The following is a 111,107-nucleotide window of genomic DNA, read 5'->3' as shown; positions in this document are numbered from 1 at the left end:
GGGCATGCCGGGCGCCCACATGGGCCGCCACTTTCTGCTCAAAACGGGGCACCATGGGCCCCTGGGTCAGAAAGTCGGAGTTGAGCACCGCCAACACCGCGTCTACATCGGCCTGGGTTATGTCCTGTCTGCCATAGGGGATCATGGTTCAGATGCTCCCAATTTTCTCGCGGTTGGCATCAACCCAGGCCCGCAGCTCGGCATCGCTCATCCATTCGCTGTTGTTGTCGCTGGCGTAAACAAAGCCTTCCGGCACCTTCTTGCCATCCTTTATTCGCTTTTTACAATTGGCCCAACCATTGATGGTGGGCAGTATCTTGAAATGCTCGGGATATTCGTAGGTGTAGTAGGCATCTTCGGCGCTTATCATCTGCTCATGCAGTTTCTCGCCGGGGCGGATGCCGATCACTTCCTGCTCTGCTTCTGGCGCGACCACCCGCGCCAGATCCGTTACCTTCATGGAGGGGATCTTTTTCACATAGATCTCTCCGCCCACCATGTCCTCAAAGGCATGCCACACCAGTTCCACCCCCTGCTCCAGGGAGATCATAAAACGGGTCATGCGCGGATCGGTGATGGGCAGTACGCCTCGGTCCTTGATGGACATAAAGAAGGGAATGACAGAGCCGCGGGAGCCCATGACATTGCCATAACGCACCACCGAAAAGCGGGTGCCGTGCTCGCCGGAGTAGGAGTTGCCTGCCACAAACAGCTTGTCGGAAGCCAGCTTGGTGGCGCCGTACAGGTTGATGGGGCTGCTGGCCTTGTCGGTAGACAGTGCGACCACCCCTTTTACGCCCTTGTCGATACAGGCATCGATCAGGTTCATGGCGCCGTTGATGTTGGTTTTTACGCATTCGAAGGGGTTGTACTCGGCGGTGGGCACTATCTTGGTGGCGGCGGCATGCACCACATAATCCACGCCGTCCAAGGCGCGGTAGAGGCGATCCTTGTCTCGCACATCGCCAATGAAGAAGCGTAGTCTTTCATCATTGGCGAATTTTTGGGCCATCTCCCACTGCTTCATTTCGTCACGGGAGAAAACGATCAGTTTTTTCACCCTGTACCTTGCTAAGGTCATGGGGACAAAGGTATGCCCAAACGAGCCTGTACCACCGGTGATAAGCAAGGTCTGGTTGTCAAACATGAGTTATAGCCTGGCGAGTAAAAATTAATGCTGACTACTGCAAAAAAAAGGCCAATTTTTCTTTTTACACTTAGGAGCCGTATGTGGGTCAGGTGTTAGGCGGTGTGGCGGTATTTGTATGCGTGGGGCTTACTGAAGCAGACTCTCCGGCGTGCAGGTATACAGGGCGCTAATCCGCGAGTGTATCATCTGGGTTATTGTTCCATTAGGGTCTATCTCTTGCGGGCACTCTGGTGGCATGAGCCAAATTTCCGACAACTCCAAGACCTTTTTAGATGAATAAGTAACCAATCAATCTTATTTCAAGCTGTTGTCATTTGATCCTGGTCAAGGTTTCCTCTAAAACTACCCCCTGAGGGTCGAGTTCTGACGCGGACTATGTCAGAATTCCGGCAGTAACGGCTCCAAGCGACAATTTTTTGCGCATCGGTGTGAGCGAACAGGCACCGAACAATAACCAATAAGCACGGTGGCAGGCCATCAGGGTAACGGATACCGGGCCGCCCATTCTCGACGTATTACTCTCTCGAAGTTAAAGGATGTCTTCACCCTATGGGTTCCTTCGGCAAAATATTGATTATTGACGGCGACCAGGATCGCCGCGGCAAGCTAGAAGCCATTCTTTCGTTTATGCAGGTTGACTGGATCAGTCATGACGAACCGGCGGCGGTGGCCCGGTTGGACAGGGAAGAGGGACTGACCGTGTTGTTGGGGCAATGCCAAAGCGCGCCCCAGGAGCTGGTGAGCCGTTATTCCCGGCATGTGTTTATCAGCCTGTTGCCGCTGAACGCGCCCGGCCCCAATTTTATCGGCTGCCTCGGGCAACTCACCTATCACGAGCTGACCCGGCTGTTGTCGCAGGCCCTGCGCTGGCGGCCCAGGCCGGTGCTGGAGCAGCGCGAGCAGGATTTGCACCGCATCCTGGTAGGGCAGGGCCCGGCCATGCAGGAGATCAAGGTGCAGATCCGCCAGGTGGCGGACAAGCAGGCCAATGTGCTGTTGCTGGGAGAGTCCGGCACCGGCAAGGAGGTGATAGCGCGCGCCATCCACATGCTGTCGTTGCAGGCCGAGGGGCCCTTCGTGCCCATCAACTGCGGCGCCATCCCGGCCGAGCTGCTGGAGAGCGAACTGTTCGGCCACGAGAAAGGCGCCTTCACCGGGGCGGTGTCGGCCCGCAAGGGGCGGTTCGAGCTGGCCGAGGGCGGCACCCTGTTTCTGGACGAAATCGGCGACATGCCCTTGCCGATGCAGGTGAAACTGCTGCGGGTATTGCAGGAGCGCACCTTCGAGCGGGTGGGCGGCACCCGGCCCATCAGCGCCAATGTGCGGGTTATTGCCGCGACCCACCGGGATCTGGAAGCCATGATCCTGGAGCAGCGCTTTCGGGAAGATTTGTATTACCGGCTGAACGTGTTTCCCATAGTGGCGCCGCCGTTGCGGGAGCGGCGGCGGGATATTCCCCTGTTGCTGGAGGAACTGATCGACCGCCACCGCATGGGGCACGATGCCGATCTGGTTTTTTCCGCCGCCGCCGTGGCGGCGCTGCAGGGGTATCACTGGCCGGGCAATGTGCGTGAACTGTCCAACCTGGTGGAGCGGATGTTTATCCTGTGCCCGGGGCGGGAAGTGGCGGTAGCCGACTTGCCCGCCAAGTACCGTAGCGGCCATGAGGCCGAGGACGAGCCGCCGTTCGAGGCGATGGATGAACAGGCGGCCCTGGCCTCCATTTTTCGCCAGCCCGATGCATATGAAGAGGACAATGAGGTTTTCTTCGACTTCAACGCCGGCTCCGAGGGGGAGGGCGATCTCTATGTGCCGCCGTTCACCACCGAAGGCATCAACCTCAAGGAAGTATTGGCCAATATCGAGGTCGATATGATCAGCCGGGCGCTGGAAGCGAGCGAGGGTATCGTCGCCAGGGCGGCGGAGCAGCTGGGCATGCGCCGCACCACCCTGGTGGAAAAAATGAAGAAGTACGGCATCAGCCGGGATTAGGGCTTTCCGCGCTGTGCTACAATGCCCCTTTCTTCCGGCTGACAGGGCAGGACGACGCAAGCTTCCCACCGGGGTGCAATCTTTCGAAAAAATCCGCACCGGCGGCTACTACTATGTGGATAAAACCCCTTTTATCCACCAACTGATCGAGCAGGGCAGCTACTACTTCCTGTCCCGCCCCCGTCGCTTCGGCAAAAGCCTGCTGCTCGACACCCTGCACCAGCTGTTCGAGGCGAAAGAGTCGCTGTTCCATGGCCTGTTTATCCATAACCAGTGGGACTGGGCCCGCCCCCGCCCGGTGGTCCGCCTGGGCTTTGGCAGCGGGGTGATGCGCAGCCGGCAGGAGCTGGATAAGCATATCCATGAGCAACTGGACGAGCAGGCCGGGCGATTGGGCATTTCGCTTGGCAACCAGACCATAGCCGGCCGTTTCGGCGAATTGATCCGCCTTGCCCACCAGCAGCACGGCGAGCGGGTGGCGGTGCTGATCGACGAGTACGACAAGCCGATCCTGGACAATATCACCGACCCGGCCACCGCCGCCGAGCTGCGCGAAGGGCTGAAAAACCTGTACTCGGTGCTGAAAGACGCCGACCCCCACCTGTGCTTTTGCCTGCTGACCGGGGTGTCCAAATTCAGCAAGGTCAGCCGGTTCTCGGGCCTGAACAACCTCAACGACATCAGCCTGGATGCTCCTTACAGCGCCATCTGTGGCTACACCGAGCAGGATCTGGATACCGTGTTCGCCCCCGAGCTGCCGGGGCTGGACCGGGAGCAGATCAAGGCCTGGTACAACGGTTACAACTGGGACGGTGAGCCGGTGTACAACCCTTTCGATGTGCTGTTGCTGTTCCAGAAGCGGGAATTTCGCCCCTACTGGTTTGAAACCGCCACCCCTACCTTTCTGGTCAAACTGCTGGCGGAGCGGGGCCTGTACAGCCCCAGCCTGACCAAAATGAATACCCGGGAGGCGCTGCTGTCCCGCTTCGACGTGGACGATATCAGTACCGAGGCGCTGATGTTCCAGGCCGGTTACCTCACCATTAAAAAGGTGCAGGCCCTGCTCCCCGGCAAGCACGTCTACCAGCTCGGCTTTCCCAACTTCGAGGTGGAAACCAGCCTGAACGAAGCCTTGCTGCCGGTGCTGGGGGTGGAGGAAGCCATCAGCGACGAGCAGTTGATTGCCTTGCCCGGCCTGCTGCGGGACAACGACTTCGCCGGCCTGGAGCAACATTTCAAATCCCTGTTCGCCGCCTTGCCCCACGACTGGTACCGCAACAACCCCATCGCCAAATACGAAGGCCACTACGCCAGCGTGTTCTACAGCCACATCGCCGCCCTGGGTCTTAGGGTCACGGTGGAAGACGCCTCCAACACCGGCAAGGTGGACATGGCGGTGGACTTTAACGGCCAAATTTACCTGTTCGAATTCAAGGTGGTGGAGCAGGTGCCGGAAGGCAGCGCCCTGGCCCAGTTGAAGCAGAAGGACTACGCCGACAAATACCGCGCCAGCGGCAAGCCCATCCATTTGATTGGCGTGGAATTCTCCCGCCGGCAGCGGCAAATCGTCGCCTTCGAGCGGGAACTGGTCGAATAAATTCGACCCTACGAACGGGGTTACACCGGCGCCGGGGTCCGGTCGAATAAATTCGACCCTACGAACGGGGTTACACCGGCGCCGGGGTTCGGTCGAATAAATTCGACCCGACGAGAGCATCGGGTTGTGCCGGTTCTGCCGTACAAAAACGGCATGGTTTTTGAATAAATCGGGCCATGACGACTTCCTCTCGCGCAACCATAGCCGATACCCGCTGGCAAACCCTGCTGGATGCGGGTCACCTCGAACAGATCATCCAGGCCATGCCCGGCGGTTTGCTGTGGGTGGACGGCCATGGCGTTGTCAGCCGCGCCAATCCCGCGGCGCTGGCCTTGCTGGGCGAGCCCTTGCTGGCCACGCCCTGGGTCGAGGTGATCGCCCGGGCTTTCTCGCCCCGCCCCGACGATGGTTTTCAGGTGTCGCTCAAGGATGGCCGCCGGGTGCAGCTGGCCATTTCCCATCTGGAAGGCCGGCCCGGGCAACTTATCCAGCTCACCGACATGACGCCCACCCGCACCTGGGCCGAGCAGCAGGGCCATGCCCAGCGGCTGGCGGCGCTCGGGCATATGGCGGCCACCCTGGCGCACCAGATCCGTACCCCCCTGTCCGCCGCCATGCTGTATGGGGCCAACCTGTCCAGCCCGGCCCTGAGCGAGGGGCAACGGCAGCAATTCCAGCAGCGGCTGGTGGCGCGGCTGCAGGATATCGAGCGTCAAATAAGCGACATTCTGATGTTCGCCCGCCAGGAGCAGTCGCCGCTGGCGGACGAGCTGGAGGTGGCGACCCTGCTGGAACAAAGCCGCGAGGCGGCGACGCCCTTGCTGGCTGCGCGGGGAGTGGCGCTGGAGATCACCGGGCCGGGCTCCGGCCGTATCCTCGGTAATGGCAACAGTCTTAAGAGCATTTTGTTGAATTTAATGGAAAATGCAGCGGAAGCCGGGGCTTCCCGCATCAGCCTGGAAAGCGAGGTCGAGCAGCAACAGGTGGTGATCCGGGTGCGGGATAACGGCAAGGGCATGGATGAGACCCTGAGTGCCAAAATCTTTGCGCCGTTTTTTACCACCCGCAGCCAGGGCACCGGCCTGGGACTGGCGGCCGTGGCGGCCGTGGCGCGGGCTCATCAGGGGCGGGTCACGGTGGCGTCGGCACCGGGGCGGGGCAGCTGTTTCAGCCTGTGGCTGCCGCTGCTGGCAAATAATGTAGACGGCTGAATAGGGAAAGATGATGAGTACCGACATTCTGATTGTGGAAGACGACACCGGTCTGCAGCAGGCGTTGCAGGATACGCTGTTGCTGGCCGGTTATCGGTGTGACTGCGTCGACAGCGCCGAGTCGGCCATGACCTGGTTGCGAGAGCAGGCGGTGCAAATGGTGATCACCGATGTGCAGATGGCGGGCATGGACGGCCTCGGCCTGCTCGGCTGGATCAACGGCCGCTTCCCCGGTCTGCCGGTGCTGGTGATCACCGCTCACGCCCAGGTGGCGGGGGCGGTGGCGGCGATGCGTGCCGGGGCGGTGGACTACCTGGCCAAGCCCTTTACCCCCGCGGCCTTGCTGGCGGTGGTGTCCCGCCATGTGCGGCAGCAGCCGGAAGACAACGGCGATCCCGTGGTGGGCGATGCCAAAAGCATCCGCTTGCTGCAACTGGCGGCCCGGGTGGCCGAGTCCGGCGCCAGCGTGATGATCTGCGGCCCCAGCGGCACCGGCAAGGAGGTGCTGGCCCGTTTTATCCATCGCCGTTCCGAACGCTCGGCCGGCCCTTTCGTGGCCATCAACTGCGCCGCCATTCCCGACAACATGCTGGAAGCCACCCTGTTCGGCTATGAAAAGGGTGCCTTTACCGGCGCGGTGCAGGCCTGCCCGGGCAAGTTCGAACAGGCCCATGGTGGCACCCTGCTGCTGGACGAAATCACCGAAATGGATCTCAACCTGCAGGCCAAGCTGCTGCGGGTGCTGCAGGAACGGGAGGTGGAGCGCCTGGGCGGGCGCAAAACCCTCAGCCTGGATGTGCGGGTGCTGGCCACCAGTAACCGGGATCTACGGCGAGCGGTCGCCGAGGGGTGCTTCCGGGAGGATCTTTATTACCGGCTCAATGTCTTTCCCTTAACCTGGCCGGCCCTGGCCGAACGGCCCGGCGACATACTGCCGCTGGCCGGTTACCTGCTGCAGCGGCATGCCCGGCAGATGGGGCGCACTGGCGTGGTGCTGGCCGAGGCGGCGAAGGCCCGTTTGCGGGCCTGGCACTGGCCCGGCAATGTGCGCGAGCTGGATAACGTGATGCAGCGGGCCCTGATCCTGTCCCTGGACGGCGCCATCGGCGCCACCGATATTCTGCTGGATGAGTCGCTTTCGCCGGCGGCGGAGCCGGCACCACCGATGGCCCCGCCGGCCGAGGACGGCTTGGGCAAGGAGCTGGCCAGCCAGGAGCACCAGATCATCCTGCAGGCGCTGCGGGCCTGTGCCGGCAGCCGGGCCGAGGTGGCGGAAAAACTCGGCATCAGCCCGCGTACCCTGCGCTACAAGCTGGCACGGATGCGCGAAGCGGGGATCCCTGTACCTGGGTAACCTCGTCCGCAACGGAGCAGCTACAGCAACTACAGAGATAAAGATGAACTGGCTCGTAGTTTGCATTATGATCCCCAGCTTAAATTATTTACGCGGGAGCCACAGCGATGGACATTAAAGCCACGGCATTGCTATCGGAAATGCAGGCGTTGAAAGGCGAAGCGCAACAGCTGGCGCCGGTAACTACCCCTGGCCCTCAGCAGGACTTTTCCACCTTGTTGAATCAGGCCGTCAACAAGGTGAACGGTTTGCAGCAAAGCACCGACGGCCTGCGTACCCGCTTCGAGCTGGGGGACGACACGGTCAGCCTGGAACAGGTGATGATCGCCGCGCAAAAATCCAGCCTCGCCTTCGATGCCACCGTGCAGGTGCGCAACAAGGTGGTCGATGCCTACAAAACCATTATGAACATGCCGGTATGAGGGCCTGATTGGTGGCTGATAATCCGTTGGTCAATACCGACAAAAATGTGCTGGCCGCCAACGAGGCGACAACACTGGAAGCGGAAGAGCAGAAAAGCACACCCTTCGCCTTGTTGGGCAATACCGACATCCTGCGTCAGGTCATCATAGTGCTGGCGCTGGCCATCTGCCTGGCGTTGGCGGTGTTTGTGCTGCTGTGGGGCAAAGAGCCCGAAATGCGCCCGCTGGGGGTGTACAGCAATCAGGAACTGATAGAAACCCTGGACTTTCTGGACAGCCAGAAGGTGCCATACAAAATCGACGGCAATACCGTGCTGGTGCGGGCCGATCGGTTTTCCGACATTCAGCTCAACCTGCGCCGCTCCGGCCTCAGCCAGAGCCCGCCCGAAGGCGATGCCATATTGTTGTCCGACCCCGGTTTCGGCATCAGCCAGCGGCTCGAGCGGGAGCGGCTCAACCTCAGCCGGGAACGGCAGCTGGCCCGGGTGATAGAGCAATACAACAGCGTGGCCCAGGCCCAGGTGTTGCTGGCCATTCCCCGGGAAAACGTCTTTGTGCGCGATAAACGCCAGCCCAGCGCCACCGTGGTGCTGAACCTGCGCCGGGGCGGCACCCTGCGCCAGGAAGAGGTGGACGCCATCGTGGATACGGTGGCCTCGGCGGTGTCGGATCTCACGCCGGGCCGGGTCACGGTGACCGATCAAAACGGCCGCCTGCTCAACTCCGGCTCCCAGGATCCCCTGTCGGCGCGCACCCGCCGTGAATTTGAACTGCAGCAGAAGCAGGAGTCCGACTATCGCCAGAAGATTGACGCCATCCTGAGCCCGGTGCTGGGGCTGGGCAATTATACCGCCGAGGTGGATGTCCGGCTGGACTTCACCCGCCGGGAGCAAACGGTCAAGTCGTTCAATCCCGACCTGCCGGCGGTACGCTCGGAAATGGTGATGGAAGACAACACCTCCGGGAAGGGCGCGCTGGGTATTCCCGGGGCGCTGACCAACCAGCCGCCGATGGAGTCGGACATCCCGGAACAGGCCGAAGGCCTGGCCCAGGAAAATAACCGCAACGAGCGCTCCCGCCGCGAGGCGACCCGTAACTTCGAGCTGGACACCACCATCAGCCATACCGAAAGCGCCACCGGCGATATCCGCCGGCTCACGGTGTCGGTGGCGGTGGATTACAAAACGGTGAACCATGCCGACGGCTCGGTGGAGCGGGTTCCCCTGAGCCAGGAAGAGCTGGTGCGTATCGACCGGCTGCTGCGCGGCGGCCTGGGCTTCGATGTGAGCCGGGGCGATGCCATCGAAGTGGTCTCGGTGCCCTTCAATCGTCCGGATCTGGACGATATCGCCGCCATTCCCTTTTACGAGCAGCCCTGGTTCTGGCATCTGGCCCGTATCCTCGGCGCCGTGGTGGTGCTGATCGTGCTGTTGCTGACGCTGGTCCGGCCCATGGTCCGGCGGCTGCTGGGCTCCGATGAAAAACTGCCGGAAGAGATCGATCTCGACGGGCAGAATGCCCTGTCGGGCAATGATCATCTTACCCTGCTGGCCCAGCAGGCGGAGCAGGAAGACAGCATGTTCGGTATCCGTGAAGGGCGCCTGCAACTGCCCAATCTCAATAAAGACGAAGACGTGCTGGCGGCGGTGCGGGCACTGGTGGCGAACGAACCGGATTTGGCGGCGCAGGTAGTGAAGGATTGGGTGAAGAGCGATGACTGACAACCAGGAGCTGATGATTTCCGATGAGCAGCGCAAGCTGCTCGCCAAGATGACCGGCACCGAAAAGGCCGCCCTGCTGATGCTCAGCCTGCGGGAGGAGGACGCGGCCCAGATCTTTCGCCACCTGGATCCCAAGCAGGTGCAGCGCCTGGGCATGAAAATGGCGGCGGTGGGCGATTTCGGGCCCGAGCGGGTGGGGGCGGTGCACCGTCTGTTTATCGAGGATATCCAGCGCTTTACCAAGATCGGGGTGGGCAGCCAGGACTTCGTGCGCAATGCCCTGGTGGCGGCGCTGGGCGAAGACAAGGCCGGCCGGCTGGTCAACCAGATCGTCGCCGGTGCCGGCTCCCGCGGCCTGGATTCGCTCAAGTGGATGGACGCCCGCCAGGTGGCCAGTATCATCCATAACGAGCACCCGCAAATCCAGACCATAGTGCTGTCGTACCTCGATCCCGAGCAGGCGGCCGAGATCCTGCAGCAGTTTTCCGAGCCGGTACGGCTGGATCTGGTGATGCGCATTGCCGAGCTGGAAGAAGTGCAGCCGGCGGCGCTGCAGGAGCTGAACGACATCATGGAAAAACAGTTTGCCGGCCAGAGCGGCGCCAAGGCGGCCAAGATGGGCGGCCTGAAGGCCGCCGCCAATATCATGAACTACCTGGATACCGCTATCGAGGGGGTGCTGATGGATGCCATCCGTGATCAGGATGAAGAGATGAGCATGAAGATCCAGGATCTGATGTTCGTGTTCGAAAACCTGATCGATGTGGACGACAGAGGCATTCAGATGCTGTTGCGCGAAGTGAACGGCGAGCTGTTGCAGCGGGCGCTGAAAGGCGCCGACGATCAGCTCAAGGAGAAGTTCCTGAATAACATGTCCAAGCGGGCCGCCGAGATGCTGCAGGACGATCTGGAGGCCATGGGGCCGGTGCGGGTCAGCGATGTCGAAGTGGCCCAGAAGGAAATTCTGGCGATAGCCCGGCGCCTGGCGGACAGCGGTGAGCTGATGCTGTCCAAGGGCGCGGGTGATGATTTCGTATGAACCGTCGTTCCTACCCCGCCGACAGGGGCTATCCGCGCCCTGATCATCCGCGCGATGTCGAACATTGGTCCTGGCCGGATATGGCCCTGCCCGAGGTGGGGCATAAAGAGCATGCCCTGAACATGAAAAGCCGGGGGGAGCCACATGCCCCCGAGCCGGAGCCCGAGCTGGAGCTGGAGCCCGAGCCGCTCACCGCCGAGGCGCTGGAGGCCATCCGCCAGGCCGCCTTCGAAGAGGGCTATGAGGAAGGCAAGCAGCAAGGGTTTGAAGCGGGGCGGGAAGAGGGGCGGCTCCAGGGCCTGCAGCAAGGATACGAGGCCGGCCTGCAGCAAGGCCAGGAGCAGGGGCTGGCGGAAGGCCGGGCGCGGGTTGAAGAGCAACTGGCGCAGTGGCAGCACTGGCTGGAACGGCTGAGCACGCCGCTGGCGCAGGTCGACAAGGTGGTGGAACAAAGCCTGGTCACCCTGGCGCAGGAGCTGGCGCGCAACCTGCTGAAAACCGAGGCGACCACCTCTCCCCAGTTATTGCTGGCCACGCTGCGCGAGGCGATAGCCGCCCTGCCGGGCCACGAGGCGGGCGTGACCCTGTTTCTGCACCCCGATGACATCGCCGTGATTGAGCAGCACTTCGATGCCCCCAGCCGGCAACAGCGGCGCTGGGAGCTGGTGGCCGAGCCCGGCCAGGAGCGGGGGGATCTGCGCCTGAAAACCGCCATGTCCGAGCTGGACATCAGCCTGGCGCAGCGCATCGATGCGCTGATGGCCAACTTTATCAAGGCCAACTGGAGCCGTTTCCATGACGCTCAGTGAGCGGCTGGCGGCCTATCAGACCCGGGGGCTGGCGCCGGCCATGGCCGCCAGCGGCAAGCTGACCCGGGTGGTGGGGCTGACGCTGGAGGCGGTGGGATGCACGGCGGCGGTGGGCAGCCAGTGCAAGATCCAGACCCTGTTCGGCGACATGGATGCGGAAGTGGTCGGCTTTGCCGACGACAAGCTCTACCTGATGCCCGGCGAGTCGCTGAAGGGGGTGATCCCCGGCGCCCGGGTAACGCCGGTGGGCCAGGGCGCGGGCGTGCCGGTGGGCATGGCCCTGCTGGGCCGGGTCATCGACGGCATCGGCCAGCCGCTGGATGGCCTGGGCCCCATCGCCACCCGCGATACCGCCGACTTCACCGCCCCGCGGCTCAACCCGATGGCGCGCAAACCGATAGAAGCGCCCATGGATGTCGGCGTCCGGGCCATCAATGCCGTGCTCACCGTGGGCCAGGGCCAGCGCATGGGGCTCTTTGCCGGCTCCGGCGTGGGCAAGAGCGTGCTGCTCGGCATGATGACCCGGGGCGCCAAGGCCGACGTGGTGGTGGTGGGGCTGATCGGCGAGCGGGGCCGGGAAGTCAAGGAGTTTATCGATGTGATCCTGGGCGAGGAAGGGCGGGCCCGTGCCGTGGTGGTGGCCGCGCCGGCCGATGCCTCTCCGCTGATGCGGCTCAAGGGCTGTGAAACGGCCCTGACCCTGGCCGAGTACTTTCGTGAGCAGGGCCTGAATGTGCTGCTGCTGATGGACTCCCTCACCCGCTATGCCCAGGCCCAGCGGGAAATCGCGCTGGCGGTGGGCGAGCCTCCGGCCAGCAAGGGCTACCCGCCCTCGGTGTTCGCCAAGCTGCCGGCGCTGGTGGAGCGGGCCGGCAACGGCGCCGAAGGCCAGGGCAGCATCACCGCTTTCTTTACCGTGCTCACCGAAGGGGATGACCTGCAGGATCCGATCGCCGACGCGGCCCGGGCCATCCTCGACGGCCATGTGGTGCTGTCGCGGCAACTGGCCGACAGCGGCCACTATCCGGCCATCGATATCGAGAAATCCATCAGCCGGGTGATGACGGCGGTGACCACCGAGGCCCACCAGCGCCAGGCCCGGGCCCTCAAGCAGGCCTATGCGCTGTATCAGCAGAACCACGACCTGATCAACCTGGGGGCCTATCAGTCCGGGGCCGATCCCCGGCTGGATCTGGCCATTCATATCCGCCCCCGGCTGGAGCGTTTCCTGACCCAGGGCATGACGGAGGTGATTGGCCTGCAAGCCTGCCTCAATGAGCTGGAAGTGGTCAGCAAGCCGTTGTTGCGGGCCGGCTGATGAGCAAGGCGCTGCACCTGTTGCGGGAACAGCTGGACGGCCAGGAACGCCAGGCCGCCGCCGAGCTGGGGGCGGCCCAGCTCCAGCTGCAGCAGCTGGAGCAGCAGCAGCAGACCCTGAGCCAGTATCAGCGGCACTACAGCCAGGAGTTTCAACATCGTGGCCAGCAGGGGCTAAGTGCCCACCAGTTTGGCCATTTCCAGGGCTTTATCGATAAGCTGGAGCTGGCCCAGCAACAGCAGCGACAGGGATTGCAGCAGGCCCGGCAACGGCTCGAGCGCAGCCGTAGCGCCTGGATGGCGGTGCGGGCCCGCAAGCAGGCCATCGACAAGCTGTTGGAGCGGGATGCCGGGCGCAAGCGTCTGGAAACGGCCCGGCAAGAGCAAAAGATGCTCGATAATCTGGCGATATACCGTTTTCACAAGAAGAGCATGTAGTTTCTGGTATGTATTTTGCCTGTGTTTGCTGTTGATTCGAGACATAACGGCGTGGCGACGCGATAGATAGGAAGCCTCATCATGACTATGAGCATCATGCCCATGCTGCAGCGGGCGGGTCCGGATACCAATAGCGGCATGGCCGGCGGCGCTGAAAGCGGGGGGACGCCCGCTTTTGCCGAGCTGCTGGTGCAGCAGGGCGAAGCGGTGACGGCAACCGCCGGATCCGTTAGCGATGAGCCGGTGGCGGCTCCGGCACGGGAGCAAGGGCCGGGCGATAAGGAAGCGGAAGATGCCTTGCCGGTAGTCGGATTGGCGCCGGTTCCGGCCCGCGAGCAGGCCGATTTACATAACGTCCCGGTAGCCGGCGACAATGCCCGGCCGGTGCCGCTTGCCGAGCCCTTGCTCCAACCCCAGTCGCTGTTGAGGCCATCCGGTGATGCGCCACCCGGTGATGCGTCACCCGGTGAGGCGCCCGGCGACCTTGCGGAGCCGATTGGTGGCGAGCCGGAGCATGGCCGCAACCGGATGGCGGCCTTATCCGCAGCGGAGGTTTCCCGGCCTGCCGGCCCCTCGGCATCCGCGAACGGGGATGAGGGGAGGGCCAGGCCAGACCGGGCTGCCGGACGGGAGGAGATGCTTATCGCCCCGCGCACGCGGCCCGATAATGAGCGGGTGGCCAGGGGCCTCGAGCCGGAAGATACCCCCGGTGGCGAACACCGGGGGCGCGGTTCGGCGGTCTCCCGGCTTGGGTCGGCGCCAGCGCCGGTGGACGAAAACAGCGGGGAGGAGGCCGGCACCGAGCTCCGGCGGGAAACCGAGGAGCCAATCCGGCGGGCCGGGAGCTGGCGTCACGCCGGTGGCGAGGCAGCGCTGTCGCCATGGCATGAAACGGTGAACCGCCCGGCCGCCACAGTGGCGACCGGGCCGGGCCCCGCGGTTGAGGCGGCGGTGGCGGCCGAGCCGCGCCCCGCAGTTGAGGTGGCGGTGACGGCCGGGCCGGGCCCCGCGGTTGAGGCGGCGGTGCCGGCCGAGCCGCGCCCTGCGGTGGAGGTGGCGGTGACGGCCGGGCCGCGCCCCGCGGTTGAGGCGGCGGCGGTGGCCGGGCCGCGCCCTGCGGTTGAGGCGGTGGCGGCCGGGCCGGGCCCCGCGGTTGAGGTGCCGGCCGGGCCCGAGCCGCGCCAGCCTTGGTTGCAGGAGGTCTCATGGCAGCGGCAACCGGCCGAGGCGTTAGCGCCGGCGGTGCCGGATGACGCTGCACCCGAGTGGTTGGCCCAGATTGAACATGGCCGGCGGTGGCTGCAAGCGGGCCGGGACGAAGGCGGCAATAAGTTGCCGCCGCAGGCGGAGACGGCAACCCCGGCCCTGTCCCGGCTGTTGTCCGGCGAGAAAACCGCCCCGTTACCGGCCGTCGCTGCCGGCCGGCCGGAGACCCTCGAGAACCCGGCCGGGGCGGTGGATAAAGCGCCGGTGCCGCTGGCCGAGCAGCCCCCGGGCGTTCAGGCGGCGGGCGGCGTCATGCCGACCCGGGACGGCATAACGCCGGCGCTAGTGGAACGCGCGCTATCGCCGGAGCGCTCCCTGACCCTGCAAGGCACGCCCGAGCAGGGAGCCAGGCAGCTGGCGCAGCAGGTGCAGGTGATGGTCAGCCAGAATCTGCAGGAGGCGGACATTCGTCTTAATCCGTCCGAGCTGGGTGGGTTAAGGATCCAGCTGAAAATGGAGCAGGGCGAGGTCCAGGTTCAGTTTCTGGCCAGCCAACCCCAGGCCCGGGAATTGCTCGACCAGGCGTTGCCCCGGTTGAGGGAGATGCTGCAGCAGCAGGGGATCACCCTGGGCCAGAGCCAGGTGGGCAGTTTTGCCGGTCAGCAGGGACAAGGGGCGCCGCAACAGGAGGCCCGCCAGCAGGCCGCCGGAGATAACGGCGGACAGCGAGGCCACCAGGCCGGTGCCGAAGGGCTCGATGGCCAGGCGTTGGCGGAGCCGGAAGTGTCCGCACCCCGGTTGCGGACCAATGGCAGTATTGATTTTTTTGCATGATTCACATGGGTAAACTGCCCGTTCTGTTGGTAAGGGGATTTGATGGCCGATGATCTGATCATGCCCAAGGTGGCATGGTACAAGCGGAAGCTTGTCTGGGTAGTGTTGCTGGTGGTGCTGGCCGGTGCCGGCGGGGGGGCGGCATGGTGGTTGAAGCCGGCGGCCGATAGCTCGCAGGCGAACGGTGTCGAGGACAGCCAGGCCCTCTATGTCAGCATGTCCCGGCCTTTCATTTTCAGTGTGCCGGCCGGCATGCGCGAGCGCCTGGTTCAGGTCGAGGTGCAGCTGATGGTGCGGGGCGCGGCCCATGAGGCGACGGCCAAACGCCATCTGCCGCTGCTGGAAAGTACCCTGCTGGCGGTATTCAGCCGGCAGGGGGCCGATAATTACCTGTCGGCCGAGGGGAAGCTGGTGGTTCGCCAGGATGCCCAGAGCGAGCTGAATCAGGTGCTGGCAGAAGAGCTGGGTGAGCGGCTGATCGAACAGGTGCTCTTTACCGGCATCGTAATGCAATAGGTGAATCGTGAGCGATCTGTTATCCCAGGATGAAATCGATGCCCTGCTGCACGGGGTGGATGAGGTAAAGGAAGACACGGTCAAGAATGGTGACGGCGTTACCAGCTTCGACTTCTCTTCCCAGGATCGTATTGTCCGCGGGCGGATGCCGACCCTGGAAATGGTGAACGAGCGCTTCGCCCGCCATATGCGGATCAGCCTGTTCAATATGATGCGTCGTACCGCCGAGGTCTCCATCAACGGCGTGCAGATGCTCAAATTCGGCGAATATGTACATTCCCTGTTCCTGCCGACCAGCCTGAACATGGTGCGTTTTCGTCCGCTCAAGGGCATAGGGCTCATCACCATGGAAGCCCGCCTGGTGTTTATCCTGGTGGACAACTTCTTCGGTGGCGATGGCCGCCATGCCAAGATTGAAGGCCGTGAGTTCACCCCGACCGAACGGCGGGTCATCCAGCTGCTGCTGAAGCTGGTGTTCGAGGATTACAAGGAAGCCTGGGCCCCGGTGATGGACGTGGAGTTCGAATACCTGGACTCGGAAGTCAACCCGACCATGGCCAATATCGTCAGCCCGACCGAGGTGGTGGTGGTCAGCTCTTTTCATATCGAGCTGGATGGCGGTGGTGGTGATTTCCATGTGACCCTGCCTTACGGCATGCTGGAGCCGATCCGCGAGCTGCTGGATGCGGGGGTGCAAAGCGACAAGGGCGAGAACGACCTGCGCTGGGGCAAGGCGCTGCGCGACGAGATCCTGGATGTGGGGGTGGAGATGTCGGTGAAGCTGCTGGAGAAAGAGCTCAGCCTGCGCGACATCATGGAGCTGAAGGCCGGTGATATTATCCCTGTGGTCATGCCCGAGCACCTGTTGATCTCGGTCGAGGATCTGCCCACCTTCCGCGGCCAGCTGGGGCGGGCCGGCGAAAAAATGGCGGTCAGGATCAGCGAAAAAATCAAACGGCCGGAAACCGTCAAGACCGAACTGCACGAGGTGACCCGGCGCGGGGTGCGTATCGACGGGGAAGCCGAGCTGGAAGAACTGGAAAGAACCATTGAGGATGCGTCATGAGTGATGAGCAGAACGAGCTGGATGATGTGTGGGGCGAGGCCATGGCCGAGCAGGAGGCCACCGAGCCCCAGGTGAAGCGGGCCGAGCTGGACGACTTCAGCGATGCGGGGGCGCCACCGCTGACCGGCGAAGAGCGACGGAAACTTGACGCCATTCTGGATATTCCGGTCACCATCTCGATGGAGGTGGGGCGCAGCCAGATCAGCATTCGTAACCTGCTGCAACTGAACCAGGGCTCCGTGGTCGAGCTGGATCGGCTGGCCGGCGAGCCGCTGGATGTGATGGTGAACGGCACCCTGATCGCCCATGGCGAAGTGGTGGTGGTCAACGACAAGTTCGGGATCCGGCTGACCGATGTGATCAGCCAGACCGAACGGATCAGAAAGCTGAAATAATGGCCCGGCTACTGGTTTTATTCATGCTGCCGTTGCCCTCGCTGGCGCAGGGGCCCGAGATCCGATGGGATTCCTGGGCCCTGTCGTCGCTGCTGGTCATCGGCCTTATCGTGCTGCTGGGGGCGCTGGTGCGCAAGTTGCGGCTGCCCTCGGTATTGGGCGGCAGCCGGCAGCTCAAGGTGGTGGCGACCCTGGCGATCGGGCACCGGGAACGGCTGCTGGTGGTGCAGGTGGGGGAAGAGCAGTGGCTGCTCGGGGTGACGGCCCAGCAGATCTCCGGCCTGGGCAAGCTCGATCAGCCACTGGTGCCGGAGCAGGCCGGCACGCTGTTGGCGAGGCGGACCGATGCCAAGAATTAGCTGGTTGTTGCCGCTGTTGCTGCTGGCGATGCCGGCCATGGCCCAGCAGGGCATGTCGGCGGTGACCGTGACCAGCAATCCGGATGGCAGCCAGGAGTACAGCCTGACGCTGCAGGTGCTGGCGCTTATGACGGCGCTGTCGTTTCTGCCGGCCATGGTCATCATGATGACCTCCTTCACCCGTATCATCATAGTACTGTCGATCCTGCGCCAGGCCCTGGGCCTGCAGCAGAGCCCGTCCAACCAGGTGATGATAGGGATCAGCCTGTTCCTGTCTTTTTTTATCATGTCGCCGGTGCTGGATAGGGTGAATGCCCAGGCCCTGCAGCCTTACCTGGCGGAGGAAATCGACTCGCGCGAGGCCCTGCACCGGGCCGAGCAACCGATCCGGGACTTTATGCTGGCGCAGACCCGGGTCAAGGATCTCGACACCTTCCTGACCATCGCCAATATCCAGGTCAACGATGAAGAGGAAGTGCCGCTGCGGGTGCTGATCCCGGCGTTTGTGACCAGCGAGCTCAAGACCGCCTTCCAGATAGGCTTTATGCTGTTCTTACCCTTCCTGGTGATCGATCTGGTGGTGGCCAGCATACTGATGGCGATGGGCATGATGATGTTGTCGCCCATGCTGATTTCGCTGCCGTTCAAGCTGATGCTGTTTGTGCTGGTGGACGGCTGGAACCTGATCATGGGTACGCTGGCCAACAGCTTTGGCCTGGGAGCGGGGTAGTGAGTCCGGAAACCTTCGTCGACATCTTCCGCAGTGCGCTCTGGCTGGTCACCCTGCTGGTGTCGGCGGTGATACTGCCGAGCCTGGCCATCGGCCTGGTGGTGTCGATATTCCAGGCCGCCACTTCCATCAACGAACAGACCCTGAGCTTTCTGCCCCGGCTGTTGGTGACCCTGGGGGCCTTGGCGGTGGGGGCGCACTGGGGATTCGAGATGCTGATGGACTTCTTTTATGAGCTGATTTACCAGATCCCGCAAGTGATCGGGTAAAACAAGCTTGAAGCTTGAAGCTTGAAGCTGGAAGGGTGAGGAGTGAGGAGTGAGGAGTGAGGAGTGAGGAGTGAGGAGTGAGGAGTGGGGGGGAAGGGTGATAGGAGAGAAGGCGGTCATCTCCGCGAAGGCGGAGATCCATGACAGATTGCACTGGACTCCCGCCTTCGCGGGAGTGACAACAGAGTATTTACCACTTTGGAGTGTATTTTCAGTTACCGCTACTTCCAGCTTCCAGCTTCTAGCTTCTAGCTTCTAGCTTCCAGCCTCCCGCTTTATCCGGAGTTGAGATGTGAACTACACCACCGAGCAGATATTGTTGTGGCTGGCTTCCTACCTGTGGCCGCTGTGCCGCATCGCCGGCCTGATGATGACCATGGCGATGTTCGGTGCCCAGCTGACCCCTGCCTATAGCCGCTTGCTGCTGGCGCTGGCCACCACCATGGCGGTGGCGCCGGTATTGCCGCCCATGCCCGATATCGCCCTGTTTTCCGGCGGCGGTTTCCTGATCACGATACAGCAGGTATTGATCGGGGCCGTCATCGGCCTGCTGTCCCAGTTTTTATTGCAGACCTTCGTCACCGCCGGCCAGATCATCGCCATGCAGACCAGCCTGGGCTTCGCTTCCATGATGGATCCGCTCAACGGCCAGTCTACCCCGGTGGTGGGCCAGTTCTACCTGATGCTGGGCACTGTGCTGTTTCTGGCGCTGAACGGCCACCTGGTGATGATTGAGGCCATAGTGATGAGTTTCGACACCCTGCCCGTTGCGCTCAACGGCTTGTCGGTGTCCAGCTGGCAAAACCTGGCGGGGTTGCTGACCCTGCTGTTTCAGGGCGCCGTCGCCATGGCGCTGTCGGCCATCGTCGCCATGCTGCTGATCAATTTCAGTTTCGGGGTCATGACCCGGGCGGCGCCCCAGCTCAATATTTTCAGCGTGGGCTTTGCGGTCAGCATGGTTTGCGGCCTTTTTATCATGTGGCTGACCCTGGGGGGCTTTCTGAGCCATTTTGAAAATCAGTGGCTCAGGCTGCAGCTGGTGATGTGCGATAGCCTGCAGTTGAGCTGCGAAGGAGGCTGAATGGCGGAGTCGGACGGTCAGGAAAGAACGGAACAGCCCACGGAGCAGCGACTCCGGCAGGCACGGGAAAAAGGGCAGATCCCCCGCTCCAAGGAACTGGGGACGGCGGCGGTGTTGTTGAGCGCGGCCGCCGGCCTGTTGATGCTCAGTGGTCCGCTCGGCCGGGCCATGTCGCGCGTGTTCGAACAGAACTTCCGGGTCGAACGTGCCGTCCTGTTCGATCCCCAGACCATGATGCCGGCGTTGACGGACTCTCTGGTCAGCCTGATGTGGCCGCTGCTGGGGCTGTTCGCCATAGTGCTGGTGGCGGCACTGGTGGGCAACAGCCTGCTGGGGGGCTTCAACTTCAGCACCCAGGCGATGATGCCCAAGCTCAGCAAGATGAGTCCGCTCAAGGGCATCAAGCGGATGTTCGGGGTGCAGGCGCTGGTGGAACTGCTGAAGTCGGTGGCCAAGGTGGTGTTTATCGCCACCCTGGCGGTGTGGCTGCTGTGGAGCCAGTTCGAGAATATTCTGCGGCTGAGCAACGAAACCCTGCCGGCCGCCATGGTCGGTGCCCTGGAATTGCTGCTGTGGATGGGGTTGCTGTTGTGCCTGGCCCTGCTGCCCATAGTGGCCATAGATGTGCCTTTTCAACGCTGGAATCACACCCGCCAACTGAAGATGACGCTGCAGGAAATCAAGGACGAATATAAAAACACCGAGGGGAAACCCGAGGTCAAGGGCCGTATTCGCCGGCTGCAGCAGGAAATGGCCAACCGCCGCATGATGGCGGAAGTGCCCACCGCCGATGTGGTGGTGGTCAACCCCAGCCACTATTCGGTGGCCTTGCGCTACGACAAGGACAAGCCCGGCTCGGCGCCGGTGGTGGTGGCCAAGGGGCTGGATGAGATCGCGCTCAAGATCCGGGAAATCGCGCGGGAATACGAGGTGCCGGTGATCTCCTCGCCCGCCCTGGCCCGGGCCGTTTATCATTCCACCAAGCTCGACAGGGAAATTCCCGAGGGGCTGTTCGTGGCGGTGGCCCAGATCCTGGCCTACGTCTTCCAGCTGAACAGCTGGCGCAAGGGGCAGGGCCGCAAACCGGTGCCGCTGAAAGAGGATCTGCCGATACCGGATGAATATAAAGTCTGAAGCCGGAAGCTTGAAGAAGGCAATGTCAAGCTCCTTCCAGCTTCCAGCTAAAGTGGCTTGTTTTTTGCATTAAAAACCGCATCGGTTTTCAGCAGCACTTAACGTATTCATGGAATTCAGGGCAAAGCTTTTACAGGCAGGACAGTGGTCAAAATGGTTTCATAAAGGGCTGGGGACCCCGCTGCTGGTGCTGGCGGCACTGGGCATGGTGGTGCTGCCCATTCCCACCTTGCTGCTGGATGTGCTGTTTTCCTTCAATATCTCCCTGGCGCTGGTGATCCTGCTGGTGGCGGTCTACACCCAGCGGCCGCTGGATTTCGCCGCCTTCCCGACGATACTGCTGGTGGCGACCCTGCTGCGGCTGGCCCTGAACGTGGCCTCGACCCGGGTGGTGCTGCTGGAAGGGCACGAAGGGGGCAACGCCGCCGGTAACGTGATCGAGGCCTTCGGCTCCGTGGTGATCGGCGGCAACTATGCGGTGGGCCTTATCGTCTTCCTGATCCTGATGATCATCAACTTCGTGGTGGTGACCAAGGGCGCGGGACGGATCTCGGAAGTGAGCGCCCGCTTTACCCTGGACGCCATGCCCGGCAAGCAGATGGCGATTGACGCGGATCTGAACGCCGGCCTGATCAACCAGGACGAGGCGAGGCTGCGCCGGGATGAAGTGACCCGCGAGGCCGACTTCTACGGCTCCATGGACGGTGCCTCCAAGTTCGTCAAGGGCGATGCCATCGCCGGCATCATGATCCTCTTTATCAATATCATCGGCGGTTTCATCATCGGCATGGCCCAGCACGGCCTGCCGTTCGGGGAAGCTGCCCGGGTCTATACCCTGCTGACCATAGGCGACGGCCTGGTGGCGCAGATCCCCTCGCTGCTGTTGTCCATTGCCGCCGCCATCATAGTGACCCGCCAGAACACCCGCGAGGACATGGGCCAGGCGATGCTGGGGCAGCTGTTCGACAACCCCAAATCGTTGTCCATCGCCGCCGGTATCCTGATCACCATGGGCCTGGTGCCGGGCATGCCTCACTTCGCCTTCCTGTTGCTGGGCGGCCTGTCGGCGCTGGCCGCCTGGTGGCTGTACCGGCGCAATGCCAGGGTGCAGGAGCAGGCGGTGGAGCAGGAGAAGGCCCCGCCGGCGCTGGGCTCGGAGCCGAAAGAGCTGAGCTGGGATGACGTGGTCCAGGTCGACACCATCGGCCTGGAGGTCGGCTATCGCCTGATCAGCCTGGTCGACCAGTCCCAGGGTGGCGAGCTGTTGAGCCGCATCAAGGGGGTACGCAAGAAACTGTCCCAGGAGCTGGGTTTTCTCATTCCCGCGGTGCATATCCGCGACAACCTGGAGCTGGGGCCCAACCAATACCAGATCACCCTGATGGGGGTCAGCTCCGGGGCTGCCGATATTTACCCGGAACGGGAGCTGGCCATCAATCCGGGGCAGGTCTTCGGCACTGTAGCCGGCATCGATACCCGGGATCCGGCCTTCGGCCTGGAAGCCACCTGGATTGCCAAGGAGCAAATCGAGCAGGCCCAGAGCCTGGGCTATACGGTGGTGGATGCCGCCACCGTGGTGGCCACCCACCTGAGTCAGTTGCTGACCAATCATGCCTCCGTGTTGCTGGGCCATGAAGAGGTGCAGAACCTGATCGACCAGGTCGGCCGCAGCCAACCCAAGCTGGTGGAAGGGCTGGTCCCCAATACCCTCAACCTGGCCCTGGTGACCAAGGTACTGCAAAGCCTGCTCAACGAAGGGGTCAGCATCCGGGATATGCGCACCATATTGCAGACCCTGACCGAGTATGCGCCCAAGAGCCAGGATCCGGAGGTGCTGACCGCCGCCTGCCGTATCGCCCTGCGTCGTTTCATGGTGCAGGAAATCGCCGGCACCGAACGGGAGTTGCCGGTGATTACCCTGGCACCAGAGTTGGAACAGATTTTGCAGAATTCTTTGCAGGCAGGGGGAGCCCAGGGCAGCGGCATAGAGCCGGGCCTGGCCGAACGCATGCAGCAGTCGCTGGCCCAGGCCGCGGCCAACCAGGAAATGGAAGGGCAGCCTGCCATCTTGTTGACCTCCGGCATGTTGCGTACCACGTTGGCGCGCTTTGTCAAACACACTATTCCCAGTCTGCGGGTGTTGTCCTATCAGGAAGTGCCTGATGACCGTCAAATCCGCATTGTGGCGTCCGTTGGCCAGCAGTAGCAGGGTGGAAGCTGTAAATGAAGATTAAACGATTTTTTGCCAAGGACATGAGGGCCGCCCTGGCCGAAGTGAAGGAGGTGCTGGGGGCGGAAGCGGTGATCATGTCCAACAAGAAGGTCTCGGGGGGCATCGAAATCGTCGCCGCCGTCGATGACGACGAGCCGCCCTCGCCCGCGGCCCAGCGCCCCCTGGTGGAAGACAATGTCAGAATTTCGTCGCAGGCGCGTCAATTTGTTCCCCCCCTGGACGGGAAAAAACAGGCGGAGACCCTGCAGTCGCTGCTGATGCGCAGCCGTGCCGAGCCATCTCCCCAGACCCTGGCGGAGCAGGCCAGCTGGGCCGAGCCCGGAGGACGCAAGGAGCCGACCCTGGGACAGCCGAGGCCCTTGTCTGCGCAGGTCCCACGGCATGAGTCGCGTGAGGGCAGGCGTAAAGACAGCGCCAAAGACCAGGAGCTGAACGCCATGCGTCAGGAAATCGCCAGTATCCGGCGCCTGCTCGAGCATCAGGTCTCCGGCCTGATGTGGCAGGAGGTAGAGCGGCGGGAACCGGTGCGGGCCATGGTGATCAAGCAGCTGAACGACTTGGGCTTCAGCGATGGCTTCGCCGATCAACTGGCGACGCGGGTACCTGACCGGGTTCCGCCCCACGAGGCCTGGAGCCAGATCGAAGCGGCCCTGGTCCAGCAACTGACCACCGGCGAGGATGATATCCTGCGCCAGGGCGGCGCCGTGGCCCTGCTGGGGCCGACCGGGGTCGGCAAAACCACCACCATCGCCAAGCTGGCGGCACGCTTCGCCACCCGTTACGGCGCCGAACAGGTCGCCCTGATCACCACAGATCACTATCGTATCGGCGCCCATGAGCAGTTGCAGACCTACGGCCGCATCATGGGGGTGGTGGTCAAGCAGGCCAGGACGTATCAGGAACTGGCTCAGGCGCTGTACCACCTGCGCCATCGACGTTTGGTGCTGATTGACACCGCCGGCATGGGCCAGCGGGATCTGCGCCTGAACGAGCAGCTGGATACCCTGGTGGGCGACAAGCAAATCAAGATCCGCAATTATCTGGTTCTGCCGGCCACGGCCCAACGCCGGGTGCTGCAGGAGGCGGTGGATCATTTCCGCCGGATCCCCCTGGCCGGCTGCATCCTGACCAAGCTGGACGAAAGCCTGTCGCTGGGGGATGTGCTTGATATCAGCATTCAGAACGGCTTGCCCATCAGCTATATCACCGATGGCCAAAGGGTACCGGAGGATTTACGGCTGGCGGATCCCCGCGAGCTGGTCCGGCAAGCGCTGGGTACCGTAGAGCAGCGTCGGGAGGAGCCCTACTACTGGGATACCTCTGAGTCCGATGAAGAGGATGCGCGTTTTTATGAATAATTGGTTTCAGGACCAGGCGAGTGGGCTGCGGCTTATGCAGAAGACAAGCAGAGTACAGGTGATTGCGGTCACCGGCGGTAAGGGGGGGGTCGGCAAGACCAATATTAGCCTGAACATGGCCTCGGCGATGGCGGCCCAGGGCAAGCGGGTGATGGTGCTCGATGCCGATCTGGGGCTGGCGAATGTCGACGTGCTGTTGGGTATCCGGGTCACCCGCAACCTGTCCCATGTGCTCCGGGGCGAGTGCACCCTGGACGAGGTGCTGGTCGAGGGGCCCCAGGGCATCAAGATCATTCCTGCCACCTCCGGTAACCAGGCGATGACCGAGCTGTCGCCGCTGGAGCATGTCAGCCTGATCCGGGCCTTCAGCGAGCTGCAGACCCCGGTGGATGTGCTGCTGGTGGACACCGCCGCCGGCATTTCCGACATGGTGCTCAGTTTCTCCCGGGCGGCGCAGGAGGTGCTGGTGGTGGTGTGCGACGAGCCCACCTCCATCACCGATGCCTACGCCCTGATCAAGATCCTGTCCCGGGATTACGGGGTGTTCCGGTTCAAAATCGTGGCCAACATGGTACGCAGCCAGCGCGAAGGGCAGGAGTTGTTCGCGAAGCTGACCCGGGTGACCGACCGTTTTCTCGATGCGGCGCTGGAGCTGGTGGCCTGTGTGCCCTTCGACGGCAACCTGCGGCTGGCGGTGCGCCGTCAGGCGCTGGTGGTCAATCAGTATCCCCAGTCGCCTTCGGCCTTGGCCATCAAGCAGCTGGCGGGCAAGGCCCTGAGCTGGCCGGCCCCGCAGCGGGCCGGCGGGCATTTACAGTTTTTTATTGAAAAGCTGCTCAATCACCCGGTGGCGGAACAGGATGTCTGGAGTGAATAAAGCCCTGGCTTACGCCAGGCAGCAGGGCTCCCATCAGCTGGTTGAACGCCATGCCGGCCTGGTGCGGCGCATTGCCCAGCATCTGCTGGCGCGTCTGCCGGACAGCGTGCTGCTGGACGATCTGATCCAGTCGGGCATGGTGGGGCTGCTGGAGGCCGCGCGCAACTTCGATGCGGCCAAGGGCGCCAGTTTCGAAACCTTTGCCGGCATCCGCATTCGCGGCGCCATGCTCGACGAGATCCGCCGGGGCGACTGGGTACCGCGCTCGGTGCACAGGAACAGCCGCCAGATCGCCGAGGCGATCGCGGCGGTGCAGCGGCGGGAAGGGCGTAACGCCCAGGACCGGGAAGTGGCCCAGGAGCTGGGGGTGGAGCTGGATGCCTACTATGCCATGCTGCTGGATGCCAACAATGGCAAAATCCTCGAAATGGAAGAATTTGAATCCGGCGTCGACAGCCATGCCGAGCAGGGGGTTCACTCGGCGAGTCCGTTCGAGGAGATGTCCAGGGCCCGCTTTCTGCGCGCCTTGTCGAATCACATCAAGACGCTGCCCGAGCGAGAAGCGCTGGTGCTGTCCCTGTATTATGACGAAGAGCTCAACCTCAAGGAGATAGGGCAGGTGCTCGACGTCAGTGAGTCCCGGGTCAGCCAGATCCACAGTCAGGCCATGCACCGCTTGCGGGCCCGGTTAAGAGATTGGCAAAATTGAGGCGGGGCAATAGGTTATTGCCCGATTAATGGGTTATCCTGCTCAAGTTTCGGCGTTCGGAGCCGACACAGTAAGAAGACTTGTCATGTTCAGCGGCTGTTGGTTCGGCTGATAGGAGGAAAAGCTTGGACAAGAACATGAAAATCCTCATCGTGGATGATTTTTCCACCATGCGCAGGATTATTAAAAACCTACTCAGAGATCTCGGTTTCAATAATACCCACGAAGCCGACGACGGCACCACGGCGCTGCCGATGCTGAAGAGTGGTGATTTTGATTTTGTGGTGACCGACTGGAATATGCCCGGCATGCAGGGTATCGATCTGCTGCGAGCCATCCGGGCCGACGACAAGCTCAAGCACCTGCCGGTGTTGATGGTGACCGCCGAAGCCAAGCGCGAGCAGATTATCGCCGCGGCCCAGGCCGGTGTGAACGGCTACGTGGTAAAACCCTTTACCGCCGCCACCCTCAAAGAAAAACTCGAAAAGGTTTTCGAGCGCATCGGATAGAAGGCAGCGAGATGGCACAACAGAAAGGAATGATAAGCCTGGAGCAGGCCCGGGAGCTGGTCGCCATGCTTGAGCGCGGCGATCAAGATGGCGCCGACCGCTATCTTGCCGACGTGTGCATGCCGCAGGCCAAGGAGTTACTGGAACAGGTCGGACAATTGACCCGCCAGCTGCATGACGCGCTGCAGGAGTTCCGCAACGACCCCCGCTTGCCCGAACTGGCGGCAAGTGAAATCCCCGATGCGAAGGAACGGCTGAATTACGTCATCGACATGACCGACAAGGCCGCCAACCGGACCATGGATGCCGTCGAAGCCAGCCTGCCCATCGCCGATCGACTCAATGACCGTATCCAGCAGGTCATGCCGGGCTGGCGGGAGCTGATGAACCGCCAGTTGGAACTGAACCGGTTCAAGGAGCTGTGTTTCCAGCTCGATGATTTTCTCAAGGATTCCGAGCAGGATGCCGACAAGTTAAGGCAATTGCTCACCGAGATCCTGATGGCGCAGGATTATCAGGATTTGACCGGCCAGATGATCCGCAAGGTCATCAACCTGGTGCATGAGGTGGAGGCCAAGCTGGTCGAGATCCTGTCTGTGTTCGGCCGTTTGCCGGGCATGGAAGACGTCAAAGCGGCGCCGAAACCTGCCCCGGCCTCGGCCATTGCCGCCGAGGGCCCGATCATGAATAAAGAACATCGTAACGACGTGGTCTCTGATCAGGACGGGGTTGATGATCTTCTGTCCAGTTTGGGATTCTAAGGAGAGAGCATGGGCTTTGAGGTAGACGAGGATATTCTGCAGGACTTTCTGGTGGAGGCATCGGAAATCCTGGAGCAGCTGTCGGAGCAGTTGGTGACCCTGGAACGGCGGCCCGACGACAAGGACTTGCTCAATGCGATTTTCCGTGGCTTTCACACCGTCAAGGGGGGCGCCGGTTTTTTGTCGCTGACCGCGCTGGTGGATACTTGTCACAAAGCCGAAAACGTGTTCGATATTCTGCGTACCGGCCAGCGGCGGGTGACGTCCGAACTGATGGATGTGATCCTGCGCGCACTGGATACCGTCAACAGCATGTTTGCCGAGATCCAGAACCGTCTCGAGCCGACGCCGGCCGAGCCGGCGCTGCTCGAAGAGCTGGGGCGCTATTGCCTGCCGGCCGGGGCCGATGAGCCGGCGCCGTCGATCATCGACCACCAGCCCGTTACGCCGGTGGCCGCCGCAACGCCCGTGGCATCGTCCATTGCCGAGCTGAGCGAGAGCGAATACCGGCAGATGCTGGACGAGCTGGCACCGGAAAGCGTCGCCGAGACCCCGGGTGACGACATTACCGACGATGAATTCGAAGCCTTGCTGGATCAACTGCACGGTGCCGGCAAGCACGGCGGCACACCGCAGCCGGCAGCGGCGCCGGCAACGAGTCCGGCGGAGGCGCCGGCAACGGACGCTCCGGCGGCGTCCGCCGAGCTTATCGACGACAGCGAATTTGAAGCACTGCTGGATCAGTTGCACGGGGCGGGCAAGGGGCCTTCCGCCGGCGCGGCGCCGGCAGTGGCGCCGGTGCTGCCGTCCCGTGCGCCAGCCCCCCAGCCGGCGATGCCCGCGGCCGAGCAGATCCCGGCCGACAAGACCCCGGCCCGGCCGGCGGCCCAGCAGAGTGCGCAGCCGGATACCACGGTACGGGTGGATACCAAGACCCTCGACAATATCATGAACATGGTGGGGGAGCTGGTGCTGGTCCGCAACCGCCTGCTCAGCCTGGACGCCAGCCACGAGAATGAGGAAATCACCAAGGCGGTGACCAATCTGGATGCGGTGACCGGTGATCTGCAGGGCGCGGTGATGAAAACCCGGATGCAGCCGATCAAGAAGGTGTTCGGCCGTTTTCCGCGGGTGGTGCGCGATCTGGCGCGCAGCCTGAACAAAGAGATCAACCTGGAAATGGTCGGTGAAGAGACCGACCTCGACAAGAACCTGGTCGAGGCCCTGGCCGATCCCCTGGTGCACCTGGTACGCAACTCCTGCGATCACGGCGTGGAACTGCCGGCGGTGCGGGAAGCGGCCGGCAAGCCGAGAACCGGCCTGATCCGGCTGACCGCCTCCCAGGAAGGGGACCATATCCTGCTGGGTATCGAGGACGACGGTGCCGGCATGGATCCGGAGAAGCTCAAGAGCATCGCCATCGAACGCGGCATTCTCGATGCCGACGGCGCGGCGCGGATGAGCGACCGCGAGGCCTACAACCTGATCTTCGCGCCCGGTTTCTCCACCAAGAAGGAAATCACCGATGTGTCGGGCCGGGGCGTGGGCATGGACGTGGTCAAGACCGGCATCAGTGCGGTCAACGGCTCCATCCTGATCGACTCGGAAAAGGGCAAGGGCACCCGGCTGCAGATCAAGGTGCCGCTGACCCTGGCGATATTGCCGACCCTGATGGTGCTGGTGGGCAAGCAGACCTTCGCCTTGCCGCTGACCAACGTCAACGAAATATTCCACCTGGATTTGACCCGCACCAGCATGGTGGACGGCCAGCTCACCATAGTAGTGCGCAACAGGGCCATCCCCCTGTTTTATCTGCAGGACTGGCTGCTGCGGGGGAAAGGCCGCCAGCGCAAGGAACAGGGCCATGTGGTCATAGTGATGATCGGCAACCAGCAGGTGGGCTTTGTGGTCGACGGCCTGATCGGTCAGGAAGAGGTGGTGATCAAGCCCCTCGATCAGTTGCTGCACGGCACTCCCGGCATGGCCGGGGCGACCATCACCAGCGATGGGGGCATTGCCCTGATCCTGGACATCGCCGGCCTGATCAAGGCGTACGCCCGCCGTTACGCCTAATAACAACAAGGGAGCACGACGACAAAAATGGCTATCCGGGTATTAGTAGTTGATGATTCGAGTTTCTTCCGACGCCGGGTCAGCGAGATCCTGAATCAGGATCCGCTGCTGACCGTGGTGGATACGGCGGCCAATGGCCAGGAAGCGGTGGAAAAGGCGAAGTCGGTGCGCCCCGATGTGATCACCATGGACATCGAGATGCCGGTGATGGATGGCATCTCCGCGGTACGCGCCATCATGAAGGCGAGCCCCACCCCCGTGCTGATGTTTTCTTCCCTGACCCATGAAGGGGCCAAGGCGACCCTGGATGCCCTGGATGCCGGGGCCATGGATTTTCTGCCCAAGCGGTTCGAGGATATCGCCCGCAGCAAGGAAGAGGCGATTCAGCTGTTGCAACAGCGGGTCAAGGCCATTGCCCGCCGCCGTGCCATTATCTCGCCGCGTCCGGCGACGACGGTACGCCCGTCTGCCGTCTTTTCCGGCGAACGGGAACGGGTGCCGAGCGCCGCGCTCGCCGCGCCGCCCGTCGCCGAGCGTCGCGGCCTGCCCCGGCGCAGCGGCAAGAGTTATCAGTTGCTGGCGATCGGCACCTCCACCGGTGGCCCGGTGGCGCTGCAGAACGTGCTGACCAAGCTGCCGGCCAGTTTTCCGCACCCCATAGTGCTGATCCAGCATATGCCCGGCACCTTCACCACGGCCTTTGCCGCCCGGCTCGACGGCCTGTGCCAGATCCGGGTCAAGGAGGCGGAGGATGGGGATCAGTTGCGCCCCGGTCACGCCTACCTGGCCCCCGGCGGCAAGCAGATGCTGTTCGAAGGACGTCCGGGCGCGGCCCGGCTGCGCATCATGGACGGCAACGACAAGGTCAACTACAAGCCCTGTGTCGACATTACCTTCGCCTCTGCCGCCAAGACCTACGGTGGCAATGTGCTGGCGGTGGTGCTGACCGGCATGGGCGCGGACGGGCGCGAAGGTGCCCGGCTGCTGAAAGAGCAGGGCGCCAATATCTGGGCCCAGGACGAAGAGACCTGCGTGGTCTACGGCATGCCCCAGGCGGTGGCCAAGGCCGGCATCGCCAGCGAATCGCTGCCCTTGCCGCTGATCGGCGATGCCATCGTCGGCGAGATGGGGGCCTGAGATGGCATTGGCCGGGCTGTTGCTGGCCCTGGTGTGCATCACCCTGGCGCAGTGGTGGCACGGCGGCAGCCTGTGGGGCCTGGTGGATGGCCCGGCCTTGTTGATCGTGTTCGGCGGTACCCTGGGGGCGGTGCTGCTGCAGACGCCCTGGCACCAATGCAAGGGGGCGCTGAAGGCATCGGCGGCTCTGTTTCGCAAACCGGCATGGCCCTTTCATGAGCAGGCCTCGCGGCTGCTGCGCTGGTCGAACGAGGCGCGCCAGGCCGGCTTTCTGGCGCTGGAGCCCCGGCTGGCCAGCGGCGAGCTGGATGCCTTTACCCGCCAGGGACTGCAGTGGTTGGTGGACGGCACCGAGCCGCAGGTACTGGAGCAGTTGCTGGACAACGAGCTGGATCGGCTGGAAGAGCAAAAAGAGCTGGAGGCCAGGGTGTTCGAGGCCATGGGCGGATACAGCCCCACCATCGGCATTATCGGCGCCGTGCTGGGCCTGATCCAGGCCATGTCCCATCTGGATGAACCCAACCTGCTGGGCGCCGGCATTGCCGTGGCCTTTGTCGCCACCCTCTATGGGGTGGGGCTCGCCAACCTGCTGCTGCTGCCATTGGCGAACCGGCTGCGGGCCCTCTACCGGCTGGAATTGCGTTATTTCGAGCTGACCGCCATCGGGCTGCTGGCGATTGCCCGGGGGGACGGCAGCCTGGCGGTCAGCCGGCAATTGGCCCAGTACCAGGGGCAGCGGCAGTGAAGCGCCGCTCGCTGACGCGGCGACCGCACAGCGCCGGCCTGGATCGCTGGCTGGTATCCTATGCGGACTACATGACCCTGGTGTTTGCGCTCTTCGTGGTGCTGTATGCCCTCCATGCCAGCAAGAGCGAAGGGCAGCAGCAGCTGGCCGAGGGGATGCAGCAGGCACTGGTGCGCTTGAGTGGCCAGCAGCCGCCCGACGCGGTGGCGGTACCAACGGCGGTGGCCGCCGCGGATGAAGCGCTGGCGCTGGCGGATGCGGAGCCGTTGGACTCGAGCCTGGCCGAACTGGAGCAACAGCTGTACCGGCAACTGGCCCCGCTGATCGAGCAGCAACTGGTCGAATTTGAGCGGGACGGAGACTGGCTGACCCTGAACCTCGATGGCGATTTGCTGTTCGCCAGTGGCAGCGCCCTGCTCGGCCCCAACAGCCGGCCGGTGCTGGGCACCCTGGTGCCGGTGCTGGCGCAGGGCAATCATTATATCCGGGTGCGGGGCTATGCGGACCGGATGCCGATCAGCAACGAGCTTTATTCCTCCAACTGGCAACTTTCCGCGGAACGGGCGAGGGCGGTACTGGAATGGCTGTTGCGTGCGGGCATCGCGGCACCCCGCCTGGCGCTGGAAGCCTTCGGCGAGTATCAGCCCCGGGATCTGTCCCGCGGCGAGCGGGGGCGGGCACTCAACCGGCGGGTGGAGATTGCGCTGTCGTCCCGGCAATGGCAGCCGCGGCCGTCCTTGCCATCCCGCCCCCTGGTAGCGGAGCAGGGGCCAGGACTCAGGGTTTATGAGCTGCCCGGTGGCGGCATACGTATCAGCACGGAACAGGACTAGCCAGTGATTGTTTGGACAGTAGCAAATCAAAAAGGCGGTGTCGGTAAAACCACGACAGTGGTGGCGCTCGCCGGCTTGCTGGCGCAGCTCAACAAAAGGGTGCTGTTGATCGATACCGATCCCCACGGCTCGTTGACCGCTTATCTCGATTATGAAACCGATGCCCTGCCGCATACCCTGTTCGATCTGTTTCAGGCGGAGCGCCCCGGGCGCCGGCTGTTCGAGCAGGTGGCCCTGGGCACCCGGTTCGATGGCCTGACCCTGCTGCCGGCGTCGATCTCGCTGGCCACGCTGGAGCGTACCTCCAGCAGCCGCGAAGGCATGGGCCTGGTGCTGAAGCGCCTGCTGGCGGAGGTGAAAGATGACTTCGATGTGGCCATCATCGACTGCCCGCCGGTGCTGGGAGTGATGATGGTCAATGCGCTGGCGGCCTGCGATCGTATCCTGGTGCCGGTGCAGACCGAGTTTCTCGCCCTCAAGGGGCTGGAGCGGATGGTCAGCACCTTCAACCTGATGCACAAGGCCAAGAAAGACGGCTTCAACTATACGGTGGTGCCGACCATGTATGATCAGCGTACCCGGGCCTCGGTGCAGAGCCTGGACAGTCTCAAGCAGCGTTATGGCAGTCATGTCTGGCCCTCGGTGATTCCGGTGGACACCAAGTTTCGCGATGCCAGCCTGCGCCATGAACCTCCTTCTTATTATGCCAAGGGCTGCCGGGGCGTGTACGCCTACCAGACTCTGCTGCGCTATCTGTGGCGGCTCGACGGCGTGGATCAGCCCCTATGAATAAACGACAATTTGACGCCCTCGACGATTATTTCGGCGCGCTGCTGGAAGAAACCGCGCCGGCGTTGCATTCCCAGCCGGAGCCACCGGCCGAGCCGGTAGCGGCTTTTGCCGATCCCGCCGAGGAACAACGGCGCCAGGCGCTGGAAGCCTTGCTGGCCCGGGTGGCCGAGCTGAAGGAGGAAGAAAGCGCCTCGCCGGTGGCCGAGACCGTGATCGTCGAGCCCGAGCCGGCGGTCGTGGCCGATGTCGCCGAAATCAGTGAGCCGACGCAGATATTGCAGATGCAAGCGGAGCCTGCAGAGTCCGCCTGGCGTAATATGGACACCGAGAGCAGTTTCCAGGTGCTGTTTTTCGAGGTGGCCGGCATGACTTTCGCGGTGCCCCTGACTCACCTGGGGGGGATATATCAGATGTCCCGGATGACCAGCCTGTTCGGCAAGCCGGACTGGTTCGCCGGCGTGCTGACCGAGCGCCAGCGCCAGCTGTATGTGGTGGATACCGCGCGCTGGGCCATGCCCGGTCATCAGGCCCGGGAAGAGTATCAGTATCTGGTGACCCTGGGCGAGAGCAACTGGGGGCTGGGTTGTCATCAGCTCAAGGGCACCGCGCTGTTGCACCGGGAGCAGGTCAAGTGGCGCGCCAGCCCGGGCTCTCGGCCCTGGCTGGCGGGCATGGTAAAAGAAAAAATGTGCGCCCTGCTGCACGTGGATGCCTTGATCGGGCTCTTGGAGCAGGGTAAGAATATCGACGGACAACAAGCCTGAGCAGGCATAAGGGTAGCCTATGAATAGTCATCGCAATGTAGCTGAGAATCTTGCCGAGGGTGAAGTGTTGCAGTGGGTCACCTTCCGTCTGGACAATGAAACCTATGGCATCAATGTCATGCAGGTACAGGAAGTGCTGCGTTACAGCGACATTGCACCGGTGCCCGGGGCGCCGGAGTATGTGCTGGGCATCGTTAATCTGCGCGGCAACGTGGTCACAGTGCTGGATACCCGGCTGCGTTTCGGGCTGGAGCCGGCGGAGGTGACCGACAATACCCGCATCGTCATCATCGAGGCCGAAAAGCAGGTCATCGGCATCCTGGTCGACAGCGTGGCCGAGGTGGTTTATCTCAAGTCTTCCGAGATCGAGAGCGCGCCCAACGTGGGCACCAGTGAAAGCGCCAAGTTTATCCAGGGGGTATGTAACCGGGAGCAGGAGCTGCTGATCCTGGTGGATCTGGACAAGCTGTTGTCCGATGACGAGTGGGATGAGCTGGGTCAGCTCTGATGTGGCTGCAACCGGCATTTATCCTGGCCATGGCTGCGCTGATGCTGGCCATGGTCGCCCTGCTGGTGGCCTGGATGATGTGGCGGCTGTGCCAGCGTAAGCTCGAGGCCATGAGCCGGCTGATGCGGGAGCTGACGCGTACCCGGGAGAGTTACCGCAAGCAGCTGGAAGAGCTGCAGGCGGCCAATATCGGGCTGGGCAAGCGAGTCGCCGAGCTGCATCGCCAGCTCGGCCTGCTGCAGGAGCAGCAGCAGGAGCTGGCGCTGAAGGATCCCCAGAGCAAGCTGTACAGCCGGGCTACCCGCATGGTTCAGCTGGGGGCGGACGTGGAAGAGATCATGGCCGAGTGCGAGATGCCGCGGGCCGAAGCCGAACTGCTGTTGTCCCTGCATCGCAAACCGTAGCTTGAAGGGATCGGTCAGAGTTTTAGTCAAGCCCTGCTGTCTGCTTTGACGAAGTGAAGAGGTAACCCTGTTGCCTCTTCACTAACAGCTAACAGGTGTTTACTGGCGATCATCTTTCGGCGATTCCATTACCACCATGGTGGAGATGGAATTGACCTGGTGACATTCACCCAGCACATCGGAGTGAAACCGCTTGTAGTCCGCCAGGCTCGCGGTTTCCACCCGCAGCAGATATTCATTCGTTCCAGTGATATTGTGGCACTCCACCACTTCTTTCACATAGCGGACATGCTCTTCAAAGCCATTCTGGGCTTTCTTGCTGTGATCGGACAAACCTATCGCCACATAGGCAATAAATCCGCACCCCATCTTCTGGTTATCCAGCACGACCCGGTAGCCTCTGATCACCTTCCGGCGCTCGAGTTCTTGAACTCGGCGCAGTGTGGCAGAGGGAGACAGTCCCACTCGTTCGGCCAGTTCCACGTTCGGGAGCCGGCCATTCAGTTTCAGCTCTTGCAATATTCTTTCGTCAAATTTATCCATAGCGTAGATTTGTTGTTTATTTTAAGTTTATGCAATGAATTCAAGCACAAAATTGCCCTTAAGAACAATTATCCTGTGTCTGTCTGGGGCGTATTTCTACGGCGAGTTCTTGCCATGCAGGAACCAACCGGCCTGAATCCGGCCCATGGTGATCCGTTATCATCCGTTTTCAGCAGGAGCCCCCATGCCTATCGAGCAACTCTGGCCGCTGGTCATGTTCGCCTTCGTGACCTCTTTCACTCCCGGCCCGAACAACATCATGTTAATGACCTCGGGCGCCAACATCGGCTTTGTCCGCACTATCCCTCACATGATGGGCGTGACGCTCGGTTTCAGTGTGATGGTGGTCGTGGTCGGTATCGGGCTGACCGGCATTTTTCTCCGCTATCCGGCGCTGCATCACATTCTGAAGGTGGTGTGTCTGATCTATCTGGTCTGGCTGGCGATCAAAATTGCCATGAGTAAACCAGGCAACAAGGAGCAAGAGTATCAGCCGATGAGTTTTAGCGCTGCCGCCATATTTCAGTGGGTCAATCCCAAGGCCTGGTCCATGGCCTTGACGACGGTCAGCGTTTACAATCCGAGCGCCGACGGGGTGGGGTTGGTGCTGATAGCTCTGGTCTTTGGGCTGGTGAATCTGCCCTGTGTGAGTATCTGGGCTGCCGCCGGTAAACAACTGAGCCACATGCTGACCCACCCCATACAGGTACGCCGCTTCAACCTGGTCATGGGTGGGCTGCTGCTTGTCTCCACGCTGCCCATGCTGTGATCGGAACGGGCTCTTCATTTCCGTCGTAGCAGGCAACCGGACTGGTGACGAAGAGACAAGCCTTCAGCCGACTTTGTTCCAGCGCAATAAATCCGGCGATTTTAACCTTCACCGGAGCGAAACTAAGGCCATCATGGGCGCCCTGTGCTAGACTGGCGCCCATTTTTAATGGTCTGAACACTGATCTATGCTTGAAGCCAGAGCTTTAACCTGTGTCCGTGAAGAGCGCACTCTGTTCAGCGAGTTATCGTTAACGGTTTCTCCCGGCGAGCTGGTACAGGTGGCGGGCCCCAACGGGGTCGGCAAAACCAGCCTGCTGCGGCTGCTGGCCGGTTTGTCCCGTCCCTACGGCGGGGAAGTGTACTGGTCCGGCGAAAATATCGAGCAATGTCGCGATATTTACCATCAGGAATTGTTCTACCTCGGCCATCAGGCCGGTATCAAACATGAGCTGACCGCCTTCGAAAACCTGGCTTTTTTCCGCCGCATGCACCATCTCGGCAGCACGGTCAACCTGTGGGAGGTGCTGGCGCTGGTGGGGCTGGCCGGGCTGGAGGATCAGTATGCCGGCCAGCTGTCGGCCGGGCAGAAGCGCCGGGTGGCCCTGGCCCGGTTGTGGCTGGGCGGCCCCAGGCTGTGGATCCTGGACGAGCCCTTTACCGCCATCGACAAACACGGGGTCAAGGTGCTGGAGCGGCTGTTGCTGGAACATACCGATACCGGCGGCATGGTGCTGATCACCACCCACCAGGACCTGTCCCTGAGTGCCGACCGGGTGCGTACCCTGCACCTGAGTCCCTTCCAGGAGAAAGACGCATGAACGCCATGTTTACCGGCGTGGTCCGGCGCGAATTGGTGTCGGCCTTGCGCCGGCGCGCCGATATCCTCAACCCGCTGTGGTTTTTCATTATCGTCATTACCCTCTTTCCCCTGGGGATCGGCCCCGAGCCGGCCCTGCTGGCGCGCATCGCCCCGGGCATCGTCTGGGTGGCGGCGCTGCTGTCGTCGCTGCTGGCGCTGGAGCGGCTGTTCCGGGACGATTTTATTGACGGCACCCTGGAACAATTAATGCTGATGCCCTGTCCTTTAGGCGTACTGGCCCTGGCCAAGGTGCTGGCGCACTGGCTGCTGACCGGCTTGCCGCTGCTGCTGCTGTCGCCTCTGGTGGCGGTGCTGCTGAGTCTGGATCTGGCCGGTTTTCTGGGCGTGTTCTGGACCCTGTTGCTGGGCACGCCCATCCTCAGTCTGCTCGGTGCCATCGGGGTGGCCCTGACGGTGGGTATCGGCAAGGGCGGCGTACTGCTGAGCCTGCTGACCCTGCCGCTCTATATTCCGGTGCTGATCTTCGCCACCTCGGCGATAGAGGCGGCCACCATGGGGGTGCCCTACAATGGTCAGCTGGCGATTCTGGGGGCCATGCTGGCGGGCAGCATCACCCTGGCGCCCTTCGCCATAGCGGCGGCGTTGCGGGTGAGTGTGAACTAGGCCTGCGGGCAAAGGTTTTTTGAGCGGCGGATTTAGGGTATCTTGAATTCGTGTGAACAATGTGTGATACAAAAAAAGGTCTGTGAGCAAGATGTGGAAATGGTTACATCCCTATGCCAAGCCCGAAGAGGCCTACCGGCTGGCCGGGCTCTGGCTGCCCTGGTTCGTTGTATTCAGCGTGATTTCGTTTGCGGTCGGCCTGGCCTGGGGGCTGGCCTTCGCCCCTGCCGATTACCAGCAGGGTGATGCCTTCCGCATCATCTATATCCATGTGCCTTCCGCCATCATGTCGATGGGGGCTTACTCCTCGATGGCGGTGGCCGCCTTTATCGGCCTGGTGTGGCAGATCAAGACCGCCGACATGGCGGTGGCGGCCATCGCCCCGGTGGGCGCCGTTTTCACCTTTATCGCGCTCTTTACCGGCGCCGCCTGGGGCAAGCCCATGTGGGGCACCTGGTGGGTGTGGGACGCCCGCCTGACCTCGGAGCTGATCCTGCTGTTCCTCTACCTGGGCGTCATCGCCCTGTACAACGCCATTTCCGACAAGGTGCTGGCCGGCCGGGCGGCGGGCATACTGGCGCTGGTGGGGGTGATCAACCTGCCCATCATCCACTATTCGGTGGAGTGGTGGAACACCCTGCACCAGGGCGCCACCATCACCAAGTTCGCCAAGCCGTCCATTTCCAACGACATGCTCTGGCCGCTGCTGATCATGATACTGGCGTTTATCTGTTTCCTGGGCGCGCTGACCCTGATGCGGCTGCGCAACGAGCTGATCCGGCGGGAGTCGCACCGGCCCTGGGTACTGAAAATGGCGGAGGAACAGGATGAAATTTGAAAGCTGGTCCGCATTCTGGGCCATGGGCGGCTACGGCTTCTATGTCTGGCTGTCCTTTGCCGTGACCCTGCTGGCCCTGCTCGGGTTGGTGGTGGCCACCATAACAACGAAGAAACGCTTGCTGCGCGAGGTCAAACAGAAACAAGCCCGGGTCGCCCGTCGCAAGGCCGCCCAGAAGTTGGAGAACACCTTATGAACCCAAGACGTAAGAAGCGGATGACCCTGCTGGTAGCCGTGGTGGTTGGTTTGTCGGTCATGACCGCTCTGGTGCTCTATGCATTGCAGCAGAATATCGACCTCTTCTATACCCCGACCGAGCTGGTGCAGGGCAAGGGCAAGGACAACATCAAGCCGGAAGTGGGCCAGCGCCTGCGCATCGGCGGCCTGGTGGTACCGGGATCCGTGTCCCGGGATCAGCAAAGCCTGAAGGTCAGCTTCGATCTGATCGATGCGGGCGGTGAAAAGGTGACGGTGCTGTTCGACGGCATCTTGCCGGACCTGTTCCGGGAAGGGCAGGGCATAGTGGCCCAGGGTAATCTGGAAAATGCCCGCACCGTCAATGCCTTCGAGGTGCTGGCCAAGCACGATGAAGAATACATGCCGGCCGAGGTGGCGGAGGCGCTCAAAGGGATGGAGCACTTCAAGCCGGAATATACCGAGGAACAGCTGCAAGGGAGTCGTTCATGATCCCTGAGATAGGCCAATTTACCCTGATCCTGGCCCTGGCGGCGACCGTCATCCTGAGTATCTATCCGCTGCTGGGTGCCGCCCGCGGCAACGTCAGCATGATGCTGCTGGCCCGGCCGCTGGCCTACGCCCAGTTCGGCTTCCTGCTGGTGTCTTTCCTCTGCCTGACCTGGGCTTTTATCGATCACGACTTTACCGTGCTCTACGTGGCTTCCAATTCCAACAGCCTGTTGCCGCTGGAATATCGTATTTCGGCGGTGTGGGGCGCCCACGAGGGCTCCCTGCTGCTGTGGGTGCTGATCCTGGCGGGCTGGACCGCGGCGGTGGCCCGTTTCAGCCGGGCCCTGCCGCTGGATGCGGTGGCCCGGGTGCTGAGCGTGATGGGCATGGTGGGCATCGGCTTTTTGCTGTTCGTGCTGCTCACCTCCAACCCCTTCGAACGGACCCTGCCCTATTTCCCGGTGGACGGCCGGGATCTCAACCCGCTGCTGCAGGATCCGGGGCTTATCTTCCATCCGCCCATGCTGTACATGGGCTATGTGGGCTTTTCCGTGGCCTTCGCCTTCGCCATCGCCTCGCTGATGACCGGCAAGCTGGACGCGGCCTGGGCCCGCTGGTCCCGGCCCTGGACCATGGCCGCCTGGGTCTTCCTGACCCTAGGCATCGCGCTCGGCTCCTGGTGGGCCTATTACGAGCTGGGCTGGGGCGGCTGGTGGTTCTGGGATCCGGTGGAAAACGCCTCCTTTATGCCCTGGCTGGCGGGCACGGCGCTGATTCATTCCTTGGCGGTGACCGAAAAGCGGGCCACCTTCAAGGCCTGGACGGTGCTGTTGGCGATCATGGCCTTCTCGCTCAGCCTGCTCGGCACCTTCCTGGTTCGCTCTGGGGTGCTGGTGTCGGTACATGCCTTCGCCTCGGATCCGACCCGGGGCCTGTTCATCCTGGTGTTCCTGCTGCTGGTGGTGGGCTCGTCGCTGCTGCTGTACGCCATCAAGGGCGCCGAAGTGCGCAGCCACGGCAAGCATGAGCTGGCCAGTCGGGAAACCATGCTGCTCGGCAACAACATAGTGCTGATGGCGGGGCTGGTGGTGGTGTTGATCGGCACCCTGCTGCCCCTGGTACACAAGGAGCTCGGCCTGGGCAGCATCAGCATAGGCGCGCCCTTCTTCGACAGCCTGTACGCCTGGCTGATCATTCCCTTCGCCCTGTTGCTGGGGGCGGGCCCGCTGTTCCGCTGGCGCCGCCAGCAGATGAAGGACGTCAACGGCAAGCTGCTGTTTGCCCTGGCCGCGAGTACGGTGCTGGGACTGGCCTTGCCCTGGTGGTTTGCCGAGAATTTCGAAATCTGGGCGGCGGTGGGCATCGGCCTCGGCATCTTTATCGTGATCACCAGCCTGCAGGAAACCTGGATCCGCGCCACCCACAAGCACCGTTTCGGCGTGGGGGTGCGCAAGCTCGGCAACAGCCACTGGGCCATGATCCTCGGCCACGTCGGCCTGGCGGTGTCCATCATCGGTATCAGTTGCACCCAGATCTACAGCATCGAGCGGGACGTGCGCATGAGCAAGGGCGACAGCGTCACCTTCGCCGGCTACACCTTCACCTTCGAGGGCACCCGCCGGGCCGACGGCCCCAACTACGAGGGCTTCAAGGGAGTGATCGGGGTGGCCAAGAACGGCCGGCCGCTGACCGAACTGCGCGCCGAGAAGCGGATGTACGTGGTGCAGCGCATGCCCATGACCGAGGCGGCCATCAACGCCGGCTTTACCCGGGATCTGTACGCCGCCCTGGGCGAAGAGCTGAACGACGGCGCCTGGGCGGTGCGGCTCTACTACAAGCCGTTCGTGCGCTGGATCTGGTTCGGCGCCGTGCTGATGTCCATCGGTGGTGTCATTGCCATGGTCGACAAGCGCTATCGTTTCGGCCGTAAACGCGAGCAGGAGGTTGCATGAACCGCCGTATCCTGATCCTGTCCATTCCGCTGCTGCTGTTCCTCGGCGCCAGCGTCTTCCTGTACAAGGGGTTGTTCTCCGATCCCACCAAACTGGAGTCGGTACTGATCGATCAGCCGATCCCGGAGTTCACCCTGCAGGACCTGCACGATCTCGACAAGCAGCACGGCAAGGACATCTTCACCGGCCGGCCCATGCTGCTCAATGTGTGGGCCACCTGGTGCCCGACCTGCTATGCCGAGCATGAGTACCTGAACGAGCTGAAGGCGAAGCAGGGCATTCACATTATCGGCATGAACTACAAGGACGAGCGCGACAAGGCCCTGCGTTGGCTGACCAACCTGGGCAACCCCTATGCCATCGATCTCTACGATCCCCGCGGCATGCTGGGCCTCGACCTGGGGGTGTACGGTGCGCCGGAAACCTTCCTGATCGACAGTTCGGGGGTGATCCGTTACCGCCATGTGGGGGATGTCAACGAGCAGGTCTGGCAGCAGACCCTCAAGCCCATTTTCGAGCGGATGGAGTAACCGATGCGTCTACTGTCGATCCTGATATTGCTGGCCGGGGCCTGGCTGGTGCCGCCGGTGGCCGCCCAGTCGTCCATCGATGTTTACGAATTCGACTCCCCCGCCCAGGAAGCGGTGTTCCGCGAGCTGACCCGGGAGCTGCGCTGCCCCAAATGCCAGAACCAGGATATCTCCGACTCCAATGCGGAACTGGCCAAGGATCTGCGGGACAAGACCTATGAAATGCTGCGCGAGGGGAACTCGAAACAGGAAGTCATCGATTTCATGGTGGCCCGCTACGGCAACTTCATCCTTTACAAGCCGCCGCTGATGGCCTCTACCGTTATCCTGTGGGCGGGCCCGGTACTGGTGATCCTGCTGGGGCTGGTGGTGATCCTGGTGCGTACCCGCCGGACCCGGCGTAACGATGGCGATGAGCTGAGTACCGAAGAGAAAAAACGCCTGGCGGATCTGCTGAACAAAGATAAAGAGAGCTGATATGACCTTATTTTGGATCTTCAGTGCCTTGCTGACGGCAATATTGGCGCTGGTGATAATACTGCCTTTGACGCGAGGCCGGGCCGAATCCAGCCACAGCCGCAACGAACTCAATACCCAGCTGTACCGGCAACGGTTGCTGGAACTGGAGCAGGACAGCGAGCAGGGGCTGCTGGAAGACAGCGAGGCGGCCGAGCGCGAACTGCAGAAAAGCCTGCTCGACGACATGGTGCAGGAGCCGCAACTGAACACCAGGAAGAGCCCTGCTTTGTGGCTGCCGGCGGTGCTGGTGGTGATTGCCGTCAGCTATGCCGGCTACTGGCAGGTTGGCGCCCACCGGGAAGTGGCCCAGTGGCAGGACGCCAGCGGGCGGCTGGCGGAGCTGTCCCGGCGGATACTGGTGGAGCAGGACGAGAGCATGACCGAACAGGATGTGCGCGAGCTGATGCTGGCCCTGCGCACCCGCCTGCACCAGGACGGCGACGATTTCCGTGGCTGGCTGCTGCTGGGACGGCTGGCGCTGGAGATGCGCGACGGGGAAACCGCCAAGGAATCGCTGGAAAAAGCCATGAACCTGACCGCCGACGTGCAGGCGGTGGTGGTGCCTTATGCGGAGGCGCTGGCCATGACAGGTGAAACCCTGCGCGCCGAAGGCCTGATTAAAAATGCGCTGGTGCAGGATCCCGACAACCTCGAGGCCTGGTCGGTGTTCGCCTTTATGGCCCTGCAGCAGGACGATTTTGCTACCGCCGCCGAGCGCTGGCGGGAAATGCTGACCCGGATGTCGCCGGATAATCCCCGATACGCTATGATCGAGCGTTCGGTGGCCTTTGCCGAGCAGCGCCTGGCCGCCGCCGACACCACGCCGGTGACGGGCCCGCGTTACGAAGTGGAGGTCAATACCTCGAGCTCGGTGCCTTACCATCCCGGCTCAGTGCTGTTCGTGTTCGCGGTGGACGCCGCGGGCGGCGAAATGCCGCTGGTGGCCCGTCGCATCGAGCAGCCGGCCTTTCCGCTGACCATCACCCTGTCCAATGCCGACGCCATGGTGGCCGACAACAACCTGAGCAGCCGGGAGGCGGTGGTCATCAAGGCGCGTATCGCCCCCAGCGGCAACGTGGCCGATGTGACCCATGCCTGGGAAGGACGCAGCGGGGTGCTGAGCACCGATGAAGATCGCCGGATCAGCGTGATGATAGATACGCCCCTGTAAAGGGCGGGCGGCCGGTCTTGCCGGCCGCTTCTAAGCTAGACTAGAACGATAACAATAATCATAAGGTTACATTATGTGGCGAGTGCTGATATTGACGGCAGGCGTAACCTTGGCGGGCTGTGCCGCAGCTCAGGGGGACGCGCAACCCCGGGTCAATGATCCTTTTTCTTCCAACAAGCCGGCGGACTATGCCAAGTCCACGGCCAATGATCCGCGGGACCCCTTCGAGCCGGTTAACCGGGCCGCCTGGGTGATCAACTACGACCTGCTGGAGCCCTATGCGGTGCGTCCGGTAGTGCATACCTATGCCAACCTGGTACCCGATCCGCTCAAGGAAGGGATACAAAATGTGGTGTCGAATCTGGAGGAGCCGGCCAGTTTCGTCAATCATCTGGTGACGGGAGAATTTGCCGGGGCCGGCACCAATCTGGCCCGGTTTGGGATCAACAGTACTTTTGGGGTGCTGGGCTTTTTTGATGTGGCGGGAAAAATCGCGTTGCCGCCCCAGTCCAAGGATTTCAGCCAGGTCATGGGGCAGATGGGCATCGGCGATGGTCCCTATCTGATGGTGCCACTGATGGGGCCTTATACCCTGCGGCAGCTGTCGGGAGACGTCGTGGACAGCCTGTATTTCCCCTACGATGTGATGACCTTTGCCATGCGCACCGGGAAATGGATGCTTGGCGGCCTGTATCAGCGTAGCCAGCTGATCGAACGCGAACCCATTATTGACAATGCGCTCGATCCCTACGGCCTGACCAAGGATTTCTATCTGCAATACCAGGCGACCAAGGTGGGCAAGGAGGCGGGTGCCATGTCGGAAGACGACTTGGGCGACTTTATGGACGAGATCGACGGATAAAAGAAAGCGGTAGGCCAGCAGCTTGAAGCCGGAAGAGAGGTAAGCTCAAACTCCTTCCCGCTTCCCGCTTCCCGCTTCCCGCTTCCCGCTTCCCGCTTCCCGCTTCCCGCTTCCCGCTTCCCGCTTCCCGCTTCCCGCTTCCCGCTTCCCGCTTACGGCTTTGCTCCCGTCACTCCGCCGCTGACGATAAAGGTGGTGACGGTGCCGGCGGGAATGTCCAGCGGCCGCACCTTGTCCTTGTCGACGATCAGCAGGTTGCCAGCGAAGTTGTAGGACTGAGGCAGGTAGACGGCAACCTTGCCCTGCAGCCCGAACTCTTCCATCTCCTCCCGGGTGATAAAGCCCAGCACCATTACTTCCCCACCCATCAGGCTGACCCCCACCGGCTTGTCGAAACGCTTGTTGTCGCCGAGCAGGGCATTGAACAGATCCCGCAGGGAGTTGTAGAGCATCTTTACCAGGGGGATGCGGGTGAGAACGGCATCGAACAGGTTGAGAAAGTAGCGCCCCAGATAGAAAGAAGCGAACATGCCGGTCAGGATGATCAGCGCCAGGGTCATGGCGCCACCGGCCAGATCGGAGATCCAGCCCGCCTCCAGGGCCGGGAATACGACCCGCAGCAAAGAGCCCAGGGCCGAAAACAGGGTTTCGTTGAGCATGGTGAAGATCAGGTATACCAGATACACCGTCAGCACGAAGGGCAGCAGGATCAGCAGGCCCTGAAAGAAAAAGCGGATAAGTCGTTGCATCTCTGGGGTCCTTGAAGGGGGAGGCGGCATCATGGCAGATCCCGGCAGGAATACCAGCCCGACCACCGGCGCTTGTGTCAGGGCGGGTCGTGCGCTACCGGCGCCGGGGCGCCAGGTTACGCACAGAGTTCAGCCAGCGGGCATACCAGGGCGGGCTGAAGCGGCGGCTCTGCTCGGCCGCAAACAGAGCTTTCTGCAACAGCAAGGGACTGGGTTCGTGGCCGTAGTGTGCCAGCCAGCTTTTGCTTACCTCATGCACGATCAGCCGGCACTGGTGATCGTAGAGGGTGTCGTTGTTATAGGATGGAGGGCTGCGGCGGTAATCCACCCCGTAATGATCCAGTATGCGGCGGAAGCTGGCCACCAGCAGCCGGTATTCGTGTTCGTTCATAGGTTCCTCTCTTGCCTCAAGTATATGCCGATGAAAGGCGGAATCTGGCTCTTTTCTGCGCGTTTGAGCGTATCGGGACAAAATAACCGGCTTTTAGCCGACATCAGGCTTTGCAAGGCAGTCCTGCCTTGGTATGGTGAGGGCGGTTGCGTAAAAGAGAAATTATCATATGTCAAACATGAGGTGATTTTTCTTTAAGTTTGGTTGTAATGTTTTGTTTACAAGTGAGGATGTCATCATGCAGAAAGACACGCTGAATAATATTCATATCCAATCCGAAAAGGTCATGATCACCCCGGCGGAGCTGAAGGCCAAGTTGCCGATTTCCGATCGGGCGCTGGCGTTCATCGGCCAGGCCCGGCAGACCATTTCCGATATTATTCATCGCAAGGATCACCGCCTGCTGGTGATCTGTGGTCCCTGCTCCATCCACGATATCGACGCAGCCAAAGAGTACGCAACCCGCCTCAAGAAACTGCATGATGACTACCGTGATAGCCTTTATATCGTGATGCGCGTCTATTTCGAGAAGCCGCGTACCACCGTCGGTTGGAAAGGCTTTATCAACGATCCTCACCTGGACGGCAGCTTCGATATCGAACTGGGCCTGCACAAGGCACGGGAACTGCTGTGCTGGCTGGCCGAGCTGGAATTGCCGCTGGCCACCGAAGCGCTGGATCCCATCAGCCCCCAGTATCTGGCGGAGCTGTTCTCCTGGTCGGCCATAGGCGCGCGCACCACCGAATCCCAGACCCACCGGGAGATGGCCTCCGGGCTGTCGATGCCGGTCGGCTTCAAGAACGGCACCGACGGCAACCTGGGCACCGCCATCAACGCCATGAAGGCGGCGGCCGAGCCCCATGCCTTTATGGGCATCAACCAGGAAGGGCAGGTGGCGCTGCTGGTGACCCAGGGCAACCCGGACGGCCATGTCATACTGCGTGGCGGCAAGCAGCCCAACTATGACTCGGTCAATGTCGCGCTGGCGGAAAAAGCCATGACGGCGGCGGGGCTGGCGTCGAGCCTGGTGGTGGACTGCAGCCACGGCAATTCCAACAAGGATTACAGTTTGCAACCGCTGGTGGCGGAGAATGTGGTGCACCAGATCCAGGAAGGCAATAAGTCCATCCTCGGCATCATGCTGGAGTCCCATCTCTTCGAGGGCAACCAGTCCAGCGAACAGCCCAAGGGCGACATGCGCTATGGGGTATCCATCACCGATGCCTGTATCGACTGGGACAGCACCGCCGAGCTGCTGGGCCACTGTCATCAGCAACTGGCCGCACCGCTCAAGGCCCGTATCGGCTGAGCCGGCGGCTCGCACTCGCACCGCGGAACGCTGCCCCTGCCGGCCCTGACTACTGTCGCTGCCGGCCAATAGCGGGCATAATAGAGCACCGAGCCCGGGAAGGGCCGGTGCTTTTGTAATTGGGATGAAGCCGATGGTTGATGAATTAAAAGTCCTGCGGGATCAAATTGACGAGGTCGACCAGCAACTGGTCGAGCTGTTTGCCCGCCGGTTGAAACTGGTGGCGGGTGTGGGAGAAGTGAAAAGCCGCCAGGGCGTGCCTATCTATGCCCCCGACCGGGAAGCCGCCATGCTGGCCCGGCGCCGGGCCGAGGCCGAGGCGAAAGGCGTACCGCCGGACCTGATCGAAGATGTGTTGCGCCGCGCCATGCGCGAGTCCTACGCCAGCGAAAAGGACACCGGCTTCAAATGCATCAAGCCGGAGCTGTCCAAGGCGGTGGTGATCGGCGGTGCCGGCCAGCTCGGCGGTCTGTTCGCCCACCTGCTGCGGCTGTCCGGTTATCCGGTCGAGATCCTGGAAAAGGACGACTGGGACGGGGCCGATACCCTGCTGGGCGATGCGGGCCTGGTGGTGATCGCCGTACCCATCGATCAGACGGTGGCGGTGATCGAGCGTCTGCCGGCGCTGCCCGTCGACTGCCTGCTGGTGGATCTGACCAGCGTCAAGAGCGAGCCGCTGGAAGCCATGTTGGCGGCCCATGGCGGCCCGGTGCTGGGGCTGCACCCCATGTTTGGTCCCGACGTGTCCAGCCTGGCCAAGCAGGTGATCATCTACAGCGACGGCCGCGGCGCCGAACAGTATGAATGGTTGCTGGCCCAGATGCGCATCTGGGGCGCCCGGCTGCAGCCGGTGTCGGCACAAGAGCACGACCAGGCCATGAGCCTGGTGCAGGCCCTGCGCCACTTCACCAGCTTCGCCTACGGCGCCCACCTGTGCGCCGAGCAGGCGGATCTGGCCCAGCTGCTGCGCCTGAGCTCACCCATCTACCGGCTGGAGCTGGCCATGGTGGGCCGGCTGTTCGCCCAGGATCCGGCGCTGTACGCGGACATCATCCTGTCCTCGCCCCGCAACCTGGAGATGATCAGGCGCTACCACCGTCGCTTCGGCGAGCTGCTGGCGCAGCTGGAAAACGGTGGGCGGGAGGCCTTTATCGAGCAGTTCGCTACCGTCAGCGCCTTCTTCGGCGACTATGCCGACATCTTCCTCAAGGAAAGCCGGATGCTGCTGGCCCAGGCCAACGACAGCCGCCACCACCAGGACTGACGCGACCAAAAAAGGCCCGGGTCTCCCGGGCCCTTTGGCCGACTTATTCGGTCATTACAACGCCTTTGTCATCAAACTGAAAAGGCCCGGTTTCCCGGGCCTTTTTACTGTCCGCGTTATCCCCGGTACAGCCGCTGGGCGAGGGGGGCCAGGGTATCGGCTTGCTGGCTCCCATCGAGTTCGATGCAGAAGCCCTGCACGCCCGCTTCCTTCAGCGCATGGGCGAGCTCGGGCAACAAGGATGCCTCGCCCTCGAGCCGGCTGAGCAGGGGCAGGTGGGTCTGTTGCTGCAGGGCCAGCAGCTCGACCAGGGGCAGCCCCTGGCCATCGAGCAGGGCCAGTTGCTGATTGCCTTCTTTCAGGATGAGATCCGCTTCCGCCAGCGAGGCGGCGGTGTCCGGCTGCAGCGGCAGCAACAGGGGGCGGGTGCAGCGGCCGGCGGCGATCAGCAGTTCCCCGCGCTGGGGCTGGTCCGGCTGCAGCAGCAGCAAGTCCAGGTATTCCGCCGCCCGGTTAAGCTCTTCCACTTTACCGACCGCGGTCATGGCCGCCAGGTCGAACTGGGCGGCGACTTCCCGTAACTGCTGCAGGCGCTGCAGCCCCTGCTGGATATCGCCGTTGTCGAAACAGGGCGCGGCCAGCACCTGGCCGCCGCTTTCCTTCAGCCGGCGGGCATCCTCCTGCAATTGCTGGCGACCGGGCCAGGCCCCGAGCATGGCAACCAACAGCGGCTCCCGGGCGCCCAGGTAAAAGCGGCCTATCTGCAGCCGTGAGCCGTCCGCCTTGTAGGCGCGGCTGTGGCGGGGCTGCTCGGCCTCGGCCCGCGGGGTATTCCCGGCCTGGCTAAGGGCGCCGGACGGGATCCGGGTCGGCGCCACTTCGGCGCTGGGATAGCAGCCCAGCACCTTGATAAAGCGGGTGATGCGGCCCAGCTCCTTGAGTGCCGACTGCATCTCCGGGCTGTTGACGTTGGCCGCCACGTCCACATAAAACATCTCTTCCCAGGGGTTGCCGATAATGGGACGGGACTCCAGCTTGGTCATGGTGATGTCGTGGCCGCGCAGCACCAGCAGGGCTTCCACCAGGGCGCCGCTTTGCTGGCCGGTAGACATGATGAAGCTGGTCTTGGCCGGGATCTGCTCCGCCACTTCGATGGGCTTGCGTGCCACCACGATAAAGCGGGTCATGTTCTGTTTCTGGTTGGCCAGGCCGCGCACCAGCGGCCTGAGGCCATGCAGCTCGCCGCCGTCGGCGCTGCCCATGGCGCCTACATCGGGTCGCTTCAGGCCGGCCACCAGCTCCATGGCGTTGGAGGAGGCGGCGCAGAATTCCACCTTGACCCCCGGCAGCGTCTTCAGGTACTGGGAGCACTGCTGGTACACCTGAGGGTGGGTGTAGAGGGTTTTCAACTGGCTGACGTCGGTGTCCACCGCCACCAGCAGGCAGTGCTCTATGGGTTGGGTCAGCTCGCCGACGATGGACAGGCTGGTGTGCTGCATCAGATCGAAGACGTCGTTGATGGAGCCGGAGCTGGTGTTTTCTATGGGCAGTATGCCGTACTGGGCCTGGCCGGATTCAACAGTATCCAGTATTTGCTGGAAGGTTTCGCAATTGTGCTCGATGATGCTGGCCTGGAAGCGGGACAAATACTTGCGGGCCGCCAGGTTGGAATAGGAGCCGGTGAGCCCGAGAAACGCCACGCTGATGGCCGGCGCCTTGTCCTGGGGATTGAGCAGATCCTGCAGCAGGGCCTGTTGGGACAGCACCGAGTCTTCGATGATGGTGTGATAGATGCGGGTCACGTAATGGGCGTCCAGGCCTAGCTGGCGGCCCTGGTTGATGAGCTCCACCAGCAGTGCCTGCTCCCGCTCCTGATCCCGTATCGGCCTCGGGTTTGCCAGTTTGGAGCGGGCCACATCCAGGCTCAGGGCCTTGCGTTTGGCCAGCAGGGTCAGCAGCTCGCTGTCCAGGCGGCTGATGTGGGTTCTGATATCATCCAGATTCATGAATAGGGCTTCCTTCGTCGCCAGTCCGGCTGAATAAAAAAGCCTCCCGGTGGGAGGCTTGGCGGTTCGTCTTTCGCTTATCTCTTGCTTACGCCCGTGCCTCCCGAGTCAGGATGCAAAAAAGCAGCGAAAGAAAAACAGGGATACGGGCATCATCAGGTCACAGTCGTCGTCGTCACTCCCATAGGAATACTGAAAAGCGTCGGCGCTGGCAAGCCTTTTCCGGGGATTTTTTGGTGAGCCGGCCCGCCAACGGCCAAAGAAGGCGGAAAACGGCCTTGGAAGGCCTTTCCGCCGGTGCTGCGGCCGGTGCTGGTGAAAGGGCCGGCCGGCCCCGTTGTTATTCGTCCTCCTCGGCTACCGGCTGGGCCACATTGGCCCGTTGAGCCAGTGGTTTGTCCGCATAGCGGCCGAGCTGACGTTCCAGTTTCTGCCCCAGTTCGTTGATGGCGGCATACAGGTCTTCGTGTTCCGCCTGGGCGAAGAGGGTATCATTAGGCACCCCTGCCTTGGCTTCCACCAGGTAATTCAGGCCTTCTTTCTGAATCACCACATGGGGGTTGATAAGCACGATTTGGCGCCGGTTTAATTTGTCGAAGCGACTTTCAATCCGTTCACGAATAGCGGGAGAGATGTCGACAACATGGCTGGTAATCGCAATGGACATGGGGACCCCCTCAGTGTGCTTTTGTTTGTGTACGGTTTCAGGTTACCCGGATGGGGAATAAGTTTTGTGATTGAAATCAAGTTTTTGTGTCCTTGCCGGCGGTCCGCCCGATATTTGTGAGCACGCCCGGACTCCCTTGAAAAAGCCCTTGCCAGGGCCACCGAAAACAAGCCAGACTCGAACGGATAAATTCCGGGCCCGACGGCCTGCCCTCCCTGTACTCCGCGCCCGGAGAATTTGCATTGTCCCATTGGCAGTGTCCCCCGTATTCCTTAGGATAGCGCTATATTTTCTAAAGAGGGGTGGTACCGTGAAGAGCTGGTTTGGAGTGGGGCTGCTGCTGCTGGGCCTTGGCATGAGTGTCGAGGCTTCGCCGCTGCGCGAGCGGTATCAGCAGGCGGAGCAGGCGCTGAAAAAAAACGACCTGTCCCGCTATCAGCAGTTGCGCCAGGGGCTGGATCCTTACCCCTTTACTATTTATCTTGATTATCAATACCTTGCTGACAGAATCAACCACCTGAGCACGGCCCAGGTGCGCGACTTCATGACCCGTTATCCCGACTCCCAGCAGGCGGACCGGCTCGAGCGCCAGTACCTGTTCCGTCTGGCCCGGGAGCAGCGCTGGCAGGAATTCCTGGCGCTTTACCCACAATTGCCCAACAGCGTCGAGCTGCAGTGCGCCCATTACAGAGCCAAGTGGGCGACAGGCGATAGGGCGACCGCCATCGCCGGCGCCGAACGGTTGTGGCTGCATGGCCAGTCCAGGCCCGGCATCTGCGATCCCCTGTTCGAGGACTGGTACCGTGCGGGCGGGCGCAACGACGAACATATCTGGCAGCGCATGTTGCTGGCCTACGACAGCGGCCAGGAGGGGCTGATGGCCTTCCTGGGGCGGCTGCTGAGTCCTTCGGCCCGCCCGGCCGGCGAGTTGCTGCAGGCATTGCACAAGAATCCCCGGCAAGTGATCCGGCCGGAGCAGGTCAAGGCACAAACCGGGCGGGATAAGGTTGCGGTGGCCATGGCCCTGGCCCGGTTGGCGGATACCGATCCCGAGCTGGTGATGAGCCTCTATCCCAAATACCAGCGTAGCCACAATATCGAACGGGCCCAGATGGCGGTGGTGGAGCGCAGCCTGGCCCGCCGGCTGATGTTCAACCGCACCCGGGACTATCGCGGCTGGCTCGACAGCCGGCTGCCGGAGGTGGGGGATGCCGAACTCTTTGAGCTACGGGCCCGGCTGGCGATATGGGAGCAGGACTGGCAGCATCTTATCGGCTGGATTGATCGACTGCCTTCCGACGCCCGGCAGGACAGTCGCTGGCTGTACTGGCGGGGCCGGGCCCTGGCCGCACAGAACAAGAGCACAGAGGCCGACGCCGCCTGGCAGCAGGCGGCCACATCCCGGGATTACTACGGCTTCCTGGCCGCTCAGCAGAGCCGGCGCGACTTTTCCCTGCAGAAAAAGCCCTTGGTGCCGGCGCCTTCATGGAGCCAGGCCAGCCGGCAATGGCCTGCATTGCTGCGGGTCGAGGAATGGCTGGCGCTGGGCGACCGGGCCGCCGCCCGCGGCGAATGGTATCACCTGCTGGGCAAGGTGGATGAACCGGCGGGCGTGGCCCTGGGCAGCCTGGCGCTGAGTCGCGGCTGGTACGATAAATCCATCGTGGCCAGTATCCGGGTACAGGCCTGGGATCATCTGGATCTGCGCTTCCCGGTGGTGTACCGGGATATTTTCCAGCGCCAGGCCCGCCGCCTGGGAGTGGACGAGGCCGTTCTGTTCGCCATCGCCCGCCAGGAAAGCGCCTTCTATGAACAGGCCCGTTCGCCGGTAGGGGCCGGCGGCCTGATGCAGCTGATGCCGGCCACGGCGCAGGAAACCGCGCGCAGGCACGGCATCACCCAGTTCCGTCATCCCGCCGACGTCTACCGGCCCGAGGTGAACGTGCAGCTCGGCTCCAGCTACTTCAAGGAGCTGCTGGAGCGCTACAACCATAACCGGATCCCGGCCATCGCCGCCTATAACGCCGGCCCGAGCCGGATCAACCGCTGGCTGAGCGAGAGCGGCAGCCGGCCGCTGGATGTCTGGGTGGAGAACATTCCCTACCGGGAAACCCGGGGCTATGTGCAGAACGTGCTGGCCTTTTCGGTGATCTACCAGGATATGCTGGGCCAGCCCAAGAGCTTCCTCAAGCCGGCAGAGCTTGCCTATGTCTACTGACGGCGGGGTGTGCATCCTCGGCCTGGGCTGGCTGGGCGAGCCTCTGGCTGCCGCCCTGCTGGCGCAGGGGTACCGGGTCGCCGGCACCACCACCGATGCGGCCAAGGCCGAGCGGTTGCGCCGGGAGGGGGTGCAGGCCGAGGTGTGGAATATCAATGGGCCGCTGCCATCGGCCTGGCCGGCGCGGCTGGCTGCCGACAGCCTGATACTGTGCGTTCCGCCGGGCAAGGTGGAGGACTACGCCGCCACCCTGGGCCGGATCGCCACCCTGGCCGCCGCAGGCGGGGTGCGCCGCTTGCTGTTTACCAGTGCCACCTCGGTGTACGGCGGCACCGGCGTGAAGACCGAGGCGGATAGCGGACCCGATTCCGAACGCGGCGAGCGCATGCTGGCGGCGGAGCGAATGGTGCGTCAGAGCGGTATTCCCCAGGTGCTGTGCCTGCGGCTGTCGGGCCTGGTGGGGGGCAGCCGCGAACCGGGACGCTTTCTGGCCGGGCGGCGGTTCGAGGGGGGGGAGGAGCCGGTCAACCTGGTGGCGCTGGAGGATCTGCTGCGCTTTATTCCCGCCATACTGGCGCGGGAGGAGTGGCCGCACACCCTGAACGTCAGCTCGCCTCATCACCCCAGCCGGCGGGAATTCTATACCCGGGCGGCACTGCTGCGGGCATTGCCGCCACCGGTATTTGCCGGGGGCGGCGAGGGCAAGCGCATCGACGGCGACGCACTCGCCCGCTGGCTGGGACTCGACTATCGGGTTACGAACTGGTTTGCGTGGCTGGCTGAGCGTAAGACAGGGGGCTGAGTAACGGCGCCAGGGCCAGGATCAGGGTATCCCGGTAGATGCTGCGCCTGTCCAGCAGGTTGCGGGTCAGCACGCCGATGGCGCCGCCCTGCTGCTTGCAGTTGGTTAAGTTGAACAGGCGGTCCATGGCCTGGCCCAGCTCCTCTCCTTGAGACACGGCGCTGGCCACGAACGGCGGCAGGGTCAGGCTGGCGCTGCGGGCGGCGTTGTCCAGCCCCGGCCCCAGTACCTGCAGCCAGGCGAAGGTGAGCAGCCGTTCTCCCACCCGGTCCACGCCGCCCTCCATCCCAATCCACAGATCCGCCCCGGGCCGGTGCCGGCGTGCCGCCAGCGCCCGGTTGCGGGCCCCCCTCAGGGTTTCTTCGTCGCTCAGCGGCTGGTCGGCCACGCCGGATGGCACGGCCAGGCCGTTCAGCTCGATATCCTGGTCCGGGAACAGCAGGGCCAGGGCCTGGCGGGCGGCCTCGATTTTGGCCGGGTTGAGGGAGGCGACGATAACGTTCATGGACAACCTTTTATCATGGGAAAATTGCGGGTCATGGTAGGGCTGATTATTATGCCACTTTACCCCCGTTGCTGGAGATTTTTGCATAAATGACCGAAGAACTTAGCCCCAGAGGGGAAATGCTGCTGCGAACCATGGCGATGCCGGCGGACACCAATGCCAACGGCGATATTTTCGGCGGCTGGATCATGTCCCAGATGGATTTGGGGGGCAGCCTGCTGGCCAATGACATCGCCCTGGGCCGGGTGTGCACAGTGGCGGTGAATGAGATGATGTTTTCCCGGCCGGTGCAGGTGGGCGACGTGGTCTGCTGCTATGGCGAATTGCTCAAGATAGGCCGCAGCTCCATGACCATAGGCGTGGAGGTTTGGGTCAAGCCGGTGCTGGTGCCGGAGAGCGGCCCCCGTTATCGGGTGGCCGGGGCCCAGTTTGTCTACGTGGCCATCGACGAACATGGCTGTCCCCGTGCCGTGCCGCAACCGGCATAAGGCACTTTTTCTGGGGGCGGCCCTGCTGCTGGGCGGCTGTATGGAGGTGCCGGAACCCCTGCTGCTGAACGACCGGCTCGAGTCGGTTTCCGAGCCCTGCCAGTATCCATCGCCTGCCGAATCCCGGCCCTTGCCGGCGCGCTTTACCCTGCTGAGCTGGAATATCTACAAGCAGCAGGGCGATTGGCGTTCCGAGCTTGATGACTGGGCGGAAGATGCCGAGCTGCTGTTGCTGCAAGAGGCCAGCGGTACCGAGGAGCTGCACCACTGGTTGCAGGAGCGGGGCTACCGCTGGTTCCAGGTGCCGGCCTTCAACTGGCGGGGGGCTCCCCAGGGCGTGCTGACCGCCGCGCCGGGGGAGGCACTGCAGGCCTGCGGCCAGCGGGTGGTGGAGCCGGTGACCCGGATCCCCAAGTCGCAGCTGTTCAGCCACCACCCTCTGGCCGCAGAGCCTGAGCCACTGCTGGTGGTGAATCTGCATGCGATCAACTTTTCCCTGCGTGGCCGCAGCTACCAGGAGCAGCTCGACCTCATCAGCGACGTTATCGGGGGCTACCGGGGGCCGGTGATCGTGGCCGGTGATTTCAACCGCTGGAACACGCGCCGGGATCGTCTGCTCCGGCACTGGGCGGAGCGGGAGCAGTTGCAGGAAATGACACTGGCAGAGGACAATCGAACCCGTTTCGCCGGCTATCCGCTCGACTCGGTATTCTATCGGGGTCTGCAGCTGGAACAGGCCCGGAGCATGACCTCCACCGCCTCCGATCACGGGCCGATCAAGGCGGTATTCCGCGTCCTGGAAGAATCGTAAAAGAAAAGGGAGCCGCATGGGCTCCCTTCTGGTTCAGCCGGAATTCACCGACACTATCAATCGTTGCCCGGCGCGCAGGCTGTCCTGGTCGGGTAGCCGGTTCCAGCGCAGCAGATCGGTAATGCTCACGCTGAAGCGGCTAGCGATGGCCGACAGCGAGTCGCCGGCCTTGACCAGATACACACCGTCGGAGGCCGAAGGTGAGGCTACGCGGGCCGCCGAGGGCAGCATCAGGGTCTGCCCCACCCGAATGGTATTGCCGCTCAGGTTATTGGCCTGCCTGATGGCTTCGATGCTGGTGCCGTGGCGACGGGCGATGACGCCCAGGCTGTCGCCGCCCCTGACCTGGTAACGCTGGAATTCCCGGCGCTCCTGCTGGGGACGGTCGGCCATGGCCAGCTCGAAGCCCTGGGCATGGCTCACCGGCACCAGGATTTCGGCATTGCGGGCCGGCGAGGTGGCGGCTTTCTTGAAGCCGGGGTTCAACTGCTTGAGCTGGTTGCGGTTCATCCCGGCCAGGTCGGCGGCCATGTTCAGGTCCACCTGTCCTTCCACTTCCACCACCGTCACCTGGGGACGATTGGGTACTGCCGGTACATCCATGCCGTAGTGGTTCTGGTGCTTCAGGATATCGGCCAGGGCCAGCAGCTTGGGCAAGTAGTTCTGGGTTTCCTTGGGCAGGGACAGGGACCAGTAATCGGTCGGTTTACCCTGCCGGCGGTTGGCCTTGATGGCCTGCTGCACCCGGCCTTCCCCGGAGTTATAGGCCGCCAGTGCATGCAGCCAGTCGCCATCGAAAAACCCATGCAGGTATTCCAGGTAGTCGAGTGCCGCCCGGGTCGAGGCCATGACATCGTAACGGCCGTCATACCAGCTGTCGTAGTGCAGGCCGAAGTTCTTGCCGGTGCCCTGCAGCATCTGCCACAGACCGGCCGCGTGCCCGCGGGAATAGGCCTTGGGATCGAAGGTGCTTTCCACCACCGGCAACAGTACCAGTTCCATCGGCATGTTCCGCTTCTCTATCTCTTCCTTGATGAGATAGAGAAAAGGTCTGGCGCGTTCGGATACGGAACGCATGTATGCCGGGTGTTTCAGGTACCAGTTGCGTTGGGCGACCACCCTGGGGTGATCCAACGGCATGTCGAGTTGCATCTGCCCGGCCAGCTCCAGCCACAGGTTCTGTTGCCGGGCTTCGGCTTGCTGGCGATGCTGCCGGTTGCTCGATGAGTGGGGTACGTTACGGTAAACCCGACCACCGTCGGCAGCTGGTTTACTTTGTACCCTGAGCGACGAATATGCCGCCGATTTCGGGTAAAGCTGGCTGTGCGCCGCTTGCCCTCCACCTGTTTCCTGATGGCCATAGGGATGCCGTGCCGAGTCGGCCGGCATCGCCTGGCAGCCCGCCAGGAGCAAGGCACTGGATAAAATACAGAGTCTTCTCATGGTGTCTGCGTCTCACAAAAACGGCGGCCAGTGTATGCTTTGTGAGCAGTTTAATCAAGTTAGTTAAAAATCGTCCTTCCAGCGGCGAAGTGCGGCGAACACTTCGGCGTCTCCATTTAACTCCGCCATGGCGTGGTGCTGGGCCGCGGCCCGGACCCCCGGAACATGGGCGCGCAGGAAGACATTGACGGCGTTTTCCAGGCCGATGGAACTGGGCAGGGTAGGGAGGCCCTGCTGGCGCAATTTGGCCACGTTTTGCAGGTATTTTTTCAGTTCGGGGTTATTGGGTTCCACTGCATGGCAAAACGCCAGGTTGGCCTGGGTGTACTCGTGGGTGCAATAAACCTTGGTGTCTTCCGGCAGGGCGGCCAGCCGGGAGAGGGACAGGTGCATCTGCTGCGGCGTCCCCTCGAACAACCGGCCGCAGCCCCCCGAGAACAGGGTGTCGCCGCAGAACAGCAGCCCCTGGCCGTGATAGGCGATATGGCCCAGGGTGTGGCCGGGTACGGCCATGACCTCGAGTTCGAGCCCCAGGCTCGGCAAGGTGAGGCGATCGCCCTCCTGCAGGGCGGTGCCGCTCGCCGCCGGCATCGGCTCGGCGGCCGGGGCATAAAGCCTGGCTTCGGGCCAGCGGGCCAGCAGGGCCTTGACCCCGCCGGTATGATCCCGGTGATGGTGGGTGATCAGGATGGCGTCCAGGGTCAGGCTGCGTTCCGCCAGTGCCCGGGCCACCGGGGCCGCATCCCCGGGATCCACCACGGCGGCACTGTTGCCATTGCTTATCAGCCAGATATAGTTATCGTTAAAGGCAGGGATGGGACTGATGTTGGGCATGATGCTGTCCTTGTGGTCGTGTTGTGCATTAGCTTATCAGAGGCGTCATGAAATCAGCCAGTACAGCGCAGATACCGGAACGTTGGCAGCAGTTGCCGCGCGGCTGCCAGGTCGCCGAACAGCTGCAGTTGCGCCTGGATGAGTGGGCGCCGGGCCTGTTCGGTTTCAACCTGCTCAAGATCGATGCCCTGGGTGCCGCCCTGTCGTTGGACAAGAGCCGGATCCGGCAGTCGGTGGTGATGGGACAGTTCCCCTTCGACGGCATGGATCTGCAGGCGGACGCCACCGCCATGCCCTTTGCCCCCGGCAGCCTGGATGCCTGCTTGCTGGCCCATGTGCTGGATTACAGCGAGCATCCCCACGCCATCCTGCGGGAAACCGAAATTGCCCTGCGGGATGACGGCTGGCTGATCGTCACCGGTTTCAACCCCTACAGCAGTGCCGGGCTGGCCTGTGCCCTGCCGGCCCTGCGGCGGCGATTGCCGCGCTGGCGCCATATGCTGGCGCCGGGCCGGCTGGAGGACTGGCTCAAGTTGCTGGGATTCGAGGTGATCGAACGGGATTACCTGGGGTTTACCCGCGTGATGCAGTTTGCGCTCCCCGGCCGCTGGCGTGGCCGGCTCTGTCCGCGCTTCTGTCCTTCGCTGGCGGCGGTGTATATCATACTGGCGCGCAAACGGCGCTTTCCGCTGACGCCGATCCGGGAGCTGAAACCGGTACGCAATGCCCTGGCCCAGCCGGGCATGGCGCGTCAGCGCGAGTAGCCGACGTCTTCGTTGGCCGCATCATGCAAGGCGGCGTCCCGGGCCAGTTCGTCGCAACGTTCATTTTCCGGATGCCCCGAGTGACCCTTGACCCAGTGCCAGTGCACCTTGTGCTGCTGGCACAGGGTATCCAGCTGTTGCCATAGATCGGCATTCTTAACCGGCGTTTTGGCGGCGGTTTTCCAGTTGTTGCGCTTCCAGCCGTTGATCCACTGGGTGATGCCCTGGCGCACATACTGGCTGTCGGTGGTCAGCTCGACCTCGCAGCCATGGCTGAGGGCGCCGAGCCCGGCGATGGCCGCCATCAATTCCATGCGATTGTTGGTCGTGAGGCGATAACCCCGGCTCAGTTCTTTGCGATGCTGTTTGTAGATCAGTATGGCGCCATAGCCGCCCGGGCCCGGGTTGCCGAGGCAGGAGCCATCGGTGTAAAGCTGGATGTGTTTCATGCTCACCCACGATATGCAAATAAAGGCGAAGTCTGCCACAGCCGAGGGGCCCGGGCCAGTCCGGATCCCGCATGATGCCACGACCTCGGTGGCACTCTCCGGCCCGGTTATTTATACTGGCGCCGTCTTGTGCGGAGGAAACAGCGATGACCCAGCAAAGCCATCATCGGCAAATTGTTCTGGATACGGAAACGACCGGTATGAACATGGATGCCGGGCCCCATTACCTGGGGCACCGGGTGATCGAAATCGGTTGCGTGGAGGTCATCAACCGCCGCCTGACCGGCCGGCATTTCCATGTCTATCTCAAGCCGGATCGCAAGGTCGATGAAGAAGCCATTCAGGTGCATGGTATTACCGATGCGTTTCTGGCGGACAAACCGGCGTTTACCGCCAAGGTCGACGAATTCCTTGCCTTCGTCTCCGGGGCCGAGCTGGTGGCCCATAACGCGCCCTTCGACGTCGGCTTCCTCGACTATGAAATGGAGCTGATGGGGCGGCCGGAGCGCATGGCCCGGTTATGCAAGATCACCGATACCCTGGCCCTGGCCCGGCAGCTGTTCCCCGGCAAGCGCAACAACCTGGATGCGCTCTGTGATCGTTACGGCATAGACAACGGCCACCGAACCCTGCACGGGGCCTTGCTCGATGCCGAGATCCTGGCCGACCTGTACCTGTTGATGACCGGTGGCCAGACCAAGTTGAACCTGCAGAGCGACACCGGCCAGCAAGAGGGGGCCAATGCCCAGGGCATCCGCCGCCTGAGCGCGGCGCGGCCGGCGCTCAAGGTGATCCGGGCCGGCACCCAGGAGCTGCAGGCGCATGAGGCCCGGCTGGATCTGGTGATGAAGAAAGGGGGCAGTTGCCTGTGGCGTGGGGAATGAGGGGGCTGCTGTATTTCGTGCTGTTGTCGGCCATGGCCGGGGCGGGGAGCGCCAATGAACAGAATGCGCGCTGGCTGAGCAATACCTTTCGCATCGACCCCTCCATTTCCGCGGTCACCCTGTTCATCGAGCGGGAGCAAGAGAGCGCCCCCGTGGTATTGATCCGCCCCGATGGCAGCAAGTATTACTATCAGCGCCATCCGGATCATATCAACTGGGCCTCCACTTCCCAGCGGGATGTGATCACCCTGTGGCAGCCCGAGCCCGGCCCCTGGCAGGCCACCGGAAAGATCGATGAACAGCGGGGAATTTCGCTGGTCAGCGTGTTTCGTCTGCAGCTGGAGCCGCTGCCACCGCGAATTTATCAGCGCGAGGTGCTCAAGCTGGACGCCGAGCTGAAATATGCCGACACCACCCTGGATGCCGCCTACTATCTCGATGGCTTGTCACTGCATGCTCAACTGGTCAGCCAGCTCGGCAGTGACGGCGATCGCTTTGCCCAAGCGCCGCAGCTGATCGGGCACTTTGCCGATGACGGCACCGGCCTGGACGCCTATCCCGGTGACGGCAAGATGACGGCGGAGCTGGTTTTCGACACCCTGCCCGGCCAGTATCTGTTTCAGGCACAAACCACCAATCAGGTCCTGGCGCGAACTTACCAGCAGGAGCTGCTGGTTTATCCCATGCCGCTCAACCTGAGGTTTTCGACACCCGATGCCGAAGGGCGTTGGCGGCTCAACCTGGAGGCCGACGGCGAGCTGCAGCCCGATACCCTGGTGGTGACCGGCGAGTTGAGCAATCCACTGGGGCAGACGTTGCCGATTTCCGGGCAGGGCCGGGTCATTGAACTGCCCGACGCCCGGCAACCCGGCAACTATCGCTGGCAGGGCCGGGCCTTTGCGACCACCCGGGACGGGCGTGAAATTCAGCTGGACCTGGCCGAACAGGTGGTACGGGTGTTGCCTCCGGTCTCGGCTCCTGCCGCAAGCCCGGTGAAGCAGACGCCGCTCTGGCTGCTCTGGCCTTATCTGCTTGGTGGGGGAGCCCTGCTTCTGCTGCTGAGTGGGGGCGCGCTTTGGCTATGGCGTAAAAAGGCGGCCAGCAAGCGGGCGGAAGGGCTCTGAGCCGTACCTGATTGTGTATTATTTGGTGTTTAGGCTAAAAAGCGCGCAAGCAGCCGAAAAGTATCATTTTACCCTTGACCCCTCCCACCGGGGGAATTACTATCCGTGTCGCCTGAAGCAAGCAGTCTCAGGCAACGGAGCGGTAGTTCAGTTGGTTAGAATACCGGCCTGTCACGCCGGGGGTCGCGGGTTCGAGCCCCGTCCGCTCCGCCAATTCCAGAAAAAGGCCACCTCAGGGTGGCCTTTTTCGTTCCTGTCGTTTACTTCATTCGGCCCCGGTGGCGAGCAGGCTTCGCCGGGAGCCTGCCGTCAGGCTGTCACCGTTAATCCTTGGTGGGCGATGTTGTTCGCGGTGGCGGCTGATATTAATGTCGGTGGTTATTGCGACACTTTGCTCACCCTGTACGAAGCATCCTCTCATTTTTGCTAAGAGTGTAATTTTGTTACATTTTTATGCTATCTTTAGGTGTTCACCCTTTATTACGACTCTAATCATTAAAGGTGCAGAATATGACCGAGAAAGAGAACCATGAGGTGATGGCCCCGGAGGGGAAGGTCAATCCCATCGATACCGATTACCAGATAGGGCAGGATAATATCGCATTGCAGATAGGTCCGTTCGGGCTGGATATCCATAACCGGGTGTTTATGATTTCCGGGCTGGCCATCGTGGTCTTCGTGTTCCTGACATTGGCGTTCCAGAATCAGGTGGGTCCCCTGTTCGCTGAGCTGCGCGGCTGGCTCACCGCCAAGCTGGATTGGTTTTTCCTTATTTCGGGTAATATTTTCGTACTGGTGTGCCTGGGGCTGATCCTGTCGCCGCTGGGGCGGGTACGCATCGGCGGTACCGAGGCCAAACCGGATTTCAGCTACCTGGGCTGGTTTTCGATGCTGTTTGCCGCCGGCATGGGGATCGGCCTGATGTTTTACGGGGTGTCCGAGCCGCTGTCCCATTTCGGTAGCGCCATGGGCGGCATCAGTGTCGAAAACGGCGTGCGTACCGACTGGGCACCGCTGGGGGCGGCCGCCGGCGATGCGGAAGCCGCCCGGCGGCTGGGCATGTCGGCCACCATCTATCACTGGGCGCTGCACCCCTGGGCGATTTATGCGGTGCTGGCCCTGGGGCTGGCGATCTTCTCCTTCAACAAGGGCCTGCCGCTGACGGTGCGCTCGGTGTTCTATCCGCTGCTGGGCGAGCGGGTCTGGGGCTGGCCGGGCCATATCATCGATGTCCTGGCGGTGGTGGCGACCCTGTTCGGCCTGGCCACCTCCCTGGGGCTGGGAGCCGCCCAGGCCAGTGCCGGTCTGAATTATCTGTTCGGCCTGCCGCTCGGTACCACCACCGAAGTGGTGCTGGTGATCGGGATCACCGCGATTGCCACCCTTTCGGTACTGGCCGGGCTGGATGCGGGGGTTAAGCGGTTGTCGGAGATCAACATGGTGCTGGCGGCCCTGCTGCTGCTGTTCGTGGTCATAGTGGGGCCGACCCTCGCCATAGTGACCGGCTTTTTCGCCAACCTGGCCGCTTACGTGGAAAATTTGCCCGCCCTGTCCAACCCGATAGGCCGGGAAGATGCCAACTTCTCCCAGGGCTGGACCGCCTTCTACTGGGCCTGGTGGATCTCCTGGTCCCCCTTCGTCGGCATGTTTATCGCGCGGGTATCCCGGGGCCGTACCGTGCGGGAGTTCCTGGTGTCGGTGCTGCTGGTGCCGTCCGCCGCCTGCGTGCTGTGGATGACCGCCTTCGGCGGTACCGCCATCAGCCAGCTGGTCAACGACGGCTATCAGTCGGTGGCCGAAGCGGCACTGCCGCTGCAGCTGTTCATCATGCTGGATGCGCTGCCGCTGGCACAGCTCACCTCCTTTATCGGCATCATACTGGTGGTGGTGTTCTTCGTGACCTCCTCCGACTCGGGCTCTCTGGTGATCGATACCATTTCAGCCGGCGGCAAGGTCAATTCACCCAAGCCGCAGCGGGTATTCTGGTGCACCTTCGAGGGCCTGGTGGCGATAGCCCTGATCCTGGGCGGCGGCCTGGTCGCCCTGCAGGCGATGGCGGTGTCCACCGGCTTTCCCTTTACCATAGTGCTGCTGGTTGCCTGTGTCTCCCTGCTCAAGGGGCTGGCGTCGGAGCCGAAGGCAAGTTAAGTCGCTGGTACGCGAAGGCGTCGGGGCAGTTGGCTGGTACGGTCTGCCCCGTTTACTTTCCTGCACTCGAAGAGCCAGACCATGGAAGTTGAACAGATCGAAATTCTCGGATTCATACGCCAGTTTGCTCCCTTTGATAGCTTGCCGGATGCCGTCCTCGAGCAGGTCGCGGGCCAGGTGGAAGTGGCCTATTACCGGGCCGGTACCCCGATACTGAACTATGGCGATCAGGTGCATGATCTCTACCTGGTACGCAGCGGGGCGGTGGAGATCTACCGGCGCAGCGGCGAGCTCTACAACCGCCTGAGCGAAGGCAGCCTGTTCGGCCAGATGGGACTGCTGATGAACAACAGGGTCAGGCTGGCGGCGTCGGCATTGGAGGATACCCTGCTGTATTGCCTGCCCGAAACCCTGTTCCACGAGCTCTGTGCCGAGTTCGAGTCTTTCGCCGATTTCGTCGAGGTGGAGGACAGGACCCGGTTGCGGCAGACGCTGTCCCGGCAGGAGAGTGCCAATGAACTGATGACCTCCTCGGTGCGCGAGCTGATCAGCCGCGCGCCGGTGACCATTTCCCTGGCGGCCTCGGTGCAGGAGGCGGCCCAGAGAATGACCGAAGAAGGGGTGTCTTCCATCCTGGTGCTGCACCCCGAGTCGCCAGCGGATGATGGGGGGGTGGCCGGCATTCTTACCGACCGGGATCTGCGCACCCGGGTGCTGGCGGCGGGACTGCCGTTGCAGACCCCGGTGGCGGAGGTGATGTCGGCGGATCTGGTCGCGCTGGAAAGCGGCCAGTTCGTGTTCGAGGCCATGCTCACCATGCTGCGTTACAACCTGCATCACCTGCCGGTGCTGCATCGGGGCCGGCCGGTGGGCGTCATCGCCTTGTCGGACGTCATGCGTTACGAGTCGCGCAACAGCCTGTTTGTGGTACGGCATATCTTCCGGGCGCACAGCCCAGAGGAACTGGCGCTGGTGGCCCAGGATGTGCGGGCCAGCTTTCTACGCATGGTCAACGAGGATGCCAATTCACAGATGATTGGCAGTGCCATGGCGGTGATCGGCCGCAGCTTCAAGCAGCGGCTGCTGGAGCTGGCCGAAAGCGAACTGGGGCCGCCGCCGGTGCCTTACTGCTTCCTGGCGCTGGGCTCGATGGCGCGGGATGAGCAGTTGATCGTCACCGATCAGGACAACGCCATTATTCTCGATAACCGCTACGATCCGTCCCGGGACGGCGACTACTTTGCCGCCCTCGGCCGTTACGTCTGCGACGGCCTGGCCGCCTGCGGCTACGGCTACTGCAAGGGGGGCATCATGGCGACCAATGTGCAGTGGCAGAAGACCCGGCAGCAATGGGAGCACTGCTTCAACGACTGGATCGACAACCCCAGCCCGGAGTCTCTGCTGCACAGTTCGATTTTTTTCGATCTGGCCGGTGTCTTTGGCAAGACCGAGTGGGCCGAACAGCTCAACGCCCTGATTGCGCGGCGGGCGAGGCGCAGCCCCCGCTTTCTGGCCTGCATGGCGCGCAACGCCCTCAATCGCACCCCGCCGCTCGGCTTTTTCAAGGCGTTCGTGATGGAGCAGGACGGCAAGCACAATAATTCCATCAACCTGAAACGGCGGGGGACGGCGCCCCTGGCGGATTTGATCCGGGTACATGCGCTGGCGATAGGCTCCCGGGCGCAGAATTCCTTCGAGCGGCTCAAGGATGTGATCGAGGCGGGGGTACTGCCCAAGGGCAGGGGGCCGGATCTGCGGGACGCGATGGAGTTTATCGCCATGGTGCGGATCCGTCATCAGGCGCTGGACCTGGCAGCCGGGCGGGAGCCCGACAACAATATCGAGCCCGAGACGCTGTCGGACTTCGAGCGCAGGAACCTGAAAGACGCCTTCCAGATCCTCCGCCATGCCCAGAAGTTCCTGAAGTTTCGTTACCAGCCCAACCGGGGCTAAGGGGTCGACATGCTCTACTTGGGGCCCGAGCCCGAAGGCCGTGGCGCACCGCCGCCCGAGTGGCCGGTGCTGTTCGAGCAACTGGCGCGCAGCGCCCGGGATTACCGGCTGGAGCGTTATTACCGGGCCGGGGCCGCCGGCGGCGACATGCCCCTGGCCGAGGTGCCTTTTGTGGCCATGGACTTTGAAACCACCGGCCTGAATCCCGGCAAGGACGCCATCGTCAGCATCGGGCTGGTTCCCTTCAGCCTGCGGCGCATCCGCTGCCGGGAGGCCAGGCACTGGATCCTCAATCCGCACAAACCCCTGGCCGGGGAGTCGGTGGTGATCCATGGCATTACCCATGCGGAAATCAAGACGGCCCCGGATTTGCTGCTGGTGCTGGACGAGCTGCTCTGTGCCCTGGCCGGGCGCGTGGTGGTGGTGCATCACAGGGCCATCGAGCGGGGCTTCCTGGACAGGGCCCTGCGGGCCAGGCTGAACGAGGGCATCCGCTTTCCGGTGGTGGATACCATGGCGCTGGAAGCCAGGCTGCACCGGCGCAGGCAGCTCGGGCTCTGGGACCGGCTGCGGGGGCGCAAGCCGGTGTCCATCCGCCTGGCCGACAGCCGCGGCCGTTATCACCTGCCTTACTACCAGCCCCATCATGCCCAGACCGATGCCCTGGCCACCGCCGAGTTGCTGCAGGCACAAATCGCCTATCATTACCGCCCGGACACGCCGCTGCGGGAGCTGTGGTGCTGATCAGGGGAGCTTGCGGGCCCAACTGCTGCCGATGGCACTGAACGGCAAATTCAGGCCCAGTTCGGGTACCCGCCGGGCGACCCAGGCCGGAAAGGTGTTGCTGTTGGGACCGGGAAAGAGCCGGTATTCGTGCTTCCAGGGGTAATCCCGGGCCGCCTGTTCAATTTTGTCGATCAACCCGTCGACGTCCGGCCCGCGTCTGTCGAGCAGGATTTGGGGCCTGGCCCCGAACCAGTAACGGTCCGGGTAGTCCTGCGCTATCCGCAGCGCGGGCAGGCCGCGGCGGGTGCGCCAGCCGATCACCTCGAAGACGGTATATTGCTCGGCGTTGCTGGGTTTGACCGCAATCCAGGTATGTACCGCAAACCAGCCGCGCCAGCCCCAGGCGTCGGCCCCATAGACCTGAATCACCGCTTCCGGGGTGGTGGCCGGATCCGGCGCTATGCCGGCGGGAGCCCGGCTGGCGGACTGCCAGCCATCGCTGGTGCAACCACCGAGCAGCAGGGGAAAGAGCAATAGGCACAACCTGATCATGGTGTCTCCTTAATCTGCAGTGAACACCGACAAGAGCGGAGTGGCGGCCAGTGGCACTCAAAGCCGGAATCGGGGCTCGTCGTTGTCTTCCGGCAACGCCTCGTCGGACAGGCGGATCACCGGCTCTACCCGGCCCCGGCCGGTTGGGGACTGGGTGAAGGGGCGCTGGCTGATGGTGTCCAGGATTTCCTGGCGCAGCGCCTCCGGGCTGGGCCAGTCTTTGGGTGAGAGGTGGACAAGCGGCAGCCCGGCCTCGCTGATATGTTGCAGCAGCCGCTGGCGCTGGCGCCCGTCGGTCTTGCTCAGGCTGTCATCCACCAGCATCACGCCAACCCTCACCTTAAGATCTTTAGGCGAGCAGAGCACAAAATCCAGTCTTTCGCCGTAGAGTTCATGCCAGGCCTGCTCCCGGTGCGCCTTCTTCAACACCGGATTCAGCTCCAGCAGATCGCTCAGACGGACGGCGGCAAACACCCGCAGCTCCCGCCCCAGGGCGCTGTCCAGCAAGCGGAGGGCGCTCGCGGCTTCGGGACTGAACAGCAGTCTCTGCCGATAGGGTTGCTTTGGGGTGCCGCGCCACAGTCGGCGCAACAGGCCGAGCGAGACCAATAACACCAGCAGGGCCGCGAGGCTGAACATCAGCCAGTCAAGCAGGGATACGGGAAGCAGATCAGTCATGGGATCCTGGGTTGTTCGCTGAGTCGGAGTGGGAGAAAACCCGCCCAGTGTAGCAGAGGACGGTGGATAAACAGAATAGCGGCGGATGGCCGCCGCACCGTCATCAGGCAACTATTGTGCCGCTTTCTGGTGGCGGTGCTGGCTTGTCGTTCGCCGGCCACCTATAATCCCCGCCATTAGAAAACCTTATCGAGGTATCGATGTCCCGGCGACTTCCCCCGCTCAACGCGCTCAAGGCGTTCGAGGCGGCCGCCCGCAACCTGAGCTTCACCCGGGCGGCGGAAGAACTGTTCGTGACCCAGGCGGCGATCAGTCATCAAATCAAGGGGCTGGAGGAATACCTGGGCATCAAACTGTTCCGGCGGCGCAACCGCTCCCTGCTGCTGACCGAAGAAGGACAGAGTTACTTCCTGGAGATCAAGGATATTTTTTCCGCCATCTCCGATGCCACCGAGCGGCTGCTGGCGCGCAGCGCCAAGGGGGCGCTGACCGTGAGCCTGCAGCCGAGCTTCGCGATCCAGTGGCTGGTCCCCCGGCTGGTGCGATTCAGCGAGGTGCATCCGGATATCGATGTGCGCATCAAGGCGGTGGATCTGGACGAGGGCTCGCTCACCGACGATGTGGACGTGGCGATTTATTACGGCAAGGGCAACTGGCCGGGGCTGCGGGCCGACAAGCTGCATACCGAGTACCTGATCCCGGTATGCTCGCCGATGCTGCTGATGGGCACCAAGCCGCTGAAGACCCCGGAGGATCTGACCCGTCATACCCTGCTGCACGATACTTCGCGCCGGGACTGGAAAGCCTGGTTCAAGCAGCTGGATATCCAGGCGGCGAACGTCAATCAGGGTCCGATTTTCAGCCATTCCTCCATGGTGATCCAGGCCGCCATTCACGGCCAGGGAGTCGCCCTGGGGCACAGTGTGCTGACCCAGCCGGAAATCGATGCGGGCCGCCTGGTGTGTCCCTTCGAGCAGGTGTTGATGTCCAAGAATGCGTACTACCTGGTGTGTCATGAATCCCAGGCGGCACTGGGCAAGATTGCCGCCTTCCGCGAGTGGATGCTGGCGTTGGTGATCAAGGAAGAGAAACAGAAGGCCCTGAACGGATGAACAAGGTATTGATAGACGGCCCGGATAACGCCGACCACCGGGTGCTGCTGGCCCATGGCGCCGGTGCCGGCATGGAACACGAGGTGATGCGACGGCTGGCCGAAGGCCTGGCCGATGCCGAGATCCAGGTGATCCGCTTCGAGTTTCCCTATATGCAGAAAACCCGGGATGACGGGCGCAAGCGACCGCCGGACCGGGAGCCGGTATTGCTGGCCTGCTGGCGGGAGATGGCGGCGGAATTCGCCCATCCCGGGCTGTTTCTGGCAGGCAAGTCGATGGGCGGTCGCATGGCGTCGCTGGTGGCCGACGAACTCGCGCCCGAGGGGCTGGTCCTGCTGGGCTTTCCCTTCCATCCGCCGGGCAAGCCGGAGCGGTTTCGCGGCCAGCATCTGGCCACGATAGTCACGCCTACCCTGCTGGTGCAGGGGGAGCGGGATACCTTCGGCAACCGGGAGGCGGTAGCCGGTTACGATTTGGCGGAGGGGGTTGAAACGCTGTGGGTGAACGACGGTGACCACAGTTTCAGCCCGCGCAAGGCCTCGGGTTTCACCCTGGAGCGCAACCTGGCGACGGTGGTGGCCGGCATGAGGAGGTTTGTGCTTGCTCGTTAGACTCTGGTTCTATTTGGCGGGCGGACTGGGCCTGAGCGCCACCGGCCTGGGGGCCTACGGCGCCCACGGGCTGGCGGCAAGCGGTCGGTCGGAGGCCCTGGTCGATGCTTTCAATACCGCGGTGCAATATCAGTTTTATCATACCCTGGCGTTGCTGCTGGTGGTGGTGGCGCTGCATTCACGGCCGGTCAAGGCCCTGCATGTGGCGGCCGCGTTGTTTGCCCTGGGCGTGTTGCTGTTCAGCGGCAGTATTTATGCCATGGTGCTGTTTGGCATCAAAGGCATTGGTTGGCTGACTCCCCTGGGAGGAGTGAGTTTTATGGCTGGTTGGTTGAGTTTACTGCTGGCCGGTCGTACCTGGTTGAGGTCTGAATGAAACAGTTATTGATTTATTGTCGTCCCGGATTCGAGAAAGAGGCGGCAGCGGAAATTCAGGACAGGGCGGCGGCCATGGGATGTCCCGGTTTTGCCCGAGCCAAGGACGACAGCGGCTTTGTGGTGTATGAATGCTTCCAGCCGGAAGACGGTGATTTGCTGGCGCGCAAGCTGCCGTTCCGGGAGTTGATCTTCGCCCGCCAGATGCTGGTGATCTGGGCCGAACTGAAGGAACTACCGCTCGATGATCGCATCACCCCGGTGCTGGAGGCGGCGGCGGGTATGCCGCTGTGCGGCGATATCCGGGTGGAAACACCGGATACCAACGAGGGCAAGGAGCTGTCGCGTTTTTGCCGCAAGTTTACCGTGCCGGTGCGCCAAGCCCTGCGCGGCAAGGAGCTGCTGACCAAGAACGAGACTCGGAACAGGCCGACTCTGCATCTGTTTTTCCTGGCCAACAATCAGCTGATCATCGGGTATTCCTACTCCTACAATCATTCGCCTTTCCACATGGGCATTCCCCGGCTGCGCTTCCCCGCCGACGCGCCGAGCCGCTCCAGCCTCAAGCTGGAAGAGGCCTTCCATGTGTTTATCCCCCGCGAAGAATGGGAAACCCGCCTGACCTCCGGCCTGCGGGCGGTGGATCTGGGCGCGGCGCCCGGCGGCTGGACCTACCAGCTGGTGGCCCGGGGCATGATGGTGGCGGCGGTGGATAACGGCCCCATGAGCCCGACCTTGATGGACACCGGTCAGGTCAAGCACTATCGGGAAGACGGCTTCAAGTGGCGGCCGGTGCGCAAGAACGTCTACTGGCTGGTGTGCGACATGGTGGAGAAGCCGGCCCGGGTGGTGGCGCTGATGGCGGACTGGCTGATCAGTGAAGATTGCCAGGAAGCCATGTTCAACCTCAAGCTGCCCATGAAGAGGCGCTATGCCGAGGCGGTCTATAACCTGCAGCAGTTGAAGGAAAAGCTGGAGGAGCTGGGCGGTTTCCAGGTGCAGGCCAAGCAGCTGTATCACGACCGGGAAGAGATCACCGTGCACGTGTTCCAGCCGCGCAAGGTGTCAAAACTTGTACCTAAGGTCTAGGCTGGATTCGTCGTCGGTCACCTTGATGTCCATCTCCAGGTGGTTGCGGGGATCCCGGGGCCTGATGTTGAGCCTGACGCCATCGCCCCTGAGCCTGAGCGAGGCCTTGTAGCCGCCGCCGTCCAGGTTCAGGTTGGGCCTGTAGTCCTTCATCGACAGGCTCACCGAGCTTTCCGTCGACAGTTGCAACCGGGGATAGGCGGTCAGCCGGGCGTTGCCATCCTCGTTTTCCCGCAGCTCGATATCCAGGCCGTAACGCTTCTTGGGGCTATCGCTGATCAGCTGTTGGGGATCTATGGTAAAGCGCAGTTCCTGAGCCTGCGTCTGCAAGGGTAGAAACAGAAAAACCAGTATCAGTCGACTGTCCATGATCGTCGCCTCGTTCGTCCATATAGCTAACTATAGCAGCGAGGCGGGGGCGAGCAGGCAGGAAAGAAACAGGGGGCCGCTGGCCCCCTGCTGCGTTACAGGTTGGCGATAATCGCCTGGGTAAACTCGGTGGTGCTGGCGTTGCCGCCCAGGTCGCGGGTGACCGTCTTGCCTTCGGCGATGGTCTTGCGCACCGCTTCGCGGATCTGGCGGGCCTTGTCCTGCATGCCCAGGTGTTCCAGCATCTGGATGGAGGCCAGGATCACCGAGCAGGGGTTGGCGATATTCTGGCCGGCGATGTCCGGCGCCGAGCCGTGCACCGCCTCGAAAATCGCCACCTCCTTGCCGATATTGGCCCCGGGGGCCATGCCCAGGCCACCCACCAGGCCGGCGCACAGATCCGAGAGAATGTCGCCGAACAGGTTGGTGGTAACGATGACGTCGAACCGCTCGGGATACATCACCAGGTTCATGCAGGCCGCATCCACGATCATCTCGTTGGTTTCGATATCTTGGTAGCGCTTGGCTACTTCCCGGGCCACGTCCAGGAACAGGCCGGAGGTGGACTTCAGGATATTGGCCTTGTGTACTATGGTGACCTTCTTGCGGCCTTCGTTGCGGGCCAGCTCATAGGCGAACACCACGATGCGTTCGGCGCCCTCGCGGGTGATGATGCTCATCGCCTCGGCACTGGCGTTGTCCTCGGAGCGCTTCTGACCGGCGCCCGAGTACATGCCTTCGGTATTTTCCCGGATAGTGATGATGTCGATGTTCTCGAACCGGCTCCTGGTGCCTTCGAAGGACACCACGGGGCGGACGTTGGCGTACAGGTTGAACAGCTTGCGCAGCGAGACGTTGATGGAGGTGAAGCCGCCGCCGACCGGGGTAGTCAGAGGGCCTTTCAGGGTAATTTTGTTGTTGGCAATCAGGTCGAGGGTCGCTTGGGGGAGAAGTTCACCGTGTTTTTCCAGGGCCATCAGGCCGGCATCGGCGTAGTCGTAGTGAAAATCACAACCGGCGTGATCCAGAATTTGCAGGGCGGCATCGATAATGCTGGGACCAATGCCGTCGCCCGGGATCACGGTGATACTGCGTTTACTCATGGGCAGTTTTTCCGTTATCAGTTACAGAGGTAGGGGACGTTGTTTTGCGCGGCTTTTATAACATTTTTATCGTATTTTGCCTATGGCCCTTTCGTTGAAGGCCGGTATCGCAAATCCTTAAGGTTAAAGCCAAGCTCGATATCATCCACCAGTCTGACCAGCTGCCTGGCCAGCAAGGCCTCGTGTTTATGCCGGTGGACGCTATGTTCCTCTTTGCTGGCGGGGGGGCTGGCGAGCAGCCGGTCCAGGTTGCCGAATTGTTGCAGCAGGGCTTTGGCCCGTTTGGGGCCTATTCCGGGCACGCCCTTGATCTGGCTGCCGGAGACGCCGGTCAGGGCCCAGTAATCCACCAGCTGCGAGGACGACAGGCCATAGTGTTGTTGCACATAAGCCGCGTCGAGCCAACGCTGGTTGAAGGGATCCCAGACTCGGGTATGGGGGCCGAGCAGCTGGCAGAAGCCCTGGTCGGTGGAGACGATGGTGGTGGCCAAACCGCGCCGTGCCAGGGTATTGGCCAGGGTGGCCACCAGGTCGTCGGCTTCATCGGTATCGGACAGCAGGGCATCGATCCCCTGTTGCCAAAGGCCCTGCTGCAATTCGCCGAGATAGGCGGCGAGGGCGGCAGGCATGGGCTTGCGGCCGGATTTGTAGGCGGGGTAGAGCCGGTGGCGAAAACCGGTGGGCGCCCCATCAAACACGGCCACCACATGGCTGGCATTGAACTGGGCGAGCAACCGGCCGGCGGCGTGGTGCAGGGCCGCCCCGGTGGCCACCAGGGCGGCCGCCGGATCCCGTTGCCGAGCTTCCTGCACCGCATAGAGCCGACGGATCAGGTTGAGGGCATCGAGGACCAGTAACTGCATGGAAGATCAGCGGTTGATGCGGTAGCAGGGCACATAGGTCGAGCCCGGCAGTTTCATCCGTTGCTGCTCTACAAACTGCTGCAGCAGTTTGTCCATCATCTTCATCAGCTTGGGATCGCCATTGATCAGGAAGGGGCCCTTCTTCTCGATGGCGCGGATGCCCCCCTCCTTGACGTTGCCCGCCACTATGCCGGAGAAGGCACGGCGCAGGTTGGCGGCCAGTTGCTGGGGCGCCTGCTCCCAGTGCAGGTTGAGGTTGGCCATGCTGTCATGATTCGGGATGAAGGGCAGCTGGAATTCCGGCTCTATCTTCAGGGACCAGTTGAAGGAATAGGCATCCCCCACCGACTTGCGATAGTCCCGCACCAGCGGCATGGCATTCTTGACCCGTCGTGCCACCTCGGCCGGATCATCGATGATGATCTGATACAGGGACTGCGCCTCGGCGCCCAGAGTGTTGCCGATAAACTCGTCCACGCTGCGGAAGTAGCTGGCGCTCTCCTTGGGACCGGTGAGGATGATGGGCATGGGCTGATGGCGGTTTTCCGGATGCATCATGATGCCGAGGATATAGAGGATTTCCTCCGCCGTCCCCACGCCGCCGGGGAAGATGATGATGCCATGGGCCAGGCGCACAAAGGCTTCCAGCCGCTTCTCGATATCCGGCAGGATCACCAGTTCGTTGACGATGGGATTGGGGGGCTCGGCGGCGATGATGGAGGGCTCGGTCAGGCCGATATAGCGGCTGCCGGTCACCCGTTGCTTGGCATGGCCGACGGCGGCGCCTTTCATGGGGCCCTCCATGGCGCCGGGGCCACAGCCGGTGCAGATGTTCATTTCCCGCAGGCCCAGCTCGCTGCCGACTTCGCGGGTGTACTGGTATTCCACCGGGTTGATGGAGTGCCCGCCCCAGCATACCGCCAGGTTGGGATCGGCTCCCGGATGCACCGCCCGGGCGTTGCGCACTATGGCGAACACCAGGTCGGTGATATGCAGCGACGAGGTCAGGTTGAACTGTCCGGCGCCCTGCAGCTGGCTGTTGACATAGATGATGTCCCGCAGTACCGAGAACAGATGCTCCTGAATGCCGCGGATGATTTCGCCATCGACGAAGGCGTGCTCCGGTGGGTTGAACAGCTCCAGTTTAACCCCGCGTTCACGGCGTATCACATTGATGTCAAAAGATTTATATCGTTCCAGTATTTCCTTGGAACTGTCGGTTTTACTGCCGGAGTTGAGTACCGCCAGGGCGCAGTTGCGAAACAGCTGGTACAGATCGCCGGAAGCGGACTGCTTGAGGCGATCGACCTCGAGTTGTGACAGCAGGTTCATGCTGCCAACCGGATTAATATGGGTGATCATGGTCACTCCCGTGAATGATGTTATTAGTGTCAGGCCATGACTATCTGGTCGCGCCCGGCGTGCTTGGCACGATACAGGGCCCGATCGGCGCGCTCCAGGGCTGAAGTGGTGCTGTCCCCTTTCTGGAACTGGGTGGCACCGATGGAGGCGGTGATGGTAACGCGCTCTTCTTTAAAACGAAACGGAATGTTTCTTATCTGCTCGCGCAGTTTTTCCAGGGGTTTGTGGAGCTTGTCCGGGTTGACGTTGGGCAGCAGCAGCACGAATTCCTCGCCTCCGAAGCGAGCCACAAAATCGGTTTGCCGCAGCGATTTATGGATGGTCCTGGCAATCAGGCGCAGTGCCTTGTCGCCGGCGAGGTGACCATATTTATCATTGATTTCCTTAAAGTAATCGATATCCAGCAGGGCGATGCACAGCGGCTCCTGGTAACGCAGCCAGCGGCGGTATTCGACTTCCAGCCGTTCATCCATGGCGGCCCTGTTGTAAATCTGGGTCAGGTTATCGATAAACAGCTTTTCATTCTGTACGCTCAGTCGCTGCTTGAAGTCGTCGGCCTCGCTCTTGAGCTCGCTGATCTGCTTTTCCATGGCGTTCATGCGGTTCAGCAGCGATTGCTCCCGTTCCTGCAAACGCTCGTGCTGCACCAGGACATGGGTGATGCTGCGCAGGCGCAGCTCGATTTCTTCCTTGAGCCGATCCTTGTCCTGGCCGACCAGGTGCTCACCTATGGCCCTGAGTTCGCCGGCGATATGATGGCCATGATGGGTTCTGGCATCAAACAGCGCCTGTCCTTCACTCAGGGAAATGGCAAAATTGTGGTGCATTTCACCCAGGTTGGTGTTGAGCTTGGCAAGAAAGAGCGTGGAATTCTGCCGTTCCTGTCGGCAGCCCTCTATGGTCAGTTCAATCAGGCGCAGGCACAGCGGGGGCAGCGCGGCGGGGTCCACCTGCTGCAACAGCTGGCTTTGTATCTTGGCGAGGGCGGCGCCTATCTCACCGGAAAAGTGCAGCTCATCGATCAGCTGTTGCAGCCTGGAGCATATTTCATGGTGGTGGGCGCGGGACAGGGTTTCCTGCTCCACGCAGTGTTTGACGGCCGCCTTGTAACACTCCAGCAATTGCCAAAGCTGCCCCTGGTGGCTGCCGTCCTGGCGTGCCAGTTCGGTCAGCAGCTGCTCGGTCTGGGGCGGGCAGTAGGCGGATTGCCGCAGTTCCTGCGCCGCGAAGCGCAACCGCTGTCCGTCCAGTTGTTGCCACCGTTGCAGGTGGCTGCTGCTGTTACGCAGGCGGGAAAGCAGGTGATCGAAATCCGCCGTCAGCCCGGCGATATCGGAGCCGGGCTGGGCGTCGCTTCCTGGTGGTAGCGCTCTGGCGTGTCCGACGAACAGTTTTTGCCAGTGCCCGATAAGGCGGCGACCCTGTTCGTTATGAACACCCTGCTGGGCGTTGACCAGCGGGTTTTCCTGCCGTTGCAGGTCGGTAAGCACATCGCCCAGCTTATCAATAACCGATGTCAGTTCCTTTAACATCTGTCTATCGTCGAGATTGTCCATTGTTCACCATTACACCCTAGCGCAGGTGGGCCTGAAGCATTATATCAGTGCTGCCGGCTCTGGGGCCAAGGCATGCCAGTCAATCTGTTGTTTTTTATGGGAGCTGTTGACTTTTACCAGCCCCTTCAGGATGGCCTGTACGCAACAGTGGCGGATTTCGCCGTTAAAAAAAGCCGCCTGCTGACAATCGACGGCCAGCAGTTCTACCCAGGCGAGCTCTCCGGTTTGCTCCGCCAGCTGGTGTGCGGCGGCCATGGCCAGGTAAAGAATATCGCCCAACCGCATATCATCCAGCGCGTGAGGGGCCTTGGGCAGGAACGGATGTCCGATGATACCGATGGCCAGGCGTTGATCAAGCTGAAACTGGCAGGGAAACTCGGTAAACATACGCTCAAGACTCGAAAGGGTCTGCTGCAGGTCCACCACCTGCCGCTGGGAGATCACGTAGATAAACTGGCCTTCCCGCAGATCATAAAGCCGGGCCTTGGGGTGGATGCGTCCCTGCAGGTAATTTCCCAGTTTCTGCTGGATGTTGGCCGCGTGCTCCAGACCCACCCGCTCGCTGAGATCGACCATGAAGGGGACATGCAGCAGGAAGTAATAGATCTTGTCGTTGAAGGGTTGCGCTTCGGTTTCGTTAAGATACCACTGCTCCGAGCGGAGCTGACGCTTGGCCATCTCCTGGGGCAGGCGTTGCATCAGTTGGCGCCAGTTGGGCAGGCCGGTTCTGGGCTCGACCAGCAGGGCATGGCGTAGTTCGGTGCCTTCCTGCTGCAGTCGGCGGCCGCGGATATGGTTGCGGATCATGCCATAGAGCAGCAGGGGGGCGATGAGGCTCAGGCTGGCGGCGAGCAGGGCAAACCGTTGCCTGTCCTGCTGCAGTTGTTCATTTTGCCGGCGCAGGCCGGTCAGCTCCCGCTCTTGCTGCAGTTGCTGGTCGTTGCCCTGTACCAGGCTCTGGGTCAGCAGGCGGTTGAGCCGGCTCGCCCGCTCGAAGTAGGCGTGAAAGGCTTTATGGTGAACCAGGGCCTGGGTCATGTTGCCGCTGGTTTCGAACAGCTGGGCCAGCAGGCGGTGGCTCTCGATAAGCCGGGGCACGTCATCCCGCTGCTCGGCCAGCTGCCGGGCCCGGTCGAGCTGCAGCAGGGCCAACCCGGTTTCCTGTTGTTCCAGATGCAGCTGCCCCAGCTGTAGCAGGGTATCTATTTGCCGAGGAACATCCTGGCTGCGTTCAAAGTTGGCGCGGGCCATATCGAGATAATGCCGGGCTTCGGCAAAGGTCTTCAGCTGCAGGTAGGAGTGACCGATTTCCAGGTAAAGCCGGGCCATCAGCTCGTTATCACCCTGGATCCTGACCAGATCGAGGGCATTGAAGAAGTAGACCAGGGCCAGGTTGGCATCATTGCCGGCGCGGGTGACCCGGCCCAGGTTGAGCAGGGAGCCGATCAGCAGCGGGCTGTTGCCCAGCAGCTCGAACTCGGTGGTGGCCAGATTGGCATAATGGACCGCCTGGTCGGCTTCTCCCAGCGCCGCAGACAGGCTGGCGGCCTTTTCTGCCGCCATCGCCTTGAGGTAGTACTGCCGCCGCTTGTTCAGTAGATCCAGGGTTTCCACATAGTGGGACAGCGCCAGTTCATCCTGCTGCAGCAACTGGTAATACTTGCCCAGCAGATAGTTGGCCCAGGCCTGCTGGATTCCGTCGTCTTGCTGCAGGGCGTGGAGGCGGATCTGCTCGAATGCCTGGCGGGCCTCATCGAATCGCTGCAGGTACAGCAGGGTGGTGGCGCGCAACAATTGCAGGGCGTCTTCCAGGTAGGACGAAGCGTCGCCGTTCAGCAGGGGCTCGGCCTCGTCGAGCAGGGCCTGTGCCTGTTCGGGCGCTTGCCGGGCCAGGGCCAGCTTGGCCTTGATCAGCAGGCTGGCGGCCTGTTCTTCGGGTTGCCGGTAGCGTTGGGCCAGCTCGATAGCCTGGTTGATACTGGCATCGGCCGGCAGCAGCAGTCCTTCGTTCGCCTGGCACAGCGCCTGCAGTTGCCAGGCGGCCAGGCTCTGCTCTCGCGTGCGGTACAGCCGGGCCAGTTCCAGGTGATCAAAGTCCTGACGCGAGTTGATCATCTGCGCCGGGTCGACTTCCCTGCGTTGTAGGAAGTAGTTGGTCAGCGCCACGCATTCATTGGGCCGGCTGAGCATGAGCTGTCGCGCCCGCTGAAGTTCAGTGGGCTCGGGTTGGTATGACGACAGCGGCGGAGCGCCCGCCAGATGCGATACCAGGACGGCGACAGACAAGATCACAATAATGATTACCGGAAAAATGCGGATAACACGGCAGTGTACGGAGCCGGCCGAAGGGAGTCCAGTTCCTGACGCGATTCGGCCGGGCTGAACCCGGTTTTACTGGCGCAGCAGGCGAACATTGGCGGCCTTGCCGGCGACATTGCTGCGGTAGGGATTGATATCCAGGCCGCCACGACGGGTATAGCGGGCATAGACGGTCAGCTCCCGGGGCCGGCAGTGTTGCAGCAGATCCATAAAGATCCGCTCCACGCACTGTTCGTGGAATTCGTTGTGCTGGCGGAAAGAGACCAGGTAACGCAGCAAGGCTTCCCGGCCGATGCGGGGGCCCTGGTAGCGGATCATCAGGCTGCCCCAGTCCGGTTGACCGGTGACCAGGCAGTTGGATTTGAGCAGGTGGGAGTGCAGGGTTTCGCTCACCTCTTCCTCCCCCTCCAGGGCATGGGCGAGCAGGGCGTCGTCGGGTTGGTAGCTGTCTATCTCGATGTCGAGATCGTCGATGCAGTTGCCGGGCAGCACCCCGAACTGGGCCGGCGCGGCGTTCAGATCGAACAGCCTGACTCTGACCCGGCCCTGGGCACAGAGGGACAGATCCCGGGTGAGGATATCCGCGACCTCTTCCAGACTCTCGAAGCGGCTTTGGTTGAAGCTGTTCAGATACAGCTTGAACGACTTGGATTCGATGATGTTGGTACTGGAAGCGGGAACATGCACCTCGCCCATGGCGACCATGGGTTTGCCTTTGGGATTGAGCCAGGACAGCTCATACAGGTTCCAGACGTCCTCGCCGCCGAAGGGCAGGGCATCGGCGCTGAGACCGAGGTCGTCCCGATTCAGGCTGCGGGGCACCGGCTGCAGCTGGCTGGCATCGTATTCACAGACGTAGCTGCTGTGTTTACCCAGGGGGAGTGCGTCCAGCGCCTGAGAGTTCTGGTACTTTTGCTCGGGTGTCATTTCGGGATCCAGTTGGTAATATGCCGATATCTGGCCTTATTGTGAGACTTTGACATGCAAGATCAAGTGGTGACGGCGCTCGGTGCCTTGTTCGAGCGCGTCCGGCGGCGAGGCGGGGCCCCTCTGGCGGATCACGATCCCGCCTTTCCTTCCCCGGCCGAGCTGTTACCGGCCCATGCCGGCAAGGTCGCCTGGCAGCCCTGGCGGCGGCCGGAGCCGGCCGGCTTCGACAATGTTGCCACCGCCCTGGCGATGCCGGTGCATGCGGCCCTGCCCGCCTTCTTCGGCCATTATTTCGCCGGCAACCTTCCGGTGTGTTTCAAGGGATTGTTTCTGACCTTGCTGCAACCCTGGAACCAGGAGGATTTTGAACGGCTGCAGCAAAATCAGATAGGCCACCAGCTGATGCTGCGCAAACTGGGGCTGCCGGCAAGCTGGTTTCTGGCCTCCTGCCGCGACGAACAGCGGTTGGTCACCCTGGACAACGCCAGTGGGGAAGTCCTGCTGGAGCGTCTCGGCAAGGGCCCTATCGGGGTGCTGGCCCCGGACCTGGCCACTTTTTTGCAACGGCTGGAACCCTGTTAAGGGTTCAATCCTTAAAATCCCAGGACAGGTTGGACACCAGCCGGCAGGGATCGCACACAAAATCGAAGATGTCGTGCACCGGCTCCGCCAGCTTCCAGTCACCGCCACAGCCCGGGCAGGGGCGTTCCTGCTCGGCGGCCAGGCTGTCGCCTCCGACCCGGTACAAGTAGTAGAAGGTGGGCACCTGGGTCAGGTATTCGATGCGTTTGGCCAGATCCCGGCCGCGACGGGCCAGCCGGCTGTCCGGCTCGCCGATCTCTCCCACGGCGGCATGCTCCAGGATGGAGCCGTTCATCTGCAGTTGATCACAGGCCTCCCAGTCTTCCTGCCATTTCAGCACCTGCTTGAAATCGCCATTGGCGACCGGCGCTATCCGGTAGAGCGGGATGGGCGCGAAGTGTTCGCCGCAGCGCAGCGGCGAACAGGTATGCAGATAGCTGGTGTACAACAGCTGCCAGCTACGCGCCCCGCAGTGGTCGGTGGTGTCCGAGTTCAGATCCTGGCCTTTGACCTGCACCCTGGGAGTGGTCAACCCCACCTGATGCAGCCGGCTGATGGCCTGCTCTACCTGCCGGCTGTAATGCCGCGGGTGCAGGCTGTCCTCTTCCGGGCAGACCACCCGGCTGCTGAGCCAGCCTTGATGGATACTGGTGGGGAATTCCCGCCCCAGGATCTGGCCATTATAACGCAGGGCATCCAGCAACTGACGGATGGCAGGCTCGGCTTCGGCCAGCGCGATATCCTGATAGCAATCGAAACTGAGTTCACAGACCCACATCAGCGGCCCTGCTCCAGCAGTTGCTCGAGGCGGGCGATGCGGGCCTCCAGCTCGGCTACCCGGGTGACCAGATCCGGCGCCGTTACCGGCACCGCGGGGGCGGCCGGCTCGGTCGCGGCCGGAAGGCTGTCCGGCGACTGCCTGTAGCGGCTGACCAGTTGCAGCAGCTGGGGCATATTGACCGGGCCGCCGACCCTGGCCTTGACCGCGGCGGTGGTGATGGCTTTGCCTTCACGCACCAGGCTGTGAATGGCGTTGATAATATCCTGATGGGACATCTTGGCTCCGTAAGGGTTATCTCAGGCTGGCGTTCAGTTGGTCGATGACTTCGGCCCAGTCCGAGTCGTTTTGCAGCCCCTCTTTCAAGAAGGCCGATTGCGACTTGCTCCAGAACGGCGCCTCCACCAACTCCACCTCGGGCGGCAGGCGATGAGCCGCCAGAAAATACTCTATACCCTGGTGGCTGGCATCCAGCCCCAGCTGTTCAAACAGTTCACTGAAAGGGTGGGTGATATGTTCCATCATTACCTCCTAAAACATCATGTTATTACAGCATAGGCGATGGCGGCTCGCGTAGCACCGGCAGGGAGACGTCCAGTACTTTCAGGCCGCCCAGCCAGAGCGAGCCTTCGTCCCGCTGCAGGCCGTCGTGGCTGAACTCGAACTTGAATTGCGCCAGCAACCGTCCCCGTTTCCAGGTGTAACGGTAACGATAGACACTGAGCAGCTGGAATTGCTGCCGGCGGCAGTAGTGTTCCAGCCAGCGGCGGGCGAATTCGCTCTGGCGGCGGACCTGCCAGTAACCGGCCGCCAGCAGAAACAGGCCCAACAGCGCCAGTAACTCAGTCACGGGGGACCGCAAACAGGTTGCCGATGGCGCTTTTCAGGGCCTGGGACAGGGCCGGGTTGTGCAGGTTGGCCAGGATCAACGGGCGCAGCGCCGGGGTCGAGACCAGCTCGGCAAAGAGGCCGTTGAACAGTGTCGGGTGTCGGCCGGCGAGTTGCTCCAGGTAGGGCAGCAGCAGTGCCTCATCGGTCAGCTCCTGCCACAGGCGCGCCGCCAGGCTCAGCATCAGCGGTTGTCCCGGCGCCAGCGCCAGCAGGCTGGCAATCTTGCGGCGGCGGGCGTCGAAGGGAGGGGTACCGGCGGTGGCGCGCAGCAGCAGGCTGATGCGTTCCTCGTCCGGCGCCTGTCGTTCCAGCTCGGCGCTGATCGCCTCGAGCAGGCGCTCGGCCAGGGACAACGGCAGAGGGTGATGCTCGCACTGGGTCAACAGCGCCTGTTGCACCGGCTGGGGCAGAGTGAACAGCCGTTGTTCGAATTGACGGCACAGCCCGGGATCCCCGGGCAGGCGGGCCGCCAGATCCGCCAGTCCCTGCAGTCCCAGTTGTTGCCAGTCGCCCGGCTCGGGGGAGGCCAGGTAATCGGCGGCCGCCTGATAAAAGGCCGAGGGCGGCAGCCCCAGATCCAGCCGCAGCCGGGCATGGAAGGCGGCCAGCTTGTCCTGGCCGGGCTGGAAGGTAAAGGGCGTCTGGGCCAGCCGTTGTTGCTGCTCGTCACTGAGCGGGGCGGCCGGATCCTGGCCCAGCTGCTCGACCAGTGCGGCGAGGAAGTGCTTGACCGCGGCATGGTTGAACAGGCCGCGTTCGTCCAGTGGGATCTTCAGGAACCACACATAATGCTGCCGATGGTCGTGGCGCTGCCGATAGCTGACCGCCAGCCAGGCGTGGCGTTGCAGCGGCCAGGGATAGGGGCGCTGGCCGGTTTCGATGGCAATGAAGTCGTCCCGGCCGAGCGGCTGCAGGCGACGGCCCAGATCGTAAAGGCGAAACTCGGTGCCTGCCTGGGTTAAAAACTCGCTCAAGGTATCTATCTGCATCGGCTCCTCCTGTCGACCTGGGCCGGATTATAGGGAGTCGGGCGCCAAGATGGTATACTGGGGCGTTGTTTTAAGAGGAGGTTGCCGATGTCTGCCGAGCCCCAGGCACTGCTGTATGCCATTGAACGTGAACTGAAAGTCCTGTCCTGGTGGCAGAGTGTGCCGCCTTCCGCCAAGGCGTTGGCAAGCACGGAGCCATTTTGTCTGGATACCCTGACCTTCCCCCAGTGGCTGCAATTCGTGTTGCTGCCACGCATGCAGGCCCTGATCGACTCTGGCGCCCCCCTGCCGAGCCGGATTTCGGTTTATCCCATGGCCATCGAGAGCTGCAAGCTACTGGCCGAGGATACCCGGGCGCTGGAAGAAGCCATTGCCCGGCTGGATGAGGCCCTCTCCGGCCAGCGGGTGTCCCGCGAAGGATGAGCATAGATATAGTGTACGAGGATGACTGGCTGGTGGCGGTGAACAAGGCCGCCGGCCTCCTGGTTCATCGCAGTTGGCTCGACAAGGGGGAAACCCGCTTCGCCATGCAACTGACCCGGGATGCGGTCGGCTGTCACGTGTTCCCGGTCCACCGGCTGGACCGCCCCACCTCCGGCCTGCTGCTGTTTGCGAAAAACGCCGACGTGGCCCGCTCCCTGACCCAGGCCTTTACCGAACGCCGGGTCGGCAAGCACTACCTGGCGGTGGTGCGCGGTTATATGCCGGAGCAGGGGCGACTGGACTATGCCCTCAGTCATCGCCTGGACGCTATCGCGGACCAGTTTGCCGAGGCCGACAAACCGGCCCAGCCGGCGGTGACGCACTGGCGGTGCCTGGCCCAGATCGAGTTGCCTTTCGCGGTGTCCAAGCAGCATGCCACCAGTCGCTACAGCCTGGTGCGGCTGCATCCGGAAACCGGGCGCAAGCATCAGCTGCGTCGCCATATGGCCCATCTGTTCCATCCCATCGTGGGGGATACCACCCATGGTGACGGCCGTCATAACCGTTTCTTCCGCCAGCAGTACGGCTGCGATCGCCTGCTGCTGCATGCCGCGGCCCTGGAACTGAACCATCCGGTGACCGCGGCGCCGCTGCGGCTGGCGGCCGGGCTGGATCCGCACTGGCAATCGCTGATCTGTGAGTTCGGTTGGCAAAGAGCGCTCGATTAACCAGTGGCCTCGGGTTAAGATCTTTTTTTTCAGCAGGTTAGATTTTTTCTGTGATGCTTCAGCCTCTACTCGACCGGATCAATAATGAAGCCCGCCGGCATTTTGGCCAGGGCGCGGTGGCCGATTATATTCCCGCCCTGGCCCGGGTGCCCGCCGAGCGTTTCGGGATAGCGGTCTGCACCCTGGAAGGGGAACTTTATTGCAGCGGCGACGCCCTCGAGCCCTTTTCCATTCAGAGCATTTCCAAGGCATTCGCCTTGGCCATGGCCCAGCAGCGCTACGGTGACGAATTGTGGCTGCGGGTGGGCAAAGAGCCGTCGGGCAATGCCTTCAATTCCCTGGTGCAGCTGGAATTCGAACAGGGTATTCCGCGCAACCCCTTTATCAATGCCGGTGCCCTGGTGGTGGTGGATGCCCTCGGCTCGCGGCTGTCGGCACCGGTGCACGCCTTTCTGGAGACGATGCGGCTGCGGGCCGGCAATCCGGGTATCCGTATCGATCACAAGGTGGCCGAGTCCGAATACGAGCACCGTTTCCGCAACGCGGCCATGGCCAATCTGATGAAGAGCTTCGGCAACTTCCACAACGAGGTGGACGAGGTGCTGAAGGCCTATTTCAGCTATTGCGCGCTGTCCATGAACTGTGTGGATCTGGCCCGGGCGTTCAGCTTCCTGGCCCATGGCGGGTGCTGCGTGGTGACCGGCGAGCAGTGGCTGCCGCGGCTGCAGACCCAGCAGCTCAACGCCCTGCTGTTCACCTCCGGGTTATATGATGCGGCCGGCGATTTTGCCTACCGGGTAGGCATGCCGGCCAAGTCCGGGGTGGGCGGCGGTATAGTGGCGGTGGTGCCGGGGCGTTTCACCGTGTGCGTCTGGTCGCCGGAGCTGAACGGTTACGGCAATTCGGTGGCGGGGATCTGGGCGCTGGAAGAGCTGTCCCGGGCCCTGGATTTACGACTTTTCTGACAGGAGGCAAGATGGCGGCAGTGGAGATTATTATCGGCAGTGTTTACGGTTCGGCGGTGCTGGTGGCCGAGGCCCTGGAACAGGTGCTGCTCGATGCCGGGCACAGCGTCCGGCTGCATGAGGATGCGGTGCTGGCGGAGCTGGACAAGGATAGGTTGTGGCTGGTGGTCACCTCCACCACCGGTCAGGGCGACCTGCCCCCCAACCTGGTCCCGCTGTTCGAGGAGATCCGCGAACGCTGCCCGCCCATGCCGGCGCTGCGCTATGCCCTGGTGGCCCTGGGCGACAGCAGCTACGAGAACTTCTGCGGCGGCGGCCGCCAGTTCGAGCAGTTGCTGCAGGAACTGCAGGCCCGGGCCCTGGCCCCGCGCCTGGAGGTGGATGCCAGCGAAACCCTGGAGCCGGAAGAGCCGGCGCTGGAATGGCTGAAGGGCTGGATGGGGAACATATAAGCTTGAAGCTTGAAGCTTGAAGCTTGAAGCTTGAAGCTTCAAGCTTATTGCTCCGTCAGGCGGATACCCTCTTCTTCTATCCGGATCAGGCCTTTTTTGTAGAGGCCGCCGATGGCCTTCTTGAAGGTGCCCTTGCTGATGCCGAACAGACGGAAGAGGGTGTCCGGATCCGTCTTGTCGCTGACTCGCATAAAGCCGCCGGATTGCGCCAGCTTGTCCAGTACCGCCTGGGCGGCGTCGTCCACCTTGCCCGGGCCCGGCTTGAACAGGGTCAGATCGATCTTGCCGTCTTCCCGTACCTGTTTGACATAGCCTTTGGTGGCCAGGCCGGTGGGTACCCGGCCCGAGATATCGGACTTGAAGACCAGGCCCCAGAAACGGTTGTCGACGATGGCCTTGAAGCCGAGCTGGGTATGCTCGGCGATCAGTAAATCGACTTCATCGCCCGGCTGGTAACGGGGCTTATCCCGGCTGACGAAGCTGTCCAGCTTGCTGCTGGCCACCATGCGGCCTTCGTAGTCCAGGTAGAGGTACACCACGTAATGGCGCCCCTCATGCATGGGCTGGCTCTGCATCCGCTGGGGCACGAAGATATCCTTCTTCATGCCCCAGTCGAGGAAAGCGCCCAGGCGATTGGTGGTGACCACTTTCAGCGAGGCAAACTGGCCGACCCTGGCTTTGGGCGCTTCGGTGGTGATCACCGGCTCCCGATCCGCATCCAGATAAACAAAGACCGCGATGTCCTCGCCCGGCTGGCAAGCGGCGGGCAACTGGCGGCGAGGCAGGAAGGCTTCACCGTATTCACCGGCATCCAGCCATCCGCCCTTGTCATCCAGGCGCAGCAGGGGCAGGGTGTTGTTATCGCCAAGCTTGATCATGGTGGTTACCGTCGTTGCAAAAGGCGGATCTTAGCCTGCCGAGGCGAGAAAGGCCACCACCGTGAAACGGAAGGTTTTAAAATTTTAAAAATTAAACTCTTAAAATTCAATTGATTATAAGCTTTCAATTGCCTTGGCCAGTAAAAATACTGCTACAATCGATAAAGCTTAACGGCAGCGTTGGTAATTCAGGCGACGTTTTATCCCGGCATGGCGCAGCTCCAGGCTGACTGTCCTGCCCATGAGCAGGAGCCGAAAACAGCATGATCCCTGACCAGATCATCATCCTTGCCATTCTCTTTGTCACTGTGATCATGTTTTTGTGGGGTCGCTGGCGCCACGACATGGTGGCTGCGGGGGCTCTGCTGGCCTGTATTCTGACCGGTCTGGTACCCGCGGATGATGCGTTTAGTGGTCTGAGCCATCCGGCGGTGATCACGGTCGCCTGCGTACTGGTGCTGAGCCGAGGCCTGCAGACGTCCGGGGCGGTTGACGTACTGGCTCGCCAGTTACTGCCGACCCAGGCCGGTCCGACCCTGTCCATCGCCGCACTCACTGGACTTGGCGCCATACTGTCGGCATTTATGAACAACGTCGGCGCGCTGGCGTTGCTGATGCCGGTCGCGGTTCAGATTGCCCGGCGCCAGGAGCTGCCCCCGGGGCGGGTACTGATGCCATTGGCTTTCGGTACCATATTGGGCGGGATGACCACTCTGATTGGCACGCCTCCCAACCTTATCGTGTCCGGCTTTCGTGAAGCGACCGGCTCCGGTGCCTTCGCCATGTTCGATTATACCCCGGTCGGATTGGTGGTGGCGGTGTTGGGGAGCGCTTTTGTGGCCTTGGTCGGCTGGCGACTGGTGCCGGCACGCAAACAGGCTGGGGTGGAGGGGTTCGATTCCGGCGCCTATATCACCGAGGCCCGTGTACCCGAAGGCTGCAAGGCCGAAGGACAGACGCTGCGCGAGATAGAGCTGGCACTGGAGCAGGCCGACGCCCAGGTATTGGGGCTTGTGCGCAACGAAGTACGAGTGACACCCTCCAATCCTCACCGGCGAGCGCGGGCCGGCGATATTCTGATTATTGAAGCCGAAGCGGAGGTCCTCGCCAATGCCTTGTCCAGCCTCGGTCTCAAACTGGAAGAGGCCAAGCCGGCGAAGGAAGAGTCGAAGAAAAGGGAGGTCACAGCGGAAGCCGAGGATGACGAGCAGGAGGAAACAAGTGAGTCTGTCTCCGAGCCATCCGATGAAATCGTATTGATGGAGCTCGTCATTTTGCCCAACTCTGATCTGCTCGGTCGCTCTGCACGAGGGATACAGCTGCGTACCCGTTACGGGGTTAACCTGCTGGCGGTGTCACGCCAAGGACAGCGTTCGGTGACACGGCTGCGGGCTCTGGTATTTCGAGCCGGTGATCTGCTGCTGATGCAGGGGGCACCCGAGGCGCTCTCCGAATTTGCGACCAGCGCCGGTTGTGTGCCCTTGGCAGAACGCGATCTGCGCATCCCCGATAAGGGCAAGGCGCTGACCTCAGCGGCCATCATGGCGGTGGCGGTGGGGGCGGCTGCCTTCGGTATCCTGCCTGCGGCGGTGTCGTTCGCCGCCGGTGTGCTGGCTTCCATGGCATTGCGTACAGTGCCACCTCGCTCGGTATACAGTGCCGTGGACTGGTCGGTGGTGGTATTGCTCGGTGCCCTTATCCCGGTCGCTGGCGCCATGGAGTCCACCGGTACCGCCTACCTGATTGCCCGCCTGTTGTTGGATGGTGTGGCCCAGGGACATGCGATTGTGGCGTTGGCGCTGATCCTGGTCGTGACCATGACCCTATCGGATTTGATGAATAATGCGGCGACGGCGGCGGTCATGTGCCCTATTGCCATCGGTACTGCCACCCAGTTGGGAGCGAACGCGGATCCTTTCCTGATGGCGGTGGCCATCGGTGGCTCCTGTGCTTTTCTGACACCGATAGGACACCAGAACAATACTTTGATCCTTGGACCGGGTGGTTTTCACTTTGGCGACTACTGGCGCCTGGGCTTGCCTTTGGAGCTGCTGGTGGTGCTGGTCAGCATACCCATGCTGCTGTGGGTATGGCCGCTCTGAGCGGATATCGGTGCAACGGGAACCCCTGGGAAAAGAGCGATACTGCGCCATTGTTCGGCCATAATTAAGGCAAATAAATCCGGTGTCTGTTGAAACCTGTTCCGGTGAAAGGCAGGCCCTGACCATGATGAGGACATCACCATGCATAATGAACTGGATAACAAGGTCATACTGGAAGTGTTCGACAAGATCCGTCGTTTCGGGGAGCCTTATGAGGACGGTCATATGTTGGAGGGGATAGTGGCGCGCAGCGATTTCGACGGCTACAGCGTGCATCTTTCCGGCAGCGGCGTCAGCCTGCAGCTCAACTTCCACCAGAGCTACCATTTCGACTATGCCACCGACACGCTCAAGGAGCAGTTCATGGCCAAGATCGATTATATTCATCGTCATTTCAACGGCTGAACAAGGAGTCAGGCCGACGCTGACCGTTGTTCCTGAGGCTGGCGACGCCCGGCCAGGGGCGCCGCCAGTTGGGCTCAGAGCTTGTGCGCCTTGACGCTGCGGCCTTTGATCTTGCCCTGCTGCAGGTGCTTCAGTGCCTGACGGGCCGCGTCCCGGTGCACCGCCACGTAGGACTGCATTTCGGTGATATCGATTTTTCCCACCTGGCTGCCAATGATGCCGGCCTCGCCGGTCAGGGCGCCGAGAATGTCGCCGGCGCGGATCTTGATTTTGCGGCCGCCGGCAATGCACAGGGTCACCATCTCCGGTTGCCGCGGGGTGGAGCCGGCATCGAGCCCGGCCAGGTTGCCCTGGGGAATGGGGGCCTGCTGGTACTCTTCGATCAGATTGACCCGGTAGGCTTCCTTGGGGCTGTAGAGGGTGATGGCGAGGCCCTGCTGGCCGGCGCGGCCGGTACGACCGACCCGGTGCACATGCACTTCCGGGTCCTGGGTGACCTCGTAATTGACCACCATCGCCAGCTCCTTGATATCCAGGCCGCGGGCGGCCACGTCGGTGGCCACCAGCACATTGGCGCTGCCGTTGGCGAAGCGGATCAGTACCTGATCCCGCTCGCGCTGCTCCAGATCGCCATTCAGGGACAGGGCGGCGAAGCCCAGGCTGACGAGGTGATCGGCCACCTCCTGGCAGGCCCGCTTGGTATTGCAAAACACCACACAGGACGCGGGCGCATAATGACCGAGCAGGCTGGCCAGGGCCTGCCGGCGCTGTTCCGGCTCGACTTCGAACAGGGTCTGCACTATGGCGTCGGCCCGTTGCGGCTCGGTTACCGAGACCTGCTCGGGTCGGCGCTGCAGGCCCCGGCTCATTTGTACTATGCCTTCCGGATAGGTGGCGGAGAACAGCAGGGTCTGGCGTTCCCTGGGCGCAAAGGCAACCACCTGGTGGATGTCGTCGGCAAAGCCCATGTCCAGCATCCGGTCCGCTTCGTCCAGTACCAGGGTATTGAGGGCATCCAGCTTGAGGGTGCCCTTGTCCAGGTGCTTGAGCACCCGGCCCGGGGTGCCGACCACTATGTGCACGCCGCCGGCCAGGGCGGTGAGCTGGGGGCCGTTGGGCGAGCCGCCGCACAGGGTGACCAGGCGGACGTTGGCCATGGTCCGGGCCAGGCGGCGCAGTTCCCGTGCCACCTGATCCGCCAGCTCCCGGGTGGGGCAGAGCACCAGGGCCTGTACCGCCAGCCGGTTGACATCCAGCCGGGCCAGCAGCCCCAGGCCGAAGGCCACCGTCTTGCCGCTGCCGGTGCTGGCCTGGGCAATCACGTCCTTGCCGGCCAGTACCAGGGGCAGGCTCTGCGCCTGAATCGGCGTCATTTGGGTGTATTCCAGGCTGGTCAGGTTATCGACCAGGGCCGGGGCCAGGGGCAGGGTGGCAAATTCGTTGTTGTTCACGGGGTGCTCTTGATATCAGGTAAAAACGGGTGCCGAAAGGCGGAGGCGCATTGTAGCAGAAAAGCAGGCACGGCTGCGGTTTTTTGCAGCGGCAAAAGGGGGCTCCAGGCAGAGGACACTTTCTTGGAGGACTGATTGGAAAAGCGGGGAAAGAAAGAAGGCCGGCTGCAGACAATCCTTCGGGCTTACCTAAACAGATAACACCGATGCCAAAACAGGCGGACAAAGGGAACGGCTCCGCCGACCGTCACATGCCAAGGACGGCATGTGCGAGCGTACATGGATGTATTCACCGCGTGTCGGCGGAGTTGGCCCTTTGGTCGACTCATGCCAGTGAAACAGACTATGTTGTAATCAAGCCGAGGGCGGCAGGGCCGCCCTCGGGCCGGAGGCCGCTCAGTTGTGCTTGTGCAGCTCGGCGTTCAGTTCGATCGCGGACTTGTTGGTTTTGACCTCGATGCGGCCGTTCTGGGAGTTGCGGCGGAACAGCAGGTCGTTTTTGCCGGCCAGATCGGCGGCCTTGACGGTTTGCACCTCGTGGTTCTTGTCATCCAGCACTGTGACTTTCGAACCGGCGGTGATGTAGAGGCCGGACTCTATGGTGCAGCGATCACCCAGGGGAATGCCCAGGCCGGCGTTGGCGCCCAGCAGGCAACCTTCGCCCACGGAGATCACGATGTTGCCGCCGCCGGACAGGGTGCCCATGGTGGAGCAGCCGCCGCCCAGATCCGAGCCATTGCCCACCACCACGCCGGCGGAGATGCGGCCTTCGACCATGCTCACGCCCAGGGTGCCGGCGTTGAAGTTGATGAAGCCTTCGTGCATGACGGTGGTGCCTTCGCCCACGTGCGCGCCCAGGCGGATGCGGGAGGCATCACCGATGCGTACGCCGGCCGGTACCACGTAGTCGGTCATTTTCGGGAACTTGTCGACCGAGTTGACGCTGAGGGTGCGGCCCTGGGCGCGGGCGGCCAGCTGGCGACGGGCCAGTTCGTCCACCGCTATGGCACCCTCGGAGGTCCAGGCCACGTTGGGCAGCAGGCCGAACATGCCGGACAGATCCAGGCCGTGGGGTTTCACCAGGCGGTGGGAGAGCAGGGCCAGCTTCAGGTACACCTCGGCGGTGCTGGCGGGGGCGGCGTCGGTTTCCAGTATGGTCACCACCAGCGGCTGGCGGGTGCCGGCCAGCACCTCGACTACCTCGGCCTGGGCCTTGGCGTCCACCGACAGGAAGGCCGCTTCCAGATCTTTCAGCTGGGCCGCGTCGATTTCGATGGCCGCGTTGCCACCCTGGTAACCGATGTTGGCGGCTACCGCGCCGACCAGCGCCTCATCCGCATTCAGCAGCGGCAGGTTGTAGTAAACCTCCAGCCATTCCCCTTTGGCGGACTTGGTGCCCACACCCAGACCGAAAGCAAAGTTTGCCATCCTGTTTACTCCGTTAATTGGTTTGCATACCTAATCGGCTGGCGCACAGCGGCCAGCCGGGTGTAAATCTGTTGCAGGCCGAGCTGGCGGCTTGCACAACGGTTCGGCGCAGCACTCGTCCGACCCGGTTCTTAATTCAAAACTGGCGCATCTTTTATCATATTTTGCCGTCCTGGTTGAGCTCGCCGACCAACTTTTCTCGCAATTGCGTCTGTTCCTGTTCACTTAATGGCCGATCTTCGCTGTTGGTCAGGCTGAAGAAGTCCTCTACCCGCTCGCCGATGGTGGTGATCTTGGCGGCGTGCAGGTTCAGGCCCAGGCGGCTGAACACGGCGCCGATGCGGGCCAGCAGACCGGGGGTGTCGAGCGCCACCAGTTCCATCAGGGTGCGTTTGGTCAGCCGCTGGGGTTGCAGGAAATTCACCTGGGTGCGCACGTCGAACTCCCGGTGCCGGCGTGAGGGCGGCCGTATCCGGATGGCCGGCGGCGTGGTGTCGAGCAGCGCCTCGCTCAGGCTGTGGCAAAGATCGCTGAGCCGGTCGCCGCTGACCGGCTGGCCGTCCGGCTCGAGCACGATGAAGGTATCCAGGGCGTAGCCGTCCTTGGAAGTCATGATCTGGGCGTCGTGGATATTGAGGTTCTTCTGATCCAGGGCCGCCGCCACCCGGCCGAACAGATTGGGCGAGTCGGGGCTGTAGATGAACAGCTCGCTGCCGCCCCGGCCCGGCTGCTGGCTGATCTGCACCAGGGGCCGGTTGCTGTCGCCATGGGCCAGGATATGGCGGCTGTGCCAGGCGATCTGCTCCGGGGTGTGGCGCAGGAAATAGTCGGCGGTAAAGCGTGCCCACAGCGGCTTGACCCGCTCATAGGGGGTGTCCAGCTGCTCCAGCAGCTGGCGCGCCTGCAGCTTGTTCTCGCGGATGCGCAGGCGCAGGTCGGGCGGGTTCTCCAGGCCCAGGCGCAGCGCCTTCTGGGTGACGAAGTAGAGCTCGCGCAGCAGGCTGCCTTTCCAGTCGTTCCACAGGTGATCGTTGGTGGCGCAGATGTCCGCCACCGTCAGGCAATAGAGGTAGTCCAGCCGCAGCTCGTCCCGCACCTGGGTGGCGAATTCGCGGATCACGTCCGGGTCGTAGATGTCCCGGCGCTGGGCGGTGACCGACATCAACAGGTGCTGGCGCACCAGCCAGGACACCAGGCGGGCATCGGACTTGTCCAGATCGTGCTGCAGGCAAAAGGCCAGCGCGTCCTCGGCACCCAGCTCCGAGTGATCGCCGCCCCGGCCCTTGGCGATGTCGTGGAACAGGGCGGCGAGGTAGAGCAGTTCCGGTTTGCGCAAGCGGCTGCTGATCTCGTGGCACAGGGGGTGGCTGCGCCTGCCGCCGGGTTCGCGGAACAGGTAGATGTTCTTCAGCAGCCGGTGGGTATGCTCGTCCACCGGGTAGGCGTGGAACATGTCGAACTGCATCTGGCCCACTATCTTGCTCCACTGGGGAAAGTAGGCGGCCAGGATGCCATAGCGGTGCATCAGGGTCAGGGCCAGATCGCAGCCCCGGGGGTGGCGCATCAGCATCATGAACAGCCGGCGGCAGTCGGCCCGCTCGCACAGGAAGCCGGACAGCCGGCGGCGGGCGTCGCGCAGCTGGCGCAGGGTGGTGGAATAGATGCCGCTGATCTGGGGGTGGGCGGCGATCTGGTAGAACAGCCGCAGTATGGCGGCGGGCTCCTGTTTGAACAGATCCGGCCTGACCACGTCGATCAGCCGGCCGCGCAGGCGGAACTCGGGGGTGAGCATGCGCACGTCCATGGCGATATGGCCGAGGATGGCCTCGTCGAACAGCTGCAGCAGCATTTCGTTGAGCTCGGCCACCCGCCGCACCGTCTGGTAGAAGCGCTTCATCATCTGTTCTATCGGCTCGTTGCCGTCGCCGGCGAAGCCCAGGGCGGTGGCCACCGCCCGCTGGCGGTCGAACAGCAGCCGGTTGTCGGAGCGGCGGATCACCATGTGCAGGGCGAAGCGCAGCTTCCACAGGAAGTTCTGGCAATCGAGCAGCTCCCGGTATTCGGCCCGGCTCAGGAAACCGTGGCTGACCATTTCGCTCAGGGTGGCGGCACCGAAGTGGCGGCGGGCGACCCAGCTGATGGTCTGGATATCGCGCAGGCCGCCCGGGCTGCTCTTGATGTCCGGCTCCAGCTTGTAGCTGGTGTCCTGGTACTGGTGGTGGCGGGCCTCCTGTTCCTTGCGTTTGGCCTCGAAAAAGGCCTGGCTGGGCCAGAACCGTTCCGGTGCCGTGGCCCGGGTGAGGGCGGCGAAGGTATCGTAGCAGCCGGTGATGAGGCGGGCCTCGATCAGGTTGGTGGCCACGGTGATGTCTTTTTCCCCTTCCTCCACGCATTCGGCCACCGAGCGCACGCTGTGACCCACTTCCAGGTGCAGATCCCACAGCAGGGTGATAAAGCTGCCGATACGCTCACCCAGCTCCGGAGTGGCGGGGCTGTGGCTCAGGATCAGCAGGTCGATATCGGAAGAGGGGTGCAGCTCGCCACGGCCGTAACCGCCCACCGCCACCAGGGCCAGCTCGGGATCCTGATCCAGGCCGTGCCGCCGCCACAGCCCGGTGAGCAGTTGGTCCATGTGCTGGGAGCGGGTGGCCACCAGCTCCATGATGTCGTCGCCGGCATTGAAGCGCTGCTCCAGCCAGTCCTGCAGGTGGGCGAGAATTTCCTTGCACTTGGCGAGGCTGAGCTGGTCGGGGGTAAGCAGGGCCGGGGCGAGCAGGTTGGCATCCATAAGGCGGTGACTTCCTTCGTCTTCAGGGGGTGGAGTTAAGTTAGCAAAGTCGGCCCCGGGGGGAAAGGCCATCAGTCCGTCGAGACCAGGCGGCAGGGCAGGGCCAGCTCGGCGATGGGACGGCCCTGCTCGATCTGGGCCAGCAACTGGCGGGCAGCGGCGGTGCCGGCCTGGGGATAGCCGAGATCGACACTGGCCACGGCCGGAAACAGAAAGCGCAGCAACTCGTTGTTGCCGATGCCGGTGAGGGTCGCTGCTTTGCCGCTCTGCTGCAGGTACTTGGCGGCGCCCAGGGCCAGGGTGTCGCTGGCGCACACCAGGGCATCGGTATCGGCCTGTTCCTTCAGCAGCAGGCGGGCCGCTTCCAGCCCGGCCTGGTGTGACAAGCCGCCCAGCCGGTAATGCGGCGCAATGTCCTGTGCCCGGCAAAAATCGAGATAGGCCTCCAGGCGCTGCTGTCCGGTGGTGCTGTCCCGCAGCTCCACGCCGACATAGGCCGGGCGGCGCACGCCCTGCCGCCACAGGTGCTCCAGCATCAGCCCGATGGCGCCCTTGTCGTCGTAGCAGACCGACGAAAATCCCGGGTAGCGGCGGGCCATCACCACCAGCTTGTCTTGCCAGTCGGCCTGCCCGTCCAGCGCCAGGCCGCTAAAGGCGAACAGGATGGCGCCGTCGGCCTGGCGCAGCCGCAGCCAGTTGAGGTGCTCCGCTACCTTGTCGCTGCTGAAGCCGGACTCCATCAGCAGCACCTCGTAGCCGGCCTGCTCCAGTACCTGCAGCATGGCGCGCACCGCCTGGTGTTCGGAGGCGGAGTCCAGGCGCGAGACGATGACCCCCACCACCTGCTGGCGCTGGGTGCGCATGGCGCGGGCCGAGGGGGAGGGGGCATAGCCGGCCTCGGCGATGATCTGCTCTACCCTGTGGCGCGTTTCCGGCTTGACCTTGGGATCCTGGTTCAGCACCCGGGAGACGGTGGTGGTGCCCACCCCGGCCAGCCGGGCAATATCGGAAATCGTCAGGCGTTTTTTCATCATGGTCGTCAACTTGCTCGAGGTAGCGGGATTGTGCCCTAAGTGTGAGCGCTTGCACAAAATGGTATCGATACCATTTTGTTTTCGTGGAATAAGGGTACACTGCGCGGTATCGATTCCACTGTTAAGGAAAACCCCATGAGCCAGAGCAAAAGCCAGGAAATGGCGACCCTGATTGAACATATCGGCGGCAAGGGCAACATAGCGGCGGTCAGCCACTGCCTGACCCGGCTGCGCTTCGTGCTGAACAACCCGGGGCAGGCCGACCTGAAGAAAATAGAGACCCTGGCGGCGGTCAAGGGCTGCTTCACCAATGCCGGCCAGTTCCAGGTGGTGATCGGCACCAATGTGGACGGCTACTATCAGGCGCTGAACGCCCTGCTCGGCCAGGAGGGGCAGGGCAAGGAGCAGGCCAAGCTGGCGGCCCGGCAGAACATGAGTGCCTGGGAGCGGGCCATTTCCCACCTGGCGGAGATCTTCGTACCGCTGCTGCCGGCCATCATCACCGGCGGCCTGATCCTGGGCTTTCGCAACCTGATCGGCGATATCGCCCTGTTCGACGGCCGGACCCTGACCCAGGTCAGCCCCTTCTGGGCCGAGGTGCACTCCTTCCTCTGGCTGATCGGCGAGGCTATCTTCTTCTTCCTGCCGGTGGGGGTATGCTGGTCCACGGTACAGAAGATGGGGGGCACGCCCATCCTCGGCATAGTGCTGGGGGTGACCCTGGTCTCGCCCCAGCTGATGAACGCCTACCTGATCGGCCAGCAGGCGCCGGAGATCTGGGATCTGGGTTTCTTCGCGATCGAGAAGGTCGGCTACCAGGCCCAGGTGATCCCCGCCATGCTGGCCGGGGTGGCGCTGGCGATGATTGAGCTCCGGCTGAAGAAATGGGTGCCGGACTACCTCTATCTGGTGATAGTGCCCTTCGTCTCCCTGCTGGTGGCGGTGACCCTGGCCCATACCCTGATCGGTCCCTTCGGCCGCCTGCTGGGGGATGGCGTGGCCTTGGTCGCCAGGGCGGCGATGACCGGCGACTTCGCCCCCATAGGGGCGGCCCTGTTCGGCTTCTTCTACGCGCCTTTGGTGATCACCGGTATCCACCACACCACCAACGCGGTGGATCTGCAGCTGATGCAGAGCATGGGCGGCACCCCGATCTGGCCGCTGATCGCCCTGTCCAATATCGCCCAGGCCTCCGCCGTGGTGGGTATCATCTGGGTCAGCAAGAAGGCCAACGAGCGGGAGATATCGGTGCCGGCAGCCATTTCCGCCTACCTGGGGGTGACCGAGCCGGCCATGTACGGCATCAACCTCAAGTACAAGTTTCCCATGCTCTGCGCCATGACCGGCTCCGCCCTGGCGGCCCTGCTGTGCGGCCTGTCCGGGGTTCTGGCCAACGGCATCGGGGTGGGTGGCCTGCCGGGCATCCTCTCCATCCAGCCCCGCTACTGGCTAGTCTACCTGCTGGCCATGGCCATCGCCGTGGTGGTGCCCATGCTGCTGACGGTGCTGATGTACCAGCGCCGGCAACGGGCCGGGGTGGCCCTGGGCTGAGGCTATCGCAGGCCCGGCGCGACACCTGCCCGGGCCCTTTCTACCAAGATGGAACCAAGAGCACACAGATGAACAAAGAAGAGCAGTACGGCCAGTGGTGGCATAGCGGCGTTATCTACCAGATCTACCCCAAGTCCTTCTACGACTCGGGAGACAGGGGCAGCGGCGATCTGCGCGGGGTGATCGACAAGCTCGACTACCTGGCCGATCTCGGGGTGGACGCCATCTGGCTGACGCCGGTGTACGTCTCGCCCCAGGTGGACAACGGCTACGACATCGCCGACTACTACCGGATCGATCCGGCCTACGGCACCATGGCCGACTTCGAGCGACTGCTGGCCGAGGCCCACCGGCGCGGTATCCGGCTGATCATGGATCTGGTGGTCAACCATACCTCCACCGCCCATCCTTGGTTCCAGGCCGCCATCGCCGATCCGGCCGGCCCCTACCGGGACTTTTACATCTGGCGCGACGGCTGCGACGGCGGCCCCCCCAACAACTGGCAGTCCAAGTTCGGCGGCAGCGCCTGGCAACGGGACGCCGCCTCGGGCCAGTACTACCTGCACCTGTTCGCGGCGGAGCAGGCGGATCTGAACTGGGAAAACCCCGGGGTGCGGCAGGAGGTGAACAATATCGTCCGCTTCTGGGCCGGCAAGGGCGTCGACGGGCTGCGCCTGGACGTGATCAACCTGATCTCCAAGGATCAGGCCTTTCCCGATGATGAGCGGGGCGACGGGCGGCGCTTCTACACCGACGGTCCCCGGGTCCACGAGTTCCTGCACGAACTCAACCGGACGGTGTTCGCCCCGAACGGCATGATGACGGTGGGGGAGATGTCCTCCACCAGCCTGGTCCACTGCCAGCGTTACTCGAGTCCGGACAGCGAGGAGCTGTCCATGGTGTTCAACTTCCACCACCTCAAGGTGGACTACCCGGACGGCGACAAGTGGCGGCTGGCGCCACCGGATTTCGTCGAGCTCAAGCGGCTGTTCAGCGAGTGGCAGCAGGGCCTGCACGGGCGCGGCTGGAACGCCCTGTTCTGGTGCAACCACGATCAGCCGCGCATCCTGTCCCGCTTCGGCGACGAGGGGGAATTCCGGGAGCGCTCCGCCAAGATGCTGGCCACGGTGCTGCACCTGATGCAGGGCACTCCTTATATCTACCAGGGGGAAGAGATCGGCATGCCCAACCCGGGCTATGAGCGTATCGGGCAGTATGCCGACGTGGAAAGCCGCAATATGTACCGGATCCTGCGCGAGCGGGGCCTCGCCGAAGAAGAGGTGATGGCGATACTGGCGGCCCGCTCCCGGGACAATGCCCGCTCACCCATGCAGTGGGACGACGGCGAGCGGGCCGGTTTTACCCGCGGCACGCCCTGGCTGGCGCCGGGTGCGAGCAAGGACCGGGTGAACGTGGCGGCGGCGCAGGCGGATCCGGCGTCGGTGTTTTACCACTACCGGCGGCTGATCCGGCTGCGCAAGCGGCACCCGGTGATAGTGCGTGGCGACTACCGGGATCTGCTGCCCGAGCACCCGTCCATCTGGTGCTACCAGCGGGATGACGGGGAGCGGCGGCTACTGGTGGTGGCCAACCTGGGGCGGGAGGAGCAGGCGTTCGCGCCGCCGGCGCTGGCGCCCTGGCGCCGGGCCGAGTTGCTGGTCGATAACACCGGCACGGCTCCGGCCGCCCCCTGTGCCCTACGGCTGGCGCCCTACCAGTGTCAGGCCTGGCTGCTGGAATAGCCTTATTCGACGATGACGGCGGTGCCGCTGGCGGAGACCATCAGCATGCCGTTGTTCTGGCCCAGTACTTCGTAGTCCAGGTCGATGCCGACCACCGCGTTGGCGCCCAGGGCCCGGGCTTTCTGCTCCAGCTCCTGCAGGGCGAGATCCCGGGCCCGCTGCAGCTCCCGCTCGTAGGTGGCGGAGCGGCCGCCCACCAGGTCGCGGATGTTGGCGAACAGATCCTTGAACAGGTTGGCGCCGAGGATGGCCTCGCCGGCCACTACGCCGCAGTACTTGCGGATGCGCTTGCCTTCGATGGAAGGCGTTGTGGTCATGTCCATGGGGACTCCTAGAGGGTGTTCTTCTGCTTAAGCAGATCGCGGATTTCGGTCAGCAGCTGCTCTTCCTTCGATGGCGCGGGCGGGGCTGCGGGGCTGGCTTCTTCCTTGCGCTTGAGCCGGTTGATGACCTTGATCACCATGAAGATGGCGAAGGCCACTATGGTGAAGTCCAGCACCGTCTGAATAAAACTGCCGTAGGACAGGGTCACCGCCGGTGCCCCTCCCACCGCCTCCTTCAGCACGATGGCCAGGTCGGAAAAATCGACGCCGCCGATCAGCACCCCTATGGGTGGCATGATGACGTCGTTGACCAGGGAGGAGACTATCTTGCCGAAGGCGGCACCGATGATGATGCCCACCGCCATGTCCACCACGTTGCCCTTGACGGCAAACTCCTTGAACTCTTTGATTATGTTCATTTAATACCACCACTGAAATAGAAATGCCAAAGGTGGATCAAGTTTAGGTGGGCCTGGCCGCGAGGGGGTAGGGGAGCCGGGAAATATTCATCTGTATCCCCCTGATACGAAGAAAGGCGCCTGGGCGCCTTGGGTATAAGAGATACTGTGTATCCAGTGCTGTTATTATGCCGGCTGGCCTTCGGGCACTATGCTGGTCGCATGGTTGCCTTTCGGTCCTTCCTGTATTTCGTATCGAACGACCTGGCCCGCTTTCAGGGTTCTGTAGCCATCCATCTGGATGGTTGAAAAATGTGCGAACACATCCTCACCACCTTCTTCCGGACAGATAAACCCAAATCCCTTTGCGTTGTTAAACCACTTCACCGTACCGGTTGCCATACTTCTGCATCCTTTTTGCTCAAACATCCTAAACAACATTGAGTAATCGGCAGCTGCCAATTATAACTACAGGCGATTTCCCGCCGGATGCGGTAACCATGGGCCAGTGCCAAACGGCAATCAATGCCAATGATTACCAATCAACCACTCTAGTCTAACTTTGGGGGTAGTCAAGCATTTGTTTCTTATCGGAAACACCGATTTATAGAGGCTATTGACAGCGCCAGCTTAAGCGGTAGTGTGAAGGAAAGGCTAAAGAACCGTTCCTGATACCAGAGAGGTTTTACCGCCATCGGCAGCATCCTGGCCGGCGGATGAAAGAGAGGAGCCTCGAGGGAGGCGCCGACTTCTGTAGCACGATTCGGAACAGTGATTTAGAGTAAATATATGAGCAGGAGAACACAGCAGAGCGTCGGTGATCGGGTCAAAGAGGCGGAAGAAACTGCGCTGCAGCCCCCTCCTATGTACAAGGTCATCTTGAATAACGACGATTACACCCCCATGGATTTTGTCGTGGAGGTGCTGCAAAAATTCTTTGCTATGGATGTGGACAAGGCCACGCAGGTGATGCTGGCGGTACATTACCAGGGGAAAGGGGTCTGCGGTCTGTTTACCGCGGAAATTGCAGAAACCAAGGTAGCGCAAGTGAACAAGTTTGCCCGTACGCACGAACATCCGCTGTTGTGCACTATGGAGCAGGCATGAGTAAACACCCGCCGCAACGGGACACCGCAGTTTTTTAGGGGAGGTGCCTATGTTGAACAAAGACCTTGAGAGCACGTTGAATGATGCGTTCAACGAAGCCCGTCGCGCCCGTCACGAGTTTATGACGGTGGAGCACCTGTTACTCGCCCTGTTGGATAACCCATCGGCCAAAGAGGCCCTGGCTGCCTGTGGTGCCGATGTCGAACAGTTGCGCCGAGAAACCCACACTTTTATCGAACAAACCACGCCACTGATCCCGGTCGGGGACGACGAGCTCGAAACCCAGCCTACCCTCGGTTTCCAGCGGGTGCTGCAACGGGCGGTGTTTCATGTGCAGTCCTCCGGCAACGCCGAGGTCACCGGCGCCAATGTGCTGGTGGCCATCTTCAGCGAGCAGGAGTCCCAGGCGGCTTACCTGCTGAAAAAGGCTCAGGTCAGCCGGCTGGATGTGGTCAACTTCCTGTCCCACGGCATTCGCAAGGATGGTCAGCAGGAAGAAGCGCCCTCCTCCCAGCAACAGGAGGAGAACACCGAGGAAGCCGCCAACAACCAGACCGAAGGTTTCGTCATCAACCTCAACCAGTGGGTGAAGGAGGGCCGCATCGACCCGCTGATCGGGCGGGATCAGGAGCTCAACCGCACCATCCAGGTATTGTGCCGCCGGCGCAAGAACAACCCGTTGCTGGTGGGCGAGGCCGGGGTGGGCAAGACCGCCATCGCCGAAGGCCTGGCCTATCGCATCGTGCATCAGGATGTGCCGGAGATCATCGCCGGCAGCACCATCTACTCGCTGGACATGGGCTCCCTGCTGGCGGGCACCAAGTACCGCGGTGATTTCGAAAAGCGCTTCAAGGCGCTGCTCAAGCAGTTTGAAAAACAGAAAGGCGCCATCCTGTTCATAGATGAAATCCATACCATCATCGGCGCCGGGGCCGCATCCGGCGGCCAGCTGGATGCGGCCAACCTGTTGAAACCGTTATTATCCAGCGGCCAGATCCGGTGCGTGGGTTCGACCACCTACCAGGAATACAGCCAGATTTTCGAAAAGGATCGGGCGCTGGCCCGTCGTTTCCAGAAGATCGATATTCTGGAGCCTTCGGTGGACGATACCACCAAGATATTGCTGGGGCTGAAGAGTCGGTACGAGTCGCACCATGACGTCCGCTATACCGCCAAGGCGATCCGGGCCGCCGCCGAGCTGGCGGCCAAGTACATCAACGATCGCCACCTGCCGGACAAGGCTATCGACGTGATCGATGAGGCCGGTGCCCAGGTACGGATGCTGCCGCCGTCCAAGCGCAAGAAAACCATAGGCGTGGGCGATATCGAGGCCATCGTCGCCAAGATTGCCCGTATCCCGGAGAAGTCCGTGTCCAGCTCCGATAAGGAGGCCCTGAAAAACCTCGAGCCCAACCTCAAGATGGTGGTGTTCGGGCAGGATAAGGCCATCGAAGTGCTGACCGACGCCATCCGCCTCAGCCGTTCCGGCCTCGGCAACGAGAAGCGGCCCATCGGCTCCTTCCTCTTCGCCGGCCCGACCGGGGTGGGCAAGACCGAGGTCACCCAGCAACTGGCGCGTATCCTCGGTATCGAGCTTATCCGCTTCGACATGTCCGAGTACATGGAATCCCACACCGTGTCCCGGTTGATCGGGGCGCCTCCCGGCTACGTGGGTTTCGATCAGGGCGGCCTGCTCACCGATGCGGTGCTCAAGCATCCCCATGCGGTGGTGCTGCTCGATGAGATCGAGAAGGCGCACCAGGACGTGTTCAACCTGCTGCTGCAGGTGATGGACAACGGCACCCTCACCGACAACAACGGCCGCAAGGCGGACTTCCGCAATGTGATCCTGGTGATGACCACCAATGCCGGGGTGCAGGAAACGGTGCGCAAGTCCATCGGCTTCCAGCAGCAGGATCACAGCCACGACGCCATGACGGAAATCAACCGGACCTTTGCGCCCGAATTCCGCAACCGGCTCGACCATATCATCTGGTTCAACCATCTGGATATGGACATCATCCACCGGGTGGTGGACAAGTTTATCGTCGAGCTGCAGGCCCAGCTGGATGCCAAGGGGGTATCGATGGAGGTGAGCGAACAGGCCCGGCACTGGCTGGCCGAGAAAGGCTACGACAGATCCATGGGCGCGCGTCCCATGGGACGGGTGATTCAGGAGCAGCTGAAAAAGCCGCTGGCCAACGAGTTGCTGTTTGGCGAACTGGTCGGTGGCGGCTCGGTGAAAGTCACGCTCGAGGACGACAAGCTGCACTTTGATTATCAATCAGAAGCGTCGCTGGCCCATTGAGCCATTGCCTTCGGGCAAGCGCCGCGATGCCCGGGATCCTAACAGGCCCCGGGCATCGTTTTATCCAAGAGCAGCAGGCCTGACGGAATGGGGAAAATGATTTGCAAAAAGAATACAGCTGACGATATCGGCAGCCGTCTGCAAGGTCGGGGTGACTGACGCTGGGATTAACGAGCGCGGAAGACGATGCGTCCTTTTGACAGATCGTAGGGGGTCAGTTGGACAGTGACCTTGTCACCGGTCAGGATACGGATGTAGTTTTTACGCATCTTGCCGGAGATGTGAGCGGTGACCACGTGGCCATTTTCCAGCTCAACGCGAAACATGGTGTTGGGCAAGGTTTCCAGGATGGTTCCCTGCATTTCAATACTGTCTTCTTTAGCCATTGAGTCCTCTTGTTAGCGCAGGCAATAAAAACGGCAGGGATCATGCCGGATTTCGCCCCTTGTGTAAAGTTTACGCTCAGTCTTTCATCGTCTGCCACTGGCCGGCGATCAGGCGCTGGTGGGGGCGGAAATGCTGTTTATAATTCATTTTCTTGCAACCATCGACCTGGTAGCCGAGGTACAGCCACTCCTTGCCCAAGTCGCCTGCCAGGCGGAGCTGGCTCAGTATGGCGAAGGTGCCGAGTGATCTGTGCTCCAGTACCGGATCGTAAAAGGTATACATGGCGCTGAGGGCACCGCTGAGCAGATCGGTCACCGCCACCGCCACCAGCCGATGCTCCAGGTGAAATTCCACAAACACCGGCGGCAGCCAGTGGCAGAGCAAGAAACCGTCGTACTGCTGGCGGCTGGCCGGGTACATGGCGCCGTCTCTGTGCCGTTCGTTGATATAGCGCTGGTAAAGCCGGAAGTAGTCGGGCTTGTCCTGTTCACTCAGGCTGACGCTGATGTCCTGGTTCTGGCGCAGGATGCGTTTCTGGCTGCGGCTGGGGACAAAGTGCTGCACATCGATGCGCAGGGACTCGCAGGCCCGGCAGGACTGGCAATGGGGGCGATAAATATCGGAGCCGCTGCGGCGAAAGCCGGCACTGAGCAGTTGTTCATAGCCCTCGGGGCAGAGCAGCTCCTTATCGAGCAATACCAGCAGCTGCTCCTGTCGTCCCGGCAGATAGCTGCACAGATGCTTGGGTGTCAGCCCCACCTTCAGATTTACTTCCCTCATAATACCAGCTCACCCGGTTGCCAGCAGGATTGTGCCAACGATTGTTGTTGCAGCTCTTTGAGTTTACGTAAAAAACGCAGCCGCGGCCAGGTGATGACCCCCAGGCTCAGCAAATGGGAGTTGGGTAACTGGCAGTCGACAAGTGCCCCGCCATGGCGGGAGAAATGCCGGCACAGGCCGAGCATGGCGAGCTTGGAGCCGTTATCGACCCGATGAAACATCGATTCACCGCAAAATAATTTACCGATGCCGATACCGTAAAGCCCGGCCACCAGTTGCTCATCTCGCCAGACTTCTATCGAATGGGCCTGGCCCTGGTGATGCAACCGGCAGTAAGCCTGTTCGATGCCGGGTGTGATCCAGGTGCCTTCACGTCCCTCCCGCAGCTGGCGGCAGTGGCGGATCACCTGTTCGAAGGCGGTATTGATGGTCAGGCGATAATGCCCGCGACGGGCCAGTTTGGCCAGGCTACGGCTGACATGGAGCCGGCTCGGCTCCAGTACCGCCCGCGGGTCGGGCGACCACCATAACAAGGGCTGGCTCTGATCGAACCAGGGAAAGATGCCCATGCGATAGGCCAGCAGCAGTCGTTCCGGGCTCAGATCCCCGCCTATGGCCAACAAGCCATTGGGTTCTTCCAGGGCGAGCTCCGGATCCGGAAACCAGAGTCGATCATCAAGCAGGGTCAGCATCATGGCTCCTGAAATCAGTCCTGCTCGAGCTCAAGCCAGTCCTTGCCGGTTTTTTCTTCGATATAGTCACGAATAAATTGCCGCACCTTTTGCGATGGGGTCACGTCTTCCTGGGCGCAGAGTTGTTCAAACAGCGCCTTTTTCCTGGGATCGATCAACAGGGTCAGGCGAGCGGTCCGTTGTTCCATGGTACCTCCGACGAGATCAAGCATGTTAATCATATTAACATTGAATGTATAAGTGATGAGAATATAATCACTATATTATTCTAATACAGCTCGCCGCCGGAGGAGAGCCATGTCACACCGTGCCCACCTGTTTTCTTTGCGTATAGGCCATGCCCTGCGCGAAAGTTGTCTACAGGAGCCCTACGGCCGCCGCCGTCTGCTGCGGGATGTGTTGGCCGGGATCACGGTGGGCATTATCGCCATACCGCTGGCCATGGCACTGGCCATTGCCAGCGGGGTGGCGCCCCAGTATGGCCTCTATACCGCCATCATCGCCGGCTTTGTGATTGCCCTGACCGGGGGCTCCCGCCTGAGCATTTCCGGCCCCACCGCCGCCTTTGTGGTGATCCTCTATCCCATCGCCCAGCAATACGGCCTGGGCGGCTTGTTGCTGGCCACCGCCCTGTCCGGTGTCCTGCTGATCGGCATGGCGTTGCTGCGCCTGGGGCGGCTGATTGAATATATTCCCGAGCCGGTCACCTTGGGCTTCACCGGCGGTATCGCCGTGGTCATCGCCACCCTGCAGCTGAAGGATTTTTTCGGACTTTCGCTGACGGCCTTGCCCGAGCACTACCTGGGCAAGGTGGCGACCCTGGCCGGCCACCTGCCCGGGTGGCACTGGCCCAGCTTGCTGATTGCGGTGTTGACGCTGGCGATGCTGCTGCTCTGGCCCCGCCTGAAAACCGGGGTGCCGGCGCACCTGCCGGCGGTGATCCTGGCCAGCCTTGCCACCTGGTGGCTGAACCGGTATGGCCTGGACATCGATACCATCAGCAGCCGTTTCAGTTACCTGCTACCCGATGGCAGCAGTGGCCAGGGCATTCCCCCGGTATTGCCGGAGTTTGTCTGGCCCTGGCGGCAAGCGGGACCGGAGGGCGGGCCATTGGTGCTGAGCTGGGCCCTGCTGCGCGATCTGTTGCCGGCGGCCTTTGCCATCGCCATGCTGGGGGCGATCGAATCGTTGCTGTGTGCCGTGGTCCTGGACGGCATGACCGGCAAACGGCACAGTGCCAACAGCGAACTGCTGGGGCAGGGCATCGGCAACCTGGTCACCCCTTTTTTCGGTGGCATCACCGCCACCGCCGCCATCGCCCGCTCGGCTGCCAACTTCAAGGCCGGCGCCGAGTCGCCGGTAGCGGCCATGGTGCATGCGCTGGTGGTGCTGGCCGGCCTGGTGCTGCTGGCGCCCTGGCTGGCCTGGCTGCCGATGCCGGCGATGGCCGCCCTGCTGATGGTGGTGGCCTGGAACATGAGCGAAGCCCATAAGGCGGTACATTTGCTGAAAACCGCCCCGGCAGGCGACATCCTGGTGTTCCTCACCTGTTTCTCACTGACCATAGTGTTCGATATGGTGCTGGCCATCACTGTGGGGGTGCTGGTGGCGGCGGTGCTGTTCGTGCGGGAGATAGCGGAGATGACCCGGGTGACCGATATTTCCGGCCAACGTCGCCTGCTCGAGTCCCCCTTGCCGGCGGGCTGGTCGGTATTCAAGATCAACGGCCCGCTGTTTTTTGCCGCCGCCGAACGGGTCTTCGGGGAGTTGGCCGGCATGATGCAGGCACGTAAAGGCATCGTCCTTTACCTGGATGGGGTGGCGATTCTCGATGCGGGAGGGCTGGCGGCGCTGACCAAGTTTATCGAGCAATGCAAGAGAGAGCGGGTCAGGGTGGTGATTGCGGATCTGCAGTACCAGCCGCTGAAGACCCTGGCCAGGGCCAGGTTTCAGCCCATTCCCGGCGTGCTGGCGTTTTATCCGACCCTGAGGGAGGCGCTGGATGCCCTGGGGGAAGAACAGAAGGCTCCGCAAGAGCAGAGCCTTCCCGCCAAGCTGAGTGCCGGAGCCCCGGAGCAGGCTCCGGGATAAGGGGGCTGGGGGTTACTTGCCCAGGCCGTCCAGGTAACGCTCGGCGTCGAGGGCGGCCATGCAGCCGGTGCCGGCGGAGGTGATGGCCTGGCGATAGACATGGTCCATTACATCGCCGGCGGCGAAGACGCCGGTGATGCTGGTCTGGGTAGCGTTGCCGTGCAGGCCGGACTGCACCTTGAGGTAGCCGTTTTCCATCTCCAGCTGTCCTTCGAAGATCTGGGTATTGGGCTGGTGGCCGATGGCGATAAAGACACCGGCGACGTCGAGTTGCTCGGTGGCGTCGCTGCGGGTGTCTTTCAGGCGGATACCGGTCACGCCCATCTGATCCCCCAGCACTTCGTCCAGGGTGCGATCGGTATGCAGCACTATGTTGCCGTTATTGACCTTGTCCATCAGCCGATCGATCAGGATTTTCTCGGAGCGGAACTGGTCACGACGGTGCACCAGGTGGACTTCGGCGGCGATATTGGCCAGGTACAGGGCTTCTTCCACGGCGGTATTGCCACCGCCGACCACGGCCACTTTCTGATTGCGGTAGAAAAAGCCGTCGCAGGTGGCGCAGGCCGATACGCCCCGGCCCTGGAAGGCCTCTTCGGAGGGCAGGCCCAGGTACTTGGCGGAGGCGCCGGTGGCGATGATCAGGGCATCACAGGTGTACTCACCGTTGTCACCCTTGAGCCGGAAGGGGCGCTGAGTGAGTTCAACCTCGTTGATGTGGTCAAACAGGATTTCGGTTTCGAAGCGCTCAGCGTGCTCTTTCATGCGTTCCATCAAGGCCGGCCCGGTCAGACCTTCCGCGTCGCCCGGCCAGTTTTCCACATCGGTAGTGGTGGTCAGCTGGCCCCCCTGTTGGATGCCGGTGACCAATACCGGGTTCAGGTTGGCCCGGGCCGCGTAGACGGCAGCGGTGTACCCTGCAGGGCCGGAACCCAGAATAAGCAATTTGGCGTGTTTGGCTTGGCTCATTTGTCTCTCCAACCTTGGCAAATAGGCAGATAAAAGTGAAGCCGATTGTAGGGGATAGCCCTAATGGAATAAAGCGTAAGAAAACGATTGTTGCAATCGGCTCCAAGCCCGACACGGCACGGCGAGAAGGCGACCTCCGCAATCGAAGCGTTATAACGAATAGTTATGCAATATAACCAGGCGGATCCCGGGTGGTCCAAAAAATGTTTGCATGCCAGACAAATCACCATGAACTAGGATTTTGCTGCGAGTGTATCAGGCATAGTCTCGGTACCGGTGAGTATTTGCAGCGATTTTGTCTGTCTCGTCCTCGAGATATGGTTGCTAAGGATATTTGCAGGCAAAATCGCCAGTACTCGGCGTAAAAATTTAATTTTTATGGTCGCTATGTATAGAATACAAACATATGTGCTACCCGTTTGTTTTTTGTCATGCTAAGCTATCGGGCATTAACAATGTATATATAATCGTTTTTTTTGGTTTTTTATTTACTCGTGGCAGTTTGTCGGGTGCCCAAGCCGGCCTCCTCCATCCGGTCGTGCGTTCAGATGGGGGAACGCGTCAGCCTAAAGGCATGTTGCGCAAAGGCATGGTTTTGTGCCATAAAAGTCTAATGTTCATAGTGGAATGTATCGAAAATGAGTCAAAGGATGGATGAAGTACTGGATGCGAACAACCGGCCGGCGAAAGAGCTGGACCGCATCGATCGCAACATACTCAATGAGCTTCAACAAGACGGACGTATCTCCAACGTGGAGCTGTCCAAACGGGTCGGCCTGAGCCCGACGCCCTGCCTCGAACGGGTTCGTCGGCTGGAACGCCAAGGCTATATCGAAGGCTATACCGCTATTCTCAATCCTCAGTTTCTGGATGCGTCCTTGCTGGTATTCGTGGAGATTACCCTTAACCGTGGTACCCCGGATGTGTTCGACGAGTTCAACGATGCGGTGCAGAAGCTGGAAGAGATCCAGGAATGTCACCTGGTGTCCGGTGATTTTGACTACCTTCTGAAAACCCGGGTAGCGGACATGTCTGCCTATCGCAAACTGTTGGGCGAAACCCTGTTGCGTCTGCCTGGAGTGAACGATACCCGTACCTATGTGGTGATGGAAGAGGTCAAGCAGAGCAATCGCCTGGTGATAAACACCCGATAAGCTGTGCTAATCTGCCCGGCTCTGGTATTTTTATACCGGGTGGGGGCTCGATGTCGAACCTGTACCTGCGAGCGGCCCTTGGCCGCTCGTTTGTCGTTTGGGGCCTGACGACTTTTCCTGTCGCAGTTTTTAGATAGCATGACACAACAATAAAGAACGAGGAGCGGGCGTTTGGCGGAGAAAAAGCTGTTTACTCCCATGTCTGGTTTACAGCGTCTGTTTGAGGCCGGATTGATCATCATTATTTTACTGGCGATCTTTATGATGTTATCGCTGGTGTCTTACCATCCCTCGGATCCGGGTTGGTCGCAAACCGCATGGGGCGGGGAGATCAGCAACGCCGCCGGCCCCGCCGGTGCCTGGCTGGCGGACATCCTGTTGTTCGTGTTCGGTTTCTCCGCCTATCTGGTGCCGCCGTTCATGGTGTTTTTTGGCTGGGTCACCCTGTGGCGGCCCAAAGGCCTGACCGAGATCTGCTACCTGACCCTGAGCCTGCGTATCATCGGTTTCCTGATGCTGCTGCTCAGCCTGCTGGCATTGGCCAGCATGAATGTGGGCAATATCTATTACTTTTCCTCCGGCGGCCTTATCGGTGACATGCTGGCGGCGGTCATGAATTCGATATTTGGCTCCCTGGGCGCCACCTTGATGCTGTTGTGCGGCTTTGCCACCGGCGTGACTTTCTTTACCGGCTGGTCCTGGCTGTTGATCGTCGAGCGGCTGGGTGCCGCCGTGCTGGAGTTGCCGAGCTGGCTGCCTTCGGCCCCCGGCCGCCTGGTTGCCTGGCTGGTCGAGCGTGCGCGACGCCGACAGCATTCTGACAACGGGGGGCGGACGCGGCCGGAGCCGGAAACCCAGGCCCCCCTGAACCAAGCCTCTTCCGAATCGGGTTTTGTCGGCTGGCGTCGTTTCAAAGATCGGCTGGGGCGAGGGGATGATCACGATGAGTCCTGGGAGGGCATACCGGAAGATCCCCTGCTGGCGCCGGTTCCGGCCGCGGTGGAAAGGCGCCCTGTACTGCAGAAAAAAGCACCGCCGGTGCGTTCCTCGGTCCGTAAAGAGCCGGTCCTGGGCATGGCTGCACCAGCAGACGAGGCCATGGTCACCATCGCCGAAGCCCATGGCTGGACCCTGGACGATGACGACGAGGAGCTGGAGCTGCCCTGGCTGAATGACGAGCCGGTGCCGGGTGCGGGGCATCAGACACCGCCAGCCCCCTTGTCACCGGTGCCTGCGCCAGCCCCTGCGCCGGCCCGGCCGCGCAAGCCCGATTTGACGCCCCTGCCGCCGGTAGAACTGCTGGACAAGCCCAGGCCCAAGCAGCATTCGGTAAGCGAAGGCGAGCTGGAACGCATCGCCCGCCTGGTAGAAGCCAAGCTGGCCGACTATAACGTGCAGGCCAATGTGGTCGGCGTTTATCCGGGACCGGTGATCACCCGCTTCGAGCTGGATCTGGCGCCGGGGGTCAAGGTCAGCAAGATCACCAACCTGGCCCGGGACCTGGCCCGCTCCCTGTCCGCCATCAGCGTGCGGGTGGTGGAGGTGATCCCCGGCAAGCCCTATGTGGGACTGGAGCTGCCCAATACCCGGCGGGAGACCGTTTACCTGCGTGAGGTGCTGGACAGCGACGCCTTCCGCCGCAGTGAGCACCCGCTCACCCTGGTGCTGGGCCAGGATATCGCCGGCGAGCCGGTGGTGGTCAACCTGGCCAAGATGCCCCACGTGCTGGTGGCGGGCACCACCGGTTCGGGCAAGTCGGTGGGGGTCAACGTCATGATTCTGTCGATGCTGTACAAGGCCACGCCGGAAGACGTGCGCTTTATCATGATCGATCCCAAGATGCTGGAGCTGTCGGTGTACGAGGGCATTCCACATCTGCTGACCGAAGTGGTGACCGACATGAAGGAGGCGGCCAACGCCCTGCGCTGGTGCGTGGGCGAGATGGAGCGCCGCTACCGGCTGATGTCGGCCATGGGCGTGCGCAACCTCAAGGGCTTCAACACCAAGGTGCAGGACGCCATCGACGCCGGCGAACCCTTGCGTGACCCCCTGTGGCAGCCGACCCAGTCGATGGACACCTATCCGCCGGCCCTGGAGAAGCTGCCCCACATCGTGGTGGTGATCGACGAGTTCGCCGACATGATGATGATCGTCGGCAAGAAGGTGGAGGAGCTGATCGCCCGTATCGCCCAGAAGGCGCGGGCGGCCGGCATCCACCTGATACTGGCGACCCAGCGGCCCTCGGTGGACGTGATCACTGGCCTGATCAAGGCCAACATCCCCACCCGGATGTCGTTCCAGGTGTCGAGCAAGATAGACTCGCGCACCATCCTCGACCAGCAGGGCGCCGAGTCGCTGCTGGGCATGGGCGACATGCTCTACCTGCCGGCCGGTGACAGCAACCCGACCCGGGTACACGGCGCCTTCGTCGACGACCACGAGGTGCACCGGGTGGTGGCCGCCTGGAAGGAGCGGGGCGAGCCCGACTATATCGAGGATATCCTGAGCGGTGACGTGGGCGCCGATGGCCTGCTGCCCGGGGAAGCGGCGGAAGGGAGCGATGACGAGCTGGATCCCTTGTTCGACGAAGCGGTGGCTTTTGTCGTAGAGAGTCGCCGTGGCTCTACCTCCAGTGTGCAGCGCAAGTTCAAAATAGGCTACAACAGGGCTGCCCGCATCATCGAGCAGATGGAGCACCAGGGCATCGTCAGCCCTGCGGGTGGAAACGGTCAACGTGAAGTGCTGGCGCCTCCGCCGGCCAGGGAGTAATGAATGAGAAAATTGGCAACCCTAGGGGTCTTGCTGTGGTCGGTCAGTGCCGTGGCGCTGGCGGATGCCAGGGCCGAGCTGCAGCAGAAGCTGGCGGCTTTCGAGCGTTTTTCCGCCGATTTCAGCCAGCAGGTGTTCGATGAGGGAGGCAAGCCGATGCAAACGGCCGAAGGCACCATGCAGCTGGCGCGACCCGATCGCTTTCGCTGGCATACGGCCTCGCCCGACGAGAGTCTGATTGTCTCCAACGGCACCGATGTGTGGATGTTCGATCCCTTCGTGGAACAGGTCAGCATAGTGCCCCTGGAGCAGGCGGTACAGAATACGCCTTTCCTGTTGATTGCGGGCGGTGACGGCCGCCGCTGGCAGCAGTATGAGGTCGCCCGGCGAGGCGCCGAGTATGTGGTGACCAGCAAGGATCCGAGCGAGCTTGTGAAGCAATTCAGCCTGCGTTTCGACGGTGCCAATCGCATCGAACGCTTTACCGTGCTCGAGTCCGGTGGTCAGCGCAGTGAATTCAGTCTGCGCAACATCAATACCGCGCCGGTCACCGCGGCCGATACTTTCCAGTTCACGCCGCCGGCCGGGGTGATGATCGACGACCAGCGTTAAGAAAAAGTCAGCAGAGGCAGTGATAAGCGGTAAGCTGTCGGCTTACCGCTTTGCTTTATGGGAGAATGACGGGATGAGTACCCTGAGCCTGGATTTCGAGCAGGACGACTTTCGTCCCCTGGCGGCGCGGATGCGCCCCGCCCGGCTGGAGCAGTATCTGGGCCAGCAGCATATACT

At 62.2% G+C, this 111,107-nt stretch carries 113 protein-coding genes, 1 tRNA gene, 1 pseudogene and 1 other annotated feature (2 of these 116 running past the window's edge); of the genes and pseudogenes, 77 read left to right on the top strand and 38 right to left on the bottom strand.

What is annotated here, in order from left to right; genetic code table 11:
• Nucleotides 1–145: the start of a UDP-4-amino-4,6-dideoxy-N-acetyl-beta-L-altrosamine transaminase gene (pseC, locus tag JKV55_RS13830; RefSeq protein ID WP_202086704.1), read on the bottom strand. 1,010 nt of this gene lie to the left of the window's left edge; the window shows 145 of its 1,155 coding nt (coding positions 1–145); the start codon lies at nucleotides 143–145; its stop codon lies beyond the left edge, outside the window.
• Between the two features lie 3 nt (nucleotides 146–148).
• Nucleotides 149–1,147 carry a UDP-N-acetylglucosamine 4,6-dehydratase (inverting) gene (gene pseB, locus JKV55_RS13825; RefSeq protein ID WP_202086697.1) on the bottom strand — a complete coding sequence of 333 codons (999 nt, stop codon included), beginning with the start codon at nucleotides 1,145–1,147 and terminating at the stop codon, nucleotides 149–151.
• A 552-nt stretch (nucleotides 1,148–1,699) separates the two neighbouring features.
• Between pseB and JKV55_RS13820 the strand changes: the two genes are divergently transcribed.
• The 33 genes from JKV55_RS13820 (at nucleotide 1,700) to JKV55_RS13660 (ending at nucleotide 34,343) form a co-directional block, all read left to right on the top strand.
• Nucleotides 1,700–3,142, top strand: a complete 1,443-nt coding sequence (locus tag JKV55_RS13820) for a sigma-54 dependent transcriptional regulator (RefSeq protein ID WP_202086688.1) — start codon at nucleotides 1,700–1,702, stop codon at nucleotides 3,140–3,142.
• A gap of 73 nt (nucleotides 3,143–3,215) precedes the next feature.
• Entirely contained in the window at nucleotides 3,216–4,739 is a 1,524-nt protein-coding gene (locus JKV55_RS20250; protein WP_202086686.1) for an ATP-binding protein, read from the top strand.
• A 176-nt stretch (nucleotides 4,740–4,915) separates the two neighbouring features.
• The gene (locus JKV55_RS13810) at nucleotides 4,916–5,950 is read left to right on the top strand and encodes a sensor histidine kinase (RefSeq protein WP_202086684.1); all 1,035 of its coding nucleotides are present in this window, start codon (nucleotides 4,916–4,918) and stop codon (nucleotides 5,948–5,950) included.
• A 10-nt stretch (nucleotides 5,951–5,960) separates the two neighbouring features.
• The gene (locus JKV55_RS13805; protein ID WP_439654910.1) at nucleotides 5,961–7,304 is read left to right on the top strand and encodes a sigma-54-dependent transcriptional regulator; all 1,344 of its coding nucleotides are present in this window, start codon (nucleotides 5,961–5,963) and stop codon (nucleotides 7,302–7,304) included.
• Nucleotides 7,305–7,411: 107 nt separating this feature from the next.
• The gene (fliE, locus tag JKV55_RS13800) at nucleotides 7,412–7,726 is read left to right on the top strand and encodes a flagellar hook-basal body complex protein FliE (protein WP_202086681.1); all 315 of its coding nucleotides are present in this window, start codon (nucleotides 7,412–7,414) and stop codon (nucleotides 7,724–7,726) included.
• Nucleotides 7,727–7,737: 11 nt separating this feature from the next.
• Nucleotides 7,738–9,447, top strand: coding sequence for a flagellar basal-body MS-ring/collar protein FliF (gene fliF / locus JKV55_RS13795; RefSeq protein WP_202086677.1), 1,710 nt, complete (start codon nucleotides 7,738–7,740; stop codon nucleotides 9,445–9,447).
• Nucleotides 9,440–10,486 carry a flagellar motor switch protein FliG gene (gene fliG / locus JKV55_RS13790; protein ID WP_202086675.1) on the top strand — a complete coding sequence of 349 codons (1,047 nt, stop codon included), beginning with the start codon at nucleotides 9,440–9,442 and terminating at the stop codon, nucleotides 10,484–10,486. The genes fliF and fliG overlap by 8 nt, the downstream gene beginning before the upstream one ends.
• Complete coding sequence (fliH, locus tag JKV55_RS13785; protein ID WP_202086673.1) at nucleotides 10,483–11,295, top strand: flagellar assembly protein FliH; 813 nt, start codon at nucleotides 10,483–10,485, stop codon at nucleotides 11,293–11,295. The genes fliG and fliH overlap by 4 nt, the downstream gene beginning before the upstream one ends.
• Nucleotides 11,282–12,613, top strand: a complete 1,332-nt coding sequence (gene fliI / locus JKV55_RS13780) for a flagellar protein export ATPase FliI (protein ID WP_202086671.1) — start codon at nucleotides 11,282–11,284, stop codon at nucleotides 12,611–12,613. The genes fliH and fliI overlap by 14 nt, the downstream gene beginning before the upstream one ends.
• Entirely contained in the window at nucleotides 12,613–13,050 is a 438-nt protein-coding gene (gene fliJ, locus JKV55_RS13775; RefSeq protein WP_202086669.1) for a flagellar export protein FliJ, read from the top strand. The genes fliI and fliJ overlap by 1 nt, the downstream gene beginning before the upstream one ends.
• Nucleotides 13,051–13,131: 81 nt before the next feature.
• A complete protein-coding gene (locus JKV55_RS13770) occupies nucleotides 13,132–15,090 on the top strand; it encodes a flagellar hook-length control protein FliK (protein WP_202086664.1) in 1,959 nt (652 codons plus the stop codon).
• A 42-nt stretch (nucleotides 15,091–15,132) separates the two neighbouring features.
• Complete coding sequence (locus JKV55_RS13765) at nucleotides 15,133–15,606, top strand: flagellar basal body-associated FliL family protein (RefSeq protein ID WP_202086658.1); 474 nt, start codon at nucleotides 15,133–15,135, stop codon at nucleotides 15,604–15,606.
• A gap of 7 nt (nucleotides 15,607–15,613) precedes the next feature.
• On the top strand, nucleotides 15,614–16,672 hold the full coding sequence (gene fliM / locus JKV55_RS13760) for a flagellar motor switch protein FliM (protein WP_202086642.1): 1,059 nt from the start codon (nucleotides 15,614–15,616) through the stop codon (nucleotides 16,670–16,672).
• Complete coding sequence (fliN, locus tag JKV55_RS13755) at nucleotides 16,669–17,067, top strand: flagellar motor switch protein FliN (RefSeq protein WP_202086639.1); 399 nt, start codon at nucleotides 16,669–16,671, stop codon at nucleotides 17,065–17,067. The genes fliM and fliN overlap by 4 nt, the downstream gene beginning before the upstream one ends.
• Complete coding sequence (fliO, locus tag JKV55_RS13750; protein ID WP_202086636.1) at nucleotides 17,067–17,426, top strand: flagellar biosynthetic protein FliO; 360 nt, start codon at nucleotides 17,067–17,069, stop codon at nucleotides 17,424–17,426. Before fliN ends, fliO begins: the two co-directional genes overlap by 1 nt.
• Complete coding sequence (gene fliP, locus JKV55_RS13745; protein WP_202086634.1) at nucleotides 17,413–18,156, top strand: flagellar type III secretion system pore protein FliP; 744 nt, start codon at nucleotides 17,413–17,415, stop codon at nucleotides 18,154–18,156. The genes fliO and fliP overlap by 14 nt, the downstream gene beginning before the upstream one ends.
• A complete protein-coding gene (fliQ, locus tag JKV55_RS13740; protein ID WP_202086624.1) occupies nucleotides 18,156–18,425 on the top strand; it encodes a flagellar biosynthesis protein FliQ in 270 nt (89 codons plus the stop codon). Before fliP ends, fliQ begins: the two co-directional genes overlap by 1 nt.
• Before the next feature lie 292 nt (nucleotides 18,426–18,717).
• Nucleotides 18,718–19,506: a flagellar biosynthetic protein FliR gene (fliR, locus tag JKV55_RS13735; protein WP_202086622.1), complete on the top strand. Its 789-nt coding sequence runs from the start codon at nucleotides 18,718–18,720 to the stop codon at nucleotides 19,504–19,506.
• A complete protein-coding gene (gene flhB, locus JKV55_RS13730; protein ID WP_202086619.1) occupies nucleotides 19,507–20,640 on the top strand; it encodes a flagellar biosynthesis protein FlhB in 1,134 nt (377 codons plus the stop codon).
• A 109-nt stretch (nucleotides 20,641–20,749) separates the two neighbouring features.
• The gene (flhA, locus tag JKV55_RS13725) at nucleotides 20,750–22,846 is read left to right on the top strand and encodes a flagellar biosynthesis protein FlhA (protein ID WP_202086614.1); all 2,097 of its coding nucleotides are present in this window, start codon (nucleotides 20,750–20,752) and stop codon (nucleotides 22,844–22,846) included.
• Between the two features lie 17 nt (nucleotides 22,847–22,863).
• Entirely contained in the window at nucleotides 22,864–24,231 is a 1,368-nt protein-coding gene (gene flhF, locus JKV55_RS13720; protein WP_202086611.1) for a flagellar biosynthesis GTPase FlhF, read from the top strand.
• A complete protein-coding gene (locus JKV55_RS13715) occupies nucleotides 24,224–25,108 on the top strand; it encodes a MinD/ParA family ATP-binding protein (protein ID WP_202086608.1) in 885 nt (294 codons plus the stop codon). Before flhF ends, JKV55_RS13715 begins: the two co-directional genes overlap by 8 nt.
• Nucleotides 25,101–25,817, top strand: a complete 717-nt coding sequence (locus JKV55_RS13710) for an RNA polymerase sigma factor FliA (RefSeq protein WP_439654909.1) — start codon at nucleotides 25,101–25,103, stop codon at nucleotides 25,815–25,817. The genes JKV55_RS13715 and JKV55_RS13710 overlap by 8 nt, the downstream gene beginning before the upstream one ends.
• A 137-nt stretch (nucleotides 25,818–25,954) precedes the next feature.
• Nucleotides 25,955–26,326: a chemotaxis response regulator CheY gene (cheY, locus tag JKV55_RS13705; RefSeq protein WP_439654908.1), complete on the top strand. Its 372-nt coding sequence runs from the start codon at nucleotides 25,955–25,957 to the stop codon at nucleotides 26,324–26,326.
• An 11-nt stretch (nucleotides 26,327–26,337) separates the two neighbouring features.
• The gene (locus tag JKV55_RS13700) at nucleotides 26,338–27,087 is read left to right on the top strand and encodes a protein phosphatase CheZ (protein ID WP_202086599.1); all 750 of its coding nucleotides are present in this window, start codon (nucleotides 26,338–26,340) and stop codon (nucleotides 27,085–27,087) included.
• Between the two features lie 9 nt (nucleotides 27,088–27,096).
• Complete coding sequence (locus JKV55_RS13695; RefSeq protein WP_202086596.1) at nucleotides 27,097–29,160, top strand: chemotaxis protein CheA; 2,064 nt, start codon at nucleotides 27,097–27,099, stop codon at nucleotides 29,158–29,160.
• Between the two features lie 27 nt (nucleotides 29,161–29,187).
• Complete coding sequence (locus JKV55_RS13690; protein WP_202086593.1) at nucleotides 29,188–30,297, top strand: protein-glutamate methylesterase/protein-glutamine glutaminase; 1,110 nt, start codon at nucleotides 29,188–29,190, stop codon at nucleotides 30,295–30,297.
• A gap of 1 nt (nucleotide 30,298) precedes the next feature.
• Complete coding sequence (locus JKV55_RS13685; RefSeq protein ID WP_202086590.1) at nucleotides 30,299–31,042, top strand: flagellar motor protein; 744 nt, start codon at nucleotides 30,299–30,301, stop codon at nucleotides 31,040–31,042.
• Complete coding sequence (locus JKV55_RS13680; protein WP_202086587.1) at nucleotides 31,039–31,875, top strand: OmpA/MotB family protein; 837 nt, start codon at nucleotides 31,039–31,041, stop codon at nucleotides 31,873–31,875. The genes JKV55_RS13685 and JKV55_RS13680 overlap by 4 nt, the downstream gene beginning before the upstream one ends.
• A gap of 3 nt (nucleotides 31,876–31,878) precedes the next feature.
• Nucleotides 31,879–32,664, top strand: coding sequence for a ParA family protein (locus tag JKV55_RS13675; protein ID WP_202086584.1), 786 nt, complete (start codon nucleotides 31,879–31,881; stop codon nucleotides 32,662–32,664).
• On the top strand, nucleotides 32,661–33,431 hold the full coding sequence (locus tag JKV55_RS13670) for a chemotaxis protein CheW (protein ID WP_202086581.1): 771 nt from the start codon (nucleotides 32,661–32,663) through the stop codon (nucleotides 33,429–33,431). The genes JKV55_RS13675 and JKV55_RS13670 overlap by 4 nt, the downstream gene beginning before the upstream one ends.
• A gap of 19 nt (nucleotides 33,432–33,450) precedes the next feature.
• Nucleotides 33,451–33,939, top strand: coding sequence for a chemotaxis protein CheW (locus tag JKV55_RS13665; protein WP_202086579.1), 489 nt, complete (start codon nucleotides 33,451–33,453; stop codon nucleotides 33,937–33,939).
• Nucleotides 33,939–34,343, top strand: coding sequence for a DUF2802 domain-containing protein (locus JKV55_RS13660; RefSeq protein ID WP_202086577.1), 405 nt, complete (start codon nucleotides 33,939–33,941; stop codon nucleotides 34,341–34,343). The genes JKV55_RS13665 and JKV55_RS13660 overlap by 1 nt, the downstream gene beginning before the upstream one ends.
• A gap of 99 nt (nucleotides 34,344–34,442) precedes the next feature.
• Here the strand turns inward: JKV55_RS13660 and JKV55_RS13655 are convergent, their stop codons facing one another.
• Nucleotides 34,443–34,886, bottom strand: coding sequence for an Lrp/AsnC family transcriptional regulator (locus JKV55_RS13655; RefSeq protein WP_202086575.1), 444 nt, complete (start codon nucleotides 34,884–34,886; stop codon nucleotides 34,443–34,445).
• Between the two features lie 184 nt (nucleotides 34,887–35,070).
• Here JKV55_RS13655 and JKV55_RS13650 point away from each other — a divergent pair, with 184 nt between their 5' ends.
• The 11 genes from JKV55_RS13650 to JKV55_RS13600 all read left to right on the top strand — a co-directional run bounded on the left by JKV55_RS13650 (nucleotide 35,071) and on the right by JKV55_RS13600 (nucleotide 43,699).
• Nucleotides 35,071–35,655 carry a LysE family translocator gene (locus JKV55_RS13650; protein ID WP_202086572.1) on the top strand — a complete coding sequence of 195 codons (585 nt, stop codon included), beginning with the start codon at nucleotides 35,071–35,073 and terminating at the stop codon, nucleotides 35,653–35,655.
• Nucleotides 35,656–35,842: 187 nt separating this feature from the next.
• Complete coding sequence (ccmA, locus tag JKV55_RS13645; protein WP_202086570.1) at nucleotides 35,843–36,475, top strand: cytochrome c biogenesis heme-transporting ATPase CcmA; 633 nt, start codon at nucleotides 35,843–35,845, stop codon at nucleotides 36,473–36,475.
• Nucleotides 36,472–37,140 carry a heme exporter protein CcmB gene (gene ccmB, locus JKV55_RS13640; protein WP_202086556.1) on the top strand — a complete coding sequence of 223 codons (669 nt, stop codon included), beginning with the start codon at nucleotides 36,472–36,474 and terminating at the stop codon, nucleotides 37,138–37,140. Before ccmA ends, ccmB begins: the two co-directional genes overlap by 4 nt.
• A gap of 91 nt (nucleotides 37,141–37,231) precedes the next feature.
• The gene (locus JKV55_RS13635; RefSeq protein ID WP_202086554.1) at nucleotides 37,232–37,978 is read left to right on the top strand and encodes a heme ABC transporter permease; all 747 of its coding nucleotides are present in this window, start codon (nucleotides 37,232–37,234) and stop codon (nucleotides 37,976–37,978) included.
• Nucleotides 37,968–38,174, top strand: a complete 207-nt coding sequence (ccmD, locus tag JKV55_RS13630) for a heme exporter protein CcmD (RefSeq protein WP_202086552.1) — start codon at nucleotides 37,968–37,970, stop codon at nucleotides 38,172–38,174. Before JKV55_RS13635 ends, ccmD begins: the two co-directional genes overlap by 11 nt.
• A complete protein-coding gene (ccmE, locus tag JKV55_RS13625) occupies nucleotides 38,171–38,665 on the top strand; it encodes a cytochrome c maturation protein CcmE (protein WP_202086550.1) in 495 nt (164 codons plus the stop codon). The genes ccmD and ccmE overlap by 4 nt, the downstream gene beginning before the upstream one ends.
• Nucleotides 38,662–40,617, top strand: coding sequence for a heme lyase CcmF/NrfE family subunit (locus JKV55_RS13620; RefSeq protein WP_202086547.1), 1,956 nt, complete (start codon nucleotides 38,662–38,664; stop codon nucleotides 40,615–40,617). Before ccmE ends, JKV55_RS13620 begins: the two co-directional genes overlap by 4 nt.
• Nucleotides 40,614–41,147 carry a DsbE family thiol:disulfide interchange protein gene (locus tag JKV55_RS13615; RefSeq protein WP_202086545.1) on the top strand — a complete coding sequence of 178 codons (534 nt, stop codon included), beginning with the start codon at nucleotides 40,614–40,616 and terminating at the stop codon, nucleotides 41,145–41,147. The genes JKV55_RS13620 and JKV55_RS13615 overlap by 4 nt, the downstream gene beginning before the upstream one ends.
• Nucleotides 41,148–41,150: 3 nt before the next feature.
• Nucleotides 41,151–41,624 carry a cytochrome c-type biogenesis protein gene (locus JKV55_RS13610; RefSeq protein WP_202086543.1) on the top strand — a complete coding sequence of 158 codons (474 nt, stop codon included), beginning with the start codon at nucleotides 41,151–41,153 and terminating at the stop codon, nucleotides 41,622–41,624.
• 1 nt (nucleotide 41,625) lies between these two features.
• Nucleotides 41,626–42,837: a c-type cytochrome biogenesis protein CcmI gene (gene ccmI / locus JKV55_RS13605; protein WP_202086540.1), complete on the top strand. Its 1,212-nt coding sequence runs from the start codon at nucleotides 41,626–41,628 to the stop codon at nucleotides 42,835–42,837.
• A gap of 73 nt (nucleotides 42,838–42,910) precedes the next feature.
• The gene (locus JKV55_RS13600; protein ID WP_237332847.1) at nucleotides 42,911–43,699 is read left to right on the top strand and encodes an MlaA family lipoprotein; all 789 of its coding nucleotides are present in this window, start codon (nucleotides 42,911–42,913) and stop codon (nucleotides 43,697–43,699) included.
• Between the two features lie 152 nt (nucleotides 43,700–43,851).
• On the opposite strand, the gene JKV55_RS13595 is transcribed toward JKV55_RS13600, so the two are convergent.
• Nucleotides 43,852–44,448 (bottom strand): DUF502 domain-containing protein, encoded by a 597-nt coding sequence (locus tag JKV55_RS13595; protein ID WP_202086536.1) that lies wholly within the window; start codon nucleotides 44,446–44,448, stop codon nucleotides 43,852–43,854.
• A gap of 94 nt (nucleotides 44,449–44,542) precedes the next feature.
• On the bottom strand, nucleotides 44,543–44,839 hold the full coding sequence (locus JKV55_RS13590; RefSeq protein WP_202086535.1) for a hypothetical protein: 297 nt from the start codon (nucleotides 44,837–44,839) through the stop codon (nucleotides 44,543–44,545).
• A 238-nt stretch (nucleotides 44,840–45,077) separates the two neighbouring features.
• Between JKV55_RS13590 and JKV55_RS13585 the strand changes: the two genes are divergently transcribed.
• On the top strand, nucleotides 45,078–46,148 hold the full coding sequence (locus JKV55_RS13585; RefSeq protein ID WP_202086532.1) for a 3-deoxy-7-phosphoheptulonate synthase: 1,071 nt from the start codon (nucleotides 45,078–45,080) through the stop codon (nucleotides 46,146–46,148).
• 133 nt (nucleotides 46,149–46,281) lie between these two features.
• The gene (gene tyrA, locus JKV55_RS13580; protein WP_202086521.1) at nucleotides 46,282–47,412 is read left to right on the top strand and encodes a bifunctional chorismate mutase/prephenate dehydrogenase; all 1,131 of its coding nucleotides are present in this window, start codon (nucleotides 46,282–46,284) and stop codon (nucleotides 47,410–47,412) included.
• An 857-nt stretch (nucleotides 47,413–48,269) separates the two neighbouring features.
• On the opposite strand, the pseudogene JKV55_RS19990 reads toward tyrA, so the two are convergent.
• Nucleotides 48,270–49,418: pseudogene (locus JKV55_RS19990) on the bottom strand (chorismate mutase); the annotation flags it as partial.
• Between the two features lie 32 nt (nucleotides 49,419–49,450).
• Nucleotides 49,451–49,572, bottom strand: a sequence feature (Phe leader region).
• Between the two features lie 186 nt (nucleotides 49,573–49,758).
• Complete coding sequence (hpf, locus tag JKV55_RS13570; protein ID WP_202086510.1) at nucleotides 49,759–50,085, bottom strand: ribosome hibernation-promoting factor, HPF/YfiA family; 327 nt, start codon at nucleotides 50,083–50,085, stop codon at nucleotides 49,759–49,761.
• Nucleotides 50,086–50,395: 310 nt separating this feature from the next.
• Here hpf and JKV55_RS13565 point away from each other — a divergent pair, with 310 nt between their 5' ends.
• Nucleotides 50,396–52,303 carry a transglycosylase SLT domain-containing protein gene (locus tag JKV55_RS13565; protein ID WP_369409652.1) on the top strand — a complete coding sequence of 636 codons (1,908 nt, stop codon included), beginning with the start codon at nucleotides 50,396–50,398 and terminating at the stop codon, nucleotides 52,301–52,303.
• Nucleotides 52,293–53,105, top strand: coding sequence for an NAD(P)-binding domain-containing protein (locus tag JKV55_RS13560; RefSeq protein ID WP_202086503.1), 813 nt, complete (start codon nucleotides 52,293–52,295; stop codon nucleotides 53,103–53,105). The genes JKV55_RS13565 and JKV55_RS13560 overlap by 11 nt, the downstream gene beginning before the upstream one ends.
• Here JKV55_RS13560 and yjjX read toward each other — a convergent pair.
• Nucleotides 53,059–53,610, bottom strand: coding sequence for an inosine/xanthosine triphosphatase (gene yjjX / locus JKV55_RS13555; protein WP_202086501.1), 552 nt, complete (start codon nucleotides 53,608–53,610; stop codon nucleotides 53,059–53,061). The two genes, JKV55_RS13560 and yjjX, sit on opposite strands and share 47 nt — an antisense overlap.
• Nucleotides 53,611–53,699: 89 nt before the next feature.
• Here yjjX and yciA point away from each other — a divergent pair, with 89 nt between their 5' ends.
• Nucleotides 53,700–54,098: an acyl-CoA thioester hydrolase YciA gene (gene yciA, locus JKV55_RS13550; protein WP_202086492.1), complete on the top strand. Its 399-nt coding sequence runs from the start codon at nucleotides 53,700–53,702 to the stop codon at nucleotides 54,096–54,098.
• Nucleotides 54,076–54,909, top strand: coding sequence for an endonuclease/exonuclease/phosphatase family protein (locus JKV55_RS13545; RefSeq protein WP_202086481.1), 834 nt, complete (start codon nucleotides 54,076–54,078; stop codon nucleotides 54,907–54,909). Before yciA ends, JKV55_RS13545 begins: the two co-directional genes overlap by 23 nt.
• A gap of 33 nt (nucleotides 54,910–54,942) precedes the next feature.
• Here the strand turns inward: JKV55_RS13545 and JKV55_RS13540 are convergent, their stop codons facing one another.
• Nucleotides 54,943–56,352 (bottom strand): LysM peptidoglycan-binding domain-containing protein, encoded by a 1,410-nt coding sequence (locus JKV55_RS13540; RefSeq protein WP_202086479.1) that lies wholly within the window; start codon nucleotides 56,350–56,352, stop codon nucleotides 54,943–54,945.
• Nucleotides 56,353–56,415: 63 nt separating this feature from the next.
• On the bottom strand, nucleotides 56,416–57,186 hold the full coding sequence (gene gloB / locus JKV55_RS13535; protein ID WP_202086466.1) for a hydroxyacylglutathione hydrolase: 771 nt from the start codon (nucleotides 57,184–57,186) through the stop codon (nucleotides 56,416–56,418).
• Between the two features lie 47 nt (nucleotides 57,187–57,233).
• Between gloB and JKV55_RS13530 the strand changes: the two genes are divergently transcribed.
• Entirely contained in the window at nucleotides 57,234–57,950 is a 717-nt protein-coding gene (locus tag JKV55_RS13530) for a class I SAM-dependent methyltransferase (protein WP_202086454.1), read from the top strand.
• Here JKV55_RS13530 and rnhA read toward each other — a convergent pair.
• The gene (gene rnhA, locus JKV55_RS13525; protein ID WP_202086451.1) at nucleotides 57,938–58,399 is read right to left on the bottom strand and encodes a ribonuclease HI; all 462 of its coding nucleotides are present in this window, start codon (nucleotides 58,397–58,399) and stop codon (nucleotides 57,938–57,940) included. The genes JKV55_RS13530 and rnhA overlap by 13 nt on opposite strands.
• Nucleotides 58,400–58,545: 146 nt before the next feature.
• Here rnhA and dnaQ point away from each other — a divergent pair, with 146 nt between their 5' ends.
• The 6 genes from dnaQ (at nucleotide 58,546) to JKV55_RS13495 (ending at nucleotide 65,252) form a co-directional block, all read left to right on the top strand.
• Entirely contained in the window at nucleotides 58,546–59,283 is a 738-nt protein-coding gene (dnaQ, locus tag JKV55_RS13520; protein WP_202086445.1) for a DNA polymerase III subunit epsilon, read from the top strand.
• On the top strand, nucleotides 59,280–60,407 hold the full coding sequence (locus JKV55_RS13515; RefSeq protein WP_237332846.1) for a hypothetical protein: 1,128 nt from the start codon (nucleotides 59,280–59,282) through the stop codon (nucleotides 60,405–60,407). The genes dnaQ and JKV55_RS13515 overlap by 4 nt, the downstream gene beginning before the upstream one ends.
• Nucleotides 60,408–60,543: 136 nt before the next feature.
• Nucleotides 60,544–60,620, top strand: a tRNA-Asp gene (locus tag JKV55_RS13510).
• 297 nt (nucleotides 60,621–60,917) lie between these two features.
• On the top strand, nucleotides 60,918–62,555 hold the full coding sequence (locus JKV55_RS13505; RefSeq protein ID WP_202086427.1) for a BCCT family transporter: 1,638 nt from the start codon (nucleotides 60,918–60,920) through the stop codon (nucleotides 62,553–62,555).
• An 81-nt stretch (nucleotides 62,556–62,636) separates the two neighbouring features.
• Nucleotides 62,637–64,508 (top strand): putative nucleotidyltransferase substrate binding domain-containing protein, encoded by a 1,872-nt coding sequence (locus JKV55_RS13500; protein WP_202086424.1) that lies wholly within the window; start codon nucleotides 62,637–62,639, stop codon nucleotides 64,506–64,508.
• A gap of 9 nt (nucleotides 64,509–64,517) precedes the next feature.
• Nucleotides 64,518–65,252, top strand: a complete 735-nt coding sequence (locus tag JKV55_RS13495; protein ID WP_202086422.1) for a 3'-5' exonuclease — start codon at nucleotides 64,518–64,520, stop codon at nucleotides 65,250–65,252.
• On the opposite strand, the gene JKV55_RS13490 is transcribed toward JKV55_RS13495, so the two are convergent.
• Both JKV55_RS13490 and JKV55_RS13485 read right to left on the bottom strand, forming a co-directional pair.
• Nucleotides 65,253–65,786 carry a DUF3750 domain-containing protein gene (locus tag JKV55_RS13490; protein WP_202086419.1) on the bottom strand — a complete coding sequence of 178 codons (534 nt, stop codon included), beginning with the start codon at nucleotides 65,784–65,786 and terminating at the stop codon, nucleotides 65,253–65,255. It abuts the gene before it with no gap.
• A gap of 57 nt (nucleotides 65,787–65,843) precedes the next feature.
• Entirely contained in the window at nucleotides 65,844–66,464 is a 621-nt protein-coding gene (locus JKV55_RS13485) for a DUF2726 domain-containing protein (protein ID WP_202086416.1), read from the bottom strand.
• Nucleotides 66,465–66,664: 200 nt separating this feature from the next.
• Between JKV55_RS13485 and JKV55_RS13480 the strand changes: the two genes are divergently transcribed.
• Genes JKV55_RS13480 through rlmM form a run of 4 tightly spaced genes read left to right on the top strand, consistent with a single transcriptional unit; the run spans nucleotide 66,665 to nucleotide 69,651 of the window.
• Nucleotides 66,665–67,576 carry a transcriptional regulator GcvA gene (locus JKV55_RS13480; protein WP_202086414.1) on the top strand — a complete coding sequence of 304 codons (912 nt, stop codon included), beginning with the start codon at nucleotides 66,665–66,667 and terminating at the stop codon, nucleotides 67,574–67,576.
• On the top strand, nucleotides 67,573–68,187 hold the full coding sequence (locus JKV55_RS13475) for an alpha/beta family hydrolase (RefSeq protein ID WP_202086404.1): 615 nt from the start codon (nucleotides 67,573–67,575) through the stop codon (nucleotides 68,185–68,187). The genes JKV55_RS13480 and JKV55_RS13475 overlap by 4 nt, the downstream gene beginning before the upstream one ends.
• Nucleotides 68,177–68,563 carry a DUF423 domain-containing protein gene (locus JKV55_RS13470; RefSeq protein ID WP_202086402.1) on the top strand — a complete coding sequence of 129 codons (387 nt, stop codon included), beginning with the start codon at nucleotides 68,177–68,179 and terminating at the stop codon, nucleotides 68,561–68,563. The genes JKV55_RS13475 and JKV55_RS13470 overlap by 11 nt, the downstream gene beginning before the upstream one ends.
• Nucleotides 68,560–69,651 carry a 23S rRNA (cytidine(2498)-2'-O)-methyltransferase RlmM gene (gene rlmM, locus JKV55_RS13465; protein WP_202086400.1) on the top strand — a complete coding sequence of 364 codons (1,092 nt, stop codon included), beginning with the start codon at nucleotides 68,560–68,562 and terminating at the stop codon, nucleotides 69,649–69,651. The genes JKV55_RS13470 and rlmM overlap by 4 nt, the downstream gene beginning before the upstream one ends.
• On the opposite strand, the gene JKV55_RS13460 is transcribed toward rlmM, so the two are convergent.
• The 7 genes from JKV55_RS13460 to queF form a co-directional block, all read right to left on the bottom strand.
• A complete protein-coding gene (locus JKV55_RS13460; RefSeq protein ID WP_202086388.1) occupies nucleotides 69,628–70,020 on the bottom strand; it encodes a hypothetical protein in 393 nt (130 codons plus the stop codon). The genes rlmM and JKV55_RS13460 overlap by 24 nt on opposite strands.
• A gap of 95 nt (nucleotides 70,021–70,115) precedes the next feature.
• Nucleotides 70,116–71,123 (bottom strand): isocitrate dehydrogenase, encoded by a 1,008-nt coding sequence (locus JKV55_RS13455; protein ID WP_202086386.1) that lies wholly within the window; start codon nucleotides 71,121–71,123, stop codon nucleotides 70,116–70,118.
• 80 nt (nucleotides 71,124–71,203) lie between these two features.
• On the bottom strand, nucleotides 71,204–71,986 hold the full coding sequence (gene xni, locus JKV55_RS13450; RefSeq protein ID WP_202086384.1) for a flap endonuclease Xni: 783 nt from the start codon (nucleotides 71,984–71,986) through the stop codon (nucleotides 71,204–71,206).
• A gap of 6 nt (nucleotides 71,987–71,992) precedes the next feature.
• Nucleotides 71,993–73,348 carry a nucleotide 5'-monophosphate nucleosidase PpnN gene (ppnN, locus tag JKV55_RS13445; RefSeq protein ID WP_202086372.1) on the bottom strand — a complete coding sequence of 452 codons (1,356 nt, stop codon included), beginning with the start codon at nucleotides 73,346–73,348 and terminating at the stop codon, nucleotides 71,993–71,995.
• 29 nt (nucleotides 73,349–73,377) lie between these two features.
• Nucleotides 73,378–74,880 carry a GGDEF domain-containing protein gene (locus JKV55_RS13440; RefSeq protein WP_202086370.1) on the bottom strand — a complete coding sequence of 501 codons (1,503 nt, stop codon included), beginning with the start codon at nucleotides 74,878–74,880 and terminating at the stop codon, nucleotides 73,378–73,380.
• A gap of 63 nt (nucleotides 74,881–74,943) precedes the next feature.
• Nucleotides 74,944–77,094: a tetratricopeptide repeat protein gene (locus tag JKV55_RS13435; RefSeq protein WP_237332845.1), complete on the bottom strand. Its 2,151-nt coding sequence runs from the start codon at nucleotides 77,092–77,094 to the stop codon at nucleotides 74,944–74,946.
• 201 nt (nucleotides 77,095–77,295) lie between these two features.
• Complete coding sequence (gene queF, locus JKV55_RS13430) at nucleotides 77,296–78,150, bottom strand: NADPH-dependent 7-cyano-7-deazaguanine reductase QueF (RefSeq protein ID WP_202086365.1); 855 nt, start codon at nucleotides 78,148–78,150, stop codon at nucleotides 77,296–77,298.
• A 54-nt stretch (nucleotides 78,151–78,204) separates the two neighbouring features.
• On the opposite strand from queF, the gene JKV55_RS13425 reads away from it, so the two are divergent.
• Nucleotides 78,205–78,735, top strand: a complete 531-nt coding sequence (locus JKV55_RS13425; protein ID WP_202086356.1) for a SecY-interacting protein Syd — start codon at nucleotides 78,205–78,207, stop codon at nucleotides 78,733–78,735.
• Nucleotides 78,736–78,739: 4 nt separating this feature from the next.
• On the opposite strand, the gene JKV55_RS13420 is transcribed toward JKV55_RS13425, so the two are convergent.
• Genes JKV55_RS13420 through JKV55_RS13400 form a run of 5 tightly spaced genes read right to left on the bottom strand, consistent with a single transcriptional unit; the run spans nucleotide 78,740 to nucleotide 81,393 of the window.
• Nucleotides 78,740–79,513 carry a Zn-ribbon-containing protein gene (locus JKV55_RS13420; RefSeq protein ID WP_202086353.1) on the bottom strand — a complete coding sequence of 258 codons (774 nt, stop codon included), beginning with the start codon at nucleotides 79,511–79,513 and terminating at the stop codon, nucleotides 78,740–78,742.
• The gene (locus JKV55_RS13415) at nucleotides 79,513–79,791 is read right to left on the bottom strand and encodes a hypothetical protein (RefSeq protein WP_202086350.1); all 279 of its coding nucleotides are present in this window, start codon (nucleotides 79,789–79,791) and stop codon (nucleotides 79,513–79,515) included. Before JKV55_RS13415 ends, JKV55_RS13420 begins: the two co-directional genes overlap by 1 nt.
• A 16-nt stretch (nucleotides 79,792–79,807) precedes the next feature.
• On the bottom strand, nucleotides 79,808–80,038 hold the full coding sequence (locus tag JKV55_RS13410; protein WP_439654907.1) for a DUF2789 domain-containing protein: 231 nt from the start codon (nucleotides 80,036–80,038) through the stop codon (nucleotides 79,808–79,810).
• 22 nt (nucleotides 80,039–80,060) lie between these two features.
• Nucleotides 80,061–80,363 (bottom strand): DUF3301 domain-containing protein, encoded by a 303-nt coding sequence (locus JKV55_RS13405; RefSeq protein WP_202086348.1) that lies wholly within the window; start codon nucleotides 80,361–80,363, stop codon nucleotides 80,061–80,063.
• Nucleotides 80,356–81,393, bottom strand: a complete 1,038-nt coding sequence (locus JKV55_RS13400; protein ID WP_202086345.1) for a DUF3549 family protein — start codon at nucleotides 81,391–81,393, stop codon at nucleotides 80,356–80,358. Before JKV55_RS13400 ends, JKV55_RS13405 begins: the two co-directional genes overlap by 8 nt.
• Nucleotides 81,394–81,480: 87 nt before the next feature.
• Here JKV55_RS13400 and JKV55_RS13395 point away from each other — a divergent pair, with 87 nt between their 5' ends.
• The 4 genes from JKV55_RS13395 to JKV55_RS13380 are packed head-to-tail and all read left to right on the top strand — an operon-like array spanning nucleotide 81,481 to nucleotide 83,961.
• Entirely contained in the window at nucleotides 81,481–81,816 is a 336-nt protein-coding gene (locus JKV55_RS13395; protein ID WP_202086342.1) for a YqcC family protein, read from the top strand.
• A complete protein-coding gene (truC, locus tag JKV55_RS13390) occupies nucleotides 81,813–82,544 on the top strand; it encodes a tRNA pseudouridine(65) synthase TruC (RefSeq protein WP_202086340.1) in 732 nt (243 codons plus the stop codon). Before JKV55_RS13395 ends, truC begins: the two co-directional genes overlap by 4 nt.
• A gap of 53 nt (nucleotides 82,545–82,597) precedes the next feature.
• Nucleotides 82,598–83,509, top strand: a complete 912-nt coding sequence (gene glsB, locus JKV55_RS13385; RefSeq protein WP_202086338.1) for a glutaminase B — start codon at nucleotides 82,598–82,600, stop codon at nucleotides 83,507–83,509.
• An 11-nt stretch (nucleotides 83,510–83,520) separates the two neighbouring features.
• Nucleotides 83,521–83,961, top strand: coding sequence for a flavodoxin (locus tag JKV55_RS13380; RefSeq protein ID WP_202086335.1), 441 nt, complete (start codon nucleotides 83,521–83,523; stop codon nucleotides 83,959–83,961).
• 44 nt (nucleotides 83,962–84,005) lie between these two features.
• On the opposite strand, the gene JKV55_RS13375 is transcribed toward JKV55_RS13380, so the two are convergent.
• Nucleotides 84,006–84,839, bottom strand: coding sequence for a CvfB family protein (locus JKV55_RS13375; RefSeq protein WP_202086332.1), 834 nt, complete (start codon nucleotides 84,837–84,839; stop codon nucleotides 84,006–84,008).
• A gap of 263 nt (nucleotides 84,840–85,102) precedes the next feature.
• Between JKV55_RS13375 and JKV55_RS13370 the strand changes: the two genes are divergently transcribed.
• Nucleotides 85,103–86,941 (top strand): SLC13 family permease, encoded by a 1,839-nt coding sequence (locus JKV55_RS13370; RefSeq protein WP_202086330.1) that lies wholly within the window; start codon nucleotides 85,103–85,105, stop codon nucleotides 86,939–86,941.
• A gap of 141 nt (nucleotides 86,942–87,082) precedes the next feature.
• On the top strand, nucleotides 87,083–87,346 hold the full coding sequence (locus JKV55_RS13365; RefSeq protein ID WP_202086328.1) for a DUF3081 domain-containing protein: 264 nt from the start codon (nucleotides 87,083–87,085) through the stop codon (nucleotides 87,344–87,346).
• Between the two features lie 74 nt (nucleotides 87,347–87,420).
• On the opposite strand, the gene dbpA is transcribed toward JKV55_RS13365, so the two are convergent.
• From dbpA to treR, 4 genes are all read right to left on the bottom strand, one after another.
• Entirely contained in the window at nucleotides 87,421–88,797 is a 1,377-nt protein-coding gene (dbpA, locus tag JKV55_RS13360) for an ATP-dependent RNA helicase DbpA (RefSeq protein ID WP_202086326.1), read from the bottom strand.
• A gap of 396 nt (nucleotides 88,798–89,193) precedes the next feature.
• On the bottom strand, nucleotides 89,194–90,225 hold the full coding sequence (gene dapD / locus JKV55_RS13355; protein WP_202086324.1) for a 2,3,4,5-tetrahydropyridine-2,6-dicarboxylate N-succinyltransferase: 1,032 nt from the start codon (nucleotides 90,223–90,225) through the stop codon (nucleotides 89,194–89,196).
• A 157-nt stretch (nucleotides 90,226–90,382) separates the two neighbouring features.
• A complete protein-coding gene (gene glnD, locus JKV55_RS13350) occupies nucleotides 90,383–93,013 on the bottom strand; it encodes a bifunctional uridylyltransferase/uridylyl-removing protein GlnD (protein ID WP_202086322.1) in 2,631 nt (876 codons plus the stop codon).
• Nucleotides 93,014–93,084: 71 nt separating this feature from the next.
• Nucleotides 93,085–94,044, bottom strand: a complete 960-nt coding sequence (treR, locus tag JKV55_RS13345; RefSeq protein ID WP_202086912.1) for a trehalose operon repressor TreR — start codon at nucleotides 94,042–94,044, stop codon at nucleotides 93,085–93,087.
• A gap of 138 nt (nucleotides 94,045–94,182) precedes the next feature.
• On the opposite strand from treR, the gene treB reads away from it, so the two are divergent.
• Nucleotides 94,183–95,598, top strand: a complete 1,416-nt coding sequence (gene treB, locus JKV55_RS13340; protein ID WP_202086320.1) for a PTS trehalose transporter subunit IIBC — start codon at nucleotides 94,183–94,185, stop codon at nucleotides 95,596–95,598.
• 68 nt (nucleotides 95,599–95,666) lie between these two features.
• Nucleotides 95,667–97,340, top strand: a complete 1,674-nt coding sequence (gene treC, locus JKV55_RS13335; RefSeq protein WP_202086318.1) for an alpha,alpha-phosphotrehalase — start codon at nucleotides 95,667–95,669, stop codon at nucleotides 97,338–97,340.
• A 2-nt stretch (nucleotides 97,341–97,342) separates the two neighbouring features.
• Here treC and JKV55_RS13330 read toward each other — a convergent pair whose 3' ends face one another.
• From JKV55_RS13330 to cspD, 3 genes are all read right to left on the bottom strand, one after another.
• Nucleotides 97,343–97,663 carry a heavy metal-binding domain-containing protein gene (locus JKV55_RS13330; RefSeq protein ID WP_202086307.1) on the bottom strand — a complete coding sequence of 107 codons (321 nt, stop codon included), beginning with the start codon at nucleotides 97,661–97,663 and terminating at the stop codon, nucleotides 97,343–97,345.
• Nucleotides 97,664–97,671: 8 nt separating this feature from the next.
• Nucleotides 97,672–98,082, bottom strand: a complete 411-nt coding sequence (gene mscL, locus JKV55_RS13325; protein ID WP_202086305.1) for a large-conductance mechanosensitive channel protein MscL — start codon at nucleotides 98,080–98,082, stop codon at nucleotides 97,672–97,674.
• A 165-nt stretch (nucleotides 98,083–98,247) separates the two neighbouring features.
• On the bottom strand, nucleotides 98,248–98,463 hold the full coding sequence (gene cspD, locus JKV55_RS13320; protein ID WP_202086302.1) for a cold shock domain-containing protein CspD: 216 nt from the start codon (nucleotides 98,461–98,463) through the stop codon (nucleotides 98,248–98,250).
• Nucleotides 98,464–98,850: 387 nt separating this feature from the next.
• On the opposite strand from cspD, the gene clpS reads away from it, so the two are divergent.
• Both clpS and clpA read left to right on the top strand, forming a co-directional pair.
• The gene (gene clpS, locus JKV55_RS13315; RefSeq protein ID WP_202086300.1) at nucleotides 98,851–99,168 is read left to right on the top strand and encodes an ATP-dependent Clp protease adapter ClpS; all 318 of its coding nucleotides are present in this window, start codon (nucleotides 98,851–98,853) and stop codon (nucleotides 99,166–99,168) included.
• Between the two features lie 49 nt (nucleotides 99,169–99,217).
• The gene (gene clpA, locus JKV55_RS13310) at nucleotides 99,218–101,476 is read left to right on the top strand and encodes an ATP-dependent Clp protease ATP-binding subunit ClpA (RefSeq protein WP_202086298.1); all 2,259 of its coding nucleotides are present in this window, start codon (nucleotides 99,218–99,220) and stop codon (nucleotides 101,474–101,476) included.
• Nucleotides 101,477–101,643: 167 nt separating this feature from the next.
• Here clpA and infA read toward each other — a convergent pair whose 3' ends face one another.
• The 4 genes from infA to JKV55_RS13290 form a co-directional block, all read right to left on the bottom strand.
• On the bottom strand, nucleotides 101,644–101,862 hold the full coding sequence (infA, locus tag JKV55_RS13305) for a translation initiation factor IF-1 (RefSeq protein WP_037439960.1): 219 nt from the start codon (nucleotides 101,860–101,862) through the stop codon (nucleotides 101,644–101,646).
• 76 nt (nucleotides 101,863–101,938) lie between these two features.
• Entirely contained in the window at nucleotides 101,939–102,646 is a 708-nt protein-coding gene (locus JKV55_RS13300; RefSeq protein ID WP_202086911.1) for an arginyltransferase, read from the bottom strand.
• Entirely contained in the window at nucleotides 102,640–103,338 is a 699-nt protein-coding gene (aat, locus tag JKV55_RS13295; protein WP_202086296.1) for a leucyl/phenylalanyl-tRNA--protein transferase, read from the bottom strand. The genes JKV55_RS13300 and aat overlap by 7 nt, the downstream gene beginning before the upstream one ends.
• 11 nt (nucleotides 103,339–103,349) lie before the next feature.
• Entirely contained in the window at nucleotides 103,350–103,523 is a 174-nt protein-coding gene (locus tag JKV55_RS13290) for a ribbon-helix-helix protein (protein ID WP_202086293.1), read from the bottom strand.
• Nucleotides 103,524–103,632: 109 nt separating this feature from the next.
• On the opposite strand from JKV55_RS13290, the gene dauA reads away from it, so the two are divergent.
• Entirely contained in the window at nucleotides 103,633–105,426 is a 1,794-nt protein-coding gene (gene dauA / locus JKV55_RS13285) for a C4-dicarboxylic acid transporter DauA (RefSeq protein ID WP_202086290.1), read from the top strand.
• Nucleotides 105,427–105,438: 12 nt separating this feature from the next.
• Here dauA and trxB read toward each other — a convergent pair whose 3' ends face one another.
• Complete coding sequence (gene trxB, locus JKV55_RS13280; protein WP_202086285.1) at nucleotides 105,439–106,395, bottom strand: thioredoxin-disulfide reductase; 957 nt, start codon at nucleotides 106,393–106,395, stop codon at nucleotides 105,439–105,441.
• 650 nt (nucleotides 106,396–107,045) lie between these two features.
• Between trxB and lrp the strand changes: the two genes are divergently transcribed.
• The 4 genes from lrp to JKV55_RS13260 form a co-directional block, all read left to right on the top strand.
• On the top strand, nucleotides 107,046–107,549 hold the full coding sequence (gene lrp / locus JKV55_RS13275) for a leucine-responsive transcriptional regulator Lrp (RefSeq protein ID WP_202086282.1): 504 nt from the start codon (nucleotides 107,046–107,048) through the stop codon (nucleotides 107,547–107,549).
• Between the two features lie 171 nt (nucleotides 107,550–107,720).
• The gene (locus JKV55_RS13270) at nucleotides 107,721–110,318 is read left to right on the top strand and encodes a DNA translocase FtsK (protein ID WP_304952624.1); all 2,598 of its coding nucleotides are present in this window, start codon (nucleotides 107,721–107,723) and stop codon (nucleotides 110,316–110,318) included.
• Between the two features lie 3 nt (nucleotides 110,319–110,321).
• Entirely contained in the window at nucleotides 110,322–110,930 is a 609-nt protein-coding gene (gene lolA / locus JKV55_RS13265) for an outer membrane lipoprotein periplasmic chaperone LolA (protein ID WP_202086259.1), read from the top strand.
• 73 nt (nucleotides 110,931–111,003) lie between these two features.
• Nucleotides 111,004–111,107, top strand: the 5' portion of a protein-coding gene (locus JKV55_RS13260; protein WP_202086250.1) for a replication-associated recombination protein A. It continues 1,246 nt past the right edge of the window; the window shows 104 of its 1,350 coding nt (coding positions 1–104); its start codon is at nucleotides 111,004–111,006; the stop codon falls past the right edge of the window.

The sequence above is a fragment of the Zobellella iuensis genome, assembly GCF_016746085.1.
Lineage (GTDB): Bacteria > Pseudomonadota > Gammaproteobacteria > Enterobacterales > Aeromonadaceae > Oceanimonas > Oceanimonas iuensis.
The sequence above is the reverse complement of the archived record's forward strand: the minus strand, read 5'-3'. Positions and strand labels throughout refer to the sequence as shown.

Bases quoted from the DNA above. Each gene is read 5' to 3' on its own strand.
- pseB (WP_202086697.1), bottom strand. From the start codon at position 1,147: ATGTTTGACAACCAGACCTTGCTTATCACCGGTGGTACAGGCTCGTTT.
- JKV55_RS13820 (WP_202086688.1), top strand. From the start codon at position 1,700: ATGGGTTCCTTCGGCAAAATATTGATTATTGACGGCGACCAGGATCGC.
- JKV55_RS13810 (WP_202086684.1), top strand. From the start codon at position 4,916: ATGACGACTTCCTCTCGCGCAACCATAGCCGATACCCGCTGGCAAACC.
- JKV55_RS13805 (WP_439654910.1), top strand. From the start codon at position 5,961: ATGATGAGTACCGACATTCTGATTGTGGAAGACGACACCGGTCTGCAG.
- fliE (WP_202086681.1), top strand. From the start codon at position 7,412: ATGGACATTAAAGCCACGGCATTGCTATCGGAAATGCAGGCGTTGAAA.
- fliG (WP_202086675.1), top strand. From the start codon at position 9,440: ATGACTGACAACCAGGAGCTGATGATTTCCGATGAGCAGCGCAAGCTG.
- fliH (WP_202086673.1), top strand. From the start codon at position 10,483: ATGAACCGTCGTTCCTACCCCGCCGACAGGGGCTATCCGCGCCCTGAT.
- fliI (WP_202086671.1), top strand. From the start codon at position 11,282: ATGACGCTCAGTGAGCGGCTGGCGGCCTATCAGACCCGGGGGCTGGCG.
- fliJ (WP_202086669.1), top strand. From the start codon at position 12,613: ATGAGCAAGGCGCTGCACCTGTTGCGGGAACAGCTGGACGGCCAGGAA.
- JKV55_RS13770 (WP_202086664.1), top strand. From the start codon at position 13,132: ATGACTATGAGCATCATGCCCATGCTGCAGCGGGCGGGTCCGGATACC.
- JKV55_RS13765 (WP_202086658.1), top strand. From the start codon at position 15,133: ATGGCCGATGATCTGATCATGCCCAAGGTGGCATGGTACAAGCGGAAG.
- fliN (WP_202086639.1), top strand. From the start codon at position 16,669: ATGAGTGATGAGCAGAACGAGCTGGATGATGTGTGGGGCGAGGCCATG.
- fliO (WP_202086636.1), top strand. From the start codon at position 17,067: ATGGCCCGGCTACTGGTTTTATTCATGCTGCCGTTGCCCTCGCTGGCG.
- fliP (WP_202086634.1), top strand. From the start codon at position 17,413: ATGCCAAGAATTAGCTGGTTGTTGCCGCTGTTGCTGCTGGCGATGCCG.
- flhB (WP_202086619.1), top strand. From the start codon at position 19,507: ATGGCGGAGTCGGACGGTCAGGAAAGAACGGAACAGCCCACGGAGCAG.
- flhA (WP_202086614.1), top strand. From the start codon at position 20,750: ATGGAATTCAGGGCAAAGCTTTTACAGGCAGGACAGTGGTCAAAATGG.
- flhF (WP_202086611.1), top strand. From the start codon at position 22,864: ATGAAGATTAAACGATTTTTTGCCAAGGACATGAGGGCCGCCCTGGCC.
- JKV55_RS13715 (WP_202086608.1), top strand. From the start codon at position 24,224: ATGAATAATTGGTTTCAGGACCAGGCGAGTGGGCTGCGGCTTATGCAG.
- cheY (WP_439654908.1), top strand. From the start codon at position 25,955: ATGAAAATCCTCATCGTGGATGATTTTTCCACCATGCGCAGGATTATT.
- JKV55_RS13700 (WP_202086599.1), top strand. From the start codon at position 26,338: ATGGCACAACAGAAAGGAATGATAAGCCTGGAGCAGGCCCGGGAGCTG.
- JKV55_RS13695 (WP_202086596.1), top strand. From the start codon at position 27,097: ATGGGCTTTGAGGTAGACGAGGATATTCTGCAGGACTTTCTGGTGGAG.
- JKV55_RS13690 (WP_202086593.1), top strand. From the start codon at position 29,188: ATGGCTATCCGGGTATTAGTAGTTGATGATTCGAGTTTCTTCCGACGC.
- JKV55_RS13685 (WP_202086590.1), top strand. From the start codon at position 30,299: ATGGCATTGGCCGGGCTGTTGCTGGCCCTGGTGTGCATCACCCTGGCG.
- JKV55_RS13670 (WP_202086581.1), top strand. From the start codon at position 32,661: ATGAATAAACGACAATTTGACGCCCTCGACGATTATTTCGGCGCGCTG.
- JKV55_RS13665 (WP_202086579.1), top strand. From the start codon at position 33,451: ATGAATAGTCATCGCAATGTAGCTGAGAATCTTGCCGAGGGTGAAGTG.
- JKV55_RS13660 (WP_202086577.1), top strand. From the start codon at position 33,939: ATGTGGCTGCAACCGGCATTTATCCTGGCCATGGCTGCGCTGATGCTG.
- JKV55_RS13655 (WP_202086575.1), bottom strand. From the start codon at position 34,886: ATGGATAAATTTGACGAAAGAATATTGCAAGAGCTGAAACTGAATGGC.
- JKV55_RS13650 (WP_202086572.1), top strand. From the start codon at position 35,071: ATGCCTATCGAGCAACTCTGGCCGCTGGTCATGTTCGCCTTCGTGACC.
- ccmA (WP_202086570.1), top strand. From the start codon at position 35,843: ATGCTTGAAGCCAGAGCTTTAACCTGTGTCCGTGAAGAGCGCACTCTG.
- ccmB (WP_202086556.1), top strand. From the start codon at position 36,472: ATGAACGCCATGTTTACCGGCGTGGTCCGGCGCGAATTGGTGTCGGCC.
- JKV55_RS13635 (WP_202086554.1), top strand. From the start codon at position 37,232: ATGTGGAAATGGTTACATCCCTATGCCAAGCCCGAAGAGGCCTACCGG.
- ccmD (WP_202086552.1), top strand. From the start codon at position 37,968: ATGAAATTTGAAAGCTGGTCCGCATTCTGGGCCATGGGCGGCTACGGC.
- ccmE (WP_202086550.1), top strand. From the start codon at position 38,171: ATGAACCCAAGACGTAAGAAGCGGATGACCCTGCTGGTAGCCGTGGTG.
- JKV55_RS13620 (WP_202086547.1), top strand. From the start codon at position 38,662: ATGATCCCTGAGATAGGCCAATTTACCCTGATCCTGGCCCTGGCGGCG.
- JKV55_RS13615 (WP_202086545.1), top strand. From the start codon at position 40,614: ATGAACCGCCGTATCCTGATCCTGTCCATTCCGCTGCTGCTGTTCCTC.
- JKV55_RS13610 (WP_202086543.1), top strand. From the start codon at position 41,151: ATGCGTCTACTGTCGATCCTGATATTGCTGGCCGGGGCCTGGCTGGTG.
- ccmI (WP_202086540.1), top strand. From the start codon at position 41,626: ATGACCTTATTTTGGATCTTCAGTGCCTTGCTGACGGCAATATTGGCG.
- JKV55_RS13600 (WP_237332847.1), top strand. From the start codon at position 42,911: ATGTGGCGAGTGCTGATATTGACGGCAGGCGTAACCTTGGCGGGCTGT.
- JKV55_RS13595 (WP_202086536.1), bottom strand. From the start codon at position 44,448: ATGCAACGACTTATCCGCTTTTTCTTTCAGGGCCTGCTGATCCTGCTG.
- JKV55_RS13590 (WP_202086535.1), bottom strand. From the start codon at position 44,839: ATGAACGAACACGAATACCGGCTGCTGGTGGCCAGCTTCCGCCGCATA.
- JKV55_RS13585 (WP_202086532.1), top strand. From the start codon at position 45,078: ATGCAGAAAGACACGCTGAATAATATTCATATCCAATCCGAAAAGGTC.
- tyrA (WP_202086521.1), top strand. From the start codon at position 46,282: ATGGTTGATGAATTAAAAGTCCTGCGGGATCAAATTGACGAGGTCGAC.
- hpf (WP_202086510.1), bottom strand. From the start codon at position 50,085: ATGTCCATTGCGATTACCAGCCATGTTGTCGACATCTCTCCCGCTATT.
- JKV55_RS13560 (WP_202086503.1), top strand. From the start codon at position 52,293: ATGTCTACTGACGGCGGGGTGTGCATCCTCGGCCTGGGCTGGCTGGGC.
- yjjX (WP_202086501.1), bottom strand. From the start codon at position 53,610: ATGAACGTTATCGTCGCCTCCCTCAACCCGGCCAAAATCGAGGCCGCC.
- yciA (WP_202086492.1), top strand. From the start codon at position 53,700: ATGACCGAAGAACTTAGCCCCAGAGGGGAAATGCTGCTGCGAACCATG.
- JKV55_RS13540 (WP_202086479.1), bottom strand. From the start codon at position 56,352: ATGAGAAGACTCTGTATTTTATCCAGTGCCTTGCTCCTGGCGGGCTGC.
- gloB (WP_202086466.1), bottom strand. From the start codon at position 57,186: ATGCCCAACATCAGTCCCATCCCTGCCTTTAACGATAACTATATCTGG.
- JKV55_RS13530 (WP_202086454.1), top strand. From the start codon at position 57,234: ATGAAATCAGCCAGTACAGCGCAGATACCGGAACGTTGGCAGCAGTTG.
- rnhA (WP_202086451.1), bottom strand. From the start codon at position 58,399: ATGAAACACATCCAGCTTTACACCGATGGCTCCTGCCTCGGCAACCCG.
- dnaQ (WP_202086445.1), top strand. From the start codon at position 58,546: ATGACCCAGCAAAGCCATCATCGGCAAATTGTTCTGGATACGGAAACG.
- JKV55_RS13515 (WP_237332846.1), top strand. From the start codon at position 59,280: ATGAGGGGGCTGCTGTATTTCGTGCTGTTGTCGGCCATGGCCGGGGCG.
- JKV55_RS13505 (WP_202086427.1), top strand. From the start codon at position 60,918: ATGACCGAGAAAGAGAACCATGAGGTGATGGCCCCGGAGGGGAAGGTC.
- JKV55_RS13500 (WP_202086424.1), top strand. From the start codon at position 62,637: ATGGAAGTTGAACAGATCGAAATTCTCGGATTCATACGCCAGTTTGCT.
- JKV55_RS13495 (WP_202086422.1), top strand. From the start codon at position 64,518: ATGCTCTACTTGGGGCCCGAGCCCGAAGGCCGTGGCGCACCGCCGCCC.
- JKV55_RS13490 (WP_202086419.1), bottom strand. From the start codon at position 65,786: ATGATCAGGTTGTGCCTATTGCTCTTTCCCCTGCTGCTCGGTGGTTGC.
- JKV55_RS13485 (WP_202086416.1), bottom strand. From the start codon at position 66,464: ATGACTGATCTGCTTCCCGTATCCCTGCTTGACTGGCTGATGTTCAGC.
- JKV55_RS13480 (WP_202086414.1), top strand. From the start codon at position 66,665: ATGTCCCGGCGACTTCCCCCGCTCAACGCGCTCAAGGCGTTCGAGGCG.
- JKV55_RS13475 (WP_202086404.1), top strand. From the start codon at position 67,573: ATGAACAAGGTATTGATAGACGGCCCGGATAACGCCGACCACCGGGTG.
- rlmM (WP_202086400.1), top strand. From the start codon at position 68,560: ATGAAACAGTTATTGATTTATTGTCGTCCCGGATTCGAGAAAGAGGCG.
- JKV55_RS13460 (WP_202086388.1), bottom strand. From the start codon at position 70,020: ATGGACAGTCGACTGATACTGGTTTTTCTGTTTCTACCCTTGCAGACG.
- JKV55_RS13455 (WP_202086386.1), bottom strand. From the start codon at position 71,123: ATGAGTAAACGCAGTATCACCGTGATCCCGGGCGACGGCATTGGTCCC.
- xni (WP_202086384.1), bottom strand. From the start codon at position 71,986: ATGCAGTTACTGGTCCTCGATGCCCTCAACCTGATCCGTCGGCTCTAT.
- ppnN (WP_202086372.1), bottom strand. From the start codon at position 73,348: ATGATCACCCATATTAATCCGGTTGGCAGCATGAACCTGCTGTCACAA.
- JKV55_RS13440 (WP_202086370.1), bottom strand. From the start codon at position 74,880: ATGTTAAAGGAACTGACATCGGTTATTGATAAGCTGGGCGATGTGCTT.
- JKV55_RS13435 (WP_237332845.1), bottom strand. From the start codon at position 77,094: ATGCTCAGCCGGCCCAATGAATGCGTGGCGCTGACCAACTACTTCCTA.
- queF (WP_202086365.1), bottom strand. From the start codon at position 78,150: ATGACACCCGAGCAAAAGTACCAGAACTCTCAGGCGCTGGACGCACTC.
- JKV55_RS13425 (WP_202086356.1), top strand. From the start codon at position 78,205: ATGCAAGATCAAGTGGTGACGGCGCTCGGTGCCTTGTTCGAGCGCGTC.
- JKV55_RS13420 (WP_202086353.1), bottom strand. From the start codon at position 79,513: ATGTGGGTCTGTGAACTCAGTTTCGATTGCTATCAGGATATCGCGCTG.
- JKV55_RS13415 (WP_202086350.1), bottom strand. From the start codon at position 79,791: ATGTCCCATCAGGATATTATCAACGCCATTCACAGCCTGGTGCGTGAA.
- JKV55_RS13410 (WP_439654907.1), bottom strand. From the start codon at position 80,038: ATGATGGAACATATCACCCACCCTTTCAGTGAACTGTTTGAACAGCTG.
- JKV55_RS13400 (WP_202086345.1), bottom strand. From the start codon at position 81,393: ATGCAGATAGATACCTTGAGCGAGTTTTTAACCCAGGCAGGCACCGAG.
- JKV55_RS13395 (WP_202086342.1), top strand. From the start codon at position 81,481: ATGTCTGCCGAGCCCCAGGCACTGCTGTATGCCATTGAACGTGAACTG.
- truC (WP_202086340.1), top strand. From the start codon at position 81,813: ATGAGCATAGATATAGTGTACGAGGATGACTGGCTGGTGGCGGTGAAC.
- glsB (WP_202086338.1), top strand. From the start codon at position 82,598: ATGCTTCAGCCTCTACTCGACCGGATCAATAATGAAGCCCGCCGGCAT.
- JKV55_RS13380 (WP_202086335.1), top strand. From the start codon at position 83,521: ATGGCGGCAGTGGAGATTATTATCGGCAGTGTTTACGGTTCGGCGGTG.
- JKV55_RS13375 (WP_202086332.1), bottom strand. From the start codon at position 84,839: ATGATCAAGCTTGGCGATAACAACACCCTGCCCCTGCTGCGCCTGGAT.
- JKV55_RS13370 (WP_202086330.1), top strand. From the start codon at position 85,103: ATGATCCCTGACCAGATCATCATCCTTGCCATTCTCTTTGTCACTGTG.
- JKV55_RS13365 (WP_202086328.1), top strand. From the start codon at position 87,083: ATGCATAATGAACTGGATAACAAGGTCATACTGGAAGTGTTCGACAAG.
- dapD (WP_202086324.1), bottom strand. From the start codon at position 90,225: ATGGCAAACTTTGCTTTCGGTCTGGGTGTGGGCACCAAGTCCGCCAAA.
- glnD (WP_202086322.1), bottom strand. From the start codon at position 93,013: ATGGATGCCAACCTGCTCGCCCCGGCCCTGCTTACCCCCGACCAGCTC.
- treR (WP_202086912.1), bottom strand. From the start codon at position 94,044: ATGAAAAAACGCCTGACGATTTCCGATATTGCCCGGCTGGCCGGGGTG.
- treB (WP_202086320.1), top strand. From the start codon at position 94,183: ATGAGCCAGAGCAAAAGCCAGGAAATGGCGACCCTGATTGAACATATC.
- treC (WP_202086318.1), top strand. From the start codon at position 95,667: ATGAACAAAGAAGAGCAGTACGGCCAGTGGTGGCATAGCGGCGTTATC.
- JKV55_RS13330 (WP_202086307.1), bottom strand. From the start codon at position 97,663: ATGGACATGACCACAACGCCTTCCATCGAAGGCAAGCGCATCCGCAAG.
- mscL (WP_202086305.1), bottom strand. From the start codon at position 98,082: ATGAACATAATCAAAGAGTTCAAGGAGTTTGCCGTCAAGGGCAACGTG.
- cspD (WP_202086302.1), bottom strand. From the start codon at position 98,463: ATGGCAACCGGTACGGTGAAGTGGTTTAACAACGCAAAGGGATTTGGG.
- clpS (WP_202086300.1), top strand. From the start codon at position 98,851: ATGAGCAGGAGAACACAGCAGAGCGTCGGTGATCGGGTCAAAGAGGCG.
- clpA (WP_202086298.1), top strand. From the start codon at position 99,218: ATGTTGAACAAAGACCTTGAGAGCACGTTGAATGATGCGTTCAACGAA.
- infA (WP_037439960.1), bottom strand. From the start codon at position 101,862: ATGGCTAAAGAAGACAGTATTGAAATGCAGGGAACCATCCTGGAAACC.
- aat (WP_202086296.1), bottom strand. From the start codon at position 103,338: ATGATGCTGACCCTGCTTGATGATCGACTCTGGTTTCCGGATCCGGAG.
- JKV55_RS13290 (WP_202086293.1), bottom strand. From the start codon at position 103,523: ATGGAACAACGGACCGCTCGCCTGACCCTGTTGATCGATCCCAGGAAA.
- dauA (WP_202086290.1), top strand. From the start codon at position 103,633: ATGTCACACCGTGCCCACCTGTTTTCTTTGCGTATAGGCCATGCCCTG.
- trxB (WP_202086285.1), bottom strand. From the start codon at position 106,395: ATGAGCCAAGCCAAACACGCCAAATTGCTTATTCTGGGTTCCGGCCCT.
- lrp (WP_202086282.1), top strand. From the start codon at position 107,046: ATGGATGAAGTACTGGATGCGAACAACCGGCCGGCGAAAGAGCTGGAC.
- lolA (WP_202086259.1), top strand. From the start codon at position 110,322: ATGAGAAAATTGGCAACCCTAGGGGTCTTGCTGTGGTCGGTCAGTGCC.